Consider the following 115,343-nt stretch of genomic DNA (forward strand, 5'->3'; position numbering starts at 1 on the left):
TGGCCTGTTTGCCCAAAATCATCAACTGCGCGTTTTCTTTTTCGGCAATGGCTTTGAGTACTTTGGCAACGCCTAGCGATTCGACTTCCCCGTCGTGCTCGACCAAAATACCGCGATCAGCACCCATCGCGAGCGCTGTGCGAATGGTTTCTTCGGATTTAGCAGGCCCAATCGAGACAGCGATAACTTCGTCGGCTTTGCCTGCTTCTTTCAGACGCACCGCTTCTTCTACGGCAATTTCATCAAAGGGGTTCATTGACATTTTCACATTGGCGGTTTCAACGCCTGTGCCATCTGCTTTTAACCTAATATTGACGTTATAGTCAATTACGCGTTTTACGCCTACTATGATTTTCATATATTTACCTTATATTCAATTAAATCAGTTAGTTGATTTCTTCGTCTTTTTTTGCTTTTATGCGCATTATTCGTTCGCATTATTCGTGCGCATTACTGGCGCAGCTTTTCATTTTCTTTATCGTACGGCGAAGCAGGAATAACGGTGGCGCTGTAGTCTTCACCAAGAATTCTTACCTTAACTTCGGTACCCACCTTAGTCAACTCTGGTGGTAACATCGCGAGTGCTAATGATTTTTCTACGCGAAAACCATAGCCGCCTGAGGTAATTCGACCAACGACTTGACCTGCTTTGTAAACCGCCTCAGAACCGCGTGCATCGGCATCTTTAACGCCGTGTATTTCCAAGGTTACCAGCTTATTTTTAAGCCCCTTTTCTTTCCAATCAAGCAAGCCCTTTTTGCCGACAAATTCTTTGTCCGTTTTGATAAAAAAGCCCAAGCCCGATTCGTATGCGGCGTATTCTATCGACATTTCGGTGCCCACCAAGCAATACGATTTTTCCAAACGCATACTATTCATGGCATAGATACCAAACGGCTTAATATCAAATTCAGCACCCGCTGCGAGCACTTTGTCTAGGATATACGCCTGCATTTCGATTGGGTGGTGAAGCTCCCAGCCATATTCGCCCACAAAGTTAACGCGAATCGCCTCGGCTGTCGCCGCGCCAACATTAATTGTTTTGCCTGATAGCCACGGGAAAGCAGGCGTCGATAAATCAGCATCGGTTAATTTTTCTAGCACCTTACGAGAATTCGGCCCTGCTAACACCAGCACCCCCATTTGGGTGGTGATTTTTTGCAAATTGACACTGCCGTCTTTGGGGACTGCTTTTAACAAGTAATCCCAATCGTGGGCCTCTTGTGCGCCCGCTGAAACCAGATAATAGTCTTGCTCCCCGCGCTTATACACCGTAAATTCAGCTAATACACCGCCTTGCTCTGTCAACAGATACGTTAGTGCAATACGGCCTTTTTTCTTAGGGATGGTATTCGTCGTTAGACTATTTAACCACGCTTCGGCGCCTGGGCCTGTACACGTAAACTTAGAAAACGCCGACATGTCTAATACACCGACATTATTCATCACGTTTCGGCATTCTGCACCAACACAATCAAAATAGTTCGACCGTCGGAAAGACCATTTCTCAACAATTGCCTCGACGGCATCGGTGTCGCCTTTATTGGGATTTGCGTAGTTTTTATCCCACAGAACATCGCCTGTTGATTGTTCGTTTTCAGGCAAAGTGTAGTCAAGCGAAGGCTTAAACCAATGCGCTCTCTCCCAACCGAACGTATCGCCAAACACACCGCCCAAAGCTTTTAATCGTGGGTAACTCGGGTGGGTGCGGAGTGGGCGTGCGGCTTCGCGTTGCTCATCGGGGTAATGCGTCTTAAACACGTGGTCATAGGCTTCCTCGCATTTTTTGACCAAAAAGCCGCGCGTCGCATAATCACCAAAGCGACGGGGATCAACGCCTAACATATCAATGGTTGGCTCGCCGTCTATAATCCATTCTGCCAACTGCCAGCCTGCGCCGCCTGCCGCTGTAATGCCAAAAGAATGGCCTTCGTTTAGCCAGAAATTTTTCAAGCCATGACCAGCAGGGCCAATAATGGGATTCCCGTCTGGTGTATAGGCGATTGCGCCGTTGTAGACTTCTTTAACCCCTGCTTCACCAAAGTACGGCACGCGCTCAATCGCCGTTTCAATATGCGGCATGAGTCGGTCTAAATCACCATCAAATAATTCGTATTTTGTGCCCTCTGCTGGGCCGTCAACATAACAAGCAGGTGCGCCTTCTTCGTATGGCCCTAGCAATAAACCACCCGCCTCTTCGCGCATATACCAACCCGAATCTGATTCGCGTAATACGCATAATTCTGGCTGGCCATCTTGTTTGCGCTTTAATAGGTCGGGATGCGGCTCAGTCACAATAAACTGGTGCTCAACTGGCATCACGGGGATGTTTATGCCAACCATCTCGCCTGTTTTTCTGGCATAAGACCCTGTGCAAGAAACGACGTGCTCTGCAAGAATATCACCCTTGTCGGTTTGCACTAGCCACTTACCATCAGCTTGTTGAACAATCCCTGTCACACTGGTGTGTTCGTAAATTTTACCACCGTTGTTGCGCGCGCCTTTTGCTAGCGCTTGCGTCAAATCCGCTGGCTGGATATAACCATCCTCGGTATGCTGAATCGCACCTAATAAGCCATCTGTATTGACATAATCCCATTTGGCCTTAATGTCTTCTGGCGTTAGCCATTTAACATCGATGCCGATGGTTTTAGCGACGCCTTCGTAGTACAAATATTCATCCATACGGTCTTTTGTTTTGGCCAAACGGACATTTGATACCACAGAAAGCCCTGCGTGCATTCCAGTCTCTTCGTCTAAGCGATTGTATAAATCAACTGAATATTTATGAATTTTGCCGACAGAATAACTCATATTAAACAAAGGCAAAAGACCTGCAGCATGCCATGTAGACCCTGATGTCAAGTCATGTTTTTCTAGCAGGACGCTGTCTTCTCCCCAGCCTTTTTTAGCGAGGTGATACAGGGTTGAAACGCCAACAACACCGCCACCGATAACGACTACTTTTGCCTCTGTTTTCATATTAATTCCTCTTATCTCTTGGACAGCAACAAGGGTCGCATAAAATGATACGACCCTCAAAGTTGCCAGTGGTTTGTTTATTTTTATTTACTTTAAACGGCCTATAGAATAACGCGCCCTTTCACGAAATTCAAACGCTGCGCTAACAAATGTCGTTTTAGCAACACAGAAACGCAGCGGTTTATTGTCGCCTAAAAGTCGCTTAAAAAATTTCAGAAGATAAAATTAGGTTAATCATTCGTGATTTTGATGGGTAGTCTTTTTCTTCATCGACATCTTGATAGCGGTAACCTTCATGAATTTTGATTGCTTGGCAAATCTCATCGAGCTTGCCTTGGAAGTACGCCAAGGTTTTATCTGAGTACAAGTCATCTTCTGACAAGCTGTAATTAACGGCAATATGCCCATTGCGCGTCAAAATGATACGATTTAGTGTCCGATTAATCACTTTTTGATAAAAGTCTTTTAGCGCAATGCCAAACTCAAGCATCTGTTTATCCGCTTGATACGCAGGTCGTGGCCACCAGTCATCAAAAAATATCGACTCTTCGGCACCCCAGCGCGCTTCTCGATTAATAATTTCTAAATCAATTTCAATTTGTTTTTTCGCCTCGACAATATCGATGGCCTCCTGTGGATCAATCACATAGCCATGATCGATGTAAGCAATGGTGACGAATGAAAAAAAATCAAACGTCTCATCAATGTTTTTATCGATGAAAAGCGCATGATAGTGAGGCAAATCAATCGCCTCTACCGTCCATATTTCGGCCAAGCGGTCGCGTGCCTGCGCCTCGTAAACCCCATTGAAACTGGTCAATTGGCTTTCATCAATGCTGAGCGCCAAACGCGCTGTGTGAATCTCTATCATGCGTTTATTATACAGATTATCGGTTGTTTCACTGACTTTTTATTATCCATTTGCTATGACACGCTGATTGCTACTCGGATTTGCTCGCCTCAGCAGCCTCTGTAGCCTCAGCAGCCTCAGTGGCATCATTAGCATTTGTACCATCATTGGCAGGGGCTTTTGGCTTGACGCCTGTCAATTCCTCGAACAGTGCATCGAGTTTTTCACGGTCAAATGTCAGCCCTTCAGGCCCCTGAAAACTGGCACGCGCATTGCTGATTACCGTGCCGCTATACTGGTCTTCTAAGCCCTCGATAATCTGGTTTTCTAACGTTTTGTTATAAGGAATCAACCCGCCTGGGTGGCGCTTGGCAATGCTAACAATATGATAGCCGGTTTTATCATCGATGATTTCAGAGACCTCGCCGACCTCTAGTTCGCGGATGATATCTCGAATTTCTCGGGTTAAACGCGATGGGTTTGCTTTGGGAACAATGCCCTCGCTATTGGTTCCGTTGATTGCTGTACGGTATTTTTTAGCAGCCTCGGCAATGGTCATCTCACCTGATTTAATGGCGTTTAGCACGGCTTCTGCCTGCGCTTTGCCGTCGGCAACCGCCTCGGGGTTGTCGTAGCGTACAAAAAGAAGATGATAAAAATCAACTAATTCGTCTGCTTTGTACTTGTCAGGGTTTGCATCGTACTCTTGTCTGGCGGCAACCGACAAATCACCAACCTCAGCAAGCCGTGCTTTGACTTTTTCTTTTAGGTAATAGTTGATATAAAATCGATTTAGCGTCATATCTTTGATTATTTCAAAGTGTTCATTTTGATCGATATTTTCCAAAACGTTCTTTGCCATGTATTTATTGTCAAATAGATTTTCTATAAACTTAGTCAGGTTTTCAGGATTTCGATTAAAACTGTCTATCTGTAATTTTGACAAATCAGCGATTGCCGCACGGATTTCTGCTTCGGATAAGCTGACGCCATTTCTTTCCATCAATGCATCCGAAGCTTGCCCCAAACTGGCAACAAATAATAAGCTGAGTAACGTTTTTTTCATTCTAATTTTCCCCTGTTTTTAAATTTATAATCTATTGATTGCTGAAAATATTTGAGCCAATTGCTATGGATATACATCGATATACTCGCTTAACGACTTGGCTAACGATTGATGGTTTCGTTCAAATCAAATATTGGCAATAAAATAGCTAACACAATCAAAAAAATCAACCCACCCATAATTAAAATCATGACAGGTGCTAACAGCGCCGTCAATGTTTTTATACGAGACTGGCTTTGGTGCTGATAAATCTGACCTGCTTTGCCTAGCATTTCTGCTAACCTAGCACTACGCTCGCCACTGTCAATCAATTCTATCAACATGCCTGGAAAAACGTGTTTCTCAGTCATTAAGGATTGTGCCAGTGATTTGCCTTTTTGGACTTCTTGATACGCATTGTCTGCGACGGCTTTCATCGCTGCATTGGCGAGTGATTGATTGGCAATTTTTAATGCATCAACGAGTCGCACGCCTGCATTTAGCAGCATAGACAAGGTCAGGCTATAGTTTGCTGCATGATAGGATTTTATAATCGGTGACAATAGGGGTAATTTCAGCCACAAAGCATGCCATGCGCGTTGATTATCCGCTTTATTGACGTAGCGTTTCACCAAAAAAATCAACACCACCAATGCGCCAAAAAAAATCAGTCCATACTGGCGAATCAGTTCGCTCAATGCCAGCAAAGCATTCGTCATGAGCGGCAGTGATTGGCCGCTGCGGTTAAACACATTAACCACATCTGGCACGACATTAATCAACAAATAAGCAATCATCAGAGTTGCCACTACAAATAAAATAATCGGGTAAATCAGGGCTTGTTTGACGCTATCTTTTAACTGATTTGCACCCTCGGCATAGTCCGCCAAGCGCTCCAATATCGTTGCAAAATGCCCTGATTCTTCCCCTGCAGACACGGTGGCACAAAATGTTTTATCAAAAATTTTAGGGTACTCTCCTAGCGCCCGATAAAATGGAATCCCTTCACTCACCCGTGCATACAATGCTTGGCTCAGTGTTTGTATTTTGGCTGACTGGCTTTGTCGTGCACAAGACTGTAACGCTTTTTCTAGCGTATAGCCCGCCCCCAGCAACGTCGCCAGCTGCCGAATAAACAAGGCCTTTTCCGCAGTCGCAAGGGTGATACGGGTTTTGTGACGCGAGGATTTTAGCTCGGTTATCTCAAATACCGTCAGATCGGATTGACTGAGTTTTTTCTTGGCAGCCAATGCATTTTCTGCATTGATTTTTCCTGAAATCGTTTTCCCTGTTTCGTTAATCGCCTGATAGCGAAATAATGCCATTGATTTGCCTATGAATTATTGCTGGTTTTGCTTGGGCTGTGTTGTTTTCGCTACGTTATCAAGCAAAGTTACTTGGCACGTTACTTGGCTACGTTTTGCACAAATACGTGTGATTTGTACGATTAGTGATTTGTACGATTAGCCATACCAACTACCATACCAACCACGACGCCAGCCACAATACCGACCACGATGCCACAACTCAACTATCGCAGTCAGTCGCATTATAGCATTATCGAGCAAGGATAAGCCAGCCACCTCACCATCAAACAATTTATTAACGCGGGTTACGCGGTTACGTCGAATTAAATGTCGAATTAAATGCCGAATTAAATCAGAACTAAATCGGCTCGAGTGTGGCCATATTGGGTGGCATATTCTCCAAAGCGGCTTGTGTGCGACTATCAACCATATAGATAACGACACTATCGCCCGCTGTCAACGCCAAACTCGGTGGAACAGGTAGCCGTTTTTTGGCGTTACTCCCTGTATCAGGCACCTGACCTAATCGTACTTTTTCACCCGTTTTGCGCTGAATCCACGCCACACAATCCATTCCATCTACACTAATATCTTTGACGCTGACAAAGGTAATGTTGCTATCGTTTGCCGCGACTTGCCAGACGACTTCGGTCGCATCCGTTGACATAATGTCGGCGCGCAAGTCAGGCTGAACGTGATAGTAAAAACTCACCATAAAGGCGACGACCAGGGTCGCAAAAGCGGGGACAAGATAGTGCCAAAATCCACCATTTTTTCGCCCCCCTTTTTTGGGTTTTGCTGGGGCTGCGTTTGTTGCGTTTGAAGTTTTTGACGCTTCTGAAGCTTCTGAAGCGGCAGGTTTTAGCGTGTTTTCTGTATCAAACGCCAACTGTGAGGCAATAGACTGCCAAACCCGCTCAGGCGGTGTCACAGGCGTTGTTTTTTCGTCTAATTGCGCAAAGACTTGCTGCCATTGCAGCAACCGTTGCTGCAATGCCGTGTCTGTATCCAATGCCGTTTCGATTGCATGACGATCCCCTGCTGGCAATAAATGCAGAATATAGTGGATTAATTGTTCGTCATTGATTTTTTTCATTTGTTCATTCTGTTTTAATGTCTAGCCAGCGCTTTTGGTTACCGTTTATCTCGACTGGGCTTTTCTCGTTTTTGCAAACAAGCGCGTAAATGCTTAATACCACGATGAAGCCATGTTTTAATCGTCCCTATCGGCTGCTGAATCTGTTCAGCAATTTCTTGGTGCGTATAACCTTCTAAATAAGCTAATAAAATCACATCACGGTAATTGTCTCCAATTGATGCTAAGCAGTCATGTACCGAGGCCATCTGATCATCATTTAAGGCCAGTACCTCTGGATTGTCGTTGTCGTATACGGTCTCAATATCAGCCACCCCATCGTCATATTCGTCATGACTCTCAACGTGTCTTGCATTTTTACGAACAATATCAATCGACTTATTGCGAATAATTGCACCCATCCAAGTCATTGCTTGCGATTTATCAGGGTCATAATATCTGGCATTTTCCCAAATTTTAACGAAACCTTCTTGTAAGGCTTCTTCTGATAGTCGCGCTTGTTTAGTTATACGCAATGAAATCGCAAATAGTTTCGCGGAGGTTAATTCGTATGTCTCTCGAAAGGCCTGTTGATCAGATAATGAAACCCGACCCAGCAAAGCGGCTAAATACGCACTGTCCTTACTCGTATTATCCTTACTCATATTGTTTATCCTGATATTCACAAAGGTCTTCGATAATACAACTACCGCAACGTGGTTTACGGGCAACACAGGTATATCGACCTAATAAAATTAACCAATGGTGGGCATCTAGCAAAAAAGGTGTGGGTATTTTTTTCATTAGCTGGTCTTCAACCTCGCGAACCGTCTTGCCTGGTGCAATTTTGGTGCGATTACTCACGCGAAAAATATGGGTGTCAACCGCCATCACGGGTTGGCGAAACGCCGTATTCAATACGACATTTGCTGTTTTACGGCCGACACCGGGTAATTTTTCGAGTGCAACACGGTTGTCAGGCACTTGTCCTTGGTGCTCGGTTAACAGTTGCTGGCATAACCGAATGATATTTTCTGCTTTGGTATGATACAACCCAATGGTTTTAATATACGTTTTAAGCCCATCGACACCCAGTGCTTTAATTTGTGCAGGCGTATTTGCCACGGCAAATAATTTTTCGGTGGCCTTATTCACCCCTTTGTCAGTCGCCTGTGCAGACAACACAACGGCAATCAACAGCTCAAACGTGGACTGATAATTCAGCTCTGTTTTCGGGTGCGGGTTGGCTGCCTGTAGGCGCGCAAATAGTTGCTTTCGTTTGGCTAGATTCATGGCTAACGTCTATTAATGATGGCATTAGTATATGACAACTTTCAGTCTTCACAAAACGTTAGACCATTAACGATGAATGAATTTGGTTAACTTCATGATGGCAATGCCCATAACAGGCATTCGCTCATCCATCCAGCCACCCATTCGTCATCCATTCGCAACACACTGACGATACAAGAAAAATACATCAAAAGCACATCAAAAACGCATCAACTAAATAGCCCAAACGGTTACGCCCAGCAATTTACATAATTCACAAGCCCGCGATGTTTTATTGTTAGGTGATGAAGTTGCCTTGTACGCGGATGCGGCATACGCCTCTAACGAAACCCGAGAGACGTTAGCGCGTTTAGGGATTGACGATCAAGCGAATCGTAGCAAGCCGTTATCAAGCGCCGACTTGCTTCGCAATAAGCGCATTGCGCTCACCGCTTCAACGGCAAAGCAGAACGCGTTATCCGCACTATTATGAAAATGTAGCACGCAAAACAATTGTTTAAAGGTGATGCGAATAGACGATTAGAATTAACTCGATTCATCAATTTTTACAATTCCGTCAAACCGCACAAAAGTTTGAACAACGCAACACCTTATGAGATACTTAGTCAGCACTTTGGGTTAACCTAACTGTAAACAAAGCGAGGGTTTATTACATTTAATCTTCTATTATTGATTTGCCTAGAATACGCATCACTCTATAAGTTATAGGATTTAATCTTGGATCATTATTGTTGATTGCATTATTGTGACAATATGATCCATTGAGCTCCCCAGAACCTTGGGGCCATTTATACCATGGAGTAAAAGCTAATACAGCAGAAATATCATTTTTTGCAGCATAGTTATGAAATCCCCAGGTTATTTCAGCAAGTTCAGGGTCTGAATTTGCTGCGCCTGCATATAGACATTTTGTTGCTGCTGGTACGACATAATAATTGTCAATATCTGGAAATTTAGCTTTTAACTTCCCAGTCATCTTCTTCAAGCGGTACGAATAATGCGTAGAGGTATTGGGTGTGCCAACTGAGAAGTATTCATTGACACCAATGTAATCCAAGTATGGTGACAAGATTGCATTTGAATTAACTGGCGCGCTGTCTAACCCAGGATGTGAAAGAACAATCATCGTAGGCATTCCCGTCGCTTCTTTTAAGTCCTTAAGACGAGCTTTGATTTCTGTATTATCTCTGTCACGCCAATAGGGTTCATCAAAAGCATACAAAGCGATAAATAAAGCTTTATATTTTATACTGTAGCCAGGGATATTTTGATTTAATTGATCATTTATACTAATGCCTGCCTGCTGGCCATGTCCCCATTCGGTACTAAGAATACATTTTTTAGGGTAGCATTTTCTATACGCATCATAACCTGAACCCAAAGAGTATATATCTTTAACATGATTAAAATTTGTGAAATTTTTTGTAATTAATGCACCTCCTATTGTGCCAGAGCCAAAAGGATTGCCTTCCGCGAAATAATATCCGTAGTGTTTTAATTTTTTGTTTGAGCTTGCAGCTGTTTTAATAATAAAATCATCGAAACTGGTAACGTGACTAGCAGAAGTTATATAAGAACCTAAATAAGCATAGGTTGCCGATGGAATCGATCGGCTTAAATAGCCTGAGCAAGCTCGACGACCATTAACTGTAATGTTATAAAGCCTATTTGTAATATCAATGTTAACTTTATATGTATTACTCGATGGCACCCTACAGTTTGGGTGATAATTGCCTCGCTCCAAAATTTGAATTCCGCCATCTGAGGTAATTAAAAAACCAAACTCTACAGTTGAGTCTGCAACCCACCCTTTCCCAAATCTATTATCATCAAGCATGAAAGATGCCCAATTGGAACTAAATCTATCTCTTTTTATAGGATCTACTGTAAAAGAAATATTATAATTTCTATTATACCCTGACGAAATTGGTTTATTAAGCCTTACTGCATTAGGCTCTACAAAAAAAGATAGACTGTTTCTGTTGTAGGGGTGGTTGACTTGTGAATATGAAACATTAGGTGCCACAGATGTGTACCATTTCCCGCTAACCCTAGACCAATCGCCACCATTTATGCCATCTAAATAAAGCTGTCTTTGGCGTAACTCAGTATTTAAACCATAATTTGTAGCTTGATGAGAGCTGACTGAGGTATCAAAATTGTCATAATACTTAAACTCATAGTCTTTTCCAGCAAAAGAAAAGAATGGCAAAATTCCAAAAATTAAAACAGCAAATCTCTTCATGTGTACAGCCCTCAGTTTTAGTTGAATTTAATTGGTTAGTATGCGTGTCGTTGCACTTGCCTACTTTTACAAAGGATAATCCAAATAATGAATCACTCTAATTTCTGTTGTACCGATATATGCCCAAACCAGAGCCACTAATTCCCATTGACATAGCATCAAACCCATCAAATTGATCGAAAACTTCATGCAAAATTGCAACATCAGTTAATTTGAAGTTCGTCCACCTTGGGTCGCTGGCACTTAAAGAGGGAATTGATATTTTCTTAGAGCAATTATTATAAGTTGGACGCGCGGCACAAAAACTATTTATATCTTTCAGCATGTTAATAAATTTTTGCCTAGTAATTTGTACCCTAAAGCTTTTACTAAAAGTTGAAAGCCCCCCTTGAGTAGGTGAAAAACCAAAATGCAAAGGAGAATTCATGTATTTATTATCAGAATTAATGCTTGCGCTTGTAAAGGGAATACCTCTGCTGGTCGGAATATTACCCCCATCATGCATTACCCGAGTATACTTAATATCCGTCCGCATCCTGTTATCATATATTAAAAATAGGGTAGCGAAGGTTTGGTTTGTCACAATGTCTTTAAAGTAAGCATACATTACAACCTGTCCAACACCAGAGCCACCCGCCGTATAAATTTGATTCATCTTGAGATTATTGATTTGCAACCATAATTCATCATAGACATTATCAAATACTGTTTTCGGAGTTGACAGAACATACGAATATACCGTGTTATGGCCTCCTCCATTCACGTCATTTGCTTCATTATCGAGTGCGTAGCGGTTTATAAATGAACCGAATTTACCACAATCAACCTGAAATGCAGAATAATTGTTTATTGAATCAGGCAACCAAGGATAGCCACCAGTTTTTTTGGTTGCTGAATTACGAGAGAGCAGCATACCTGTACCTTGAGAATAAGTACTATGAGACTGGGTGCTAAGCAGATCATATAAGGTCCCACTTGTCTCATACATCCTCACACGCAAACCTACCTTACCGGGAGTTTCATTAAATCCTTTTATAATTTTACTCTCATGGTAGGTGCGATTACCACAATCATTAGTAGACAAAAAGACTGTATCCACCCTACTTTGAGATACCCCAATTATCAGAAATGAGATAGCACTAAACACGATTTTTTTGTACATTAGAAACCCTCTATATTCGAAATAAAATAATTCTTGAATTCTATTTGTAAGTGCAACGATATAGATGTTGCATAAAAAAGTAAGATGTGTATCGTTGCACTTGCAAGTAGAATCCACCATTAAAAACACGCTTAAGAAGTTACTTTACCTAGGTATTGGTGAATGTCAAGTGTCATTGTTCGCTTTTGGGTATTTACTGTGATAAATAGCCCAACCTAAGCCCCGCTTATGCAGTACCCGTGACCGCCTTTAGCGAATTGGCTAGCAGGGTAATGCCCTCTTGTAGTATCGCGTCACTCACAGTCAACGGCACCATAATTCGAATCGTATTACCATACAGTCCGCACGACAATAGTAATAGCCCATTCTGTTGTGCATGCCAAAGCAATGATTTGGTTTTTTGTGCATCAGGGCTGCCTTGGCTGTCAAGCAAGTCAAACGCGAACATCGCGCCTTTGTGACGAATATCGCCAATCCCCAGTGCTGGGAGCGTTGATTTTAACTCAATCAAGGCGCACGCCAATTCCTCTCCAATCGCTTGGCTTCGTGCCAATAACTGAGATTGCTCAATAACTTCAATAACCGCCAAGGCGGCAGCGCAAGCCACAGGACTGCCGCTATAAGTCCCACCTAGACCGCCGGGGTTTGGCGCATCCATAATCGCTGCTTTGCCGATGACTGCAGATAACGGATAACCCCCCGCAAGACTTTTAGCAGCCGTAATCAAATCTGGTTCAATACCAATCTGCTCACTCGCAAATAACGTGCCGGTACGACCAAAACACGTTTGCACTTCATCGCAAACCAAACAAATCCCGTGGTCATCACAAAGCGTCCGCAGTGATTGAAAAAATTCACGACTAGCGGCATGAAAACCGCCTTCTCCCTGAACGGGTTCGATAACAATCGCCGCAACACTCTCTGGGCTAATGCTCGCTTTAAATAGCTGCGACAGCGCCTTTAGGCTGTCTGACTCGCTCACGCCATAGGTTGCTGCAGGAAAAGGAACGTGAAAAATCTCACCAGGAAACGGACCAAAGCCTGTTTTATAAGGTTCATTTTTGCCCGTCATCCCCGAGGTGAAAATTGTCCGTCCATGAAAACCGCCGATAAAGCTAATCACATTAGGGCGCTGCGTGTGCGCTCGACTGATTTTGACCGCATTCTCTAAGGCTTCAGCACCCGTCGATAAAAAAATGGTTTTTTTAGGTGTGGGGCCTGGTGCGAGCTTATTGAGCTTTTCAGCCAACTCAATATACGCTTCATAAGCAACCACCTGAAACGCTGTATGCGAAAATTTTTCTATTTGCTGAGACACCGCTTGGTTAATCGCTGGATGGCTATGTCCGGTGTTAAGCACTGAAATTCCACCGACAAAATCAATATAGCGATTACCCTCAACATCCCACAATTCACTGTTTTTGGCGTGTTCCGCAAAAATTGGGTAAGCCGTCGCAACGCCTCTGGGTACAGCCTGCTCGCGTCGTTTTAGTAATTCGTTATTCGTCATCATGATTACCTGTTATTACTGTTAGCGTAATTGCGTTAATTAATATCCATACAAATGTATTTTATTTCAACAAAATCGTCCATGCCATATTTAGAGCCTTCACGGCCAATCCCTGATTCTTTGATACCGCCAAATGGGGCGACTTCTGTTGAAATCAACCCGGTGTTAACGCCAACCATGCCTGCCTCTATGGCTTCCGCAACCCGCCATACACGCCCTAAATCACGTGCATAAAAGTACGCTGCCAATCCAAATGGCGTGTCGTTGGCCATTTCAATCACTTCGGCTTCGCTGGTAAACTGAAAAATCGGGGCAAGCGGTCCAAACGTCTCCTCTTGTGCAACCTGCATCGACGCGTTGACTTGCGTGAGTAAGGTCGGGGTCAAAAACGTCCCGCCTAATTCGTTAACCGTGCCCCCTGTCACCAGTTTTGCGCCTTTATCTAAGGCATCATCGAGATGTTGTTTTACTTTATCAACGGCCGCTTGGTTAATCAGTGGTCCAATTTGCACCCCTGAATCCAAGCCATTGCCAACATTCAACGACTGAATTTTTTGCGCAAATTTTTCGACAAACGCATCGTGTATACCTGCTTGTACGTAGATGCGGTTTGCACAAACACAGGTTTGACCGGCATTGCGAAACTTGCTTATTATTGCGCCTGCAACCGCCGCATCAACGTCGGCATCATCAAACACGATAAACGGCGCATTTCCGCCTAATTCTAAAGACACTTTTTTAACGCTGTCCGCGCACTGGCGCATTAATTGCTTGCCAACTGCCGTTGAGCCAGTAAAGGAAATTTTTCTTACCTTTTCATGGCCAGTCAACACCCCACCAATAGCCTTTGCATCGCCCGTGATAACGCTAAAAATTCCAGCGGGAATGCCCGCTTCTTCTGCCAATACCGCGAGCGCAAGCGCAGAGAACGGCGTGTCTGGTGCTGGTTTGACGATAAACGGACAACCCGCCCCCATCGCAGGTGCCGCTTTGCGTGTAATCATTGCATTCGGAAAATTCCACGGCGTGATTGCGCCAACAACACCGATGCCTTGCTTAATCACAACCACTCGCTTGTCTGGCAAATGCCCTGGGATGACATCGCCATAAATACGCTTAGTTTCTTCGGCGAACCACTCAATATAACTCGCACCATAGGCCACTTCGCCCTTTGCTTCGTCGAATGGTTTGCCCTGCTCACATGTGAGCAGCGTTGCCAAGTCGTCTTGATTGGCCATGATTAATTCATACCATTTCCGCAAAATCACTGCACGACTTTTGGCCGACTGTTTTTTCCATGCATCCCAAGCATGATGCGCGTGGGTTATTGCAGATAAGGTCTCGGCCTCACCCATTTGCGGAACACAGCCGATGACCTCACCCGTTGCAGGATTGGTGATTTCAACAACCGATTTATCATTGGCATCAAGCCACTGCCCGCCAATATACGCCTGCTGTCTAAATAAGTCCGAATGGTTTAGTTGCATGAATACCCTCGCTATGTCCTTTTAATCAATATAAAATGAAGCATAATTAGCTGCTTATTTACCGAATATAGTCATATAGTATGGTTTTTTCTAACAAAGCACAACCAAAATACACCCGCGTCCTATATAATGAAAAACACTATCAAATAACCAAAACTTATTTGCACTTTGGTGCGCAACGCGAATAATGGATAAGCAGAAAATTAAGTCGCTCAATAAAGATTGGGGCGCTCGATAAATACCAACTCGATAAAGACTGACTCGCTACAGCAAACGAGTTGACGGCGTTGTGCCGACCAAATAGTCAATTAAACTAACAGCCAACTAACTAATCGCCATGAGGAAACACAATGAATAACCAATGGAAACTCGATACACTCGCCGTCCACGCTGGCTACTCGCCAGATCCAACCACCAACGCGGTTGCGGTGCCAATTTATCAAACGGTTGCCTATTCCTTTGATAGCGCCCAGCACGGCGCGGATTTGTTTGACCTAAAAGTCACAGGCAATATTTATTCGCGCATCATGAACCCCACCAATGACGTGCTTGAAAACCGCGTGGCGGCGCTTGAAGGCGGTATTGCTGGATTAGCGCTCGCCTCAGGGCAGGCGGCAATTACTTATGCCATCCAAACCATTGCAGAGACTGGCGACAACATTATTTCAGCGGCAACACTATACGGCGGCACCTATAATCTGTTTGCACATACGTTTCCACAGTTTGGTATCGAGGCACGTTTTGCCGATGCTGACCAGCCGCATACTTTTGCCGATTTAATTGATGACAAAACCAAGTGTATTTTTGTCGAGTCTATTGGTAACCCACTCGGAAATATTGTCGATATTGCCGCGATTGCAGATATTGCGCATCAACACGGTATTCCGTTGATTGTCGATAATACAGTTGCCACACCGTATTTACTACGCCCGATTGAGCACGGTGCTGATATCGTCGTGCATTCTGCAACAAAATACTTAGGCGGTCACGGTAATAGTGTCGCTGGCGTTATCGTGGATTCGGGCAAATTCCCCTGGGCAAAGCACAAAGCACGCTTTAAACGCCTAAACGAACCCGATGTCAGCTATCACGGTGTCGTCTATACCGAAGCATTGGGCGAAGCCGCCTATATTGGCCGCGCACGGGTTGTCCCACTGAGAAATACAGGCGCTGCCTTGTCGCCATTCAATGCCTTTTTAATTCTACAAGGCATTGAAACGCTAGGCCTTAGAATGGATCGCATCAACCAAAACACCTTAGCTGTCGCCCAGTTTTTACAGCAACACGCCAAAGTCGAATGGGTCAGTTATGCAGGGCTTGCCGACCATCCGCACCATGCGCTTGCCAAACGTTATCTAAATGGCACCGCGTCAGGGGTCATGACATTCGGGGTCAACGGTGGCCGCGCGGCGGGTGAGCGTTTCCTTGATGCCTTGCAGCTTTTTACACGCCTCGTCAACATTGGTGATGCCAAATCACTGGCCACGCATCCCGCATCAACGACCCATCGTCAACTCAATGCCGATGAGCTCGCCAAAGCAGGCGTCAAAGAAGAAACCGTGCGTCTCTCAATCGGTATCGAGGCCATTGATGACTTGATTGCAGATTTAAGCCAAGCATTAGCGGCTGTTTAATTTACGCTTAATTTACGCTTAATTTACGCTTAGTTTACGTTTTATGCGCAAAAGCACACAGAGGGCAGAGGGCATCGTATTTGGCGACAACGACGCTGCCCGCTGTGTTTGATGGTTGGCGGCTCGCTTGAGGTAAACGCAGTTCATTCGCCACAATTCATTCAACGCAGTCCATTCAACGCAGTCCATTCGCTCGTTAAGTCAATGTCGTTCAAAACGATGGCCGCGCCATATAAATCGTCACCGTAATCGGTTCATAAGCGGTCGTTAGTATATAATCAATGTGCGCAAAAACAGGCACGCGTTGATCCATCAAGGCCGCAATCACACGGTTGTGTTTTTTAGGTATATAACCAAGTTTTTGCCGATTGGCTGTCAGCACTTCGATGGCATGCGTGTCAAATTCATTGCTGGGTTCACGCCTTAGCCTGAGTGCTTGCCCAACAAATAGCTGCTCCGACTGGATTAATGCTAAGGCACGGTAGTAGCGGCTGCCATGGATTTGACACGTCAGCAAAATCACTTCACGAGGTCTTTTTTTCCCGCTAATATAGTACCAAAACGCAGTAAGCCAATGGCGTCTCATCGATTCAAAACCAGTTAATTACACTAATCAATTGTGTTGACCACCTTACTCGCACAAGGCGCTCACCGTGTATTATACGTCAAAAAATACGTCATAAAGATACGCCATAAAGACGTTCCACTTTCACCCCACCCGTCTGCGTGACCGTCAAAAAGCTATTGTCAGCAATCGCATCCCACGCCGCACGATTTTTGGATAATGGCTCTGACACCACCACCAACGCGTTACTCGGTAGCTTGATACCCGCATCGGCATCGGCTAATAATAGCTGCTCGTTGTTAATGTAAAGTGATTTTTGATGCCCGTGGCTGGCATAGCGGATCGCATAAAGCTGCTGTCCATCAGACAAACACGCCGTCAGCGTAAAAGGTGCGCTAATGTGATGTTGCGCACGTAAATTTTCGACAAATTGAATGCCTTTTTCTACTGCGGTTTTGGGGTGTTCGGTTAGCCCAAAACTGAGCAACAAATAGAAAAAATACTCGGTATCGGTTGTGCCTTGGATCAAGGGAAACAAATCTGGCGCAATCGCCAACGCAATATCGCGCTTTATACGCAAAAAATCATTGATTTCGCCATTGTGTTGAAATAACCAATTTTGGTATCGAAAGGGGTGACAGTTGGTGCGTTGCACCAGTCCTTGGTAAGCCGCACGCATGTGCGCCATAAACAACCCCGATTTGACTTGCCCAGCGAGTGATAAATAATTGTAATCATTCCATGCTGGACGCAAATCTCGATAAACACCAGGGAAAGGGCGTTCTCCATACCACCCCATACCAAAGCCATCATCATTACTGGGAAACGGTCCATCAGGAATCACTGGATTACCCACCACGATGTTCTCTTCGGCAAATCGGCTTTGCCGCAGTAGTGAATGAACTGGCTTAACCAAAACGTCCTCTAAAAAAATAGGATCCCCTGCATACGCTAACCAACGGCACATAATTTTTCTCCTGTTATATTTTTGTTGCTATAAATCAACCACTAAAGCTACGTTTATGGTTAAATTTATGGCAACATTTGATTGCACTTTCGTCTGTCGCGCAACACGCCATCAAAACCAAATCGCATCATACGGCAAGTCATATTTATTTTCAATTTAATGACAAATACGGATAAAATCCTTTTGTCGCTTAGTTTTGTTGCAATTTTCAGTTAGAATACTACACAATTTTACGATTAACGACTATGAAAATCTATCAACGCAATTTTAATCTTAGTGCCAATGACTCGCTTGCCTACATAGCCCATGCGATTGAATCCAATGTTCGCGTGCTTGATGTTGGCTGTGGCGCGGGTGATTTGGGTGCCTATTTGCGCAATGAAAAGCAATTATTAGCACAGGCCTAACATGAAAATCATCCGAAAAGCGGTAATACCTGTTGCTGGTTTAGGCACAAGAATGTTACCAGCAACTAAAGCGATTCCCAAAGAAATGCTACCAGTCGTCGATAAGCCCATGATTCAATACATTGTCGAGGAATGCGCAGCAGCCGGGCTAAATGAAATTATTTTGGTGACTCATTCCAGTAAGAACGCCATTGAAAATCATTTTGACACTAGCTATGAACTAGAGTCTATGTTAGAAAAACGTGTTAAACGCCAACAACTGACTGAAGTGCAGAGTATCACCCCACCTGGCGTGACAATAATGCACGTCCGGCAAGGTCACGCCAAAGGGTTAGGGCATGCCATTTTGTGCGCTTATCCACTCATTGGAGATGAGCCATTTGCCGTCGTGTTACCCGATGTATTAATTGACCACAAAGCCAGTGACCTAACGACTGATAACTTAGGGTATATGCTAAATGCCTATAAAAAAAATCAGCATAGTCAAATTATGGTTGAAGCAGTGCCTGAGTCTAAAGTTAGTCAATATGGAATCGTTGACTTAAAACAAGCAACACTGTTACCCAGTCAGTCCGTAGCAATTCATAGTGTCATTGAAAAACCTATGATTAGCCAAGCCCCCTCACAGCTGGCCATTGTAGGACGATATGTATTTTCTCCGCACATTTGGCAATGCCTAAAAAAAACATTGCCTGGTGTTGGTGGAGAGGTTCAGCTAACTGACGCTATTGATATTTTAATAAAAGATGAGACGGTAGAGGCGACATTGATTCATGGGCAAAGCCATGATTGTGGTTCAAAAATAGGCTACCTAAAAACCAACCTAATCTACGCGCTAAGAGATCCGCTATACCAAACCGAAATTAAACAAGTCATCGCAACAATCAAAGAATCTATTTGATAGGAATTATCGCAAAGACCTTTACAGAGTCAGTGGGTTTTGAATAAATTTTTCCTTCTAAATCTTAATTCCCATCACGCTTTCATCGCACTAACAACGACATAAATTTGACTACTTATCATGTTTTTTAACTAAGTCATGTATTGGCTGCCTTGATAGTAATCGTTTTACCGCACGCCTCACACTAAAAGGAATAACATAGTTAACCCATCGCATCTTAGGGTGTGTATATATTTTCCAAAGCCATACGGCAGATTTTTCTCCTGATTTCAATATAAATTTAGGTTTAGCATCAATATTAAATAATTGCTCAGGAATAATATTCAAACTAGATTTAGGCGAAAGAGACAGCGATAAATAGTTTGTTTGATAAAAATTAGCTTGGACAGTAGACGTATCTATTGTATCTACCTGCCCCCCTGACTGAATAAAGTGCCATAAAGCATCTGCTGTATTTTCTGGTGCGCCCAAATAATTAAATAATTGTGTCCAATCGCGACCCGATAGTCTTTCAGGAAAGGCCCCTACGTTTGGCGCAAAAATAGGTAGTTGTGCATGTAGCGCGTAGCTCAAGGTGTAGCTATAAGTTTCAGGCCAGCGCGCAGGAAAGAAAATCATATCAATATCATGGTGCTGCATCAATTGCAACAGTTCATCTCGCACATAAGGACCTGTTGTATTGACATTTTTCAACGTTTTATACCCATACCCTAAGATAATAAAGTCTATCGGGTACTGTGATTTCTTAGCGTATACTGCCACCGCTTCTAGGAAATCCGCTCCTTTCTCACGGCTAACCGCGCCTAAAATACCCACTTGGTAGCGAGTTTTTTTCATGATAGGCTTCACCGATTGCGTAACTTTTCTTTCTGGTTCAGCGTGATAAGCAATTATTACGTGGGGTAGATGATAGATGTCTCCAAAAATTTGTCGTGCCGCTTGTGACGGAAAAATCACCCGATCAGCCTGCTCAAGTAATTCACGGTGGGTTGCACGAAATGATTCGCGCGTCATATTTTTAGGGTATGGATACAAGGGGTTTTCAAGGGTTTCATCAAAATAGCCAGGATAAACACCTGTTTCATCAGAAAGCGTTGGGTTACCCCCTAATAAATAATAATCGTGTATCGTAATTTGATACGGTAAATCCAATATTTTAGGTAAAACAAATAAATCTGAACTACATTGAAACGTATGATGATAGTGAATCAAAGTAATACCCAACTGACGTAAAATTTCGTGCAGGTTGTCTATTTGTTCGGGCAGCTGAAAATATAGACGATCAGCTTGTCGAGAGGTTGATAAACTCAGAGTAGCGCCGCCCTTATCGTCATGGGGGACTAATAACAAATGGGCAGCGTCAGTTGATAATATTGCTGAAAGCTCTTCTATATGCTGATCGACACCGCCGCCCATGCCATGAGAGATATGTAAAACTTTGGGTAGATCGAATGACGCGATTAATTTGGCCATTTGATAAAGTCGCGCTGGACGTAATGGGTCTGCTGCAATAAATTTTTGCACATCGGCATGATAGCTGGGATATCGCTGATCAATTATCTTGCAGGCATTTTCTATTAACTGTTGCTTTTCCTCACCAAAACTAACGCCTCCTTGATGGTAAACATACAAGTTCGGTGTGATGTAATTTACAAGCCCTTGCGCAATGGCGCGTTGGCAAAAATCATTTTCCTCGCCATAGCCTCTACCAAAAGCCGCTTCATCAAAATAGCCTACAGCATTTAACGCGCTACGTTTTATGTACATACAAAAACCAACACCTGTTGGTGCATCAACGCAAGCATAGGTGCTTGTGGCGAAAACCGCGTCAATTTGCGCGACAGACAAATCAAACGGAATAACATTATCTTGTAAAAAATCCGGAAAAGTACAGATTGTCGTATTATTACTTAGCGGTGTCATTGTTGCTGCATTTTCATATCGGTATATTTCGCGCTGCAAGCGCTCCAACCAATCATTAGCTACTATCACGTCACTATTCAATAAAACAACATCATGTGTCACTTGATATTGCATACCACGGTTAACACTGCCGACAAACCCCAAATTTTGTTCATTCGTTAATAAAACCACATGTTCAGGGTAACGCGCTACTATTTGTGCAAGTGTCGTTGCCATATCGGCTTCTGGACTCGCATCATTAACCAACACCAATATCGCATGCGGATGTGCGATGATATTTGGCAAGGCCGATTCAATACAAGCAATCGTCATTGCTGTATCTGTGTAAATGGGCAAAACAACACTGATAGTGGGACGTGTGGGATAAGGCTTAAATGTTATAGCGTCAGTCATAAATAGGTTAGATAAGATGAAAAATAAAAAAGTAAATTAGCGAATCCATTTTTTTAGCCACCTTAATGGCTTGGTGACACGCCAACTCAATGAATTTTCGTAAGCTTGGATCATTTGAATCGCTTCTTCATGATGCGTTTTCCAATCTTTAACGTCTTGGATTAATGTTTTAATATATTGATATTGTTCTTGTAGTTGGCCTTGTTGCTGTTTTAGCTCTGCAATATCGACTTCTCGCTGGTGCTTAAGCTGTTCAACGCCTTGTGAAAGCACATAATTTTGTCTTACTAGCGTTGCCATTTCCCACTTGACCAGTCTCTCATCGATATGGTCAGATAAATGCGCCTGCATTTCTTCGGCGGATAGCGTCGTTTCAATAATTGATTCGATAGGGTGCTCATGGTAGAAAGATTCTGTTTTTATTGTCATTTCTTCGATTCCTATTGATTCATATTGCGGTATGAACGGGGTTTGCAATGTATTGTAAACATGGTGCTGTAATTCGTTAGCTACCGTTTTTACGGGGTAAGTCGCCCCAAGATGTTGTTTTTTAACGCGCTCTGCCAATGCACCTATGTCTGGGACCAACACAGGAACATGCGCATGAATATCTGATAAGGCATAACAAAAAGACTCAGGTACACCAGGAAAAAATATCACAATATCGACATGATAACCGTCCAATAATGCAAGCACCTCATCGTGATGATAGCACCCATGTTGAATCTTTGCCAACTCTGCTTTTGCCTTGTAGGTTTCAGGCGTAAATCCAATACAAACAAATTGTTCAGTCTCTGTATTCAGTGTCTGTAGCCATGTTTGTAAATACTGTGCACCTTTGTCAGTGCCAATTGCCCCCACGGCAGCGATAGTCCGTTTATTGTCTTTCCACTGTGCATCCTGTTTTAGTTTTTGGATAAATGCCAGTGTCTCGTCATCTAACTGTATTTGCGGTAATTCGACGGCGTGTGGTAGTACCTCTGTTTTTATATTAGGAATATATTGCTGAAAAACTTGCTGTAAATAATTTGATGGCGTAATAATCGTTTGGCAGCGATGGATGCGTTTTTTTAGCCGCTGAATATGTGCCTCATCTGGATGAAGATAATAGTCTGCCTCAAATGGCTGCTGCCCCAAGCAACAATGATCATGCGCTGTCATCACAAAAGTATGATCGCCTATTAGTGCAAGTAAGCAATCAAAGGCATCACCAACGAAACTATGCCCATGTATAGCCAAGGACTGCACTGACGCATCAATCAGTGACCGCAAAATAGCAAATCGCCACTGCTTATCTTGGTAGAGTTTAATGCCATGATATTGTTTATTTTGTGCATCATAGAAAACACACTGGCACTTTGTAACCGTTAGTACATACGGACGATAGCGGCTCGCTTTGCTATTGACTAGATCATCAATATAGCGCTGGGTGCCTCCCCTGACTGGATTAACAATGTGCAGTACTGCTTGATGAATACTCATATTATCTGTCATTCAACCAACACACTAAGGGGCTGCCACACTTTTTTATCTGTAATATCTAGCACATCAATGCAAAGTGCTTTTTGAGGAAAGCCGTTCATGAGGACCTGCGAATATAACGAATAAAGTTTCTGATAGGTACGGTATAACGCCAGCTAGCTGACTGATGTATGCGATTAATGTCTGTCTTATACTGTTGTCTTTCAACATCCCATTGTTTTTCCTGCCGTTGATGAGCGTTAACCTGTTGCTGCATGGCTATGATTTTTTTCTCTAGCGACTGAATTCGCTGACAATTATTCTCTAACTGGTTTTTTGTGGATGCGTATTGCTCGCACATTTCTCGGTAGGCAGAAATCGGCACAGCATCATAAAATGCCGTATTTAATTCGCTGATAGGCGAAGATATTTCTATAACAATGCGTAAGTGGTCTTGTACTGTCGCAATAGGGTGCTCTGGCTTCATCAGCAAAAAAGCTTGTGCACTGTTGGCTAACACCCGCATGGGTAATGAATCCTGACTATCTGTAACTGCCTCATGAAGCGCAGTAGTGTATGGTGATTGTGTGCATGACCACAGTAACTCACCATCAGTTTGGTAAACACGAAGGTTTTTTATGAAATAAACTCCTTTTCTATCAGCAAAATCAATTCGCCACTTCGCTAACTGGTCAGTCGGCAAATCAAAAGACAAACGATTGATTTCTCCCATCATCCCACGTTGTAGCTGGGTGTTTGATTCAGTGAACTCAGACTCATTGTTAGGTTGCCAATAGAGTTTGACGATGTGCTGAATGCTCATTGGTGGAGCAGGTTCTGCTTTCGTCCAATTCACCGTCTGTGTATTCGGCCTAGCTTCTATAATGAATTGGTAAGTTGAGCCTTCTGGTTTTGCTAATAGCCAATTACGTACCGCATCCGCCTGAGAGTCAATGCGCTGCGTAAACTCGCTATCTAATAAATCTCTGCTCACTCGATCACAGATTTGTTGCTGAAAACCCGTTTCGTCTAACAAGGCAGCAATCGTTTTCTGGGTATAAAATCGAATGTGCGTACGGTCTAAAATCCCCTCCTCTCGGTAGTGCCAGCTATCATCATACAAACCAATTAATGCGCCTACGTAGCCAGCATTAGGTATGGATATTAGCAGCTTACCACTGTCACTTAGCAGCGACTTCGCCGACTCTAACACCCGCTCTGGCGAATAAATATGTTCTAACACATCGGCGATAACGATAACATCAAACTCTGTTGCCTGAACATCAAATAAATTTGATTCTAACCTATCCTTATTTAGGTCTAGCATGACGGCTTTATCGAGTTTTTGCGTGGCTATCTGGATACTTTCTTGGCTATACTCGATGCCTACCACATAACAGTCTTTAACCTCTTTTAGATAGCGCCCAAGCTCACCTACGCCGCAGCCAATATCCAGTACACGGCTGCCTTTAGGAATGTGCTTAGCAATTAAAGCCAACGAGCTATTTTTATCTTTTGGGTCAAATTGGCGTTGATAGACTTTTCCCACGCGTGAGTATTCCTACGTAAAATAAGTTGCTATTCTAACAGAAAAGCTATCGATATACACTCACCCTTCATAGCGTTCACAGCCTCGGTAGATTTTAGTCATTCACGCTAATAACTCACTGGGTATTATCCTGCGTGGTATAAAGTTGATACAAACTCGATAAAAAACAATTAAAACAGATAATACTGGATTATCAACGAGTAGAAATGTTATTATCGCGCTTAATAATAAAAACATTATGTGTAAAAACCAAATTCGTTAGGAAGCACCAAAACTACCGTACTAACACCCGACAATTAAACACATTTATCGCAAACTAAAATTTTGGTAAAATACTTTTTATGCCAATCAATCGAAGAAAATTCATTCAATATGCTACGTTAAGCCTTGCGAGTACCTCGCCAGTATTCGCGCAATCGATTACTGCGTCGGCTTCGACGAGCAACGAGCTGCAACAGCAAGTCAACGCCCTAGTCAAAAGTCACCGGCGGGCAGGGCGCGTCAGTAGCAATGAACGCACCGCCTGGTCTGTCTATGATTTTCAAACGCAAAATAAATTCGTTTCTATCAATGAGCAAACCCCTTTGCAAGCCGCGAGCATGATGAAGCTGTTTGTTGCTTTGGCTTACTTTTATCTGCATCAGCAAGCACCCAATAAATATACGTACTATGCTGAGACCAAAGACCTCATGACAAAAATGATTGTGAATAGCTCTAATACGGCAACCAATACCTTAATGAAACGCTGCGGTGGGCCTACCAATGTAAAGCGCCTGTGTCAAAAAGCCACAGGTAGTCTATTTAACCAATTAAGTCTCGTCGAATATATCCCTGCTAACGGGCGCACGTATCGCAATCGTGCTTCTGCCCATGACTATAGTAAATTGCTTTATGCGTTATGGCATGACCGCCTACCCAGCAGCCGAGAAATAAAGCGCATTATGTCATTACCTAGTGGTAACCGAATGCTGACAAGCCAAATGCCAGACCAATTAACAATCTATAATAAAACGGGATCAACGGCTATGCTATGTGGTGATGTTGGCATTATCCAAACACAAACTGGACAAGCCTATACATTTATTGGGATTATTGAAAAAAATCGTCGAACACAAAATTATTCCCAGTGGATTCGTAGCCGAGGCGACGTCATGCGCGAAGTCTCAGAATTAGTGTACGGCTTTATGCAATCACGCCATCAGCTACTCAATAGCCTTGGGTGATTTGTCAGTTTTTTACAAAAACAGACAGTTACAGCATATTAACGTTTTTATCTTTTATACCTTTCTATAAATCGCTGAGAAAAGGTTGCGTAACCCTACCTTTGAATAACGCCAAATCTCATAGATGATGATAGCGGCAACAAATGCGCCAGTCAGTGATACAAAAACATAAAACCATCCTGACAAATTAGTTAAATAAGGTCTATCGAAGTACGCCAAAAAAAGGCGAGGAATAAACAAAAAGGTAAAATTATGCGTTAAAAAAAGCGTAAACGAGTATTTCGATAACAATCTTAACATATCAGCCAATAGTTTAGGCTGGCATAACATGCTCATAAGGCAAAGGGCACTAATTCCCCCACCTAACTTAATTAAAAATTTCAACCATAAAAATAAATGTGGATATTCTGATTGATTTAAAATTAATAAAGGATATGCCATTATCAAACAAAAAAACAAATATGAGATAATTATTTTTACATTCAACTTATTGTTATTTAATGTTATATCTTTTCCATGATGATATAGCATCATTCCCACATAGAACGCGAATAAAATGTCTATACGGAAAAACTCCAAGGGAGCAAATGGTACGATAAGCGTCGTTTTTACATAAATGACCTTGTAGAGTAACCATGCTGCAAATAAAATATTTATATAGCGTAACTTCGCCAATCCAAACAATAAGGGTAGCAGCAAAAAACACAAGAAAAGGTCTTTCAAAAAATATAGCGGCGGATTTGCTGGCAACACATTAATTGCAAACATGGCTTGGAGCCAACCGACTAAATTGAAAGGATAAAGGCTTAAATCCGCACGATAACTCGGGTTTGATACTTGCGCATGATAACTAAATACTAGAATAAATAACAGATTAAACAACGCAAGTGGTATTAAAAGCCGCTTAGCTTTATTGACAATCATTCTACAATATCCATGTTTTAGGTAGCTAGTAAGTGCCAAATAGCCTGAAATAAGACTCAAAAAAGGAACAGCCCCTCTAGCAAAGGTGTCTTTTAAAAAAATCATCAAAAAACCATTTAGCTGCCATTCGTTGGCGCTAATAATCAATGAGCTGCTACTAAATATCGGCAAATGTGCTATTGTGATTAGAGTATTAATACCGGACGAATGGCCTTTACACCATCTGATAAGTTGCTTGTTATTTGGTTTTGATTCATGATATGTCGGCGTTTTGATCTAGGCGTTAAGTCTCTGATTTTTTTGAATGTAATCAAGGTGTCTGCTAGCGCGACTAGGGAAAGCCCAACCTGAGCTCAGCCTGAGATGAGCCTAAGCCTAACCTAAGCATTTCTCCTGCTAAATTTGTTTCCCTGTAACACTTTTTTCCATCAGCGCTCTGCCGTTTACAGGTTTTGGCTTGATGTGTTTGCTTAGTATCATACTTTAAGGGACATTCGTCAAGGTCTACCTATAACCATAAGACATTGTGGCGATTTACTTACAGGAACTATTTATAAGTAATACTTATGCGACTATTTATATTGAATATCTAGCGATTTAAGTTTACGGTAAAGGTTCGTTCGTTCTAATCCTGACCGTTCAGCCAACTTGGCGACATTGCCCTCACAATGTGCTAATTGTTTGATAAAATAGGCTCTTTCAAATTGCTCTCTCGCCTCACGGATAGGGAGATCTATCGGAATAGAATCGTCACTGTCAAGACTGGCTTGATGGTTGATTTGCATCAGACTTTGCACCGTCTCTACGTCAATTTCGTCCGATTCAGCCAAAACCAACGCACGCTGAACAAAGTTTTTTAACTCTCTTACGTTACCCGTCCAAGGGCATTGGCGCAGAAAATTAAGCGCTTGCATCGTAAACTGTCGAAAGGGTAAGTCTTCCTGATCAACAAACTCATAAATAAAGTGATTAATGAGCTCTGGAATATCGTCTTGGTATGTTTGTAAATTCGGTAAAAAAATAGCAATTGATTTGATTTGATAATAAAAATCAGGTTTTATTGACCCTTGTTCTATTAGTGTGTCAGGGTGGTATTGACTACCAAAACACAATCTAGCGGTGATAGGTTCATTAACCTTTGACTGTGGGCGTTTGACTGTTTTTTCTTCGATTAGCTGGGTAAAAAGCGCCTGTGTCTCTGGCGTTAAATCCATCATTTCATCGATATATAATGTCCCACTGCCCGCTTGTTGAATTAGCCCTTGTGTTTCGCCACTGCCAAAAATTTCAACCAGTTGATTTGTCCGTGAAAGTGCTGCAGCATTGACTGAGATAAAAGGCTCTGATGCTTTATCTGGCGTTATTTGGTGTAAGTAACGGCTATAAAACTGCTTACCTGTGCCTGATTTTCCCCAAAAACTAACTGGTAACTCGTTGGTTTTTAATAATTCTAATTGATTTTTTATTTCTTTTATTGAATCACTTTTACCAACAATTTTAATCGGTGGGTTAATGGTGCTCAACAAGGCGGCGTTTTTTTTCTCTAACTTGATTTTTTTAGCGGCATTCTCTAACGTAATCAATAATTTTGCGGTAGAAATCGGTTTTTCAACAAAATCAAATGCGCCGTGTTTTGTTGCTTGTACCGCTGTTTCAATCGTCCCGTGTCCAGACATCATAATGATTTCACAGCGCAGGGTTTTTTCTTGCCATCGTTTTAATAAAGAAATACCGTCTTCATCAGGCATCCATATATCTAGCAGTGCAATATCAATGGGTTGGTTGATATTTTGATAGATTTCATCCGCTTGATTCGCATTGGCTGCCGTTATCACTGCATAGCCTTCGTCTTCTAGAATATCTTTGAGTAATTCGCAGATATCTGGTTCATCATCTATAATTAAAATGGTCGTTGGTTGTAAATTCATGGTGTTGGTTCTTGGGGTATTGGTAAAGTTAAAATCGCAACTGCGCCTGATTGGGTTGTCCGATTGCGTAGCTGAATGTTACCATGATGCTCATCAATGATTTTTTTCACTATCGCGAGTCCCAACCCTGTGCCTTTTTCTTTGGTCGTGATATAGGGGTCAAATAATTTTTGAAAGTCTTCAGGCAGGCCTTTACCGTTGTCAGAGACTTCTACATTTAGCTGATTATCTGTGTTACTGGTTGTTATTGTTATTTCTCCATTACTTTGTTTGTCACAGGATTCTATCGCATTTTTAATTAGGTTATGAAAGACTTGGCGTAATGCACTTTCATTGCCTAATACGGTATCGCACGCCGCATTTAACGCGCAAGTTAATTGAATATTTTTATAATAATCTTTGTATAATTCGTTGATTTCTTGAATCAATGAATGAATTATAACTGGTGTTTTTTGTGTTTTGACGGGTTTGGCAAAATCACTAAAATCGTTCACCATGTTTTTTAACGATTTAACTTGATTGGTAATCACTTCTATCGATCGATTTAGAACCGCAACCTCGTTTTCATCAAGCTTATCCTGTAATTTATATTGTAACCGTTCAGCGGCTAATAAAATCGGCGTTAGCGGATTTTTTATTTCGTGTGCAAGGCGTTTGGCAACCTCTTCCCAGGCTGCTTGTTTTTGTTTTTCCCAATACTTGGTTAAATCATCAAATATGACAACAAATCCGCCTTGACGATGGTGATTGGCAGGCAACGCCGTAATTCGCGCTATAAATTGTTGTTGGTTTTTGTTGATAGTTAATGTGATTTCGCTTTCTTGGGTTTTTGTCGTCATCGATTCGATGTTTAATTGTGATATAAACTGAAAATAAACCGCAAATGTGTCAGTTAATGCGAGTAATGGAGTAAATACAATAGATGATAAATCACTGTCTAATAATTTTTCCGCGTATTCATTGTAAGTAAGCAGTTTTTTTTCATCGTCCAAAGTAATCACTGCCGATGTCATATTATTAATAACCGTCGCTAAATAAGCCCGCTCATTTTCAACTTTGAGGCGATTCATTTCTGCCTCATTGGTGGCTTTTTTTAACGAACTGGTCATTAAATTAAATGAATTAACTAATGTACCAAAATCATCCTTTCTATCCAAGGCGAGTTGCTGAGAAAAATCGCCTTGTGACACTTTTTTAGTGCCACGGATTAAATCCCGAATAGGTCGCGCCATATGATTGGCAAAATTAATCGCAGATAAAATCAAAAAGAGTGACGCTAATGATAAAACAAGACCAAGTACATAAATAAAACTACTGCTTATTTTAGGTTTTAAATAATTAAATTTATCACGCTCTGCAATGGTTTGACTGACTTGATCAGTTAAATCTGATATCGTATCAGGGATATGAAAAATCGCTTGCAAATAATAGTTTGGCGCACCGGGTTTGTTAATAATGGTTAGTGTCCGTATTTGAAACTGTAAATTTTGGGTTTCAATACTAAACAATCCGCCCTCATTTTCTACCCGCAAAAAATTATCATGATTGGGAATATTAGGCACTATGACTTGCCTGTTTTCGCCAGAAAACGCTTGAATAAATCCTTTTTCATCAAACACGGTTAATTCGTATGCCCCAATATTATTGCGTATTCCTTCGAGTTCGGATTGTAGTCGAATATATTCAAAAGGCGCAATAATAATGGCAGCGGCATTCGTATCTCTCAATGCTTGCAATGCACGATTGTCTAACGCTTTTTGGCTAAGAATTAACGAATTATTTAATGCACTATCAATCCCCTCATCAAAACTGGTTTGAAAATCATAGCTTAAAAATTTAAAAGCAAAAAAAGCCAAAAATAATAAAGGAATAATTGCAAGTAATAAGGTCCGCCATAAAATCGTTAGCGATAACGACGCACCTGGTATGGATTTTTTATAATTACTGAGTAATTTAACCGAATAAATGCTAACGATGATAAATAAACAAAAAATTCCCATGCCAATCGTAATCAATAAGGCATAGTAATTTTTTTCGAACTGTTGGCTACCTTCGGTCGATTGCGCTAATAAATAAATCGATACCAGCGTAATAATGGCGACGAGATAACCCAGTCCTAAAATTCTATTTTTAGACTTTAAGGAAAAGACCATTTTTCCCATTCGCTATTGATTTTCCAATAATCAGAAAATAACGTTTTTAATTTCATATGATTCGGTAAATCTGTTTCGTCAATAATAAACCGTACTGATAATTCATAGGGCGTATCTTTTAATAAATTGGCATGAATTAAAGGAAATTGTTTTACTGATGCTATTTGTTCGATGGCGTCTTTTGCATTGTTATAAATAGCGACCTCATAAGTAAGTGGATTTTTAACATGGTATTGTTTTGTTACGTTATGATAAAACAACCAGTACGATTTTTTTAAGGTTGCTAACGGTTTTATTCGATACCACCTGTCTGTTTTTATCACAAATTCATACGAAAATTTTAGGGTAATACCGTTTTTTAGTGCTTCTAATACCGTTTCATTAAGCGCAATATCGCTGTCAACATCAACATAAATAGTGCCTTCTTGTTGGTATGTTTTATGTTGGGTTATTTTTGTTTGGGCTTGTAGGTAACAAGGCAACGCAAAGACGATGAATAGAAACCATCGGTAGTCTAACTTTATTTCTTTTCTTTTTCTATTTATTAAAAGATTTATTATTAGTGCGCTTATTTTGTGATTAAAATACATATCACATTATTTTAGTTAGGGTTAGTTAGTGTTATACAATAGGATAACTTTGTGGTTAACTTGAGGACAAAAATAGAATTATGGTTATACACAGGTTATTATCACGCTATACCGAATTTATTAACAGGCGTTTCTTTTTATTATTGGAAATCCGCAAAGCCAGCTCTACGGTGGTCTCCTACAGGGGGTTCTGTGTTACTGACAATATGAACACCACCAAAGTACATGTCTCTTGTATCCCAATAAGTAGCATCTGGTAATACTGGATCAAACCCAGGTTCGCACTGTAGACGCTCTCCGTCAAAGTGTAGTCTTGGCTGGTTAATAATAGCATGCAACGGCTGCTTTTCTTTCATTAATTGCCATAAAATTTGTGTCATCACATCGCGAATACGTTTACTACCGCCGCTGCCGAGTGCAAACCGACGACCATCTTGATGAAAGGCAAGCGTTGGACTCATCATTGAGGATATTCGCGAACCAGCGGGTTCGGCATAATAACCATGGGGATGCAAATCATCCTCGCCCATCATATTATTGAGCATAATCCCAGCATCGGCAATTGTATAGCCTGCGCCTTCACCATTAGAGGTTGTCATGGATGCGCAATTACCCAACCGATCAATGACGCTGACATGGGTTGTACCGCGAGAAAAAAGCCGCTGTTTTTCTATCGATTTACGCCACGCTTCCGTGCTTTTAAAATGACTTAACCAACAGTTTTGGCTGTCTTTGTCGGTGTCACCTGAGGGCGGTTTTTTTTCGATTTCAGAGAGAAGCTTGGCAATTAACTGCCCACCTGAGGCCGGTGGTGGATTGGTAAATATAGTCCAGTCTTCAAAGGAATGTGTGGTAGGTTTTCTGATAATAGTTTGATAATTTTCTAAATCTTGAGTCGTTAAAAATCCGCCTTGATTTTGTACGTCATTGACTAGCGTTTGTGCAACTTCACCGCGATAGAATAAGTCAGGCCCTTCGATGGCAATAGCGTCTAAAAAATCGGCTAAGGCGGGATTGGTTATTTTTTCCCCAACAGGGATGAGCTGGTCGTTTTGGGTAAATATTTTGCGGCTATTTTTATCGCTAAAAATAATATGAGTGAGTAATTGATGGACATAGTATTGGAATTCTGTCACGCTGACGCCATTTTTAGCCAGCTCAATTGTCGGTTGAATAACATCACGAATCGGCAATCGACCGAGTTTTTTATGCGCATAAAAATAACCATGTAAACAGCCTGGCGTTGCAATAGACGCGGCGCCCGATTCAAAATGTTGCGTTGAACCTGGGAAATTGACAGCAACCGATAAAAATTTCGGGTTAATGGAACCAGGAAAATGTAACCCTGAGTGATTCGTAAAAAAATCAAAAAGCTGGGTTTTATTTTGCTGATGTGTGAGTAAAAAACCACCGCCACCAAGACTGCTTAACATCGGTTCGCATACGCTACTAGCAAAACCGCAGGCAATAATCGCATCAAAGGCATTTCCACCAGCGCGCAGGATTTCTAGACCGACTTCCGTGACAGTTTTATGCCCTGATGCAACCGCACCGTATTGATACTTCATAAATTAACCCTATGTTAAAAAACTAATCAATTTTAGCATGAATAATAACACGATAAGGCGCAGGATGACCTTCGACAGTCAATGCGTCATTATGTTTGTCTAAAAATTGATTCAAAGAATAAAAATCCATCCACGGCGTTTGGCGTTGTTCATCCAGTGTTGTTTTACAGAGTGGACTATGCTGGATGACTGAAAAGCCAGTCTTTAAGAGCCAATCGATTAATACCGATACGCTGGGTATCATCCACACATTACGCATGCCTGCATAGCGGTCTTTGGGCGTTAATAAGGTATTTTGTCGGTCGGGCAAGACAATGGTTTCTAAAATCAATTCGCCATTGGGCTTGAGTAATTGTTTGATGTGTAACAAATGATCAAGCGGTGATTTTCGATGATAAAGCACCCCCATAGATAGCACGGTATCAAATAGCGCAAGGGTGGGTATTTGCTCTATGCCTAGCGGTAAAAAAGCAATAGATGGGCATTTAGCATAACGCTGAAACACCATGAATTGATGATAAAACAACCACATTGGATCAATGCCGACAACGCATTTGGCTTTTTTTTCGGCAATTGGCCACAAAAAAGCACCATTACCGCAGCCAATATCCAAAACTGTTTTATTATTAAAATCAATATCTAAATCAAGGATTCGTTGCCACTTTGCCAGACTATCCCATTCGGTGTCGATGTCAATCTCTAAAAAGCGAAACGGTCCCTTGCGCCAAGGTTTAAAGGCCATCAATTTCTCGCGTAACTCGGTGGTGCTGGTTTGCGACGCGCCTGTTAAATTGATGGCGTTATCGGTGACTTTAAGCCATGCCTGATTGATTGAGGGTAGGTCATTTAAGGCCTGTTGCCAGCGTGGTAAATCACCGTGTTGGCGTTGGCATTTTTCGTGTAGCGCAGCTAAAATCAAACGACTGGCATGGTTTAATCGGTGGCGATTAAAAAAATCGCTTAAGTAAGTAAAGTCAATAGGGTTTGATGGTGACATAAGTTGATTCGTCATTGGGTTGATTCGCCATTGAGTTAATACGACTATGCGGCTGTGGTCTTTTTTTGCATCACCCAACCTTGAAAACCAAGGGCGTTAAAAACAGGCGTTATTTGACAAAACCCGACACTTTTAGCGCGTGACACGATGGTTGTATCGTCATCTATTTGCATGATTTTCTCTACCGCGAGACGTTTTTTTGCGATTTCTAATTCAGAGTACCCATTGTTGCGTTTAAATTGTTCGTGAAATGCCTGGGTGTTTTCAGACTGTCTTGTTTTTTCAGCAACAAAGCAGATGCCGTGGGGTTTTAGCGCATCAAAACAGCGTTGAAGCATTAACTGGCGTGATTCAGGCGGTAAAAACTGCAATATAAAGTTCAAACAAATGGCATCACAGTCTAGTAGGTTCATTTGTGTGATATCGGCCTGTATCGGCTCGACGCGCTCGTTTAGATTTGCTTGGCGTATTGCATCGCGATAGCGAATTAGCATTTGCGCAGCATTATCAACGCCAATAAAGCGGCTATCTGCAGGCAAAACATGCGCCAAGGCGAGCGTGACGCCCCCCACAGAGCATCCCAAATCATAAACAAGGGGTTGGGGTGTGTTTTTAAAATAATGCCGAAAAACTGCTTGCATGACGGTTAATAGCGTGGCATAACCTGGGATAGACCGATGCACCATATCGGGGAAAACGCGCGCAACGTTCTCATCGAATGCAAAATCGGTAACGGTATCGACACCGTTTTGGTAAAGGTTGTCTTTTTGAAAGGGTTGGGGCATGAATATTTACGGGTTAATTCATTATGGGTTAATTCAAAACTAATATAGTCAATGTAGTCAATCTGGGTAATCTGGGCAAGATGAGCTGGCTTGAAAGCAGTTTTAGGTGCCTTTAGTCAGCATTACCCGCCAGTATTACCCGCCAGCATTACTTGCCGTTATTGTAGCGACCACTACTCGTGATTACCCGCGACCACGATAAGTCGGTACGCCTTGATCAGGAATAAAAACGCCTTTGGGCGGCTCGCCAGTTTGATAAAAGACATCAATCGGGATGCCGCCACGCGGATACCAATAACCACCGATGCGTAACCATTTTGGCTGAATCTCATCAATTAAGCGCTTAGCAATCGATACAGTACAGTCTTCGTGAAAGGCACCATGATTGCGAAAACTACCCAAAAATAATTTAAGCGATTTGCTTTCTACCAGTTTTTGATCGGGCACGTAGTCGATGACAATATGCGCAAAGTCGGGCTGTCCAGTGATGGGGCATAATGAGGTAAATTCAGGAGCGGTAAAGCGGACAACGTAATCCATTGTTGCCTGTGGGTTTGGTACGGCTTCTAGCACCGCAGTTTCTGGCGATTGCGGTAATTGGGTTTCTCCACCCAGCTGTGTTAATGATTCGTAAATATTCATAGCGGTTTGCGTTAAATGTTATGGTTTATGGGTTATGGGTTATGGTTGAGTAATCGATGTACTCACACGCCCCGCTCGTTTTGCCAAAGCATAACGTGTAATTGGGGTAGTAGTTTTACATTATACCATTCATCGGCGATGGTTTTTGCCAGTAGCCACTTGAGGCGTTCATTTAACTGCTCAAGGTTGACCGTCGGCTCATGTGCAAATGGATTACAAGGCTGGAGCGTCATCGCAATGTGTGGGTATTGTTGGTGTATTGATTTTGCAAACGCATAATCCGCAGCATCGGCCACGACAATTTTTAATTGCGGACTGGGGTGCGAAGCCAATGTTTTTTCAAGTAGTTGAGAGGCTTTTTCAGCATCTATATTAACCTTTGCGGATGGCGGTTTGGGGCTGACAATTAAATAATCGAGCAGGCGAAAATAATCTTTGACGATGCTGCCTTGTGTTTCCATGGCAAAATGAAACCCTGCCTTTTGACCAAGGTCGATTAAGGTGGAAAAATCAAAAATCGCAGGATTTCCCCCAGATAAAGTCACCAAAATGGGTTGGTTATTGGTCAGGGCGTTGATGCGGGCAAAAATCGTCTCGCTATCTAGGCGTTCCCAGCTGGGTCGATGAACCGCATCGACCGCATAGAGGCTATCGCACCACTGACAACGAAAATCACAGCCACCGACACGGACAAAGACGGTGGGTTTACCAATCAGATGCCCTTCGCCTTGAATCGTTGGGCCAAAAATTTCACTGATGTAGATGTCGGTCATTGGTTGTTATTGGGTGGGTTGTTACTGGGTGGGTTGTTTGGGGCGATATTCGGCAAACGTTTTGGGTGTTTCCATGACACTAACGGCAACGACCTCTGGCCAACGAGCATGACACCATTCGTATAAGTGCTTTGCGATTAATTCTGCGGTCACGCAATCATCTCCAAGCACGTCATTCAAGTGACGGTGGTCTAGTGAGTTATCAATATAGGCTTTGAAATCACTAAGCGCTAGGTAGTCTTTGACAAACCCTTTGTCGTCTAGTGTTTCGCTTTGTAGCTCAATGCAGACTTCATAGTTATGTCCGTGTAATCGACGGCAGGGATGAGTTTCAGCTACTTGTTTTAACTGATGCGAGGCGGAAAAATGAAACGCTTTTTTAATAGTAAACATAAGGCTATTGGTCAGCTAAGGGTTGGTTTTTTTGTGTTGCTTGGTGCCAAAACGTCGTGTCGGCATAGGTGGTTTGATCCGTAATCCCCGCGTGGTGGACGGCTTCTAGTCGTTCAACGCAAGTGCCGCAACGACCACAATGGATGTCGCCACCGTTGTAGCACGACCAAGTTTCGTGAATGGGTACAGACAGCTCACCTGCAATAGCCGCAATATCGCCTTTGTTGATAGTCAAGTAAGGTGCAAAGAGGGTTATTGCGGGTGTTTTCCCTAGCGCGTATTGCTGCATGGTGGCAAAAGCCTCAATGAATTCAGGGCGACAATCGGGATAAATAAAGTGGTCGCCACCGTGTACGGCAATGGCGACTTGGGTTGCGCCGATGCTATCGGCAAACCCAAAGGCAATTGTCAGCATAATGGCGTTGCGATTAGGGACGACGGTGCTTGCCATGTTGTCAGCAGCATAATGCCCCTCGGGGATGGCTTCATCGTGACTCGTCAGGGCTGATTGTAGCGATTGACCTAGCGTTGAGATATCAATGAGATGGTGGGGCACATTGAGGCGCTGGGCACAAGCGATAGCGCAATCAATTTCTTTGCGGTGGCGTTGCCCGTAGTTAAACGTCAACAGTCCCATTAGTTCCTGGGCCTGTTTTTGGGCCTGTTGCTGGGTGCTTTGGTGTGCGATGTGGTGCGCGAGCGTCACCGAATCTAGTCCGCCTGAGCAGACAACGAGTGTTTTATTCATAAGGTATCCTTGTTTTTTATGCCGAAAAATAGGCGCTGGGTAGGCTGCGACCAGTACTTAGCCCGTATTATACGTTATTTATTGATGCCGATAAAGTATCGCCCTGTAATTAATTCGATTTAATTACCATTATTGGGTTGGTTTTCGGTATAATTTTGCAAATTTTAAGGTGTCGCCTTATTTCGTCTAATTAATTGCAACAAAGAGGTATTCATCAATGACAGCAAACTCAATTCGTGTAGTTGGTCCCGTTCATGCTAATACAGACCATGGTAGCGCTATCACAGAACAAGAAATACTCGCAACCCAACAATCCTGGGCCGAAGGCTTATTGCAAGTTGGTCGAGATTACTCGGCAGGTGGGATAACACAGGCGACTGCGACCGCCGATGCGTTGATTCAGCAAGTTTATGGGTATAACCTAGGCCCTGTCTTATTTAAACCGACGCTAGCGAATGGCGAATCCACTTTTCGTTTGACTCACGAGGGCGCACTATCCTATTTCGTCGGTAACAATCCAAACTATCAGGATAATGGCTTTGCGCTGATGGGCTGGGAACGCTATGAATTTAACAATGCGGGTGTTTATATTAATGGTGATATGGCATTGACGATGGCGCATGCCAAATTTTTTAACCAACAAGGCGAAGCGACGCTGGTCGAAAAAACCTGGGGGTTTAAAAAAGACACCGCAGGTCAAGTTAGGATTATTTTACACCACTCGTCTATCCCGTTTGCAAGCTAGCCGGTTTTTTATTGTTGATAGCGTATTGTTGATAGCGGTAAGCGTCTCGTTACAGAATTTCAATTAAGCCTGCAGCGCCTTGTCCGCCACCGATACACATCGTGACGACGGCATATTTGGCGCCTTTTTCCTGCGCGGTTAAAATGGCAGTGCCGCTTAGGCGCGCGCCAGTCATGCCGTATGGATGCCCCAACGCAATCGCACCACCATTAATGTTGACTTTGTTTTTGTCGAGTCCGAGTTGATTGATACAGTATAAGGCTTGTGACGCAAAGGCTTCATTTAGTTCCCAAAGACCAATATCACCAATCCCAAGCCCAAAACGATTGAGTAATTTGGGGACGGCATAGATTGGACCAACGCCCATTTCATCGGGCTCACAGCCTGCCACGCTGACACCATGAAAGATGGCCAATGGTTTGAGTTGGTGCTTGGCCACCGCTTGTTCGCTAGCGAAAACCAAAGCGGCAGCGCCATCGGCAAATCCGCAGGCATTACCCGCCGTGACACTGCTATTAGCGGTGTCCATCACTGGCGTTAATTGCGCCAATCCGTCAAGCGTGGTGGTTGGTCTCGGGTTTTCATCTACGCAGAGCCCTTCATTCACGCTGAGCCCTTCATCGGCGGGTGCGCTGGGGCTAAACTGACTTAAAAATGCGGCGCTTATTGGCGCGATTTCTTGTTGGCGAATAGCTTTTGATTGCGCGCTAGCGGCACGCTGCTGGCTAAGCAATGCCAATTCATCTTGGGCATGTCGACTAATGCCGTAGCGCTTTGCCACAATTTCTGCGGTTTCTAGCATAGATAAATAACTGGCAGGCAATCTTTTTTTTAAGATATTGTCTTCGCGGTGGCTCTGGTTCATGTGGGCATTTTGTACTAGCGATAATTGTTCACCACCGCCAGCAACGACGGTATGGCTTTGCCCAGTTTGAACTTGCATGGCGGCAATCGCTTGTGCCATGAGGCCAGAGGCACACTGCCTATCAACGGTCATACCAGGTACTTGGACGGGTAATCCAGCGGCCATCGCGGATAATCGCCCAATATTGTAATACTGAGTGCCCTCTGGCAGGGCGCAGCCCATAATGACATCATCAATGGATTCGGCTTGTAAGCCACTACGCGACACCGCATGTGTAATGGCATGACCAAAAAGGCTGGGCGCGGTAATATGTTGTAATCTGCCTTTGTAAGCGCGTCCCATCGGGGTTCGCGCATAAGCGACAATGTAGGCAGGTGATGACATTATTGACTCCTTGGCGTTAAACCGCACCAGTTTTCGATAAATCGTGCGTATACTTTGGTAATGTTGCGCAGAGACGCCAGTTCAACATATTCATCAAAGCCATGATAGCCTTGGCCTTTGGGACCATAAACTAACGTTGGTGTTTGCTGATAAAGCCCATAAAAACGGGCGTCCGTTGTCGCAGTGATGGGGCCTTTTTTCAGTGAGTCATTAAAGACCAGCTGGTGTGCTGCTGCGAGCACTTTTTCGGCATCAGTGTGTCGTGGCAAACGATAACCTTCGGCTAAAAAACCATGATAACTCAATTCTGGTTGGGCACGCCCTACCAAGTCGTTGTCTTTTTCTAATTGCTGTAAGACCGCAGCAATTTCGGTTTGTCTTGCTGATAAGTCATCGCCTGGATACATTGCGATGCGCAGATTTAACACCGCCCATGAAGGCACCGAAGAGGTCCAGTCACCTGCGTTAAATTGTGCCACATTGAGGTTAATCGGATGCGAATGCTTGGCATAAGCTGCGTGGCTGTGTTTTTGTGCATTCCATTTTTCTTCAAGCTGTCGATAAGCGGCAATGACTGGCAACATGGCCTCGATGGCATTGACACCAGCGGTTGCTTGCTCGGCATGAACAGGCAATCCTTTTAATTTAATCTGGAACCAAATGACGCCCAGTTGTTCTGTGACTAACACCTCATTAAATGGTTCACCAATAATCACCGCGTCGGCTTGATAACCCGCGGCCAAACACGCTAATGCGCCATTACCAGTGCATTCTTCCTCGACAACGGATTGTAGGTAGACGGGTGCATCGGGTTGCATGCCTGCGGCATGGATAGCCCGTAGCGCGTAAAGCGACGCCACTAAGCCTGCTTTCATATCAGAGCTGCCGCGCCCATATAATTTCCCTTGCTTTACTTCACCGCCATACGGATCGACCGACCAGCCGGCAAGCGGACCTTCAGGCACTACATCAATATGCCCATTAAAAATTAATGAGCGACCTTTTCCTGTTTGGTTGCCATAATGTCCAATACGATTAAACATACCGTCATAGGATACGGTCGCTGGTGAAAAGCCACGTAAGTGTGAAATGTTATTTAATTCAATGGGAAGTACATCGACTTGTTGGGCATCTTTTTGCATTGCCTCGTGCATCATTTTTTGTGCAGTCTCTTCGAGGCCACGCGTTGACTTTGTCGCCACCAAGCTTGATAAAAAGGTAGTTTGCGCTTCAAATAAATCATCAACCCATTGATCTAAATTCATTAAAACCTCCTACTAGGTTAAATCAGGTGCCAATCGAAAGGGTGCTTCAGTGTTGGCTTTGATTGCTTCAACGCAATAGCCAGCGAGCGTTTCACGTAATATCAATCCGTCTTTATCAATATCAAAAACCGCTTGCTCGGTGATAATGCGATTAACACAGCGGTGACTGGTTAGTGGAAAGGTGCAGTGTGACAAAATTTTGGCACGGCCTTGTTTGTCTTGGTGACGCATTAAGACGACGAGTTTTTTGGCACAGCTTGCAATTTCAAGCGCCCCGCCCATGCCCGTTTTTTTTGCCCCAGGGACATGCCAATTCGCCAAATCGCCAAATTGTGAGACTTGGAATGCGCCCAAAAACGCCAAATCGACATAGCCGCCGCGAATTAAACCAAAAGACAGGGCACTATCAACAAACGAGGCGCCTGGCACCACGTCGACATACGCCCCACCAGCATCCATACAATAGGCATTCGCTTGTTCGTGGGGTAGCGCTTTACCAACACCAATTAGGCCATTCTCCGAAAGAATCATCGGTGTTTGCGCTGCCGCTAAGTGTTGGGTTAACTGTTGCGGCAAGCCAATGCCTAAATTAACCAGCAAATCTTGCGTGACCTCTTGTGCCGCGCGATTTAAAATGACTTCATTAGCGTTTAATTGGCTCATAATCCTGACTCAGGTGATTGATTTTAGCCACGTGGTTGACCACCACGCCCGACATGTGTACTTGTGGTGGTGCTATCTGACCGATGCCAACCAGTGACTTGCACTCTAATAAGGTCAACTTTGCCGCCATTGCCATTAGCGGTGCAAAATTTACCCCAGCGGTATTAAACTGTGCATTGCCAAAGGTATCGGCTTTTTCAGCATGGATAAGCGCCACATCAGCAAAAATTGCCGGCTCAAACAAAACGGTTTCATCGCCTATCGTTATTTTTTCGCGCAATTGTTCATAATCGGTACCCAGTCCTATGGTGCTTAAAAATCCCTTAACACCAATACCTGCAGCACGAATTCTCTCAGCAAGAATACCCTGAGGTACGAGCTCAACGGCTAACTGATTCGACTCGGCTAACTCCATCGCCAATGGATTTAGCCCGATATGGGTTGCGATGAGTTTTTTGACGCGGCCTTTGGCAATGAGTTTATCAATTCCGATGCTGGTTTCATTGGCATCGTTTTTAATCAGCGTGAGCTGGCTTTGTCCTTGATTGAGTAATTCATCAATTAACGTAAACGGCGTGCCTGATGAGCCAAACCCACTGACCATTATCGTCGCCCCATTAGGAATTTGTTCCACCATCGTCGACAGTGCCGTTGTTTTATCCATCATCATGTTTTATTGTTTATTTTGGGTTATTTTGGGTTATTTTGTGCTATTTTCTGATAATGTGTGTCAAAAGTCGTCAGCGCTTTCGTCAGCAAGCCCAATAGCTCATCGCACTGTGCGTGTGTAATAATTAATGGTGGGGCAATTAAAATATGATCGCCTGCAATGCCATTGAGGCTTTTACGGGGATAAACCAACAGCCCCTCATCGTAAGCCATATCAGTAATTGTCTGGCTAACTTTCCAGTCATTTGGAAGCGGTGTTTTGCTGGCTTTGTCTGCGAATTCGATGGCAAGCAATAATCCGCGCCCGCGCACATCACCAATCCAATCAAAGCGTTCGCTTAATTGCTGTAATTGTGCCAACAAGTATTCACCTTGCTTGGCAGCATTTTCTACTAAGCCTTCATTATCGATAACATCGAGCACCGCACAGCCTGCTGCACAGGCGAGTGGGTTGCCTGCATAGGTAAATCCATGCATAAAGCCACCGTTTGAAAGCACAGTCTCGACCATTTCGTCTTTGGCAACAATGGCGGCGAGTGGGGCATAGCCAGCGCCCAGTCCTTTGGCAAGACAAATCACGTCGGCATCGATTTGCCAATAGTCAGCCGCCAACCAGCGGCCCGTGCGTCCAACGCCACATAGGACTTCGTCTAGTATCAAAGGAATGCCGTACTGTTTACATATCGCTTGAATGCGTGGGAAATAACTGTTATGAGGGACTTCGGCGCCTGTACTCGCCCCCCCAATGGGTTCAACAACGAAACCTGCAATGCGATGCGCACCGATGGCTAATATGTTGGTCTCTAGTTCGTTTGCACACGCAATTGCGTGTGATTCGGCCGTGTGCCCCTCTGGAATGCGGTACTGCGTTGGTGATGGGATTTTTGGGTAAAGCTGATACGTGCCTTCAAAAGGTTTTTGCAGTGGCTGATAGCCCGTCAAACTCAACGCGCCCAATGTAGAGCCATGATAAGACGGCAAACGACTAATGAAAATCGTGCGCTCGTGTTCACCACGGTGAAAGTGGTATTGACGTACCAATTTCATCGCCGATTCAACCGCCTCAGAACCGCCTGATACAAAAAACACACGATCAAGCCCTGGCGGCATATGCGCCACAATTTTATAGCCTAAATCAATCGCTGGTTGGTTTTCAAACTGGGTGCGGTAGCTAAACTGGAGCTGGTCAATTTGTTCATGCATTGCAGCAAGTACCGCTGGATGCGAATGCCCCACTTGAACGACTGCTGCACCGCTACAACCATCTAAATAACGCTTACCATCGTTTGCGGTAATGTATATGCCATTCGCGTGAGCAGCGATGGGCTTATGCCCATGGCTAATATAAAACGTTGGTGATTTTTGAGTTGTATTTTTTAACGCATTCATTTGTCTATCGTGTGTCAGTTAACCCATAACAGGCATTATCCACACTATAGCAACAACCCATATATTATGTCAATAGTGTATATAAAAACTATTTAATATGTATTTGGGTCATAATCTAAAATCGCGAAAAATTGACCCACAGACTGACTACCATGATTATAGGGAGTGGTAAGATCGGATAGAAGCAGATGAATAAAGAATCAGCCATGGTGATTGCTTTCTTCATAATACCTTTTGGAAGGAAAATGAAGGCGCTGCTTGAGCTCAAGACAAATTGAGTTTGCTCTAAATTACGCTTTTTAAGGAGTCAATACCCATTTTTCTGTCTGCTTGATATCACTTGATTTCGTGTTTGTTAGTGTTTGTCAGCGGTTAAATTTCACTATGAAACAACAACGCTGGTGACAGTGTAGAAGGCAGTGTTATTTTGCGCGCGGTAAGGCTTTTTTCAATGCTGTGTAGCAATTGATTAATATCATGGTTGTCTAGCCAGTCTAGGCGGCAAATCAGATGAATATCCAGCGGCATTAAGGGTGTTAGCGGAATAATACTAACTTTGGATAAGTCGCTCATATCGCTTGCCGTAAGTAGATTAAGCACTGCAATCCCTAGCCCTTGTTCGACCAGCCCAACAATTGCCCCGACATTGGCAATGATTTTGGCTTGTTTGAATAAATCGGGGTCAATTTTGTCGACCCAAACGCCAGCTATTTCTAGTTTGCTAGGAAAAATGACTTGTGTTTTGATGATGTCGTTGATTGATAAGGTTGTCCGACTGGCTAACGGGTGATTATTGTTAACCACACAAACCAACGGTGTTTGCATAATAGGAAAATGATGGACTGCCGGCGTAATTTCAGTGAGCCGCGCGACCAACGCCATATCGAGGTTGCCCGCATTGACATCTTCGCATAATGCTTGGCTAGAGCGAATATCCAAGCGGATGCTGCAATCGGGTTGGACCTGTCGATAATGCTGGATAATCTCTGGCGCAAAACGCAGAGAAAGCCCCGTAGGGACACCAAACCGCAGTTCTTTGATGCCTTGCTTAATGGTTGAAATACTTTCATCAAAGACAGACAGTGCTGCAATTAATTTATCGAGCTCGGTAAGGAATTTGTGCCCTTCTTGTGTCAGCAGCAATTGTTTTTTTTGTCGATAAAATAGTTTAAAATCTAAGTGCTTTTCGAGCATTTGAATGGCTCGGCTCACGGCGGATTGATTCATATCAAAATGCTGTGCGGCCTTATTCATCGACCCTTCTTTGATGATTTCTTTGAAAATAAGTAGTTGGTTGAGCGTGTATTTTTTCATTATGCTATTTTAGCATCAAAACGCCTAAAAAGTGTATTATTTACATCAGGCATTATGTTTGCTGCGGGTATTTATTGCGCGGCTTTATTGGGTGATTTTATTGGGTGATTTTATTGGGTGATTTTATTGGACGGCTATTAGATGGCTGCTATACGGCTTCATCAGTTTGTCGTCACGTGTTTTTGCATCAATCGGTTGAGGGGCTTGGTAAGGCGTTGAGTGAATAAAAACACCCCACCCAAAACAACGGTGATGCATCCTGCGATAGATAAATCAGCAGCATACGCAAGCCAATAACCTGAAATGGAAGCAATAATTGCAATAAAACTCGCGACAATCAATAGGTGAGACAGCCGATGGGTGATTAAATAAGCCGTCGCTGCGGGTACAATAACAAAGGCAATAACCAAAACGGCGCCTACTGCGTCAAAGGCACCGACGGTTGTTAGCGACGTGACCGCCATCAAGCCATAATGGATTATCTGAGGAGACAACCCCAGTGTCAGCGCGAAACTTGCATCAATCGTGGTTAGTTTGAGTGCGTTATAAAACAAACCAAGCAACAGCAAATTAATCAACAATATCGTGCCCATGACCCAGATGGCTTTGGGCCCTAAATCTACGCCATTTATATACCAGCGATTAAATGGCGCAAAAGTCATTTCACCGACCAAAACCGCATCGATATCCAAGTGAACCGTCTCGGCATAGCGACTAATCAACACTACCCCTAAGCTAAACAGCGCAGGGAAGACTAACCCAATCGCTGCATCGGCTTTGACCAACTCGCTTTGTCTTAACCATTCGATTAAGACCACTGCCAATAGCCCGCTGGCGGTTGCTGTGATCATTAATAAAGGTGAGCCCAAATCCTGATGCAGGAAAAAGCCGATCACAATACCAGGCAAAATCGCGTGTGATATGGCATCCGATATCATCGCCATTTTTCTGAGCACCAAAAAACAACCTGGGATGACACAGGCTAAGGCGACCAAAATGGCTAATAACTGAATTTCGATCTGTGCAGCGGTCATGACTGATGGTTTCCTATGATTAGCGGTTTTGGTGCTGCACAGTTAGCTTGTTCGGCATTTATCCATTCGTCAATGATTGATTTTCCGTAGGCGGTGAGCTGCCAGCCGTCTGCTTGTTGGGCGATGGCGCCTGTTTTTTCTAGGTGCTGGTAGGTGCTTTTAGAAAAATGTTGGATAAATACGCTGGTAGCGGGTTGGTTAGGTTGCATTTGCTGATAAAGGGTAAATAATAATTGTGAGGCGAGAATTTGCCGTTGGTTTTTTCGCCGTTGCCAATACCTTGCCGCGATACCACGGTTAGGAGCGATAATAAACGTGATTAGCGCAAAAAGCGTTGCCACGAGTACAATGGCAGGCCCCGTTGGTGTGTTATCGATGGTGACACTAAATGCAACGCCCAAAATACCGGCTAATCCACCAAAAACGGCGCTTAGCATTACCATGGTGCCCAATCGGTTCGTCCACTGTCTAGCGGTTGCTGCTGGGGCAATTAGCATCGCACTCATCAGTACAACGCCAACACTCTGTAAACCAATGACAATTGCAATGACGGTTAAACTGGTCAGCAGTAGGCGTAACCAATGACTATGAAACCCCAATGTTTGGGCATAATCGGGGTCAAACACGACGAGTTTAGCTTCTTTCCAAATCAGCAATAAAACCAATATCGCTAAGCCACACCACAGTGCCATAAACAGGACATCCTGCGCCAGCAGCGTAGCAGCCTGACCAAACAAATAACGCTCAAGCCCAGACTGTCCTGCGTTGCCCTGTTTTTGTACCAAAGATAGCAAGACAATGCCCAAACCAAAAAACACCGACAGCGCAATACCGAGCGCGGCATCAGTTTTTAATCGGCGGGTTTGCACAATAGAAAGTATCCATAAGCTTGCTACCACACCGCTTGCCAGTGCGCCGACGAACAGGATATTCGCTGATTTGTCGCCTGTTATGATAAACGCAAGGACAATGCCGGGGAGCGCCGCATGCGAAATCGCATCGCCCAACAGGCTTTCACTTTTGAGCAGGGTAAAACACCCCAGCGCACCGCTCAGTAACCCCATCATCAGCACACCCAAGAGGATGACCCGCAGGCTATAGTCGGTCAATAATAAAAATAGGGCCTCGAGCATGCGTTAACCCGTTAATACGATTGGATTATACGTTGTCACACTGAGCGCCAGTTGAAGCAAACACCGCTGAAAAGCCGCGCGCTGTAACATGAGGGCTTGCATAAGTTTGGTGGATATTTTCATCTGTAAATACGGCATCAACTGGACCACAGGCAATGCATTGCACATTCAGCAGCGTTACCCAATTAAAATAATGCGGCACCGTCTGTAAATCATGGTGCACAACAATGACGGTTTTGCCTGCATCTGTCCATTGTTGCAAATTAGCCATCATGGTTTTTTCCGTCACCGCGTCAACGCCTTGAAAAGGCTCGTCTAGTAAATAAATTTGTGCGTCTTGAACAATAGCGCGGGCTAACAGGACGCGCTGCTGCTGCCCACCCGATAGCTGGCCGATAGGGCGCATCGATAACCCTGTCATATCAACGGCTGCGAGCGCGTCCATGGCTTGTTTTTTTGCTTTGCTATCTGGTCGCTTAAACCAACCAAGTTTCCCATAGGTGCCCATCATAACCACATCAAGCACGGTGGTAGGGAAATCCCAATCAATGCTCCCTTTTTGTGGAATATAAGCAACCTGTTGGCGTTGCCGTTGATACGGTTGGTTCAAAAAATGCACTTGGCCACACAACGGTTTAACCAGCCCGAGCAGTGACTTAATCAAGGTAGTCTTACCCGCGCCATTAGGCCCAACAACACCCATTAAAACACCGCACGGAATGGAGAGGTGAATATCCCAGAGCACGGGTGTGTCGCCATAAGCAACCGTCAAATTGGTCACGCGAATGGCGGGCGCTGGGTGCGTCTCTGAGATCATTTCTGAGGTCGTTTCTGAGATGTTTTTATTTGCTGTCATTTGGTTAGCGTTACCTCAGTGCATTGACAGTTGCATGGATAGTGCCTGGACGATTGTGTTGACATTGTGCAGGTACATGCCGACATAGGTGCCAACATCAGGCGGGGTTGCGTTAGTTTCGTTGGCTTTATTGGCTTTATTGGCATTGTTGCTATTATTATTGCTGTTATCGTTGTCGTTGTGGTTTATATCGGTTGCAGTTGGCTGCCCCAGCGAATCAGCGTAGAGTTCCCCGCCTATTTTTACTGCGCCACCTCTGGCATGAACAGCGGCTTGTAAGGCTTTGATATTTCTGACAGGAATCGCAGACTCGATAAAAATGGCAGGGATATTTTGCGCGACAATAAAATCAGCTAAGCGCTGGACATCTTTGATGCTGGCTTCGCTGGCTGTATTGATGCCTTGCAAACCAACGACCTGAAATTGATGCGCGCGGCCAAAGTATTGAAATGCATCGTGCGCTGTTACTAAAATACGCTTTTCGATGGGCAAGGTGTCGATTTGTTGTTGTATTCGTATTTTTAATTGGTTCAGTTCGCCTAAATAACGGTCGCGTAATCGTACGTATTCGGCTTCGTTAACCGTATCATAAGCAATTAATTGGTCGCTGACAAAACGGGTTACAGCCATCCAGTTATCTATCGATAACCAAATATGCGGGTCATAGTTGCCTGGGTAATCAACAGAGTCAATGCGGTCTTTGGGGGGAATCGCATCAACAATGGCCACGACAGTTTTGCCTGAGCGCTGCATATTGGCGAGTAATTCAGTGAGTTTGCCTTCTAAATGCCAGCCGTTATAAATAATCATATCGGCTTGTTGAAATTTATTCACATCTCTGGCGCTGGCTTTATATAAATGCGGGTCCACACCAGGCGCCATTAGCCCATTGACAGTAACGTGTTGCCCGCCTAGTTGTTTGACTAAGTCGGTAATCATTGTGGTGGTGGTTAGGACGGTTATTTTGGACTTGCTGGGCTTTGCATGGGAGGCTGCATGGGGTGTCGCTGATAATTTTTGCGGTTGATTGCGCGCATCATCAGCCTGAGCGAATGAAAAAAGCAATAACAACAGGGCAAAACAAGCGCAGGATAGGCTTCGCTTTGCAGAATTCATTGACAATGACCCCTCCTAAAATAAGTAGCGCACGCTTATAAAATTAGCCTAGGCTAATAAACAACGTATAGACTACGATATTTAGGGTGACTTTGCAATTATTGGTTGAAAAAAAATGGCAAATCGCCAATAATAAGGCCATGAAACGCCCTAAAGACATGGCACAAACACTGCCGACAGAAACAGACCAAGCCCGCATTTTTAGCCACGTTCGCAACGCCAATGACAGCGAAGTGACAGAGGATTATGTTGAACTGATTGCAGATTTGTTGGATAGCCAAGGCGAAGCGCGTGCGGTTGATATTGCAAAACGGATGGGCGTAACAGGCCCAACAGTAAACAAAGCGCTGGCACGTTTAGTCAAAGAAGGACTGATCGACAAACAACCCTATCGTTCGATTTTTTTAACCACCGCAGGGCGAGAATTGGCCGAAAAATGCAAATCACGCCACGTGATTGTGCGCGACTTCTTGTTGTCACTTGGGATTAGTAAAGCCGTTGCTGAACGCGATGCAGAAGGCATCGAACACCATGTTAGCGCAGAAACCCTACAGGCAATGAAAGCCGCTTTGATGCGACAAGATTGATGACGTAACATTGAGACAAAACACTGATGACACAACATTGATGAAATAATTCAACGATAGGGTATTGCTTTAGTTGTCGTTGCCTGAAAATTGCCTAGTCGGATGCTTAAAAATCAGAATGCTGATAAAACAAAAAGACGCACAGCCCAAAGTGGGCTGTGCGTCTTTTCTATTCGTCGTTATAATAACGAGTGAAAGGTTTGCTGGTTAGGCGTGTGTTGTAATCTCGCGGCGCTTGCTCTCGCGGCGCATTACGGTAAACGCTATGCCCGCCAATCCCGATAGTGCTAAGACTAAACTGGTTAAGCCAGTCGAAGGAATGCTAACTGCGCCACCAGCACCGCCCGCTAACGGCACAAGCGTCCAAGTATCAGTTAGTAACTGTAATTCATACGTAACACCACCTGCGGTTAGGGTGGTTCCACCGCCTTCTAAAACGGCGGTACCCGGCGCGCCATTAACCGTAACCAGAGGTATATTGGTATTGTCAGAATTCGCTGGGTCTAGATTGCTAAGCGCTAGCGTTAATTGTGCGGTATTATCGCCTGTAATGGTGAGTAAGTCAGCGCTATGATCAGCTGTATTTATATCCAAAGCAACAGTGCCTGTGTTATTAAAATTACCCGTTACGGTTGGCGTGTCATCGGTTGCCCCATCGACTAGTGTGACGCGGTTGCTATTTGCTAATTCATTACTGACCGTGACAACGGCTTGGTCGAATAATCTGAGCTCGCCTGCGTTGGTCAACAATGCGGTTGTCATGCCCAGCGTCGTACCAATTTCTAATATGGAATCAGGGTCAATATCAACTAAATCGGTTACCGCGGTCGTTAATCCTAATGTGACGATGCTAGCAGTCAAGTTTAGTGTCTCCCAATTGAGCAAATCAGGTGGCGTGCCTTCCCAATTTTCAAAGGTAAAGGTGTCAACGCCATCACCACCATCAATCGGCGCGTTTAGTGCCACATGTGTCGTGAGTGGACCTGAAAAAGTACTGTTGACTAAAACCGTATCATCGCCAGCGCCAGCATTAATGTCATCAACACTAGCAGAATCACCGACTGTCATTGCATCATTGCCATCACCGCCGTCAATTAATCCAACAACGGTCGCATCACCAGACACGGTCAGAGAATCATCACCTAAACCACCAATCAAATCGCCTGTCACATCCGTAAAGCTAACTGACAGCGTGTCATTGTCATCGCCACCATCAATATTACCCGTAACAACTGAACGCCTAACGGGTGGGCCCATGCTTTGCGTAAATGTCAGCGTATCATCGCCCGCATTACCGAAAACATCGCCATTGACATTAATGCCAACCACATCAGCGGTATCATTACCATCACCGCCAGTCATATTTCCACTGATGGTTAATTCTCGCCCTGTCCCCGATTCATTATTGGTAAGCGTGTCATCGCCACCTTGTAAATCTAAACCAGTGGCACCCAACGTTGATGTAATCAGCTCAAGGTGAATGGCATCAGTAATCGTGATGTCTAGAGGGGCTGCCTGAATCCTTACGCCTGCACCTGATTCAGTTACAACAATTGAATCTACAGCATTATCAGTCAAGGAATTAATATTAACACCTGCTATATTAGCACCATTTAATGTGCATTTGTCGCCTGCAAGCGTCCCAACGCTAGCGCAAGCAACAGTTTGCGCTTTTGCAACCGTTAGTGCGCCTAGCGCTAGTGTGGTCATGACGACCGATAAGCCCCATTTTTTGTTCATGTTATTCTTTCCTCATTGTTGTAAATCTATTATTTAAAGCCAATTGAATAACGGTTCATTAAGCTATTCATTAAGCTAGTTAACCGAAAAAATACTAGATTAAAATACTAGATTAAGAAATTAATCAATCAACAGAGTAACAGCTAACTAAATCAAAAACAACACAGCAGAATAGACCTCTATCTTACGAATATCGCTTATTTTTTCGTTACATTTAAGGTTTGTACAATGCGACGGCATCTTCAACGGCCGTTAGGGCCTCGGCTTTGTTACCGTAACCGTCGAGTTTGACCCATTTGCCTTGGTCTAAATCTTTGTAATGTTCGAAAAAATGTTTGATTTGGTCTAATACCAATTCAGGGATGTCCGTGATATCTTGCATATTGGCATACATTGGGCAGGCTTTTTCAGTCGGCAGTGCGAGTAGTTTGGCATCTTCGCCTGCTTCATCGGACATATGCAGTACGCCAATCGGTCGTGCTTCAATCACGCAGCCAGGCACCAACGGCTCAGGTGTGAGTACCAACACGTCTAATGGATCACCGTCGCCGCATAGGGTATCAGGCACATAGCCATAATTAGCGGGGTATTGCAGCGCGGTTTTCATAAAGCGGTCAACGGTTAAGCACTGTGTGTCTTTGTCAACTTCGTATTTGACGGTGCCTGCATAGGCAGGGATCTCGATAATGACGTTAAAGCGGTTCGGGGTGTCTCCTCGGGTGACTTTGCTTAGGCTCATATTTCCTCCAGTTAGTTTAGTGTGTTTTTAGTGCGTTAAATGTCATTGAATGCGTGGGTTAGGCAGGTGGGCTAGGCAACAACGTCTCTGCTGATTTAGCCACGAGATGATTATACTTTATGGGTTTTCATCATTCGCGCTTTATCGCGTTGCCAGTCTTTTTGTTTTTGATCGGCGCGTTTATCGTAGGATTTTTTACCTTTTGCAATGCCGATTTCGCATTTGACCTTGCCGCGTTTCCAATAAAGCGATAACGGAATAATGGTATAGCCGTCTCGTTCTTTTAGTCCAATCAGTTTGCTAATTTCACGCCGATTTAATAAGAGTTTTCGTGTACGTAAATAATCAGCATTGACGTGTGTTGATGCCGAAGTCAGCGGGATGATATGGCAGCCAAATAAATAGACTTCATCGTTTTTGACGGTTACGTAACTTTCTGTCATCTGAACTCGCCCTTCGCGTAATGATTTAACCTCCCAACCGAGCAGCTGCAAGCCTGCTTCGAAGGTTTCTTCGATATGGTAATCAAAACGCGCTTTTTTGTTTTTAGCGATTTGATTGGGACTGGTTGGTTTCTTTTTTGACATGATGCTATTATGATACGCGAATTAATTGCGCTAATTATAACGTGAAAACACATGCCACACATCATAAAAACACAAAACAGTCCGTATAGTGCTGAAAAAATGTTTGAATTGGTCGCCAATTTTCAAGCATATCCTGACTTTTTGCCGTTCTGCACCGCAGCGCACGGCGAGCCAGTCGCACCCAACGAAGTGCATGGCACTTTGTCGATTCACAAAGGCCCGTTCACCAAGTCATTTACCACACATAACACCATGTACCCCGACGAGACACCTAAAAAAATCGCCATCGCGTTGGTCAATGGGCCTTTTAGCCAGTTAACAGGCGAATGGCGGTTTGTTGATACGGCAAGTGGTAGTGAAGTGACGCTAGACTTGCAGTATCAAATGGCGACTGGTTTTTTTAACCAAGCGTTGAGTGGGGTATTTGATTGGATTGCCAAATCAATGGTGGATGCTTTTTGCCAAGAGGCACATCGGCGTCACGCCCAAGAAAAAACCGATTAAGCCCATAACGATGACAGCAAAACTATCCGCATCTGATACATTAATCGCGATTGAAGTTGCCTATGCAACGCCTGCACGCCAAATGATTATTCCGCTACAAGTATCGCCACAAACATCGGTGAGGGCTGCGATTCAGCAGTCAGGGATACTTGGATTTTTCCCTGATATTGTACTAGAAACAGCGACGGTTGGGATTTGGAGCAAGGTTTGCGAACCGAACCAAATCGTTCAGGCAGGCGATCGTATCGAAATTTATCGACCATTGGTGATTGACCCGATGGAACAAAGACGGCAACGCGCCAAAAAATAACAGCGAAAAACACAGCGAAAAATAACACCACGCGACTAAGCTGCTGCGTTGTGATTTAGCGGTTGGCTTAGCGGTTGATTGAGCTGATGCTATGGATGCTGCAATGTCATTAATAAATAAACGCTATAGCCGATGTAGCCAGCGAGCAGCATGCCGCCTTCTTTTCGGGTGATTTTCGCCACGCCTTTAATGCCAAAGGCAAATACCCATAACATGATGGTCAACACAACACAGGCAACAAAATCGCGCTGTAAAAAGATGGGGCTGACCGTCATAGGTTTAATCATACCCGCCAAGCCAACAACAGCCATTGAATTAAAAAGACAAGACCCAATAATGTTACCGAGGACAATATCGGGCTCGTTTTTTTTGGCCGCCGCAATGGCAGAAGCCAGCTCAGGCAGAGACGTACCAATGGCGATAATCGTCAAACCGATGATTAAATCACTTAAGCCAAAAAACTGGGCAATAGCGACGGCGCCTTTGACCAAAAAATGCGAACTAATCAGCAATAATAATAAGCCAATACCTAAGGACAGTATGGCTTTTGAGAGTGGTTGTTGGGCGGATGTACTTTCTTTTTCATTGATTTCCTGAGTGATTTCTTGTGTTAATGCATCGTCTTCATTGCCGTAATAGGCAGAGAAAATTAGAATAATAAACATGCCAAAAAACATCGCCGCTGCCTCTATCCGATTAATTTCTCGGTCGTAAAAAAAAGCAAAACTCAGCAGCAAAATCACCAATAACCACGGAATCTCTCGGCGGACAATACGCGAACTGACTGACAGCGGATAAATTAAGGCGGTAATCGCAAGCACCAAGCCAATATTGGCGATATTCGAACCATAGGCATTACCGACTGCAATTCCTGAATTCCCACCCAAAGAGGCCAGTGCAGAGACCGCCAGTTCTGGTGCTGATGTGCCAAATCCGACAATTAGCATGCCGACCAGTAGCGCTGGCATGCCAAAGTGGCGTGCCGTTGCTGATGCGCCGTCAATAAATCGATCCGCACTCCAAATGAGGACAACTAACCCGACAACCACAAATAACCCATTGATTAACATTTTTTTATTACCTCGAATCAGAGCAAAAATAACACAATTACGCCAGCAAGCACCAAGCGGTAAATGACATAAGGCATCATGCCAAAACGGTTTAAAAACCGCAAGAAATAATGAATCGCAGCGATGGCGGTCAGAAAAGACAAGACGGCGCCTAGCAAAAAATGCAGCCAAGGAATCGACGATACCGTTAGCGCATCATTGCTGATTTTCGCAAGCGTTGCCAAAAACGTAATAGGCACGGCGAGCAAAAACGAAAACCGTGAAGCCGTTTGTCTATCATAACCAAGAAATAATGCCATCGTAATGGTCGCACCGCTTCGCGATGTGCCTGGGATGAGGGCAAGCGCTTGGGCGATACCGATGAGCAGGATATTTTTTAAGGTTAATTGGGTCATGTCTTTGTCCTCTCGTCCTACTTTCGCCGATAGCCAGAGTAATACGGCAAATCCGATGGTGGTTGCGACAATAATTTCGGGGCTACGCAAATGACTATCCACGATATCCAGCAAAAATAGCCCGAACAGCGCGGCAGGGATTGTGCTTATAACCAAAAACCACCCCATGCGGCTTTGCCCAACAGATTGGCGCTTGAGGAGAGAATGTGTCGTGTCGCGCGAAATGACCCATAAATCATGCCTAAAATAAATCACGACCGCGCACAAGGTCCCAACGTGTAACGCCAAATCAAAGGCAGTGCCTTGGTCTGGCCAGCCAAAAAAGTCTGAAGCCAAAATCAAATGGGCTGAACTTGAAATAGGTAAAAATTCAGTAATGCCCTGAATAATAGCGAGAAAAATAGTTTGCAGTAAATCCACACGATTTCCTATGTTGCTTAATGATGTTTGCCGATGTCGGTTGCCGTTGCTTATTATCGTTAATTTTCACAAAAAACAAAACGTCTTTGTGACAAACAGCGTGGTACGGTGCGGTACGTCTTGGCGCGAAAGACAAAAAGCATCGCCGCATAGCAAAAACCATACAGTAGCAACACACAGTAGCACTATGCAGTAAAACCACGCAGTAAAGCTACAGACAAATTGACGCACAGGTGATTTTAATTGCCAATTAAGCAGGGTTGCTTTACACTGCCGTGCTATGCAGCCCACCCATTTATCGACTGATTTGCTGAATCACGCCTTTTCCGCCTTTCCTGATGGTAGCCAAATTGGTAGCCGCATCGATAGCCATATTGATAGTCAAGGGGATGGCTCTCAGATTAGCGAAAAGACAAGCGAAAAGATAAGCGAAAGCGCAGACACAGACACAGACACAGGCGCAGATAATTGTACCAGCGCTGTCGCCAGTGTTGTCGATTTGCACTGCCATACAACGGCTTCTGATGGTGAATTAACACCCCGCGAATTATTGTTACTGGCAAAATCGGTCGGTATTCGCCTGTTAGCTATCACCGATCACGATACGCTTGCTGGTTATAACGAGTTACAGGCGTTAATCACACAATCGCCGCAAAATACCGCATTACATCTTGTCTGTGGGTGCGAATTTTCTAGCGCTTGGCAAGGGGTTGGTGTGCATATTGTTGGGCTAAATTTTGATGCCAACCATCCTCGGGTGACTGATTTAATTCACTATCAACAGGCGGCGAGAGCCAGCCGTTTGGCAAAACAACTCAAGCAACTGGCTGCCTTGCAGATGCCAATGACCGTTGAGGAAGTGAGTGCTTTTGCCGCACACCAAAATATCGGTCGTCCTCATATTGCACAGTGTATGGTAGCCAAAGGGTATGTGGATAGTCCTGCCAAAGCCTTTAAAAAATACCTTGGCCGCGGAAAACTAGGTGATATGCACCAATACTGGGCGCCATTGCCACAAATAATCGACACCATTAATCAGGCAGGTGGTATTGCGACGATTGCTCATCCGGCGCAATATCGCATGACGCGCAGCAAAATGCACCGCTTTGTGCGCGATTTTGTTGGGTTTGGTGGTGGCGCTATCGAAGTCGCTACGGCAGGGCAGCCAGCGGATCAAATCGAAAAATTCGCTTTGATTGCAAAGCAATACGGGTTATATGCGAGTATCGGTAGTGACTTTCATCGCCAGCGGCGTTACCACCCGATGTTAGGGAAAATTGCACCGCTACCCAAAGATGTCATCCCTGTATGGCATGGATTTAATGTGTAATTCACCGTTAGTTTATTGCATGTCACCACCCTTGTGCTAGAATAAGTGCTATCAATTTTTATTAACCCGTTTGAATTTTAATTTTGGAGTCAATACCATGAGTAATATGAATTATATGGACCTCAGCTCGGATAAAGTCATCGCCTATGCCGATGCCGATACCCGCCAGAAGTTTATCAAAAAAACCTACTTTCATTTAGCATTGGCGATTGCGTTGTTTGCCATGCTTGAGACCATTATGTTGCAGATGGGGCTAGGTCATCTTGCCGTTAGCGTGCTTTCGACGATAGGCGTTTTTGGCTGGCTGGGTGTACTACTTGCTTATGGCTTTATTTCGCATATTGTTCACAAAAAAGCCCACGAATCAGTGACAGGTCAGCAGCAATATATTTGGTGGGGAATCGGAATTTTTGCCGAGGCCATTATATTTTTACCCATCATTGCAATGGCGCTTTATTACACCCCAGCTGATGCGAATGTGCTAAGCCACGCCGCGGTTATTACCATCGCGATGGTCGTCGGTCTGACGGCTGTTGTGCTATTTACTGGCAAAGACTTTTCTTTCCTGCGCCCTGCCTTAACGATTGGTTTTTTTGTTGCCATTGGTCTTATTATCGCCAGTGCCTTATTTGGCTTTACTTTAGGTTTGGTCTTTTCAGGCGCAATGATTATTTTTGCGTCAGCAGCCATTTTATACGAAACCTCTAAAATCCAGCACCACTATCACGAAAGCCAGCACGTCGGTGCGTCTTTGGCGCTATTTGCGAGCGTTGGCTTGCTATTTTGGTATGTTATTCAGTTTGTCATGGCGTTTACTGGTGGTGAATAACCTTGGTATCCCACGCTAATGGTTGAGTAATCGTTGAGTAATCGTTAACAGCCCGATTCGTCGGGCTTTTTTAGTGCGGTATTGACCTTGCTTTTGCCATCCGATACCCTAGTGTTAACTAACAATTAACAATCTTGCCGAGTTTTTATGACACATGCCCATTCGCCCTCTCTCAGCTCCCTTCATCCAACTACCCCAATGACGGTATTTAAATCGCGTCGCGACCGGCTATTAAAGGCAATCGGTGAAGCAATTTTGGTCTTGCCCGTAGCCAGCGAAGCAATACGTAACCGAGATGTATATCATGCGTTTCGCCAAGATAGTGATTTTTTGTATCTCAGTTATTTTTTAGAGCCCAATGCGGTGCTGGTGCTGGATGGCAAGACGCAACAATCGACGTTATTCAGCCGTCCCTTAGATGAATTACACGCGATTTGGGAGGGCGATATTATTGGTCAGCAACGCGCACAGCGCGATTATTTATTCGATGCTAGCGATGAGATAGCACGGTTTGATGCATTTTTACTTGAGCAGTGTTATTTGCATGACACCCTGATTATGCCGTTTAGTCGCTATGCTGATTTTGACAGCCGGGTGTTGACTATTATCGAGCAAGCGAAAGCAACGCGCCGCGCGCGTGCACCTCAGCAGTTATTGCACAGCGATCAGTTTATTCACCCGATGCGGTTGATTAAAGATGAATACGAAATAGCCGCCATGCAGCATGCCGCTGATATCTCAATCGAGGCGCACAAAGCCCTGATGCAACAAACACAGCCAGGGCAATATGAATACCAATTAGCCGCACGACTAGACTATCAATTCAGACACCATTTTGGTGTAGAGGCGTATGGCCATATTGTTGCCTCAGGCAATAACGCCTGCACCCTGCACTATCGAAAAAATAATGCCTTGCTGCGTGATGGTGATTTGTTACTGGTGGATGCAGGCTGTGAGTACCATGGTTATGCCGCTGATATTACAAGAACGTTTCCCGTTAACGGTCGATTTACCCAATCACAAGCCGCCGTGTATCAATGGGTGCTGACAGCGATGGAGGCGGCACTTGCTGCGGCAAAGCCAGGGAATTCGATTCGCTCACCACACGAAGCGGCAACACACGTGTTGATAGAGGGTATGTTGGCGCTAGGGCTTGTCTCAGGGACTGCCGAACAAGTATACGCGGATAAAACCTATCAGCGCTATTTTATGCATGGCACCAGCCATTGGTTAGGTATTGATGTGCACGATGTTGGAGACTATAAAACGCAATCTGACGAAGATGTCCAGCTACAGCCTGGAATGGCACTGACCATCGAGCCAGGACTTTATATCCGCGCTGACGATGAATCTGCCCCCGAAGCCTTACGGGGTATTGGCATTCGTATTGAGGATGATGTCATTATTACGCCTGATGGCCACCTTAATTTGACGGGCGCCACACCAAAATCAATCGACGCGATTGAAGCGTGTTGTGCTGACGCAGCGCGTGAGATTAATTAACCTTAATATTCGTTTTATCAATCTGTTCTGCTTTTTTTTATGTTTTTCGGTATAATGACGCCATTTAGTCAGCATGAAATCATGCATGATGTCAACATGACGGTAATCAACATAAACGGAATAATTCCTTATCTGAGGTCGCTATTCTTAAACTAGACGAGATTGATGTATAACGAGCATTTTGGCTTTAATGAAGCCCCTTTTTCAATTTCTCCTGACCCTCGTTTTCTCTATATGAGCGAGCGTCATCGTGATGCGCTGGCGCACTTAATTTATGGTGCTGGCGAAAACGGTGGATTTGTGCTGTTGACTGGTCAGGTCGGCACAGGGAAAACCACGTTGATTCGCTCGCTACTGTCACAAAAGCTTGAAAACACCGATATTGCAATGTGCCTGCATTCTGGGTTGTCGGTGATTGACTTTGTTGCATCGGTTTTGGACGAGCTTGGCATCGACTATGTTCCCAATCCGTCATCGCTCAAACCGCTGGTTGATGCGCTCAATCGTTATTTGCTAAGCGCGCACGCGAATGGCCGTCAAACCGTATTGATTGTCGATGAAGCACAAAATTTAAGCCGTGAAATACTAGAGCAAGTTCGCCTGCTAACAAACCTAGAAACAGATAGCCAAAAATTACTGCGCATTATTTTGGTGGGGCAAGAAGAGCTGCAAGCACTCATTAATCGCGATGATTTGCGTCAGTTGTCCCAGCGTATTACCATGCGTTATCACTTGACCGCACTCAACCCGAGCGAAGTAAACGAATACGTCGCGCACCGCATCAAAGTCGCCAAGGGCAACCCCAGTGTATTTGCCGCATCCGCTACGCGACAAATTTACAAACTAACTGGTGGAATACCTAGACTAATCAATGTCCTATGCGACAGGGCTTTGTTGACTGCTTATAATGAAGGCGTTTATCGCGTCTCGAGTAAACACATTCAAAGCGCTGCTGAAGAAACCTTGCCGTTAAAAACGCAAACAACACCAGCAAAGCGCCGAACGGGCGCGGGGTTTGGTTTGGGGCATGCTATTGCGTTACTACTGGTTGCTGGTGGCAGTTATGGTGCTTATCGCTACTCGCAAGAGGGTGATCAGTTTGTCGATACGATAACGAGTCGTTGGCCGCTCTCGGTGTTAGCGATTTGGCAAGATACGCCAAGCCAAGCGCTCGATACGACCGATGTGTCTAATGCAGGTGACCGTACGGACGCAGCAAACGGAAGCGACAAACCATCGGCAGCGCTAACGGACGCGCAAACAACTTTGCAAAAAACCGCGTTGGTGGCAGATTCACAGGCAGATTCACAGGTAGGCCCAGCAAGAGCGCCTCAGCCAGAGGCGCAGCCTGACCTTAGCGCAATCGGTATTTCATCGGTGGGTTTGGCAGACAGTTCAACGCAAGAAGCGCCAAGTAACACTGATGTCGCTGGCAATGACAGCGGCAATGACAGCGGCGATGAAAGGAGTGGCGAACCGAAAGCGGTTGCTGATATTGCATCTGACAATGCCAGCTCTGACAATGTGGTTTCACGTGAAACCAACTTATCGGAGGCGCCCAAAAATCCAACAAACAATACGCCAGTAAACGATGCGCCAACAGACAATCCGCCAACAGACAATCCGCCAACAGACATTGCCAATGCTGATGAATCGCCTGCTAGCCGCCTTGCTATCGAAGCCGACGAAGCCCTTAAAGCCGACCGTAGCGAAACAAGCTCAGCAACAGCAACGCCCGACGGCACGTCAGAAGTGGCAACGCCTACCGATGTAGCCGTGATAAGTACCGAACCAAGCACGATAAATATCGATGATAGTGCAGTAAATAAATCGACAAATAAAGCGACAAATAAAGCAGCGCCCACCGCAAGAGTATCTGCCACAAAAACGGCAGATGAAAACGCGCAGGCGCAAGAGCTATCTGTTTCAAATCCGCCCACTTCAAATTCATCTAATGCAAAGCCACCCATTGCACCGACCTGGCGAACAGCCAAATTGGGGCAAACCGATGGCGTTGTTACGCTACTAAGAGACTGGCAGTTGCCTACCGCGATACCCGCTAACCAAACGGCATGCCAGTTCGCAGAAACACACAACATGCGATGCGTCAATGGTCGCGGTGGCTTTCCTGTACTAAGGCAAATCAATCGGCCTGCACTACTGGAGTTAACCGACGCAGACAATAAACAATGGTTGCCCGTTCTCGCGCTCAGCAAAACCCATTTGACTGCGACAATCGATGGCCAGCCCACCGAGGTTGGGTTTAATGAGATAGCGCCTTATGTGACTGGTCGATTTGTTGTGCTGCTGGAAGCGCCAAATGTTTCGTTACAGATACCGCCTGGCTTTGAGGGTGAGCAGGTTCGTTGGTTGCGCCAGCGGATTGCCATTGCAGAAGGCCGTGATTTTCGTGATATCAATGAATCTTTGCGTTATGACAACGCGCTGGTTGATAAAGTAAAACAGTTTCAAGATCAGCGACAATTGTTGGTCGATGGCATTGTTGGTAACGAAACCCTACAATACTTGTTTAATGTCGTGGCAGACGAGAATACGCCACTTTTAAGTCGTACCATTCGTTCGGCTACGGCAATAAAAGCTACCGAAGTCGAGCAGTAGCATGTCACAAATTTTAGATGCCATCGATAAAGCCGAAAAGTTACGCCAAGACGCGCTGGCAAACAGAACACTAGACGATGAAGGCAAGTATCACTTGCTTTCACAGGCAAAATCGCGGCAATCACGATTGAAAGCGCTCAAGTTACCGATATTGATTTTTATCGCCTTGGGCGTGGGCGCAACAGGCGCGTACTATGTGAGCGGGGCAAATAACAAACGAGCGGCTCAGGTTGGTGTAGGTGGTTTGACATCAAATAATCAGGTTGACGTGTCTGTAAGCCAAGCACCAACAAGCCAAGCACCAACAAAGCAAGCACCAGATAACAGTGAGCAGCCAGCGATACCAACAGCGAATCAGCACAAAGATAACGCTACAAAGGGCTTGGCAGACACAGCAGAGCCACTCGCAGCAGAGTCGCTCGTAGCAGAATCAGGAGTAAATCAGAATATATTGGCTGACGAAGCCGCTACCCAGCTCGCTACCCAGCCCGCTACCCAGCCCGCTACCCAGCCCGCTACTCAACCCGCTGCTCAGCCCGCTGCTCAGCCCCCTGCCCCTACTCCGAATGAAATTAGCAGTGAAGTCAGCAGCCAAATTAGTAAGAATGCTAGCGATCGAAGCCAGCTTGCCAGCTTGGAGATGGCAACAGACGAAACAAGGCCCAATCGCGAAGCCCTCGGTGAAGCATTAGTAGAGTTAACGCCTATTTCAGACGCCTCTAATTCAAGAGACACTAATGGCGTTGATAAAAAAGGTGTTGTAACAGAGTTGATTGCCTTGACCGCATTAACGTCTTCCGCTCAGTCGCAGGCTAAAAATAAAACCACCAGTACAAAGAAATTAGACAATACGTCGAAGTCCACCACTAACCCACGGGTTAATGAGGTAGCGTCGAAAAATAATTATCGACCAAACGCGGCAAATGCCAATCAGCCAGTTGCGGTGACTAGCGCCAGCGCCAAAAACAACCCGCAGGCAACGCCGGCGTGGAAAAAGTCGATACAAATTAGCGCATTAGTCTATGATGATAATCAGGCAAAACGGTTTGTTCTAATTTCAGGCGCGAAGGTTTTTGAAGGCGGGCAAATTCCTAGCACGCAGACGCGTGTGGTGAGAATTCTACCCACAGGAATCATTATCAATGATGGCGGCGGTGATGTGCTGATTAGCACGCACTAAACTACGGTTGACGCAATCCCAGCTGGTCAAATGTTTACTACCATCTGCATCAGTTTTAGCAGTTTTAGCAGTTTTAGCGGCGCGTACGGCAATGGATTCACGTGAAACAACAGTGGTGCCTTCGCGACTTGCTCGGTGTGTTATCTTACATGAAGCGACTGAGGCAGGCTGCCCACTAGAACAGTTGCAAGCATACCTGAAAAAACAGGATAAAAGGCTCAATATAGCAGAAACCACAGTCATCGACTTAATATCGGATGGTAATCAAACACGGTGGCTAGGCCAAGAACTAGGCGACACGGTGGTTATTTTTAACTATAATTTGAACCTGAATAACTGGCTGTGCATACTAAACTGTATTCGTGGCGGACATACGGTATACCTTGTTTATGTGCATCATACGCTAACGAAGGCGCAAAATTGCTTGACGGTGCAAACTACGCTTCCACGATTAGCCGATGTACAGCTAGCCGATGTACAGCAGGTGGTCAATCCATTTGTCCATCAGGTATTGCTACCCCAGTTGCGGCAAATAGCATTGGTACCCAAAGTAATAGCAAAGATAACACCAAAGACAGCGCTAAAAGCAAACGAAATAATACCAAAAGCATCAAATAACAATGGCTTGCGCGATGAGCAAGCCGAAATATTACAGTTTTTTTGCAGTCACCGTAACCTTGATGGCTATGAAATGTGCCAAATCATCGGCAAGCGCGGGACAGGCAAATCAACACTGCTGGGTCAGTTGGCCGAGTTATATTGCCGCAACGGACAACAGGTGGTAATTGTCGCACCGAGTCGAGGTTCGGCAAAAAATTTACTGAGTCAGCTAGCAAATGTTTCACGTGAAACATGGCAATTTCTCGTGCCTGATAAAATAACAACACTCACGAAAAGCAAAATACGCTTTGATGTGCTAATAATAGACGAAGCAGCTACACTGCCTAAGGCGTTTATGGATTACGCTATAGCAGCGTGTAAAAATAACGCAGGCCAGTTGATTGCCGCAACCACAACCGATGGTTACGAAACAACGGGGCAAAGTTATCGAGAGCATTATCTTGAAACCCCATCAAAAGCAGTCAGGATTTTTCAACTACAGCAAATACAGCGTTTTGCGTGTGACGACCCCTTATTTTTGCTAACGCAGCAATTTATCCCCACAGAGTCGGTCTCTGCTGTTGCGTTACCAGACGGTGTGCACATGATGGATACCCAATCGGTTATTGATGCAGGTATCATGCAAGGTTGCCATGCATTATTGCAAAAAGCGCATTACAAAAGCACACCAAATGATGCAATGGCGCTTTATAATCGCCCTGCATGGTTTGCAATTGCTGTTAAAAATAATTGGATTTGTGCGGTTGCTTATGTATTGATAGAATCCTTACCAGCGGAGGTTCAGCTTGACGAGTTGATAGCAGGTCGGCGACGTGTGAAATCCGCGTTTACGCAACAGTCGGTATTGGCTGCTTATGGTCATATTGGCGCCCAAATGGATACTGTCGTACGATATCCCATCGCAAGAATTGTTAGAATCGTTACTGCACATGAGCAACGTCGTTGTGGGTATGCAACAATGCTCGTCAATGAAATTGAAAAGCACTTGCTGGAAAAGTCAATTACGATGATGAGCGCATCATTCAGTGCGCGTGAATCGAGTTTGCGTTTTTGGTGTTCGGTCGGGTTTACGCCCGTTAAGTTATCCTTATCATTGAATAAATGGGACAATTTACCTGCGATATTGATGTTACGCGCGGTAGATCAACATGCGTGCTATCCAGCGGTAACTAAAACACAGTCAATTCACAAACAGGTAGCCCATAAACAGGCAATCCACGCACAGACAGTCCATACACAGACAATTCATACACAAGAAATCAAGCAATTGTATAATTTTTTCCAGCACCATGTCGCTTGTTATCAAGCCTTTTATCAGACCAGTCAGGCGGCGCAGCGGACACTACAGACATTAATGGATTTAGACGTCGCCATTAAAGCTAATATGGAAACGAGTATTGCAGCCAATATTGCAGCCGATATGGTAGCTAACAGGCGCAGTACGATGACTGCCAATAGACAGGCATCACAACAAAAAATAGCAGAAACATCATTGGATGAAATGGATTTATTAAATGAAATTAATAAATTAGAAAAAAGTCATCGGCCAGCGTCGTATTTTTTACCCGTATTGATTAACAGTCCGTGTTGGAAGCGATGGCAGCAGCTGCAGCAACAACCGTTAGGTGAAATCCAGCATCGTATCCTGACCTATTTGCCATTTGAGGCGATAAAAAAGTCAAACCAACCAATAATTAAGCAGCTGTTGACGCAGTTAGCGGCAACAATCAAAGCGAATCGCAACGCTTAAGTCGCAGTTGAGGTGTCGTTACGTTAAGGAGGCGGTTAAGCGCAGTTAAGCGTGTAAACCATGCATCCAAAAGTGTGGTTGCCCCCTTTGTCGCTTAGTCCCCTTTGCCGCTAACCCCCTTCTCGCAATGAAATGGTTTGGTTAAATCGTCGTTGACCATTGAGTTTTTCCGCATCATAGGTAAAGTACCCAATGCGTTCAAATTGATAAGTCAAACCAATGGGTGCATCGGCCAGTGCAGGCTCTAGTTTAGCGGTATCGATAATACGCTTTGAATTGGCATTGATTACATCAGTAAAATGCTCAGATTTCATTGGGTTAGGCTCTGTAAACAGGCGGTCGTATTCAATCACGCAGGCATCTATCGCGTGCGGTTTTGAGACCCAATGGATAACCCCTTTTACTTTCCGACCATCGGCGGGATTTTTGCCTAGCGTGTCTGAGTCATAGTGGCATAATAGCTCGATGGGCTCCCCTGTTTTTTCATCAAAAATAATCTGTTCGCAGCGAATGACATAGGCGCCCCGCAGTCTGACTTCGCCGCCTAATACAAGGCGTTTGAATTTGTTGTTGGCCGTTTCTTTGAAGTCTTCACGCTCAATATAGAGATGTTTGCTAAATGGAATTTGCCTCGTGCCCATTTCAGCATTTTGAGGGTGATTAGCGATGGTTAGATTCTCTACGGTCTCTTCGGGGTAGTTAATCAAAGTGACGGTGATTGGATTGATCACCGCCATACGTCTGGGGGCATGGCTATTTAGTGTATCGCGAAGCAAGCCATCAAAAAACTCCATTTCGATGGTTGCGTCTTTTTTGGTGATGCCAATTTTATGGCAAAAATCACGGATAACCTGGGGTGGAACACCGCGTCGGCGCATACCTGCAATCGTTGGCATGCGTGGGTCATCCCAGCCGTCAACATGGCCTTTTTCTACGAGTTGGATGAGGCGGCGTTTAGATAATACCGTGTACTCTAATTGTAGTCTGGCAAACTCAATCTGGCGTGGCTGACACGGGGTATTTAGTACCCGAATAAACCAGTCATAAAGCGGTCGGTGGTCTTCGAATTCTAACGTACACAATGAGTGCGTAACCCCTTCTATCATATCAGATAGGCCGTGTGTAAAATCATAAAGCGGATAAATGCACCAGTGGTTACCCGTTCTGAAGTGATGCGCGCGACGGACACGATAAATAACAGGATCGCGCATATTCATGTTTGGAGACTGCATGTCAATTTTGGCACGAAGCACAGCGTCTCCATCCGCGTATTCACCATCACGCATTTTTTTAAAATGGGCTAAGTTTTCATCCACACTGCGCTCACGGTAAGGGCTCTCGGCGCCAGGCTCAGTTAGTGAGCCCCGCCCTAGTCTGATGGCTTCGGTTGTTTGGTTATCAACGTAAGCAAGCCCCGCTTCAATTAATTGTACGGCAAGCTGGTAAAGCGTCTCAAAATAGTCCGAAGCAAAACAAAGCGCGTCCCATTGATAACCTAGCCATGAAATGTCTTCTTTAATGGCGTGCATGTAGGTTTCTTCTTCTTTTTCTGGGTTCGTATCATCAAAACGGAGATTGCATTTGCCGCCAAACTGCGCGGCTAATCCAAAATTAAGACAAATTGACTTAGCATGACCGATATGTAAATAGCCATTTGGCTCAGGCGGAAAACGCGTCTGAATGGCTTGGTGCTTGCCGTTAGCCAAATCGGTATCGATAATTTCTTGGATAAAGTTGTGGATGGTTTCGTCGGTCATATTATTTAAGTATTTTCAAATCAGAAGGCTTATTATATAATTTTTGTTGTAAAAGGGCGATGCCCTTTCGTCATCGTCATGCTAAATAAAAATAATAACGCACTATGAAAATACAAATTACCCACACACAAAAACTCATTTTTCTTTTTTTAGTTAGCTTGTTAGGTGGTTGCAGCAGCATTCCAAAACAAGCCGAAAGCCTAGACAATGCGTGCAGTATTTTAGATACACACAAAAAATGGCGCAGTGCGTTTGACCAAACCTTTAAAAAATACGGTGTACCACCACATGTCGTGATGGCATTTATGCACCAAGAATCTCGATTTGTCCATGACGCTCGCCCACCTAAGAAAAAAATTCTGGGTATTCCAACGCAGCGACCATCAACGGCCTATGGTTATGCACAGGCGTTGGATAGCACTTGGGATTGGTACCGAGACAAGACAGGTTACCGAGGCGCCAAGCGAGACCATCTCCCCGATGCCGTTGACTTTGTCGGTTGGTATATTAATGAAAACCATCGGCGAACGGGTATATCCAAGTGGGACGCAGCAAATCAATATTTCGCTTATCACGATGGCACAACAGGTTTTTTAAAAGGAACACACAAAGAAAAAGCCTGGTTACTTAACGTGGCACAAAAGGTCAATACGCGTGCGAGCATGTATCGCAGGCAGCTAGCGGCTTGTTATAAATACCCTGCCCTCTAATGTCGGCGGGGGGTTACGTGTCTTTACAATATAGTTATCAGCTCCGCACGATAGTCAGTGGTGCGTATTTATTGGGCAAGCCGCATGCATGAACCCATTTGGTTGGCGCCATATGATGTGTTGGCATTTCCTGATGCTAGGCAGGCAATGCGTGAACCCGACGGGTTGCTTGCTGCTGGCGCAAACTTATCGGTGATTACCCTAAAATCGGCTTATGAACAGGGTATTTTTCCTTGGTTTGAGGGTAATCAGCCTATCTTATGGTGGTCGCCTTCGGTGCGCGCCCTATTGCCAACAAAAGCGGTGCATGTGAGCAAAACGATGCAAAAACTGATCCAGCAAGAACGCTTTACAGTAACCGTAGATCAGGCGTTTGCAGCCGTTGTTGCCGCCTGTGCCAAGTCAACTGACACCCGCACATCAACGTGGATTACCGAGGATATGCGTGTCGCTTATTGCAGGTTGCACGCGCATGGTATGGCGCATAGTGTTGAAGTTTGGGACGGCAAAGGTCAGCTGTGTGGCGGGCTTTACGGTGTATTTGTGAAAAATTTGTTTTGTGGCGAATCGATGTTTAGCCAAGTTGCTAATGCCTCTAAGCTGGCACTAATTTGGCTAGGTCGGTTTCTAGCAAAGCACGGGTGTTGCTATATTGATTGTCAGCTGCCGACGGCCCATTTGACGCGTATGGGTGCAAAAAATGTGCCAAGAGAAACCTTGCTATCAATTTTGGCGACAATGCAACCGAATACTAGATTAATTAATGCGGCATGGGCAACATAATGACCACAATTTTAGCGATTGATTATGGGCAAAAAAAAATTGGATTGGCTGTGGGGCAAATGATTACCCAGACCGCACAGCCACTAGATGTTATTTTTATAAAGGGAGATTTTTGGTTAAAAATTAACAAGATATTCAAAGAGTGGCAGCCAGCTGCAGTCGTTATTGGCGAGCCTAAGTTAGCCGATGATACCCCTCACCCGCTAGAAAAATTGATAGAAAGCTTTATCTTTGAGTTAAAAAAAAGGTATAATGTTAAGATATATCGAGAAAATGAGGCATTTACATCGTTTGAAGCCAGCCAATATCACACGGGAGCTAATTACAATAAGCCCGTTGATGCACACGCCGCAGCCATTATTTTGGAAAGTTGGATGCGCGCCAACCATGCTTAATCGACGATGCCAGATACAGAGTGGAGAATGTAGGTGACGCAACAAACTAATAATAAAAAAGTGCTCGTCGTTGATGATTCTGAGACGATTAGGCGGACAGCAGAAGCGCTACTCAAAAAAGAGGGGTACGAAGTCGGTGTTGCCGAAGACGGCTTTCAGGCGTTTGCAGCAATTGTGGATTTTAGCCCCAGTATTATATTTTTAGATATCATGATGCCGCGCTTAGATGGTTATCAGGTCTGTTCTGTGATAAAAAACAATCCAGAGTATGAGCATATTCCTGTCATCATGCTGTCTAGCAAAGATAATATTTTTGACAAAGCCAGAGGTCGGGTTTCGGGTTCGGAGTTTTTTATGAGCAAACCGTTCTCCAAAGAAGAGCTAATCAATGTGATTAATCAGCATTTGAAGTAGCGACTATTGAACGCCGCTATCCGACTTAAATAAAAAACACAGCATAAGAGATTAAAACAGTTATGGCAACAATATTAGTAATTGATGACTCGCCAACGGAAGTACAGACAGTCACTAAAATTTTAGAAAAAGCAGGGCACGCAGTTAAGTGGGCAAATAACGCAACCAAAGGCATAGAACTGAGTGCCGCGTTGCTGCCTGATTTAATATTAATGGATGTTGTTATGCCAGGCATGAATGGCTTTCAAGCGACACGAAAGATTGCACGTAGCGAACAAACAAAGCACATACCAATTATTATGCTGACAACCAAAGATCAAGAGACGGACAAGATATGGGGTATTCGCCAAGGCGCAAAAGACTATATTGTTAAGCCAGCAGAAGCAAAAGAGTTGTTAGCAAAAATTGATGCGCTGATTGGCCCACAATCTTAGAAAAAGACGCGACACACTATGCCAAAAACAAAACAATCGTTTCAGTATCTAGCGCGACTGGCGGCACATAAAAAAAGAGATGAGCGTCTAGTCGATGGCGTGGGTCAGCAGACGTTTCTTTGTACGTTGGTTCAGGGGAAAAAGCTACACATCCCCATCCATGAAGTCAAAGAAATCATCCCAAAACCCAAGCCAGTCAAGATAGGTCACACGAAACAGTGGTTTGAAGGGTTGATTAAAGTACAGGGCGATATTTATAGCGCGGTAAATATCGGCAAGCTGATTTATCAGTCAACGACAACCGAAAAAAACACCTTCGCCGTTGCCTTATCGCAACGCGATGGGAACTATGCGCTTTTGGTGCATAATGTTTTGGGCATCATTCAGACGGGCAGCCTAGAAAAAATTAGCACGTCAGAGTATCTAGACACTTATCAGACCACTGATGCACAAGAAATAGATATTTTACCTATCCAACAATTAATTGAATCAACAGAGTTTACGCATGTCTCTGTGTTTTAACGCAACAGTAAGAGCATTATCATGAAGAGCAAAAATAAAGTAAATAAAAGCAATCAGGGAAATAACAACAAACAAGGGGGTTCTATTCGAACCTTAGTTTTTTTGCTCGCTGTCATCAGCTTATTAGCAAGTATTAGCCTTGGTTGGTTTTATAAAAAATCGCTGGACACAGTTGAAGAAGCCAAGCAGGCTGTCGATGAGCAAATTTCGCTGTCCAGCGGGTTTTCTTTGGGGTACTTGCAGGCCGTCAAAGGTAATGCAAACCAAGCCGATCAAATCAATCGAAATAGTCAAAAATTTGGCGGTATTTTGCAGAGGCTGCAGGCTGATGAGTTAGGCTTGGGGATTGATGCCGCGCAACAAAGCATTTTGACACAAGTCGATAAAGATTGGTATACGATGCGCAATTATTTAGATAATGTCGTTAATGCCAAATCGGCCATTTCAGTCGTACACGAAGTGACCCCTGAGCTGTCTACTTTGGCTTCAGAAATCAATTTATCAGCAACCAAGATTCGTAATTCACTCGATCAATTTCAAAATATTGCCAAGCTGTCGGCAAACTTAACGGCACTCTCTAGCGTCGTTAATAACATTGATAGCCAAGCCCAAAAAGTGTTACTCGGTGGTAACGAAGCGAGAGATGCCTCAGTTAAGATTGGTGAAAATTTGGGTGAGTTTTTTGCGGTGATAAACGAAGTAGATCAAGAGGTAAAACGACAAGGCAGTATTGTTTTTAACACCCCCAAAGACCTAGATGAGATTGATGTGCTGACAGCCAAGACTACGGCGTTTCAGATTGCATTGGCAGATTTGACAAGCTACATGCCGCAGTTTATTCAGGTTAACAGTGCGGCGAATGACATTGATAGCCAAGCGACTCGGCTAACTAGCTCGCTACGTGAGTTAAAAGAGACTTATACCAATCAAAATGTATCACCGCTTAGCCCATTACCTCTGAGCTACGAATATCTCATTGCAATTACTGCGCTGTTGGCGCTGGCCTTTTTTGCGTTATGGGCTTGGCTACAATACAAAAACGGAGAGCGGCTTAGAAAAGAGGCGGATCGATTACGTAAGGCCGAAGAAGAACAAAACAAAAAAAACCAAGAAGCGATTTTGCGTCTAATGGATGAGTTAGCGAACCTATCTGATGGTGATCTGACTGTCGAAGCGCAAGTAACCGAAGACTTCACAGGCGCGATAGCGGATTCGGTTAATTACACCGTTGAATCGATGCGTGGCATGGTTGGTACGATTACCCATACATCCAAACAGATTGATACCGCCACAGAATCAACGCAGGGGGTTTCACGCTTGTTAGAAGACTCGTCCAAGCAACAAAGTCAACAAATTTCACAAGTTAGTGAAGTCTCAAGGCTTATGTCTGACTCGCTGAATGAGATCGCAAAGAACACGGATTCGTCAGTAGAAATCGCTCGTTCATCGGTGGACTTTGCCCAAGACGGAAGAAATCGTGTTAGATCAACGATTAAAAGCATGAACGATATTCGAGAGAATATCCAAGACACGGCGAAACGAATTAAACGCCTCGGGGAGAGTTCACAAGAAATTGGCGATATCGTTGAGATTATCAAAGGAATTGCTGATCAAACAAACGTTCTCGCACTCAATGCGGCAATCCAGGCTACCTCAGCAGGCGAGGCTGGGCGAGGCTTTGCTGTGGTTGCAGACGAAGTGCAACGCTTGGCTGAGCGCTCGGCGAACGCAACAAAACGTATCGAAGTGTTGGTTAAGACCATCCAAGCAGATGCTAACGAAGCCGTTGCTTCTATGGAAAGCTCAACCAAACAAGTGGTGACAGGAACCAGTGTTGCAGAAGAAGCAGGACAATCACTAGATAAAATCGAAAATGTTTCCCAGAATTTGGCAAATTTGATTGTCAATGTGTCTAAAGCCACTCGAAACGCAGCGGGAATGTCTGCCGGCGTCGCGCAAAGCATGGATGTGCTAACTTCGCTTAACAGCAAAACGCGAGACGATGTGAAAAGTGCGGTAAAATCGGTTGATAATCTGCTTGAGTTATCGAGTTCGTTGCGCGATTCGGTTTCTGGGTTTAAATTGCCGAACTAGGCAATTTAAGTAAACGGCGACGAGAAAACGAATGCTGACCTATATTAGCGAAAACTTATTGACTAGCGTCAAGTCGGAGATGCTGACCACGCTAGATAAAACTGAGAATCGGGTTGCCGATATTTTTGAGTTTGGCGAGACGCACGGCTCAGAGGAAGTGATTCAGCAGATTCATAGTGTTCGTGGCGCACTATTAATGCTTGCGGAAAAAGAAGCCGCCAGCTTATGTGACAGTATTTTACAGAGTATTAAAGATGCCATCCACCATGCGGCGTTTGAAAACGACGAATTGGCGGCGGCTTTTTTAAGTCTAAAGCAATACGTTATCTCGCTTTCCGCGAGTAAAAACGACACCTCGTCATTAATTAAGGCGCAAACGGGGCTTGCTACGCAAAACAACGCACATCATTTTGGCGAAGACGAGCGTGCTATGCTAAAAAAGGCTGCCGACAAATTGCATGAATTAGGCGAATCTGATGATGAGGCATTATGGCAATCTGTTTACAAGATAACCAAGGCAATCATTGGGTTAGTTAAAACGCTAGAGTCGTATGAGTTTATTTGGCTAACACAGCAGCTAAGTATTTTGAATATCAAACAAGAGATTAGTACTGAGGCAGCAGATAAAACACGCTACCTTACAACCTTTGCAAACTATCTATTACAGATTTCAGCGCACGGCGAAGCCTTAGGTTATTACGAACCAGCGCAGCCTGTCATCGATCAATTGCAAGCGCTTACAAGCAATACAAGCAAGGCGCTGAAAAATGATTTTTCACCGCCTGCGTATAGTTTACTGGCAGAGGATAGCGACATTAGTATCGTTTTTCCCATTTCAGCAGAAACCATAGAAACCATCGCTTTTTTAATTAAAAAGGAATTGGCGGTTTGTAAAAATGCATTCGAAAATGCGCTTGCTGAGGATAAATTATCCGATAAATCAGTGCGTGCCAGTTTAAAAGCAGGAATGCACCTGCCAAAAGCAGCGTTTCATTTATTGGCGTTTTATCCGGGTAATGCGCTAATCTATGATACAGAAACGATTTTGGATAACGGCCAATTTAATGCTGAGCAAATTGCTGAATATGCAAGAAATTTAGTGCTAATTGAAGATGCGCTTTGGGGGTTGAAATACCTTGATAAAGACGGCGTTATCAATGCCCAAGAAAACCTTGAGAGGCAACAAGCACACGCTTTGTTTATGGTTGCAAATGCGGCAAAAGTCATCGTTGCTGATATGGGATATCACTTTTTTAAAGGTACCCGCGATCAGTTACTGGAACGATTTGATTCGCCCCAGCATTTAGATTTTATTCAGATTGCGAGCCAAGTACATCAATTTATGGCAGCTAGTCTATTATTGGGAGAAGATAAATTATCTAAATTGCTGGCGAAAACTGAGCAAGCCCATTTGTTCGTTAGCGCACAGCCAGAGCTTATGCAGCAAAAACCCATTGCTAATGCTTATCTGGACTTGCTCGTTAGCTACGAAGTCGCTTTTGACCAGCTACATTCTGCCATGGCAGTCGATCGTCGCGCGTTAAAATTACTTGAAAACACACAAAAAAGATTTGCTTCAGTGATTAAATTTAGCGCTGATCAGGCCGTCGACGCGCCTTACGTGAGTCACACCAGCGCATCGAGTCAAGCAGACGAACCGTTTGATGGAATGACCGATGATGCGCTATTAACGGACGGGCAGCAAGGGGCGATAGATAGCTTGCACGGGGAAGGTTTCAACACCGCGCAATCGGCTTTAGAAAAAGGCAGTACTGCACAAACAAATGGCGATGCAAGTGGCGATGCAAAAGCCGCCGACCAAGGGGTGCCCGCTGGCGAAGGTGGGCTGGGCGACAGCAGTGCTGGTTCAAGCCATTCCGATTCAAGTGGCTCGGGTTATGCCAGTCGAGCGGTGATAAATGAAAATATTCATTCACTTGCAACGGACGAAGTTGATGAGGAAATCCTCGACATTTTCCTTGAAGAAGGGATGGATATTGCCAAAAAATTAGCAGTGCTTGTCCCGAAATTGAAAGACAATTATTTTGACGAGACACTAGCGGGCGAGATACGCCGTGCCTACCATACCCTAAAAGGCTCTGGTCGAATGGTCGGTCTGAATGTTTTTGGTGAGTTTGCTTGGCAGCATGAAGAGCTATTTAACCGATCGCTGGCAGGCGAGTTCGCATTAAACGATGATGCTTATGATTTGTTAATCAAATCAAATGAATTAATCAACCAGACCCTTAATACAAATCCATTTGCTGAAGACCGTGCTGCGCTGCTCATGGCGGCAGCGAGAGTCGAAGCCCTAAGAAATGAGCTATTGGGTAAAGACAAAAATGCGCAAGACATTAGTTCACTCAGCGAGTCTGATTTAGAGAGGCTAGCGGACAAGGTCGGCCAGTCAAAGGCACGGCAGAGTAGCGATGAACAGGCGATTGCGACGTTAGCCCAGCACCCTGCACTCGCTGATTCGGCGGATGGTGGGGAAAACCACCATGAGAAAAAATCGACGGCTGGTAACGTGGTTGATGAAAATATTGACAAAATTGCCCAGACAGCGCAGTTAGTCGCGCAATCTGGTGATGTTGATAGTCGCGATATGAGTGCGATGCTAAAAGCATTGGAACAAATCGACACCTCGAATCTCAATAGTGAACAATCGCAGATTTATGATGGGTTAACCGACATTGAAAATAGGTTGAGCGATTCTTGGAATAATCTGCCCTCACAGCAAAGCGCAGAAAAAATCGCAGGCGCGCTGAGCGCAATGGCCAGAGACAATTTAGCCGCACAATTAGACGACACATTAGCCGATATTGATGAGATAAAATCTGCGTTGGCGCAACCCAAGATTGACTCGACTGAGACTGCAATCGATCATTTATCAAGCGCAACATCAAATGCGACTCAAGCACAATCGCTGTTTGACGCTTGGGCGCAAAACGGATTTGACTTTGGTGATGCATTTACGCGCTTAAAAGGCAATGTGATTGAGACTGAACACCTTGTCAAGTCAGCCCAGCTAGATAATGTTGCACCGTTAGCTGAAAAGACCAGAGAAACACTCGACCAAGTTGAAACCAGAGCAGATAAAGATAAGCCGCTAACGCAATCGGTTACGCAACCCATCGCCAATGCCATTACAGAAATCAGCCAGTTGCTGCAAAGCATTCAATCTGGGAAAACTGGCGCGCGCATTAACCCACAGACCTTGCAGGCGCTAGATACGGCGGTTGATGAGCTGAATAAAAACTATCAGCAAGTCCGATCTGCGTTGTCAGCAGCGGATAGTGAGGCTGCGACGGGTGAAGCAAGCGCGTCGGAGATAGACACTGCGGGAACAAACAGCGAAAACCAATTACCCGATCAGCCGACGACTTCGCCATTTAATCAAACGCCTAGCACAGCAGCCGTTGATACAAGCGTTACAGACGAAGAGCAGCCGCTGCCTCAAGGTCGGCAAAAGGGTAGTGAACAAGTCGCCACGTTCTTGGAAACAGCAAGACCAAAGGTCCAAGCTTCCAAGTCCAATTTTTCTGAATGGGAAGCGTCCGCATTTCAGGCACGCGTTCCGCTCAATAAATTGCGCGATAACATCGATGAGGTCAAGCGCGCAGGCAATCAAATAGAATACATTGACAATCAATTAGTTACCCAGTCGCTAACTGACACGTTAGATCAAGTCGCAGACCACCCTGAACCCCCTCAGCCAATAGTGACTGAGCCAGTAAAGTGGGCGATTGATGATTTAGACCGTATGCACGAAGATTTGGCGAGTGGCAAGTCAGGAGAAGCGCGACCAGAGATTCTAGATGCGTTAATGCAAGCAAATTTGTCAATGCAACCACAATCAAGCGCAGCCCAGCAGCCACATTCAGATACGGCTGGGTTTGATATTAAACAGGTTGCACAGCAAATTATTGACGATTTGGGTACGGGAAATGAAGCAAACTACGATGCGGTAAGTCATGCAGCGTCATTTGGACAAACGCTTGCACAAACCGCGCCACAAACAATGTCCCCGCCGCAAGTGCCCTCGCAGCAGGTGCCCTCTCAGCAAGTGCCTATACCACAGGCACCTGTGTCAAGCTACTTGGGTCAGCCGGGCGAGCTAACCCAGCAGTTAGAAAAATTTAAAAAAGCCTTATCGTCAAACGCGCCAAGTGAGTCAAAAAATGCGCTTGAATCTTCAGATTTGTCTTCAGGCCAGTCTGCTGACCAAGCATCATCGCTACCGTTTGATTTTTCTGAAGCAATTGATTCGGTTTATGATATTGAAGCGTCCATTGACGAAAAAAATGCGCCATCATGGACTTGGGATATGCTAGCCAGCATAGAAGATACATTAATTGGTATGCAAGGCAAGGCTTTGTCTCCCGCTAATGCAGACCTGCAAAAAGTCGAAAAAGCGCTAGACGCACTGGCAGATTCAAGCCGAGTGACGCCTAAGATGGCGAAAAATATCATCAATGATCTCATGGGGCTTCGCGCAGGGCTTCCTGGGCGAAGACAATACAGCGATACCCTTGAGAAATTCAATGAGCGCGCTGAGGACATTATTGAATCGACCGATACGGCTTATGCTGATTGGGCTTCTGCTGGATTTACCCCTGATGTTGAGTCGTTGGATAGCCTCATTGATCAAGTTGGTGCCATTAATCAAGTGGCAAACGAGGTAGACTACGGTGAAGCGGCAGAGCTATCCAGCCTGGTCGATTCGGTGCTAAATCGGATTAAATCTGAGCAAGTTAAGCCGTTTACCCCCGTTTCGGATAGCGTAAGCGAAGCGCTGGAGGAAATTGCCAGCGCGAAAGCGCGTGTCGACACAGGTAGCCGTAGTGAAAAATACCCTGAGCTACTTTCCGACTTAGACAGCCATGCGAAGGCTGAGCAAATAGGAGAGCCAATCTCAGGGTTGAATCAAGGCGCTGCATTAGTAGGACAAGCGGATTCACAAGATTCACAAGACGATTCACAAGACCATGCGAGTTCGGGCCATGCGAGTGACGCCAATACAGCAGACTTGGCACTCTCAGCGAAAAACACAGTACAGAAATCAACGCAAGCAGCAGCGCAAGACTACGAAAGCAGTAAAGACCAAAGCAGTAAAGACCAAAGCAGCCATGAAGCGCTTGTTGCGCCCGAATTGCCAGCGGCACAAGTCGCATTTTCTGAAAGGGCAGAGCAGCCCATTTCGAGTTCGAAGCAGCATTATAGTGCATGGCAAGCGGAAAATTATAACGCAAGCGAGCCGCTACAAGCGCTGACCACTGACGTACAGGGCATCAACGAAGCGGCACAAGTCGCCGCGTATCAAGATGCAGAAGATTTAAGCCAGCATGTGACGGATATATTATCTCGGCTAGCGCAAGAGCAGGTTGTTCCTTCGACAGCGACGGCGCAAACGATTGAATCAGCGTTGAATGAATTTTCGGGAATTCAAGAATCAACTGGGCAGGGTAAAGTGGCAACGGTTAGTCAAACCGTTGTCCAGCAGACACAAAAACAAGCACAAACTGAAGTACTAGGCGAGCCGATTTACACGAGTTTATCTGAGTCAGCGCTATCTGAGTCAGCGCTATCCGAAGCGGCGCTAAATACGCTAGACGCAAGTACCACATCAGGCGCAAGCACTGCATCAGCACCAGTGGAGAAGGCGACTTTTGATGCAAGCCGTCCTGAAATTAAATTAGACCAAGTCGATGACAATATAAAAACGGCCCTTTCTGACGCGCATGCTAGCCTAGTTCCTGACCAAAAACCTGCCGCAAGTCCTGATGGAAATGCTGATGGGAATGCTGATGGGAATACTGATGGGAATGCTGATGGAGCGCTTGGTACATCGTCGGCTATAGACGCAACGAATTCGTTGGATTTGGATATGGCATCCACGGTTTATGAGGCTTTCGCTAGACAAGCACCGCAGCACATCGAGCGTTCATTTGAACAATTTGAAGATTGGCAAGCCAGTGACTTTGTAGACCAAGCACCTTTGCAAGGACTACATAGTAGCGTAGATACGATTACTGATATTGCTAAATCAAGTGAGTTTCAGTCAGGCACGCGTTTAGGAGAAGCAGTCAGTGAGGTCCTGAGCCAAATTGCGAGAGACGGACTTACACCCGATGAAATTACGACAGACTATATTAAATCATCACTAGAAGCATTCCAGCAAAGTAGCCAAGCGATTCAAGCCCAAGCATCAGAAGGGGTTGAAATCGATGATGCATTAATTGATAGCGTTAGAAATCAAGCCATTGCGATTGCGGCGCAACAAAATCAAGAGACTGAATCTCAAGCAGGCAAAGCCGATACCGCCGCAACTGATGCCAGCGAAACCGATACCAGCGAAACCGACACCAGCGAAACCGATACATCAGGTGCCGCTGAGGCACCAGCGCTTAGCATGGCATCTCAAGTTTATCAGGAATTTGCTGATCAAGCACCACCATATATCGAACAGTCATTCGAACAGTTTGAAGACTGGGAAGCCAGTGCATTTACTGATCAGTCTACGTTGATTAATCTAAACGATAGCGTGGCAAAAATAACCCACATCGCTAAATCAACTGCATTTGATTCGGCGTTTCAACTTGGCGAAGCGGTTGGCGGGGTGCTTGGACAATTGGCGCAGCGCGACCAAGCACCGAATACTGAAACGACCGAAGCCATCGAAGCCTCATTAAGCGCCTTTGATTATAGCGCCAAAGCGATTCAAAATAATGCAGACGACATTGACATTGATCCGGCACTCATTGACCGCATTAATGCGCAGAAGGATTTGTACCCGACTGATGCGATCGACGAATTAGGCGTAATGCCAACAGAGGATGCCGAAGCGCAGTCTGCTGAAACAGCGAATGAAATAGCGAATGAAATAGAGGCAGAGGGTGAAGTAGCAGCCGAAATAGCAGCCGAAAGAGCAACTGAAGTTGGCATTGAGGATGCGACGCCAGAGGCGCGCGCAGACGATGAGGCGGAGGCAACCCAGCAGCCATACTCCGTTACCGATGAAAACTCACACGCCTTTGGTGATGATGCCGATGGAGCCGTGGCATTTAATGACCCGAACAACCTAGACAGTACCATCTTAGATATTTTCATCGATGAAGCCAAGGAAATCCTGCAGCGTAATGAAATAAGCTTGCAAGAGTGGGGCGCATCGCACGATAATTTGAGCGCAGTACAAGAGCTGCAGCGTGGTATGCACACCCTAAAAGGCGGTGCGCGAATGGCAGAGATGACGGTTTTGGGTGATTTGTCGCACTACACTGAGAGTTTGTTGGATTTGATTGTTGAAGGCACCATTGCTAACAAGGACGCTGCGCATGTACTGCTGTCAGAAGGTCACGAGATTTCAAAAGACATGGTGTTTGCTGCAGAATCGAAGCGTTATATTTATGCTTCACCCCATTTTTTGCAGCGCCTTAGCGACTTTATCGAGAAAGAAACAGGCAAAGGGCTTGATATTAAAGCCCCAACGCGAGAAATTGCTGCGGTTGATTTAGAAAGTCGTCCAACGCCTGCACAAACCACCAAAGACAAGTCTACAACGACTAAGAAGCCTTACAACATCCGTCTGCAATCGGATTTGATTGAGAAACTATCCGCGTTAGCGGGAGAAGACGCGATAACTCGCGCGCGAATAGAGCGTAGCACAACCGAGCATGGTTTTCAGTTATCCGAATTGACGCAAACGATTGTTCGTGTTTCTGAGCAACTACGTCGCTTAGAAAATGAAACAGAGACACAGATTTTATTCCGCCATGAAACCGACTTGCTCAAAGAAGAGGAGTTTGATCCGCTAGAGCTCGACCGTTTTTCGGAGATACAACAATTATCACGTTCGCTTTCTGAGTCGATTGATGATTTAGGCAATATTCGTGAGACGCTGCATAATCAGTTAGACGATGTCAAGCAGGCGTTACGTGAGCAAGGCAATATTCAGCGTGAATTACAAGACAGCATCTTGTCAGCGACATTGGCAAGGTTTGATACGCTGGAATCGCGGCTCGCTCGGATTGTCGATCAAGTCGCAAATGAGCAAGGCAAGGAAGTGGAGTTACAAATTTATGGCGGTCAAGTTGAAATTGAGCGCAATATGCTTGAAGATTTGCTCCCTGGATTCGAGCATACCATTAGAAATTCGTTGGCGCATGGTATTGAATTACCACAAGACAGAGAAGCGGTAGGCAAGCCCCGCAAAGGCCGTATTCGTATCGGAGTTAGGCGAGAGGGCGCAGAAGTCTGGTTTGTTATCGCAGATGATGGCTGTGGTGCTAATTTGTCTCGTATCCGCAATAAGGCTGAAAAACTGGGTATATTAGATGCCGATAAAGCCAACGACAAAAACTACCTTTTACAGTTGTTGTTTGAGCCAGGTTTTAGTACGGCCGAAACCACCACACAGTTATCGGGACGAGGGATTGGTTTGGACGTCTTGCGTGAGGTCGTTCATGCGCGCCAAGGCAGTATCGAGATTGAAACCGAAGAAAACAAAGGCATGGCTACTTCGATTCGCCTCCCATTTACTATGTCGGTCACAGACGCGTTGATTGTCAAAATCGGCGAATATACTTATGCAACACCGATTGCATCGATTGAAGGGGTTGCCAGAATTTCAATAGAAACTTATGGCAAGTTTGCCAACGGTGAAGTGGTTTACCACCACTACGGACAAAAGCGCTATCGACTCGAAAGCTTGTTAAATTATATTGACCCGAATGCAGAAAAAGTCAATTCGGCATTCGGTGTTCCTGTGTTGTTAATTCGTGTTGGGTCTGAACGACTGGCGTTAGAGGTCGAAGAGATTTACACGCGCCAAGAAATCATTATAAAATCGGTCAATATTCAATTAACCACGATTCCAGGTGTCGTTGGCGCCGCTATTTTGGATAATGGTCAACCCGTTGCTGTTGTTGAAATGGCAACACTGGGTCGGCAATTCTTACAACATCTGGCGATGGATACCCCGCAGCAAGTATCGTTAGTTCAACAGAATAAAGAAGAAGCCCTAGAAACGCGACTCAAAGTCTTGGTCGTTGATGATTCGATTACCATGCGCAAAATCACCACCAAAATTTTGGCGCGATACGATATCGAAGCGCAAACCGCCAAAGATGGTGTTGATGCCATTAACGCCATTGCTGACTGGATACCCGACCTCATCTTATTAGACATAGAAATGCCACGGATGGATGGTTTTGAGTTTGCGACACATGTCAGAAACGATAGTATTTACGAACATATCCCAATTATTATGATTACTTCGCGACACGGCGAAAAACACCGTAGGCGCGCGGCGAACATTGGCGTAAATGGCTATTTAGGCAAGCCCTATACCGATGATGTATTAATCAAAGAGATAGAGTCTGTCTTAGACACAAAATTAAAAAGGTAATATACGGTGGAAAATTTAGAAGTTTTGTTTATTCCTATTGGTCAACGGGCCATTATTGTGCCGAAAAGTTTGATTGAATATATCTTGCCTTATGCACCGCCGTTACCCTCTGAGTACGCACACCCAACCTTGGTAGGCTCGTTAATCTATAAAAATAGAAAAGTCCCCGTGATGGATTTAGCCAAATTGGATGACGAAAATCCCCCCAGTGCTAAAAAACACCCAAGCGGCGAGAAAAATAACTTTCGCTTAATCATTGTGTCCTCTGTTTCAGAAGCCAGTCCTTTTTTGAGTTATGCACTGATTGCAACTGCGCCGCCTAGAATTTTTAATATCGCCGCCAATACGGTAGAAGAGCTCGATGAACCCCATTCTGATTTATTTTATAGTAAAATAAAGTTTGGTAGCGAATTGTCGTATCAATACGCCTATGTCCCAGCGCTAGACAACATTGAGTCTAGCATTTTGGCAACCCACTAATGGTTTAAAATAATGCAAACAGACGAATACATTGATATTGAACAGCCGATTGTTGAATTACAAGAAAAAATCCATGAGTTAAAAAAACTCTCTGAAAACAGCGATATTGATATTGGCATTGAGGATGAAATGCAGCGCTTAGAAAAAAAATCTCAAGCGCTTACCAAAGAAATTTTCTCAAAATTAACGCCTTGGCAAACTGCCAAGCTAGCACGGCACCCGTTGCGACCGTATGCGCTAGATTATATTGAAAAAATCTTCACATCATTTAATGAAATACATGGCGATCGCACATTTGCTGACGATAAAGCTATTGTCTGTGGGATTGCGATGCTCGAGCAACAACCCGTGATGGTTATTGGGCAGCATAAAGGCAGAAGCACCAAAGAAAAAGTTTATCGCAACTTTGGTATGCCGAGGCCAGAGGGCTATCGCAAAGCGAAACGTGCCATGCATTTAGCTGAGAAGTTTTCATTGCCCATTATCACATTCATCGATACACCCGGTGCTTATCCAGGTATTGGGGCAGAGGAACGTGGACAAAGCGAAGCGATCGCCGCCAATCTTTATACAATGGCGTCTCTAAAGGTGCCGATAATTTGCACCGTTATTGGTGAAGGTGGGTCTGGTGGTGCGCTGGCAATCGGCGTAGGCGACCGTGTTTTTATGCTAGAAAATAGTATTTATTCTGTCATTTCTCCCGAAGGCTGTGCGTCTATTTTGTGGCGTAGCGCTGAGCACGCCAAGGATGCTGCCGATGCGATGCACATTACAGCAAAAAAACTCCAAGTGCTAGATTTAATCGATGATATTATCCCAGAACCGCTAGGCGGCGCACACCGAGATATTGATGAAACGGCAGCGGCCATCAAAAAAACGATTACCAGCGCGTTAGCTGACATTTCAGCCATGGATACTGATAGCATGCTTGAAAAGCGCTATACGCGTATTCGCCAGTTTGGATTTTTTGACACTTAATCTAGCAAAAACCATCAAGCCGTTTATTAGCACGGCTAGCAGGCGTATCGTTGTCGCGTATAGTGGCGGTCGAGATTCGCATGTATTGTTGCATGCAATAGCAGCGCTCCGCCAAACGGCGGGTTTTTCGTTGCCAATTGTTGCCATCCATATCAACCATCGATTGCATCCTGATGCGGATGCTTGGGTGGTTCATTGTCGGCAAGTCTGTGCGGCATTATCGTTACCTTTTATTACCGAAACCGTACTATCGCGTCCAAAAACAGGGGAAAGCATTGAGAGTTTTGCTAGGAAAGCACGCTATCAATTAATCGCAACGCACCTTAAAGCGGGCGATATTTTTGTCAGTGCGCACCACCAGCGCGATCAAGCGGAGACGTTTTTGCTACAGTTGATGCGCGGTGCAGGGCTTGATGGATTGTGCGCAATGCCGTTAGTGCGCCCGTTTTCTATGGCAACGATTGATGGCAATTTGCCCCAAATGCAGCACGATGAAGGGCAACAAACCCAGGCAATTTATCTGCGCCCCCTGCTGAACACAGCGTACGAAGCAATTGAGCAGTATGCTAAACAGCACCAGTTAACCTATATTACCGACACCAGCAACGCTGATTTGCGATTTAATCGCAATTATATTCGCCATTGCGTATTACCCGATTTAACGGTTCGGTTTCCGCATGCAGTAGAATCGATTTGTCGCAGTGTGCAGTGGTTACAAGAGCTTGACGGTGAGGCGCCTCCTAGCCAATTACGTATCAGTTATCTAGCCAGCTTGTCGAGCATCAAAAGAAAACAAGCCATTAGAGCAGCCATTAAACAAAAAACAGGATACGCACTGAGCCAAAACCAAACCGATTACTTGATGACGCATTTTTTCAGTGCAGCCAAAGATAAGCATCCAACACTTACCGTTGGGCCCTATTTAATTAGGCGATTTAATGATGAGATGGTGGTGACACTGCCAATGCCAGTTGATACAACGGGTTTTCCTGCCCAAAAAATCACCGTTGGCATGCCGTTTTTTACACCAGTTGGTGCCATACAGTGGCAGGCCGGCGAAGGTGGGCTATCACCAAACCAACCACTACGCGTTGATAAGCTACATTTTTCTGATAAGTTTCGTCCGCATAACCGCCGCCACCATCAACCCATTAAAAAACTACTTGCACAGGCACAAATACCACCGTGGATAAGACCGTTTATACCTGGGCTTTATGACAATAAAACATTAGTGGCTATACCGAGTCTTGGTGTGCATGATGACTTTTTCTCTCAGTCTAAAGATGCGGTATTGCCAAGTTGGCAAGTTGATGAAAAATTTGTTAAACTGTAACCCCTGACTTAGGGCGCTTAGGTAGGGTGTTTAGGAGGTAGGGGGTTTAGGCTGGTTCTTGTTTGGCCTTCGCTTACCCCTCGCTTGTCTCTCGCTTGTCCTAGGGGCTATCCTTGTTCAATCTATTGGCCACCAAATGACTAAATATATTTTTATTACCGGCGGTGTCGTTTCTTCATTGGGGAAAGGCATCGCAGCCGCCTCGTTGGGTGCGATTTTAGAATCTCGTAAATTACGTGTTACGATGATTAAATTAGATCCCTATATCAATGTGGATCCTGGCACGATGAGCCCATTCCAGCACGGTGAGGTTTTTGTGACGCATGATGGCGCAGAGACTGACTTAGACTTGGGGCATTACGAACGGTTTATTCGTTTTCAATCCACGCAAAATAATAATTGCACCTCAGGGCGAATTTATCAGGATGTGATTCAAAAAGAGCGGCGGGGTGATTACCTCGGTGCGACCGTACAAGTTATTCCGCATATTACCGATGCCATTAAATCTCGCATTAAGCAAGGTGCACAAGGCGTGGATATTGCTTTGGTGGAAGTAGGTGGTACGGTTGGCGATATCGAGTCATTACCGTTTTTAGAAGCCATCCGTCAGATGGGGGTTGAGCTTGGCCGCGAAAACACACTATTTATGCATTTGACGCTATTGCCCTATGTCAAATCGTCGGGAGAATTAAAAACCAAACCCACGCAGCATAGCGTCAAAGAGCTGCGTTCGATTGGGATTCAGCCTGACATTTTGGTCTGCCGCTCTGATCGCCCTATTCCAGAAGAAGAAACCCGCAAAATTGCGTTGTTTACGAATGTGGCATCGAATGCGGTGTTTGAGTGTTTAGATGCAGACTCAATCTATGCTGTGCCCGAATACCTGCAAAAACAGGGCTTGGATGATATTGTGATAAAAAAACTCCATCTTGAGGCCCCACCATCCGATTTAAGCGATTGGCAGCGTGTTATGGCCGCAATTCGACACCCTAAAGGCGTGGTAGATATTGCAATGGTCGGTAAATACGTCGAATTAACTGACGCCTATAAATCCCTCAATGAAGCGTTATTTCATGGCGGCATACACAATCAGTATCAGGTCAATTTGCACTATTTTGAGTCCAGTGATTTTCGCAATGGTGATGTGTCTGCGTTGGCATCAATGGATGCGATTGTTGTGCCTGGTGGTTTTGGTGAAAGAGGGGTGCTGGGTAAAGTTAACGCTGTCCGTTATGCGCGTGAAAAGCAAATTCCTTTTTTAGGAATTTGCTTGGGGCTGCAAGTGGCAACTATCGAATATGCAAGACATATCATGGGTATCGCTGATGCCGATTCGACGGAATGGAACCGTGAAACAACCAACCCGATTGTTGCCCTAGTCACAGAATGGGTGAATGAAAAGGGACAAATTGAGCACCGTAACCATGAGGCTGACTTAGGTGGAACCATGCGACTTGGTTCATTAAGAAGCGAGGTTAAAAAAGGCACCAAGCTACATAAAATTTATGGTGATGAAATGGTTGAGCGTCATCGACACCGTTTCGAAGTCAACAGCCAATACGAGGCAGCCTTAGAAGACGCTGGTTTGGTGATTGCTGCGCGTTCTGCTGACAGCGGTCTTGTTGAAGCGATCGAATTGCCAACACACCCTTGGTTCATTGCTTGTCAATCACACCCTGAATTTACATCGACCCCTCGCGATGGCCATCCGTTGTTTAAATCTTTTGTCAGCGCGGCTATCGACTATAAAACGACCGAAAAAGGGGAGGGTTGATGCAACTATGTCACTTTAAGGCAGGCATTGATCAGCCATTTTTTCTCATTGCGGGTCCATGTGTTCTCGAATCAAAGGCGCTTGCTTTTGAGACGGCAGACTACTTGCAACAAATAACAACGGAACTGGGCATTCCGTTTATTTATAAATCGTCATTTGATAAGGCGAATCGTTCTTCTGTACAGAGCTATCGTGGGCCGGGCCTTGAAAAAGGGTTACAGATTTTAGAAGCAGTCAAATCAACGTTTAACGTACCAGTGCTCACCGATGTCCATGACGACACACCGCTCGCTGAGGTTGCCAGCGTGGTAGATGTCTTGCAAACGCCGGCTTTTTTGTGCCGTCAGACCAATTTTATCCAGCGAGTCGCGAGTTTCGGAAAGCCCGTCAATATTAAAAAAGGTCAGTTTTTATCGCCGTGGGAAATGCAAAATATCACGGAAAAAGCACAGGCAACGGGTAATAAGCAAATCATGGTTTGCGAACGAGGAACGAGTTTTGGTTATAACAATTTAGTGTCAGATATGCGGAGTTTGGCGATTATGCGGCAAACGAATTGTCCGGTTGTCTTTGATGGCACGCATTCTGTTCAGCTGCCTGGCGGACAAGGCAAAGCCTCTGGCGGCCAACGCGAATTTGTGCCTGTGTTGACACGGGCAGCGGTTGCGGCGGGTGTTGCAGGCTTATTTATGGAAACACACCCCAACCCTGATAAAGCGCTATGTGACGGCCCCAATGCGTGGCCACTAGACCAAATGCACGCCCTGTTGCGTACATTAAAAACAATCGATGAGACGATTAAGCGCCAACCGCTTCCTGAAACCATTTATTTATCGTGAGGAAATAACATGACACAGATCACCCACCTTGTTGCAAGGGAAATTTTAGATTCACGGGGCAATCCTACCGTGCAAGTTGATGTTCGGTTATCGAGTGGTGCGCTGGGTCGTGCGAGTGTGCCCTCTGGTGCGTCTACTGGCGTGCGTGAAGCGCTAGAGCTTCGTGATGGCGAGACGAATCGCTACGCGGGTAAAGGGGTTAAAAAAGCCGTCGCCAATGTGAATACGATACTGCGTGATGCGCTGATTGGGTTTCCTGCTTTTCAGCAGCGTCAACTCGACGAAAAGATGATTACTTTAGATGGCACAGAGAATAAAGGCCACCTCGGTGCTAATGCTATTTTAGGGGTTTCTTTGGCTTATGCGCATGCGTGCGCTAACGAAAAAGGGCAAATGTTGTTTGCTTATTTGGATGCAAGCCCGAAACCTTTTACCTTACCCGTACCGATGATGAATATAATCAATGGCGGCGCGCATGCGGATAATTCGATTGATATTCAGGAATTTATGATTATGCCAACGGGCGCTCCATCATTTAGCGAAGCGTTGCGGTGTGGTGCGGAAATTTTTCATGCGCTGCGGCAAGTATTGCATAAGGCAGGGCATATAACCACAGTTGGAGACGAAGGTGGTTTTGCGCCAAATTTACCGTCTGCGAGTGCCGCTTTAGCGGCAATCATGCAGGCGATCAGCCAAGCAGGCTATGAAGCGGGGAAAGACGTTTACTTAGCGTTAGACGTGGCGAGTTCTGAGTTTTATCGCGATGGTCAGTACGAATTAACAGGCGAAGGAAAATCGCTTGATGCCAAGGGAATGGTCGACTATTTAGCGCAATTGGTTGCGGATTTTCCGATTGTGTCGATAGAAGACGGTATGGCAGAAGGCGACTGGGTCGGTTGGCAGCAATTGACTGAGGCGTTAGGTGATAAAGTTCAATTGGTTGGAGATGATTTGTATGTGACGAATCCAGCTATTTTCCGTCAGGGCATTGAGCAACACATTGCCAATGCGATATTAATTAAACCCAACCAAATTGGCACGTTGAGCGAAACGCTGACAGCGATACGCATGGCGAACGATAATCATTATGCAGCGGTTATTTCCCATCGTTCAGGAGAAACAGAGGACGCAACCATCGCGGATATTGCGGTGGGGACGTCAGCAACCCAAATAAAAACAGGCTCATTGTCACGATCTGACCGGGTGGCTAAATATAACAGGCTGTTATTAATCGAAGAAGCGCTAGGTGCTGATGCCGTTTATCCAGGTCGTGCTGCGTTACTTGGCAAGATACCTGGTTAGCGCGTTTAGTTGGCGCTCTGTCTAGCGCTGTGTCTAGCGATGGGCTTGGCTATGGGCTTGGCTACGTGAATGGTTATAGTTGCAGTATTTCGTCAATAGGTTGTCATCACTTTTGTTTGCATAGGAGAAAAAATGAAGCGCTTACTAAAAACGTCAATAGGGTTTAGTTTATTCGTCTTATCCTTAGGCGTGCTTGTGGTGGCAAATTACCATGTATGGAAACAAGACCAAGTGTACGAGCAAGAAATACGAGATTTGCAACAACAGCTGTCATTGCAACAGCAAGAGAATGAAAAAATTGCCGATATTAATGACCGCCTAAAGCAAAAAATAGACAGTCTAAAGCTAGGCAGCTATGAAATGATAGAGGAAGAAGCCAGAACTGGGTTTGGTATGGTTGGTGAAGATGAAACCTTTTTTCATTTTAAGCAGCCAGACAGCGACGAACCGCCGCAAAAATAATCTATACCAAGAATTGCCGTATCGTTTATACTGCTTTCTTCTTATCAGTTAACTAAATAAATATCAAAATAAAATGACAATCCAGTTCAAGGCAATAAAACAAAATCTCATTATCCTGTGTCTGTTTGTTTTTGTGAGTGGCGGTATAGGGATGGCGACTGAACAGATAGAAAATAACGCGTCTGACAAGCCATCCCCAAAAACGACAAAAGAAGCGACAAAGGAAACCACAAAGGAAAATGCACAGGAAACCGTGCAAGAAGCCGTGCAAGAAAATTCGCAATCATCCGAGGCTAACCAGCCACCAGAAACCCACAATCAACCTCAGGCTATACCGGTGATGGTCGTGGAGATTGCTCCAGCGGCTGCGCACACCAGAGCGACATTTCCAGGGCGTGTTTCTGCCTATCGACGGGCTGAAGTCCGCGCACAGATCACAGGGATCGTCAAAACGCGGGATTTTATCGAAGGTTCAGCAGTCGCTGCGGGCGATACGCTATTTACCATAGAAGACGAGAGTTTATCCGCTATTTTGCGCGCTCGCGAGGCAGATGTGGCACAAGCCAAAGCCAGCTACGAGCTAAGCCAGCAAACGATTAAGCGTTACCAAGAGCTACTAAAAATGGGTGCAGTCAGCCGCCAAGAATTTGATCAATTTAGCGCACAAAATAAGCAAGCCAAAGCCGCCTTAGCCCAAGCCAGCGCCAACCGAGATTTGGCAAAAATTAACCTAGGCTATGCGACCGTTGTCGCACCGATTGCTGGGCGTATTGATCAAGCATTAGTTACAGAGGGGGCATTGGTTAATGCCAATACAACGCAGCTTGCAACGATTGAACAGATTGATAAAGTCAATGTGGATTTTACCCAATCCAAGGGCGACCCGAGTCACCTACAAAGCCAATTCCAGCGTGATAATATTACGGTCAATATAGTTGATGCCAGTGGGGAAATAATCGCCGAGAACGGGGAATTACAATTTGCCAGTCAACGTGTCGATGAAGCGACAGGCTCGGTTAGACTGCGTGCAGTATTTGAAAACCCAGATAAAGTTTTGCTACCCAATATGTTTGTGCGAGTACAAATCAGTCAAACACTGGATGAGAAGGTGATTAAATTGCCACAGTCGGCCGTTGCGATAGGTCCGAATGGCCCTTTCGTCTATCAGGTTGAAAATCAGAAATTAAAACAAACGCCTGTGGTGTTGGGTGAGATGGATGAAGCATCATTTATTATTGAATCAGGATTAGCAACGGGTGCGCGCATTGCTATACAAGATGTCACAGGCGCGTTGCGGTCACAAATGCCTGTTATGGGTTTGACGGCTGAGGAGTTTGCTCAAATGCAGGCATCAGCAGCGCCGCCAAGCGAGCCCACAAACCAGCCTCCAAGCCAAGGCGAAAACTCGCTTGAACCAGCAAATACGGACGAGTCAAACTAATGGCACAGTTTTTTATTGATAGACCTCGCTTTGCTTGGGTGATTGCTTTATTGATTTTAATCGCGGGTTATATTGCGCTAACAAATACGGCAGTTTCTGCTTATCCCAATATTGCACCGCCCAATGTAACTATCCAGGCGGTTTATCCAGGCGCTGCCGCAAAAACGATTGAAGACACGGTGACCACCGTGATTGAGTCAGAAATGACCGGCATTAAAGGATTAAAATACGTAGAGTCCACCTCGAGCAGAGCAGGTACAGCAACCATCAATTTAACCTTTGAAACAGGTACCGATATTGATTTGGCGACATTGGCCATCCAAAATCGCCTCAAGCGTGTCGAAGCAAAACTACCCACCCCTGTCATAAACCAAGGGCTTCAGATTGGAAGTCAGCGTCGAGATTTTTTGATGGTGATTGCCTTATATTCCCCCAACGGCACTTACAACCAGTATGATTTGGGTGATTATATTGACGAGTATATCTTGCAAGATATTCAGCGGTTATCTGGTGTTGGGTCAGCACAGCTTTTCGGCTCAACTTATGCCATGCGTATTTGGATTGATCCACAAAAAATGTATGCCTTTGGCGTGACGCCCAATGATATTATCAGCGCCATACGTGCGCAAAATGCGCAATTAGCGACGGGCGAATTAGGCGCATTGCCAGCGCCACCTGGACAACAAATTAACGCAACTATTTTAGTGCCGTCACAGATTGCTAACGTAGAGGCCTTTGGTGAGGTTGTTGTGCTATCAAGCGATAGCGGCGCAACCGTAAGAATCCGAGACATTGGTCGAGTTGAGCTGGGGGCAGAAAGCTATGCAACCAAATTGATTTTAAATGGTCAACCCGCATCGGCTTTTGCCGTCAGGCTAAGTAATTCAGGCAATGCCTTAGCAACGGCAGAAGCAGCCAAAGCCAAAATGGCGGAACTATCCGCATTTTTCCCAGACGACATGGCGTGGATTGTCCCCTACGATACCTCGTTGTTTGTTGACATTGCGGTTAATGAAGTCAAACTGACGCTAATCGATGCTATTCTGTTGGTTACGCTGGTTATTTTTGTTTTTTTACAAAGCTGGCGCTCAACAATTATCCCACTAATTGTGGTGCCAATTTCTTTGCTCGGTGCGGTGCTTGCTATTTATAGCTTTGATTTTTCAATTAATCTACTTACGCTATTTGCGATGGTTTTGGTCATTGGTATTGTTGTCGATGACGCCATATTGGTGGTGGAAAACACGGTTAGAATTATCGACCAAGAAGGGCTTACGCCTTATCAAGCCACTAAAAAATCGCTAAAACAAATCACAGGCGCCGTGATTGGGACAACCGCCGTATTATTTGCGGTATTTATCCCCAGCGCATTTATCCCAGGCACGACTGGAGAAATTTATAAGCAATTTGCCTTAACCATTACGATGTCGGTGGCGATTTCGAGTTTTTTAGCATTATCGCTAGCGCCAGCGATGGCACAAATGTTATTAAAGCCCAAAAAAACAACGCCAGGTGTCTTATTAAGGCCGTTCGTATTGCTGGGCAATGGATTTAATTTGGTATTAGAGAAAATTACAAACGGGTATATTTGGTTGGTTAGGGGCATTTTGACTAAAGTCGGTATGGTATTTATGCTGTTGGTTTTTGCAGGGGTACTTGCAAGCATAACCATACTGTATCAAAAACTCCCCAAGAGCTTTTTGCCCGCTGAAGACCAGGGGTTTATTGTGGTGTTAGGACAGTTGCCAGCGGGTGCAACCCTAGAACGAACGCAAGCCTTTTCCAAACAATTAGATGACTGGTTTTTGGCCTTGCCTGAGGTAGAAAATACCATTACTGTCAATGGGTTTAGTTTTTTTGGTGTCGGTCAAAATGTGATGATCAGCTTTATTGACTTAAAGCCATGGGATGAACGAATTGCCAACGGCTGGCGTAGTGCCGATGAACTGATTAATTTCGCCAATACTCCACAAGGGATTTGGCAATTCTCTGGACAAGGGTTTGGTTTTGCGCTGAACTTGCCCCCGATACCCGGCCTCGGCAATACAGATGGCTTTTCGCTCAATTTGCAAAATCGCACAAACGATGCAGCGTTGCTGGATGCTGCCGTTGGGCAGCTACTACAGGCACTTAGTGCCGATGGTCGCGTGCTTGGTCCACGGGTCAATGCGCTGGCGCCAATTCCACAAATACAAATCGACATCGATCGAGACAAAGCACAAACGTTAGGGATTGATATTGGTGAGTTGAACTTCACGTTGCAGGCGGCTTTGGGGGCATCCTATGTTGATGACTTTGTTGACCAAGGGCGTATTCGCCAAGTTTGGGTTCAGGCAGACAGCGATACGCGCTCATCGATCAATAACATTATGGAATTACAAATTCGAAATCGTACTGGCGGACTGGTCAAGCTCAAAGAAATCGCCGATTACCAATGGGTACAAGGCCCTGCTGCACTCAATCGATTTAATGGGTTGTCTTCGGTAGCGGTGACAGGTAGCCCCGCACCAGGGCTAAGCTCAGGAGATGTTTTGGCATTAGTTGAAGCGCTTGCTGCTAAACTACCTCAGGGCATTAGTTATGAGTGGTCAGGCACGTCACTCGAAGAAAAAACCTCAGGGAATATCGCATTAGTTATTTTTGTTTTTTCGTTGGTGGTAGCATTTTTGGCGTTGGTTGCACTCTATGAAAGCTGGAGTATTCCTGTGGCGGTCATTTTGGTTGTGCCATTGGGTGTTTTGGGGGCGGTTTTAGCCGTGACTTGGCGCGGTTATCCAAATGATGTTTATTTTACTATTGGATTAATTTCTATTATTGGGCTTGCGACCAAAAATGCAATTGTTATTGTTGAATTTTGTCTTGATTTGCAAAAAGAAGGGATGCATCTCCGCGATGCGATTATTACAGCCTGTCGACAACGTTTTCGCCCCGTTATTATGACATCGATGGTGTTTATACTAGGCGTGATGCCGCTTGTGTTTTCAGAAGGCGCAGGCGCTGCCAGTCGTCGCGCAATCGGTACTGGCGTTTTAGGCGGTATGCTGAGTGCGACCACACTGGTGATTTTATTCGTTCCTGTTTTTTATTATCTTATCCGTTGGTTAATCCCTGCTAAACCGAATAAAGCGCTGATGAATCAACCTAATTTTAGTGAAACCCATGAAACCTAATTTGCACGTTTTATCTGTCTTTGTCGGTCTGTTGGCGGGCGTTATGACAGGGTGTACGAATTTAACACCGCAATTTCAGCGTCCTGAATTGCCTGTGGCCGATCAATTCACCAGACAGCCCATCAATAAATCCACCAGCCAAACCGAGGTATCAAGCGTAGATGCACAGGCCTTTTCTTTAGTGGGTTGGCAACAGTTTTTTAATGACGAAGTCGCGCAGCAATTAATTACGCTGGCCCTAGCCAATAACCGTGATTTAGCTATTGCGGCAGCAAATGTCGCCGAAATGAAAGGGTTGTATCGCATCCAGCAAAGTGAAAACCACCCACGGTTTACGAGTAATCTCGACAGCACGGTCAGCCGACCGAGTGTTAACGTAACGGGTTCGGATGAAATAACCAGACAATATGGCGCGCAAATTGGCCTCGTTTCGTATGAAATTGATTTTTGGGGACGGGTGGCGAGTTTGCGTGAGGCGGCGCTCGCTGACTATTTTTCACAGATTGCGGCACAAAGAGCGACGCGAATTAATGTGATTGCAGAGACAGCAAATGCGTATTACGCGTGGCTGATGGCCGCAGAAACGTTGGCGTTGGCCGACAAAACACTGGCGAATCGCCGCGAATCACTGAAACTAATTGAAGCGAGAAATTCTGTGGGCCTTGCCTCACAACTCGATGTCACACAAGCGCAAATTGCAGAATCCAGTGTTAAAAGCCAAAAAGCCAACGCACAAAGAAACCTAGCCGCATTATCGGCAGTGCTGACCCAATTAATTGGTAAGCCAATTGACGACCTATTAGATCCCACCGAATCATTAGCGACACAGGTGCTGAATTTGGATATCCCAGATGGCTTATCGACCGAGGTATTGCTGGGTCGCCCTGATATTATTCAGGCTGAATTCGCACTAAAAGCCGCCAACGCAAGAATCGGGGCGGCACGCGCTGCATTTTTCCCACAGATTAATTTGCTGGGGAGCGGTGGTTTTGCGAGTGCTTCGTTAGACAATTTGTTTGAATCAGATGCGTTGACTTGGTCATTTGCACCCAGCTTGCGTTTGCCACTGTTTAATCAGCAGATTGACGCAAATTTGTCGGTAGCTGAAGCACGCAATCAAAAAGCGGTGGCGGAATATGAAAAAGTAATACAGACGGCATTTGCAGAAGTTTATACGCAGTTACTCGCGAGAAAAGCCCTTGCCGATGAGCGCCAAGCGCAACAAGACTTGGTGGCAGCTGAGAAAAAGCGGCTGCGCTTATCGAAAGCGCGATACGAAGCTGGCCTTGCCAGTTATTTACCCGTACTAGAAGCCCAACAAGCATTATTTGCAGCGGAACAAAGTTTACTTGCGATACAAAAAGATCTGCTCAGCGCCAACATCATGCTGTACAAAGCATTAGGTGGCGCAGACCAAGAGAACCCATCCCCGAAAAAACCATCCCAAAAAAACGCAGCTCAAGCGCATGAAGCAGCGAATAAAGCAGCGAAATAAGCAGCACGTAACGAATCAACCTACGAAGACTAAATTTTATCGCATGATAATCAACTTTACATTTAATAATCAATATACTGGAATAAGAGGTGCTTAGCGTAATGACTGCTTAATGTCATGGCGTGAAAATAAATTATGTCCATTGAAATAGAACGAAAATTTTTGATAGTCAATCAAGCGTGGCGTAGCCACATCAAAGAAGATCAGCATATTACCCAAGGCTATATCAAAACGGAAGATGCAACGGTCCGGATTCGCTGTTATCACGATGATAAAACAGGACTAATTACCGTCAAAGGTAAACGTGAAGGCATCTCTCGACTAGAGTTTGAATACCCAATACCCTACACAGATGCCCAAGAAATGCAGGAAAAACTATGCCAGTCTCGTTTAGTCGAAAAAACGCGTCACCTGATTGAATATCACGGCATGTTATGGGAATTGGATGAATTTCATGGGGATAATGAAGGACTTTTTATTGCTGAGATTGAGCTATCAGCGGTTGACCAACCCTTTGATTTGCCTGATTGGGTCGGTGAAGACGTGAGTTTTGATAGCAAATATCGTAATTCTCGGCTCTGTGTTTTTCCCTATAAAGACTGGGAATAACGGGTTTATCTTTAGGGTCAGTTGTCTAGGGAGTTGACGCGATGGATGGGTTGCTGTAATTCGTTTTTTGTATTTTCTTTTACCCATTGTGTCGTGCCTTGGGCGGTTTCTTTTTTCCAAAAAGGGGCTTGGTGTTTGAGTAATTCCAGCAAGTGTTGGGTCGCTTGTGTCGCATTGGCGCGATGCCCAGCGCACGCTGATATAACGACCAGAGCCTCGGTGGGCGTGACATGCCCGACACGGTGTGCGATAACCAGTTGATTAAGCGAAAAATCGTTGATGGCTGCTTCTCCCATGGTGCGCAAGACGTTTTCTGTCATGGTTGGGTAATGGTGGATTTCCATCGCCGTAACGGCGCCATCCTCGCGGTAGTCTCGCATGTAGCCAATAAATATCGACTGAGCGCCCGTGATTGGCATAATCGGCTGGGTTTGTTTGATTAATGCATAAGGGTCAAAGGTAGCGTCACACAGTGTAATGCAAAGGGCAGACTGGTCTGTTAGGCGAGTCATTTGCTTGTAGGTGAATTTTTAGCGGGCACGCAGGCAACCTCAACCACCCTCAACCACCCGTCACTGGTGGGAAAAAGGCTAACTCTACACCATCATCAACGGCATCGGTTAGACTGGCGTAGTTAAAATTAATAGCACAAAGGGTATTGGGCTTCATTGGTTTGTCAGGATTTAAAAATTCCCATACCGACTCGACGGTCATATGCTGCTGAGGCGGGAGGGTTTCTTCATTTTTTCCTAGCTCATCCGCGATTGATGCAAGGTATTTAACTGTGATAGTCATTATCAATGTTTCCTTCGGTAGGTTTATAAAACCATTATAAGCTGAATCGTGGATAAAAAAAACCCCCAGCGTCGCGGAATCGCAAGCCAGGGGGTTAGCGTTAGCGAGGTAGGCTTACATCATGCCGCCCATACCACCCATGCCGCCCATGCCGCCCATGCCTCCCATATCAGGCATTGCAGGTTCGTCTTTCTTTGGTAATTCAGCAACCATTGCTTCTGTTGTGATAATCAATCCAGAGATAGACGCTGCATTTTGTAGTGCAGTCCGTGTTACTTTGGTTGGGTCAAGAATACCCATTTCCATCATGTCACCATAGGTATCGGTGGCAGCATTGTAACCAAAGTTATCTTTACCTTTTCTAACTTCGCTGACCACGACAGAGGCTTCTGCGCCGGCGTTTGCGGCAATGATTCGAAGAGGACCCTCGATAGCACGACGTAAAATGTTAATCCCCGCCGTTTGATCTTCGTTGTCGCCTTTGATGTCGTTTAAAGCATTTTGAGCGCGAATTAATGCAACGCCACCGCCAGCAACAACGCCTTCTTCAACGGCTGCGCGGGTTGCGTGTAGCGCATCTTCAACGCGATCTTTTTTCTCTTTCATTTCCATTTCGGTCGCTGCACCGACTTTGATGACACCAACGCCGCCAGAGAGTTTGGCAACGCGTTCTTGCATTTTTTCTTTGTCGTAGTCCGAAGTGGCTGCTTCGATTTGTGAACGAATCTGTGTAACACGAGAATCAATGTTGGTTTTGTCGCCGTTGCCATCGATGATGGTGGTGTTGTCTTTGTCGATTTGTACGCGCTTAGCTGTGCCAAGGGCAGTGATTTCTGTTTTCTCAAGGCTGAGTCCAACCTCTTCAGAAATAACCGTACCACCCGTTAAAACCGCAATGTCTTCTAACATGGCTTTGCGGCGGTCACCAAATCCGGGCGCTTTAACGGCAGCAACTTTGACAATCCCGCGCATTGAGTTAATAACGAGTGTTGCTAAGGCTTCGCCTTCGATGTCTTCAGCGATAATCAATAATGGCTGACCCGATTTTGCCACGCCTTCAAGCACAGGCAATAAGTCACGAATATTTGAAATTTTCTTATCGTGCAACAAGATATAAGGATTTTCTAATTCTACCGTTTGTTTTTCTTGGTTGTTGATGAAATACGGCGACAAGTAACCGCGATCGAACTGCATTCCTTCAACGACATCAAGTGCATTTTCAAGCCCTTGTCCTTCTTCGACGGTGATGACGCCTTCTTTGCCGACTTTTTCCATGGCCTCGGCAATGATTTTGCCCACACCATCATCTGAGTTTGCAGAAATCGTAGCAACTTGCGAAATTGCATTGCTGTCAGAGCAGGGCTTAGAGATTTTTTTAAGCTCTTCGACAACGATAGTGGTCGCCTTGTCAATGCCACGCTTCAAATCCATTGGGTTCATACCTGCAGCGACTGATTTTAAACCTTCGCGCGCGATATGCTGTGCTAAAACGGTGGCTGTTGTGGTGCCGTCACCAGCGATGTCGTTGGTTTGAGAAGAGACTTCTTTAACCATTTGGGCGCCCATGTTTTGGAATCGATTTTCTAGCTCGATTTCTTTGGCGACTGAGACGCCATCTTTGGTGATGCTTGGCGCGCCAAAGGCTTTTTCTAGTACCACATGACGACCTTTGGGACCTAATGTGACTTTAACGGCGTTCGCTAGCGTATCAACGCCTGCTAAAATTTCTTTGCGGGCGACTTCGCCAAATTTTACTTCTTTTGCTGACATGTAAATTCCCCTAAAATAAATTGATTAGTTGACTAATTAAAAGATAATGTAATTAAATAGATAACACAAATTCTATACGATTGGTTATTCAATTATTGCCATGATTTCATCTTCGCGCATAACGAGCAACGTATCGTCATCAGATTTAACTTCGGTGCCTGCGTATTTGCCAAATAGGACTTTGTCACCGACTTTGACTGCCATTGCTGATGTATTGCCATTGTCTAAAGTCTTGCCATTTCCGACAGCAATGACTTCGCCACGGGATGGTTTTTCGGCTGCAGAGCCTGGTAAAACAATACCACCTGCAGTGGTTGTTTCTTCGTCTTCACGCTTTATGATGACACGATCATGTAAAGGACGTAATGCCATAGTATTTTCTCCTAAAGTAAAGTTGGTGTTATGAAAAATAGGTCTATAAAAATTGTTGCAGCAATGGCGTCGAAAGTATTGCGAGTCCGCAAGGTAGTGCAATATAACGCAATATAAACAAAACCACTGTGCTGGTAGTTAACTAATTGGCGACATAAAAACGGATTTCAAGGGGCGGCATTCATTTTTTTTGATTTTCTTAGCACGCGGATAAATCAGCTTGCGATTAATGGTGATGAGATAAGCGCGCTAAACAGAAGCTAGATGAAAGGATAAGGATTAAGACAAATTGGGTTGAAAAAATGGTGGGCTTAAATCGATGTGAGTGATTGAAAAAATCCTAAAAAATTAACCCAATCAGTTTTCCTAACCCAAAGCAGATGGCAGCCAGCACAAGCTGACTAATCAGCACGCCGATAAAGACAACAGCAGAATTCATTTCTGCCTTGCCCATGACCTGTTTCCAATCGTTGCCTTTGACAATGATATAAGCAACCGAGAGGACAACCGCCGCTGGAAAGATAAGTAACCAATGATAGCCCATTGCCGCCAAAACAATAATAACAAGGAGTAGGGCGTAAAAGGCGAGATATTTGATGTTTTCCATGAAATCCGTTATTAACTGTTGTTAAATGATGTGGTGATTACCCGTATTTATGTTGCTTGCTGTGTTACTTGCTTGTTGTTTTTTGCTGGGTTGTTTGTTAGTGAAGATAAAAAATAAATTCGATAACAAATTGCTATACTGCCATTATAGCGCATTGATGGATTCGTTTAAAGCTAAAAAATTGCTACAATTTATCGGTGAGACAATCTTTAGGCGTTAGTTTTTGTGCTATTGGTGTTAAAATAGGGGAAATGTTTATTGCAAAATAAACGGATTTGAACCGCTAAACCCTGAGATGAGATTATGCTAGATCAAAAACTATTTAGACATCCAGAAACGCTATCCGCGTTAAGTGATAGCTTAGCAAGGCGAGGCTTTGCCTTAGAGGTCAATCGCATTAGTGCGTTAGAAAACCATCGTGCCGAGCTACAAAGCAAAACAGAGCAGCTACAAGCCAAACGTAACGAAACGTCACAACAAATCGGCATCATAAAAGCGCAAGGCGGTGATATTCAGCCATTGCTTGATGAAGTCGCAGGTCTAGGCGATGCACTCAAAATTGACCAAGCGCAATTGCACGATGTGCAAGAACAACTGCAAGCCATCTACCTATCTATCCCTAATGTATTAGATGATAGCGTGCCTGACGGTGACAGCGAAGACGATAACGTAGAAAGCCATCGCTGGGGCGAATTACGCCATTTTGAATTCACGCCCAAGGCACACCCTGATTTAGACAAGATTGGGCTGGATTTTGAATCTGCAGCCAAAATATCAGGGGCACGTTTTGCCGTGTTAAAAGGCGGATTAGCACGATTGCATCGTGCCATCGCCCAATTTATGTTGGATGTGCAAACCCAGTATCATGGCTATACAGAGGTTTACGTACCGTATTTGGTCAGTGGCGAAGCGATGCGTGGGACCGGGCAGCTACCCAAATTCGAAGCCGACTTATTTAAAATCGAGGGCAAAGTGGCTGGCGATCAGGATTTTTATCTCATCCCAACGTCAGAAGTGCCCGTGACAAATTTAGCGCGAGATAGTATTTTTGATGAGCAAGACTTGCCGCAGAAGTATGTTGCACAAACACCGTGCTTTCGTTCAGAGGCGGGTTCGCATGGTCGCGATGTTCGTGGATTAATTCGCCAGCACCAATTTGAAAAAGTTGAACTGATTCAATTCACCAAACCCGAAGATTCATTCGACGCCCTAGAATCGATGCGCGAGCATGCTGAAGCGATTTTGCAAAAACTGAAATTACCCTACCGCGTTGTCACGTTGTGTAGCGGTGACATTGGGTTTTCTGCGAGCAAAACCTACGATTTAGAAGTTTGGCTGCCCGGTCAAGGCCAATACCGAGAAATTTCTTCAGTGTCTAATACGCTCGATTTTCAGGCGAGACGGATGAAGGCGCGGTATAAAAATAAACAGACAGGCAAAACAGCGTTTATTCACACCTTGAATGGCTCGGGGCTTGCTGTCGGGCGCACGTTAGTTGCCATTATTGAAAATTACCAAGAGGCTGACGGGTCGATTACCGTCCCCGAGGCATTAAGGCCCTATATGAACGGTATGGAGCGAATTCAGCTATGATGCATTGGTTGCGACAATGGTTTAAAAAAAACGACAAAGACAGTAACTGGATTGCCGATGTTTCTATTGCAGGGTTGCAGCACTATCGCGGCAATGATTTGGCGGAGCTGATTAAAATCGGCGACGAGCTGCAATTAGCGCAGCAGCCAGACAATCAACACGATGCCCATGCGATTGTGGTGCTGTGGCACAACAATAAAATCGGCTATATCCCGCGCGCACTCGCCAAAGAAATCAACCAACAAATTGAATCGGGCGTTCCCATTGCGGCAAAAATTATTGATTTGAATTCGGTTAGGTTTGGTCGAAAGTGGATAAAAATTCGATTGTCCGCACGGGCATAATACGGGCATAATACGACCTCAAACGAAGGCAACATTGATTAACGCAACCTAGTGCGCGTTAATCAATTCGGCTAGCCCAAACCCAGCCAACCAAAATCAAAACCTAACGGAGCCAATCATGTCAATTAAGTCCATGCTAATCAAGCCTATGCCAATCAAACTTATGCCAATCAAACTTATGCCAATCAAACTTATGCCAATCAAGCCCTTTTTAACCATTTGTTTTTTATTATTTTTGTCCCACGCCAAAGCTGATGTCACGATTGCCTCAACCACCTCAACACAAAACTCAGGATTATACGACTATTTAATCCCGATACTCGAAAAAGAAATCGGCGAATCCATCAAAGTCGTCGCGGTTGGTACAGGGCAAGCATTAAAGCTCGGTGAGAATGGCGATGCCGACTTGCTGATTGTACACGCGCCTAAAAAAGAAATTGAATTTGTCAGCGCAGGGCATGGTGTGGATAGACGCCCCTTTATGTACAATGAATTTTTTATCGTCGGCCCGAGTGAAAACCCAGCGGGGTTAGCGGTCGGTCAGGATGTAAAAACCGCGTTTGCGGCGATTGAGGCAGCAGGCCAAGCGGGTGAATTAACCTTTGCTTCGCGTGGCGATGACAGCGGCACACACTTTAGAGAGATGATGATTTGGGATGCCGCTGCAATTGCCCCTCAAGGTGATTGGTACTTGCAGACAGGCTCTGGCATGGGCGCGACGTTAAATATTGCGGCAGGGAAAAATGCGCATACCTTGACTGATAGCTCAACGTGGTTAAACTTTGCTAACAAGCAAAACCTAGTTAAGTTGTTTGCTGGGAACCCCATTTTATTTAATCAATATAGCGTGATACGCATTCCAAAAGAAAAATATCCGCATGTTAATGACGATAAAGCAAAACAAATCGCTGATTGGCTGGTCTCTGAGACGGGGCAAAGTGCTATCAATGCTTATCACATCAAAGGCGAACAAGCGTTTACCGCTAATGCTTCAGATGCTGCCGCCGCTGAAGCCGCTGAAGAAGCCGCCAACGCTAGCGAAGCGAGTAATTAATTGAATGATTGGCAATGTAGCGTTTGCGTATGCCTATTTAATAATAAATCATCGGCGCCCATTCAATGGGTGCCGATCTGAGGAAAAGTGGAGCTAGCTAATCTAAATGCAACAACGGTCAAAAACATTTTGGAACACGACACCGCTTAACGTGTTATCCGAGGCGGAGTGGGAGGCGCTTTGCGATGGTTGCGGCAAATGCTGCCTGCACAAGCTAGAAGACGAAGACGATGCGACCGTTTATTATACTGATGTGGCTTGCCATTTATTAGATTTGCAGCAATGTCGTTGTAGCGATTATGCCAATCGGCACATCAACGTGCCTGATTGTATTGCGTTTAATTATGACGACATCCCCAATATGCCGTGGTTGCCTGACACGTGTGCTTATCGGTTGCGTTATTATGGTGAGCCCTTGTATGACTGGCACTATCTGATATCAGGTGACCGCCAAACCGTCCATCAAGCCAACGAATCCATTCGTGACTTTGCAGTACTCGACAGTGGTCAGGATTTGGTGGAGCATGTTTTACACTTTAAACCCTAGTGCATTGACGAGCCTGTCTTCGCGCAGCCGCAGTCGTTGTTGCCATAACCATTGTTGCCATCGCCGCGAACATCATCACGAGCATAACGGCTAACAACCCCCAAACAGACGTACTCGGGATTTTGGCAATCATTGGCGTGCCATTGGCGCGTAAAAACCAGTTGTTGCCCACCAAGACTAATTCATACGTCACGCCGTTAATGGTTTGCATGGTGGTGCCATTAGGCAGGGTAAAATCGCCTGCGGCGGTTGTGCCGTTGACGGTCGCAACGAGGACATCATTCCCCGTTGCAGGGACGGCGCTGATGGGATTGGGGCGAATCGCAATGCTAGCGCCTGTGCTGCCACCTGTCACGGTCAATACATCGGCGATGTCTGTGCCTACATCAATGCTGATTGCCAGTGTGCCACTGCCTGTTAAGCTACCGTCAATCGTTGCCGTGCCGGTTGCCGTACCGCTTTGCATATTTATCGTGCCGTCATTGACCACATCACCTGTGATGGTTAAGGCATCGGCTAACACCGCCGTACTCGTGCTATCCGTGGTGAGTGTCTCCGTAGTAAGATCCATGGCAAAAGTCACATTAGCACCATTAATGACATTGGTTAATTCCCAATTGACCATTTCAGGGGCAGTAATTCTTAATCCATCAAAATTAAGCGTATCAATCATGCCGTCGGCTGAGCTCACATCATCACCGCCATCCAGTAAAGCAACACTAGTCAAATCAGCGCCAGCTAAAACGTTGACTTCATCCGAGCCTGCACCAGCAAACACATCACCAACAATTTCTGAAACCGATATAGTTAATTCATCATCACCTGCACCGAGATTGATATCACCGCGCACACTAGCATTCTCTACTGACATGCTATCTGCATTTCTAGTTAAAGTAACCCTACCATCTAGCAGTGAGCCATTCGATACAGCTATCTGCGCATTTTGCGATATAGAACCATCCAGTGAAATGGAGCCACCCGCAATGCCAAATACACTGGTATTTCCGCCAATAATAGTTGAATCATTAACGTTGATTATCAGTGGACGTGCCGATTGATTTACACCAACCGCGCCAATTCCAACCGTATCTACTCCTGACACCGTGGACTTGCCGAGCACATCAATTTTATCTACACCTGCCACGTTCAGTACGATACCCCCCGAACGCCCCAAAACGGAGCTTTGCCCATCGACAAGCACGTCCCCTTCACGGATTGAAATTAAGGCACCAAATCGATTACCAACAACATCACTGCCGTTGTCGATTGTCATAAAATTTTGAAAGCCACGCGAGCCGAGCGGTGCCCAAAAAGCCAAGGCATCACCGCCACCTGCCCCTGCAATCACATTCACAATGGCATTCTCGAGAGCGATTTGAGCGTCATTACTATTATTTAACTCAAGGCCATTGCGAACAACGTTCACATCGAGCTCACTTCGTATCATTGAGAATCGAGTCCCTCTGGTATCGTTCGCATTAATGGCATCATCAGTACCCGCGTTGTATCTATATTTGGCGTCAGTCATTGTAAACACAACGTTTTGCCTCGTATCAAATCGGATACCAACACCACTACCTGCTGTTCGAGTAACAACACTGCCATTTTCAATGAGGTTGACGGTATTACTTGCGATCGTAATCTGTGAGCTAAAGTCATACACTGAGTTATCGCAATTCATCGCGCCACCTAAGAAATCACAAGCGTACGCATTCGTTCCTAGCAATGACAAAAGAAACACACCAAAAACGCTTACTACTTTGATCTGCTCCAAAACACCTCGTTGCAATGGTTTATCGTGTTGGAATGTTATTGTGAAAGGCCTAATCATTGTTAGCGTTTTCGTTCTTGTCTTGTGGCTAAAAGCCCTGCCCTAGAGATGAAAAACATCAGCAATAACAACCCTAACACAGAAACACTCGGGATTTTAGCAATCATTGGTGTACCGTTGGCGCGTAAAAACCAGTTGTCGCCCACCAAGACTAATTCATACGTCACGCCGTTAATGGTTTGCATGGTAGTGCCATTAGGCAGGGTAAAATCGCCTGCGGCGGGTGTGCCGTTGACGGTCGCAACGAGTACATCATTACCCGTTGCAGGGACGGCGCTAATGGGATTGGGGGTAATCGCAACGCTAGCGCCTGTGCTGTCACCTGTCACGGTCAATACATCGGCGATGTCTGCGCCTACATCAATGCTGATTGCCAGTGTGCCACTGCCCGTCAAGTTACCGTCAATGGTTGCTGTGCCGGTTGCCGTACCGCTTTGCATATTTATTGTCCCGTCATTGAGCACATCACCCGTGATGGTTAAGGCATCGGCGAGCACTGCCGTACTCGCGCTATCCGTGGTGAGTGTCTCCGTAGTGAAATCATCGGCAAAAGTCACGTTAGCACCATTAATGACATTGGTTAATTCCCAATTCATCATATCAGGGGCAGTAATCGTTAATCCATCAAAATTAAGCGTATCCACCATGCCGTCGGCTGAGCCCACATCATCGCCACCGTCAAGTAAATCATTAATCACCGAACCCGCCAACACGGTCATCTCGTCGCTGCCATCGGCTAGATTAACTGGTCCTATTAGCGTACCGCTATTGGTAAATTGCTCTACGGCGGCTGAGCCAAGGACACTAAATGCGGTCTGTGCATCTACCGTCCCTGAGTTGGTGATGGTTGTAATCGGGGTTGTGCCAATAGGACTGGAAACGCTAATACCCGCCGATTGTTTGAGCAAATTAGCATTGGTCGGATTAACATTGCCCTGCAATGTAATATCGCCTGTGTTTTCTACGCGTGCGACCTGTGCACTGCCTCGATTTAGCCGAATGCCGACACCGTCTGCTGGCGTTGCTGATTGCAAGTCGATGGTAATGGTGCCGCTGTTAACGGCTTCGTATAGCGTTGCATTCGGGTTATTAAGCGCATCGCCGCCGATTATAACCCCTGTATTAGGTGTTGTGCCCGTCGTTGGTTGTGTTGAGGTTACGGTGAGTGAACCGCTATTGGTAATTGCGTAGCTTGTCGCAGTGGTATAAAAATCGGCGGCATATAATCCGAAGATCCCCGTCGTTCCAGAAACCGTTGAGATATTAAACTGACCTTGATTTTCAATGGTATTGACGCCGCCCAGCTCTGAAGTCATTGCGACACCAGTGAGCACGCCGTTACCCGACGAGTTGGTCTGTGTAATCGATATAACTCCTGATGCCTCATTTAACACACGTTGGTTGCTCTTATTTAATCGCCCACCACGAAAGCCCATATTAATCACACCAAAAGCAAACGCGCCTGGTTCATTCAGTGTGATGTTTGATACTTGGATTAGTCCACGGTTAATCACGGTTTGTCCGTCAAATGGTCCATTTGGGGCGCCAGTTTGCGTATTACCAATCACGCCAAGGTTAACGCCCAGGCGGATATTTAGCGGATTGGGGTAGGTGTAATCCCCTTCGTTTATCCAGGTTTGATTGCTGGCTTTTAATTGATAAATTTCGTTGGTGGTGGCGCCAGTGCAGGTAATCGTGTCGCCTGCGGTGGTTGCAGGCGAAGGCGGCGTGCAGACGGCATAGACAAGCGAGCAACTACTTCCAACAAACACAACGAGACTTTTTCTGATAAAAAATAACATATCCCACCTTTTTAGCTTTTAATTATTAATTATACGCCATAAAACCAAATTTCAACATGAGCATTTGTTAATGTTTGGATAATGTTTGGATTATTTCTTGCGATAGGTGAATAATAGTGCGTATTGATTCGGGTGGTATCATTTAGCCTGTACTATGCCTGTATTTAGGCTTTGCTAATCTGTAAAGCATCCAATGGGGTTTGATTTTAATGACAATTGGCGTACGCATTATTATGACAAATAACGTTATTTGTCAGGCGTTATTATAATTACCAAATGCGAGTGGCTGAGTCAGCGAACGTAACATAAGGCTTAAAGTTGTGTTTCGTGCGTTTGCAGAAACCGACTTTGTTGCCATAATAGCAGACGGAATTGACGATAAAATAAGTATCAATATTCAATTGAATAATCAATGTAAATAGCAACATAGAGGTGCTTTATGAAGAAATGGCTTTTGTTTTTCCTCACTGGTTGGTTTGCGCCAATGACTTATGCACAAACCACGTTACTAGATAATTTTTTCAATCAGTTAGAAACGTTTGAGGCGAATTTCGAACAAATTGTCAAACAAGACAACGTCGTTGTGCAGCAATCATCAGGCACAGTCGCGCTTAAAAAACCCACAAAGTTTTATTGGGATTATCAACAGCCAGAAGTCATGCAATTGGTCAGTAATGGGGTGGATTTTTATCATTATGATGTCGCGTTGGCACAGGTCACAGTACGTCCAGTAGATGAAGTCGCTGCTAATGCGCTCAGTACCTTGTTAAGCGGAGAAAAATCGGTCGATGCATTATTTGATACACAGGCCATAGGGCGACCTGCGATGCAAAGCCGATTCGCGGACTTTCGAGGCAATGCGGATGTGTATTTCTTACTCATCCCTAAAGAAACGGACGAAGCGGCACTGACACAAAGTGAGGTCATCATTGGATTAAGCGCAGAGAATACGCTAAACTATTTTTATGCCAAAGATGACTTTGGCGAGAACACGTTTTATTTTAGTCAAATTAAGCAAAATCAGCTGACCAATGATTCACTATTTGATTTTGTTGCACCAGACGGGGTTGACGTGTTTGGGCAGTGATCGACTTAAATAGTAGTTAAATTATTTATTTATCATTGATGGGGTTAGCCAGTTTTCATGCAAGAATCGTTGTTTAAAGACTCGGATTTGCGAGACATGGATACACAATCTTCGGACAGCCAAGCCTTGAGCAATCAAACCTCGGACAGTGAAGCCTCGGACAGTGAAGCCTCGGACAGTGAAGCCTCGGACAGTCAAGCCTCGGACAATCAAGCCGCAGATTTACGCCCACTAGCAGAAAGGCTACGGCCGCAAACCCTAGATGCTTTTGTTGGACAATCGCATCTCTTAGGTGAAAAAGCCGCTTTACGGCATAGTATTGAAAATCAGCAAATTCATTCGATGATTTTCTGGGGGCCACCAGGCTGTGGCAAGACCACGCTGGCAAATTTACTGGCTGCCCAAGGAAGCTATTATTTAGTCAAACTATCTGCTGTGGTGATTGGCATCAAAGAAGTGCGCCAAGCCATTGATGCCGCCCAAACACGTGCCACGCAACAGGGGCAAAAAACGATACTGTTTTTGGACGAAGTACACCGTTTTAACAAAGCGCAGCAAGATGCGTTTTTGCCGTTTATCGAAGACGGTACGATTATTTTTATTGGTGCAACCACGGAAAACCCTAGTTTTTCCTTAAACAATGCGTTGCTGTCGCGTGCGCGAGTGTATGTTTTTAAGCCACTGGATGAATTAGCGCTCATGGCGCTGCTACAAAAAGCCTGCGAAATACTCGCGGTTGAAATGCCCGAGACCGCGGCACAGCAATTGATTGCACTCGCAGATGGCGACGGACGACGGTTAATTAATTCACTCGAAATTATCCAAGGTCAGCTAGCAGCCGAGCTGCCTATGGCTGACGTCATCGAGCAAATTGCAGCAGGGTCGATTCGTCAGTTCGATAACCAAGGTGATACCTTTTATGACCAAATTTCAGCGCTGCAAAAATCGATTCGTGGCTCGAATCCCGATGCGGCCATTTACTGGTTTTGTCGGTTAGTCGATGGCGGTGCGGATATCCAGCATTTGGCGAGGCGATTAACGGTGATTGCCAGTGAAGACATTGGCAATGCCGACCCTAGGGCATTAGCGGTGGCGATGAATGGCTGGCAAGCTTATGAACGCTTAGGCGCTCCTGAAGGTCATATTTGTTTGGCGCAAGTCGTGACTTACTTAGCGTCTGCGGCCAAAAGCAACGCGAGCTATGTGGCGTATAAAGAAGCCCTTTCCGATGTTAAATCGCAGCCTAGCTATCCTGTCCCCAATCATCTAGTCAACGCACCGACCACGCTGATGAAGCAACTAGAAAAAGGTCGAGGTTATCGCTATGCGCATGATGAGCCCAATGCCTATGCCGCAGGCGAGCGCTATTTGCCCGATGCAATGCCCACAAAGACCTATTACCGCCCCAATCCGCGTGGACTAGAAATCAAAATTGCTGAGAAATTGGACAAGCTAAAGCAGCTGGACGCCGCATTTTTAAATACGCAAACGAAAAAAAGCACCGACGAGTAGGCAAAGAATAAACGGATAACGCGATATGCTATATCGAGAGCATGGGTTACAGATTGGACGAGTTACAGATTGAGCGGGTTCAGATTGAGCGATAAAACGTAAAGTCTCAATGCAGGCGTTTGCCAATATCAGCAGGGATGTCGATGCCTTGGGACTGTGCCAGTTCGACAAAGCGCTGGTAGTTTTCGTTTGCCTTTGCGCTATCGCCTAGGGCTTCATAACCCCGACCCAGCACAAAATACCCATAGGCAGCATTAGCGTCATAGTTGACGATATTGGCGGCGACTAGAATTGCTTCGTTATGTAGTTCATAACCCAATAACCACACCGCCATTTGTGTATATTGCTGTACCGTGTCGGCAGACATCGGGTATTTTTCTAGGTAGGCGATATAGCGTTTCTGACCGCTAATATTGCTGTATCCAGAGGTATAGTCACCGTCTCCACGAGAAGTCACCCCATCAGGATTTTCGGGATTTAGATAGCTAACAATGTCTGTCAATGGACGCGCTACGTCATAAGTGATATCGCAGCCTTGTCGAGATGCTGTTGCATCCATCAAATCATACTGCTTATCGATATATTCTGAATAGGGCATTGCGAGCGCCTGCTGACAATGATAAGTTTCTGAATCAATGTCCCATTCACGTAGTTGACTTAGTTCTTGAGTGACGACCCAATTCCCTGACTGGTGAATCACATAAATATTAGATACCCCTGATTTACTAGATCCTTCTATCAAAAAACCAGATTCTGTCGCTTCAAGTGATAACGCATGATGTCCGTCGGGCATTTCGTCGTCAAGCGACAGCGTTTGATTGCCGTCGGCATCTAATAGATAGCAATGAATCTTAAAGTCCGCCACTTTAAGTTCGCATCTATCGAGCACGCCATCACCATTAAAGTCGCTTTTAATGGTGGCATTGGAAATATGTGGGCTTGCTTGGCATAGATTGATTATTGTTACGATAAAAAACGTCAATTTAATTAAGTTATTCATTTTACATGCCCCATTCATTTAAAACTTGGCGAAAAATTCTCTCTCGGGCTGTTTTTACAGACATAGGTGATTTGCCGTCATTTATTTTGTGTCAATTAATTCACGATGGTTTCGATTTGTTTGGCGAGCATGAAATCACGTTGCGATAGTGCGTTCACGTCATGGCTGGTTAGGTTGATTGTGACGGTGCGATAGCTATTTGACCAATCAGGATGGTGGTTGGCTTTTTCAGCCAGCAGTGCGCACTCGGTCATAAAGGCAAAGGCTGCACGAAAATGCTTAAAAGTAAACGTTTTACAGAGCCAGTTATCCTTGATTTGCCAGTGGGTTTGTGATTGCGCCATAGATGGATCAATTGATGCGTTAAGCGTAGCGAGTGCTGCTTGCGCCGCCGCTTCGGATAAAGCATGATGGGTGTCTGGTGTGGGTTTTTCTGTCATGATTTGCCTCAGGGGTTAGGGTGTGGTTCGTTTGCTGTGTGTAATTGGTTAATTGGTTAATTTGTTTAATTGGTTAATTGGTTTAATTCGGCTAAATAAGGTTGGATGTCGATTTGTTTTTCGCTGAGCCAAGCGTCATTAAAATACGTATTGAGATAACGCTCGCCGCTATCGCACAGTAAAGTAACGAGACTGCCTGTTTGTCTGTTTTTTTGCATGGTTTGCATGGTTTGTAGTGCGGCGTAAACATTGGTGCCAGTTGAAGCCCCGACTTTGCGACCGAGGATGCCTTGCAACCAGTGTGCGGTGGCAATCGATGCGGCATCAGGAATGACGACCATCTGATCAACGACATCAGGGTTAAAGGAAGGCTCGACTCGTGGGCGACCGATGCCCTCAATACGCGAACCAACCGCTGCGGTCAGGGTTGCGTCGCGTGTTTGGTAAAATGGATAAAAAACCGAGTTCTCAACGTCGGCGACGAGTAATTTGGTGCGTTTGTATAGGTGTGGCTTGTAACGGATATAGCGCCCAATCGTTGCCGAAGTCCCGCCCGTCCCTGCGCCTACAATCACCCATTCGGGGATAGGATGGGTTTCTTTGGCCATTTGTTTGAAAATGCTTTCGGCAATATTATTATTGCTGCGCCAGTCGGTCGCGCGTTCTGCATAAAGAAACTGGTTCATATAATAACCATTGAGGGCTTTTTCTAGGCGCTCGGATTCAGCATAAATGTCGTGCCCTGGGACTTTGACGCACTGACCGCCATAAAATTCAATGAGGGCTAGTTTTTCGCGCGCGGTGGTCTCAGGAACAACGGCAATAAATTTTAGGTTTAACAAACGGGCAAAATAGGCCTCAGAAATTGCCGTAGAACCAGAGGACGCTTCGATAATGGTGGTGTCTTCGTGGATTTTGCCATTACACAGCCCATATAAAAACAAAGAACGTGCCAGTCGGTGCTTTAGGCTGCCGCTTGGGTGTGTCGATTCGTCTTTTAGGTATAAATCGATGCCTGAGAAAAACGGCAAATCTAGTTGAATGAGGTGGGTGTCAGAAGAGCGATTAAAATCGGCGTATATTTTTTCAATCGCTTGGCAGACCCACTCTCGACAGACGTGTGATATATCCATAGGTTATTTTTAGTTTAGGTTATGTAAGGGTTGCAATAGTAGGTTATAATTAAGAATAATTGATTGGCAATCAATGTGCAATCAATATGCAATCAATCTATCCACTGATGTTGGTATATTAGCATAGAAAGCACCATCAACGTATTATGCGAACTGCAATATTAGCCGTGTTGTTGATTAAGGCGGTCGGCGGGCAAGGCGATTAAAGCGATTAAAGCAATTTGACGTGGCAGCCGTCATAAAATTGTCATAATCATCCGCTATACTGCATAGACTAACGTTGGGTGATTGATTGCGTTTTTAGCGCGTTTTAGCGCGTTTTAGCGCGTTTTTAGCGGTCGCATAGGGCGCAAGCGCAGATGGTGCTTTACGACACATGGCTTTTAGCGCTAAAGGTTACTTTAGTTATCAAGAGGCTAGGATAGTGGTATAATCGAATTAAATCAAAAATAGAGTAATTTATGAATATAGAACAACAGCCTTTTGGGCAACATATTTCAAAAAAATATGATGGAGATTTACAGCAGCTACGTGACGAAGTCATTATCATGGGCAGCATGGTCGAGCAGCAATTAAAAGATGGCCTTGAATGCCTGATGAATGCGGATTTAGAGCTGGCCAAAGCCGTGGTAAAAAACGACAAAAAAATCAATCAACAGGATTTAAAAATTGACGAGCAATGCGTACAGTTACTGGCATTGCGACAGCCAACGGCCAGCGATTTGCGGCTAATTACCTCTATCCTCAAGTCAATTACTGATTTGGAGCGTATGGGGGATTTGGCGCAGCATTTGGGCAAAGTAAATAAGCTGCTCATCAAAGATGGGGTTTCAGCGCAGCAATATGTCGAACTACGTCATTTGGGCGAGCTTGTCCAAGCGATGTTAAAAAATGCACTGGATGCCTTTACGCGGTTGGATATTGAAGGGGCCTTGCAAACCATTGCCCAAGACAAACAGGTAAACCGAGAGTACGAAGCGCTGTCGAGACAATTAATCACGTATATGATGGAAGATCCACGAACCATTAAACAAACCCTGCGTATTTTTAATGCAGCACGAGCATTAGAGCGTTTTGGCGATCACTGTAAAAATTTATGTGAGTATGTGATATACCTTGTTCGCGGTGAAGATATCCGTTATCAAGATATTGATGACGTGCGTGAAGCCTTATTAGAAGAAGGGTCGCAGGAGACCTAATCAGTCAAAAAACCAGCTTAACCAGTCAATAGTGTCGGCGAAAAAGGCATTGCTGTTTGCATTGCGGTTTCGCCAGTAATGGGCAGGTGGATAAAGTGAATTTGACTCGGTGGTTGGGCGCAGCAAAGACTGAATATGCTATTGTTGAAACGATAACTCTGCATGTATTGAGGCAAATCATCATCGTGCATGTGTCTATTATTGATATGGTTGGCTTCGTTTTTCGAAAAAACCGAGCGACCCTGTTGCTTTATGCTCGCTTCTCTTTGTGTCCATCGTTGGTAAAACAGGCTTAGCGGGTCACTGCTATGTTGAATTTCGTGTTGCATTGATGGGCTGAAAAATTTATCAATAAGCCGTTGAGTCTCTCGAGCTCGGTATTGCTCTACATCCATGCCGCAAGGTTGGTTGCTGGTTGAGATGAGCAAAAAGAGGGCATCAGCGCTATGGCTTAGGCTAAATTGGATGCCCTCAGGTTGCTTTAGCAAAGGCTTACCTAGCGCATGATAATGCAATTGATAATGTGATGAACCGACAAGCGATTTTAGCGCCGTAGCGAGTAATACGCGCCCAGAGACGAATGTTGCTTTGCGCGTGGGGTTTGGCATTGTGCTAGCACGTTGCTGGTCTGAATGAGACAGACAGGATAACCAAGGGCTAAGGGCTTTTTCGCTAGCAATTTCCTCGGTAGTAATACGTTGGCTATAATAGAGGTGTAGTGCCCCCTGTGGTTGGCGCTTTTGTTGATTGTCAGTGCCCGCTATCGCCTGGCGGGTTGCGTCAGGCGTTGGGTTTTTTTCGGCAAATGGCTTGGTTTGGTGTATCATGCTGGCTAGTTGGGGTGCGATTTAGGCATTATGTCCATAAAACGGTAACAATCATAGGGTAAACTGGGTTTCATCTAGGTGGGTTTCATCTAGGTGAAAATCGTATATAGTCTAATTATATAGTCGAATAGTATATCAACATAGTATATCAGGTTATCGATAATGGAAAAGTTTAGCATATTAGTCGTGGATGATGAAGCGGCGATAAGAGAGATGATACGTATGACACTAGTCCGTGAGGAATATGAAGTCATTGAAGCAGAGACGGCCGAAGAAGCCAAAGCCCAATTAAACAAAGAAATCGTTCATCTTGTGTTGCTCGATTGGATGCTGCCTAGTATGAGCGGTATTGATTTTGCCAAATCGTTGCGGACAGAAACGGCATATCAATATTTGCCAATTATCATGTTAACCGCTAAAACAGAAGAGCACGATAAGCTTTCTGGGTTTGAGGCGGGTATCGATGATTACATTACGAAGCCTTTTTCGTTAAAAGAAATGCTCGCGCGTGTGCAATCGGTCTTGCGGCGCAGTTATCCATCAGGGCTAGATACGGATACGATTAGCCTTAGTGGGTTGACGTTGAGTCAATCTAAGCACAAAGTCTACACCAAAGCCAACGAAGATATTCACCTAGGGCCAACCGAGTTTCGATTGTTGCATTTTTTAATGTCACGTCCTGATCGTGTTTTTTCGCGGGATCAGCTGTTGGACTTTGTTTGGGGTGAAAACATCTATGTTGATGAACGCACCGTGGACGTCCATATTAGGCGCTTACGCAAAGCACTGTCGCCTCATCACCTCGATAGCGTCATTCGCACGGTACGAGGCAGTGGCTATAGTTTTGTCAATCAGGCAGCCGAATAAACCATGATAAACCATGCTTGGGGTACGGAGTTTCGATTAATCGGCCTATTTGTTGTAATGACGGTCGTAGCGGGCTGGATTTCGCAGCAGTGGACGATCGTGATTGCCGTTTCAGCGGTGATTTATTTGGTGATGCTGTTGCGTAAATTGCACGCACTACACCAATGGCTACTATCAGGTCTTAGCGACCAACATTTGCCCGATTACGGTGGTGTGTTGGGCGAAATGGTGACGTTGATGTATCGGCACAAGAAAAAAATCGAGACCAGTAATACCGCGCAAATTGCCTTAACGCAGCAGTTCCATGAAACCATCTCAGCGATACCGAGTGCGACAATCATCCTAAATACCCAAGAGGAAATTGAGTGGGCGAATTCAGCGGCTTTGTCGTTGTTAGGGATTGATGGGCAGCGAGATTTAGGTATTAAGATTGAAAATTTGTTACGCAGCGAAATGTTTATAAAACATCTTCGTAGCAAACAAACAGAAAACTTTGAAATGATGTCGCCAGTCTCGAATGAATTAACGCTGTCGATGCAGTTAGTGCCTTATTCGCAACAGCGTAAGCTCCTTATTGCGCATAATATTTCCTCGCATATTGCGCTACAACGTTCACGCCGCACCTTTATTGCGAATGCCTCGCACGAGCTACGCACCCCGCTGACGGTTATCGCAGGTTATTTGGAGTACGTGCATAGCGATGACAGTCTGCCAGAGGCGTTAAAAACACCCGTTGAAAAAGCCATGAGTCAGGCGCAAAATATGGAACAAATCATTAGTGATTTGCTCTCGTTGTCAAAGCTTGAGAACAAACTACTCAAGAAAAAAGATATTCAGTTGATTGATTTGCAAGTGCATTTAGATAAAATTATGCACACCATTTATGCCAGTGGGCAGGTTGCAGCGCGCCAAGTAAAAATCAGCGTGACGTCAGGGCTTGCGATTGAGGCATGCGAAAAAGATTTAGACAGCCTTTGCTATAACTTGATTAATAATGCCATCAAGTATTCGGACGAACAAGGCACGATTCAGATTACTTGGCAACCCTATAATGGTGCCTATGCGATG

98 protein-coding genes and 1 pseudogene (2 of these 99 running past the window's edge) are annotated in these 115,343 nt (G+C 44.9%); 44 read left to right on the forward strand and 55 right to left on the reverse strand.

The window, feature by feature from the left end; genetic code table 11:
• The 8 genes from GCU85_RS00990 to nth all read right to left on the reverse strand — a co-directional run.
• Positions 1-358: the beginning of an electron transfer flavoprotein subunit beta/FixA family protein gene (locus GCU85_RS00990; RefSeq protein ID WP_152808428.1), read on the reverse strand. The gene continues 392 nt to the left of window position 1, outside the view; 358 of the gene's 750 nt are visible here — the first part of the coding sequence; the start codon lies at positions 356-358; its stop codon lies off the left edge, out of view.
• A gap of 92 nt (positions 359-450) precedes the next feature.
• Positions 451-2,982 carry a GcvT family protein gene (locus GCU85_RS00995; protein WP_152808430.1) on the reverse strand — a complete coding sequence of 844 codons (2,532 nt, stop codon included), beginning with the start codon at positions 2,980-2,982 and terminating at the stop codon, positions 451-453.
• Between the two features lie 202 nt (positions 2,983-3,184).
• Positions 3,185-3,853 (reverse strand): DUF2167 domain-containing protein, encoded by a 669-nt coding sequence (locus GCU85_RS01000; protein ID WP_152808432.1) that lies wholly within the window; start codon positions 3,851-3,853, stop codon positions 3,185-3,187.
• 70 nt (positions 3,854-3,923) lie between these two features.
• Positions 3,924-4,898, reverse strand: a complete 975-nt coding sequence (locus tag GCU85_RS01005) for a peptidylprolyl isomerase (RefSeq protein ID WP_152808434.1) — start codon at positions 4,896-4,898, stop codon at positions 3,924-3,926.
• Positions 4,899-4,999: 101 nt separating this feature from the next.
• On the reverse strand, positions 5,000-6,202 hold the full coding sequence (locus tag GCU85_RS01010; protein ID WP_152808436.1) for a type II secretion system F family protein: 1,203 nt from the start codon (positions 6,200-6,202) through the stop codon (positions 5,000-5,002).
• Between the two features lie 340 nt (positions 6,203-6,542).
• Positions 6,543-7,280, reverse strand: a complete 738-nt coding sequence (locus tag GCU85_RS01015; protein ID WP_152808438.1) for a hypothetical protein — start codon at positions 7,278-7,280, stop codon at positions 6,543-6,545.
• Between the two features lie 38 nt (positions 7,281-7,318).
• Entirely contained in the window at positions 7,319-7,924 is a 606-nt protein-coding gene (locus GCU85_RS01020; protein ID WP_152808440.1) for an RNA polymerase sigma factor, read from the reverse strand.
• On the reverse strand, positions 7,917-8,552 hold the full coding sequence (nth, locus tag GCU85_RS01025) for an endonuclease III (RefSeq protein WP_152808442.1): 636 nt from the start codon (positions 8,550-8,552) through the stop codon (positions 7,917-7,919). Before nth ends, GCU85_RS01020 begins: the two co-directional genes overlap by 8 nt.
• A 274-nt stretch (positions 8,553-8,826) precedes the next feature.
• On the opposite strand from nth, the gene GCU85_RS01030 reads away from it, so the two are divergent.
• Both GCU85_RS01030 and GCU85_RS10440 read left to right on the forward strand, forming a co-directional pair.
• A complete protein-coding gene (locus GCU85_RS01030) occupies positions 8,827-9,024 on the forward strand; it encodes a hypothetical protein (protein ID WP_152808444.1) in 198 nt (65 codons plus the stop codon).
• Positions 8,988-9,225 (forward strand): annotated as a pseudogene (locus GCU85_RS10440) (integrase core domain-containing protein); the annotation flags it as partial. The gene GCU85_RS01030 and the pseudogene GCU85_RS10440, both read left to right, overlap by 37 nt.
• Here the strand turns inward: GCU85_RS10440 and GCU85_RS01040 are convergent.
• The 4 genes from GCU85_RS01040 to GCU85_RS01055 all read right to left on the reverse strand — a co-directional run bounded on the left by GCU85_RS01040 (position 9,208) and on the right by GCU85_RS01055 (position 14,956).
• Positions 9,208-10,797, reverse strand: a complete 1,590-nt coding sequence (locus tag GCU85_RS01040) for a hypothetical protein (RefSeq protein ID WP_152808446.1) — start codon at positions 10,795-10,797, stop codon at positions 9,208-9,210. The pseudogene GCU85_RS10440 and the gene GCU85_RS01040 sit on opposite strands and share 18 nt — an antisense overlap.
• 97 nt (positions 10,798-10,894) lie before the next feature.
• Positions 10,895-11,959 (reverse strand): hypothetical protein, encoded by a 1,065-nt coding sequence (locus GCU85_RS01045; RefSeq protein WP_152808448.1) that lies wholly within the window; start codon positions 11,957-11,959, stop codon positions 10,895-10,897.
• 226 nt (positions 11,960-12,185) lie between these two features.
• Positions 12,186-13,472, reverse strand: coding sequence for a 4-aminobutyrate--2-oxoglutarate transaminase (gene gabT, locus GCU85_RS01050; RefSeq protein WP_152808450.1), 1,287 nt, complete (start codon positions 13,470-13,472; stop codon positions 12,186-12,188).
• Between the two features lie 32 nt (positions 13,473-13,504).
• On the reverse strand, positions 13,505-14,956 hold the full coding sequence (locus tag GCU85_RS01055) for an NAD-dependent succinate-semialdehyde dehydrogenase (RefSeq protein WP_152808452.1): 1,452 nt from the start codon (positions 14,954-14,956) through the stop codon (positions 13,505-13,507).
• Positions 14,957-15,306: 350 nt separating this feature from the next.
• Between GCU85_RS01055 and GCU85_RS01060 the strand changes: the two genes are divergently transcribed.
• Positions 15,307-16,590 carry an O-acetylhomoserine aminocarboxypropyltransferase/cysteine synthase family protein gene (locus GCU85_RS01060; RefSeq protein ID WP_152808454.1) on the forward strand — a complete coding sequence of 428 codons (1,284 nt, stop codon included), beginning with the start codon at positions 15,307-15,309 and terminating at the stop codon, positions 16,588-16,590.
• A 211-nt stretch (positions 16,591-16,801) separates the two neighbouring features.
• On the opposite strand, the gene GCU85_RS01065 is transcribed toward GCU85_RS01060, so the two are convergent.
• A complete protein-coding gene (locus GCU85_RS01065; protein WP_152808455.1) occupies positions 16,802-17,176 on the reverse strand; it encodes an HIRAN domain-containing protein in 375 nt (124 codons plus the stop codon).
• Positions 17,177-17,267: 91 nt separating this feature from the next.
• Positions 17,268-18,122: a class II glutamine amidotransferase gene (locus GCU85_RS01070; RefSeq protein ID WP_152808458.1), complete on the reverse strand. Its 855-nt coding sequence runs from the start codon at positions 18,120-18,122 to the stop codon at positions 17,268-17,270.
• Between the two features lie 245 nt (positions 18,123-18,367).
• Between GCU85_RS01070 and GCU85_RS01075 the strand changes: the two genes are divergently transcribed.
• Both GCU85_RS01075 and galU read left to right on the forward strand, forming a co-directional pair.
• Positions 18,368-18,529, forward strand: coding sequence for a methionine biosynthesis protein MetW (locus GCU85_RS01075; RefSeq protein WP_152808460.1), 162 nt, complete (start codon positions 18,368-18,370; stop codon positions 18,527-18,529).
• A gap of 1 nt (position 18,530) precedes the next feature.
• Complete coding sequence (gene galU, locus GCU85_RS01080) at positions 18,531-19,430, forward strand: UTP--glucose-1-phosphate uridylyltransferase GalU (RefSeq protein WP_152808462.1); 900 nt, start codon at positions 18,531-18,533, stop codon at positions 19,428-19,430.
• 111 nt (positions 19,431-19,541) lie between these two features.
• On the opposite strand, the gene GCU85_RS01085 is transcribed toward galU, so the two are convergent.
• From GCU85_RS01085 to GCU85_RS01095, 3 genes are all read right to left on the reverse strand, one after another.
• Positions 19,542-21,746 carry a glycosyltransferase gene (locus tag GCU85_RS01085; RefSeq protein ID WP_152808464.1) on the reverse strand — a complete coding sequence of 735 codons (2,205 nt, stop codon included), beginning with the start codon at positions 21,744-21,746 and terminating at the stop codon, positions 19,542-19,544.
• 36 nt (positions 21,747-21,782) lie between these two features.
• Positions 21,783-23,240, reverse strand: coding sequence for a glycosyltransferase family 4 protein (locus GCU85_RS01090; protein WP_152808466.1), 1,458 nt, complete (start codon positions 23,238-23,240; stop codon positions 21,783-21,785).
• Positions 23,241-23,325: 85 nt separating this feature from the next.
• Positions 23,326-24,756, reverse strand: coding sequence for a class I SAM-dependent methyltransferase (locus tag GCU85_RS01095; protein WP_152808468.1), 1,431 nt, complete (start codon positions 24,754-24,756; stop codon positions 23,326-23,328).
• 341 nt (positions 24,757-25,097) lie between these two features.
• Here GCU85_RS01095 and GCU85_RS01100 point away from each other — a divergent pair, with 341 nt between their 5' ends.
• Positions 25,098-25,979: a serine hydrolase gene (locus tag GCU85_RS01100; protein WP_152808470.1), complete on the forward strand. Its 882-nt coding sequence runs from the start codon at positions 25,098-25,100 to the stop codon at positions 25,977-25,979.
• 54 nt (positions 25,980-26,033) lie between these two features.
• Here GCU85_RS01100 and GCU85_RS01105 read toward each other — a convergent pair whose 3' ends face one another.
• The 11 genes from GCU85_RS01105 to queC form a co-directional block, all read right to left on the reverse strand.
• The gene (locus GCU85_RS01105; protein WP_328592777.1) at positions 26,034-27,179 is read right to left on the reverse strand and encodes an acyltransferase family protein; all 1,146 of its coding nucleotides are present in this window, start codon (positions 27,177-27,179) and stop codon (positions 26,034-26,036) included.
• Positions 27,180-27,475: 296 nt separating this feature from the next.
• Positions 27,476-28,831: a sigma-54-dependent transcriptional regulator gene (locus tag GCU85_RS01110; protein ID WP_152808474.1), complete on the reverse strand. Its 1,356-nt coding sequence runs from the start codon at positions 28,829-28,831 to the stop codon at positions 27,476-27,478.
• On the reverse strand, positions 28,828-30,993 hold the full coding sequence (locus tag GCU85_RS01115; protein WP_152808476.1) for a sensor histidine kinase: 2,166 nt from the start codon (positions 30,991-30,993) through the stop codon (positions 28,828-28,830). The genes GCU85_RS01110 and GCU85_RS01115 overlap by 4 nt, the downstream gene beginning before the upstream one ends.
• Positions 30,969-31,574 (reverse strand): DUF4390 domain-containing protein, encoded by a 606-nt coding sequence (locus GCU85_RS01120; protein ID WP_152808478.1) that lies wholly within the window; start codon positions 31,572-31,574, stop codon positions 30,969-30,971. Before GCU85_RS01120 ends, GCU85_RS01115 begins: the two co-directional genes overlap by 25 nt.
• A gap of 140 nt (positions 31,575-31,714) precedes the next feature.
• Positions 31,715-33,142: a gamma-glutamyltransferase gene (locus GCU85_RS01125; RefSeq protein WP_152808480.1), complete on the reverse strand. Its 1,428-nt coding sequence runs from the start codon at positions 33,140-33,142 to the stop codon at positions 31,715-31,717.
• Between the two features lie 22 nt (positions 33,143-33,164).
• Complete coding sequence (gene cmoB / locus GCU85_RS01130) at positions 33,165-34,139, reverse strand: tRNA 5-methoxyuridine(34)/uridine 5-oxyacetic acid(34) synthase CmoB (RefSeq protein ID WP_218110457.1); 975 nt, start codon at positions 34,137-34,139, stop codon at positions 33,165-33,167.
• Positions 34,140-34,183: 44 nt separating this feature from the next.
• Positions 34,184-34,924, reverse strand: coding sequence for a methyltransferase domain-containing protein (locus GCU85_RS01135; RefSeq protein WP_152808484.1), 741 nt, complete (start codon positions 34,922-34,924; stop codon positions 34,184-34,186).
• Positions 34,925-35,107: 183 nt separating this feature from the next.
• Positions 35,108-35,566, reverse strand: coding sequence for a preQ(1) synthase (queF, locus tag GCU85_RS01140; RefSeq protein ID WP_152808486.1), 459 nt, complete (start codon positions 35,564-35,566; stop codon positions 35,108-35,110).
• 62 nt (positions 35,567-35,628) lie between these two features.
• Entirely contained in the window at positions 35,629-36,339 is a 711-nt protein-coding gene (queE, locus tag GCU85_RS01145; protein ID WP_152808489.1) for a 7-carboxy-7-deazaguanine synthase QueE, read from the reverse strand.
• Between the two features lie 21 nt (positions 36,340-36,360).
• A complete protein-coding gene (locus GCU85_RS01150; protein WP_152808491.1) occupies positions 36,361-36,732 on the reverse strand; it encodes a 6-pyruvoyl trahydropterin synthase family protein in 372 nt (123 codons plus the stop codon).
• A gap of 4 nt (positions 36,733-36,736) precedes the next feature.
• Complete coding sequence (queC, locus tag GCU85_RS01155; protein ID WP_152808494.1) at positions 36,737-37,480, reverse strand: 7-cyano-7-deazaguanine synthase QueC; 744 nt, start codon at positions 37,478-37,480, stop codon at positions 36,737-36,739.
• 217 nt (positions 37,481-37,697) lie between these two features.
• Between queC and GCU85_RS01160 the strand changes: the two genes are divergently transcribed.
• Positions 37,698-38,225, forward strand: a complete 528-nt coding sequence (locus GCU85_RS01160; RefSeq protein ID WP_152808496.1) for a phosphoribosyl-AMP cyclohydrolase — start codon at positions 37,698-37,700, stop codon at positions 38,223-38,225.
• Between the two features lie 49 nt (positions 38,226-38,274).
• Here GCU85_RS01160 and GCU85_RS01165 read toward each other — a convergent pair whose 3' ends face one another.
• The 10 genes from GCU85_RS01165 to GCU85_RS01210 all read right to left on the reverse strand — a co-directional run bounded on the left by GCU85_RS01165 (position 38,275) and on the right by GCU85_RS01210 (position 48,913).
• Positions 38,275-39,474, reverse strand: a complete 1,200-nt coding sequence (locus GCU85_RS01165) for a thiolase family protein (protein ID WP_152808498.1) — start codon at positions 39,472-39,474, stop codon at positions 38,275-38,277.
• The gene (locus GCU85_RS01170) at positions 39,474-40,739 is read right to left on the reverse strand and encodes an ArgE/DapE family deacylase (RefSeq protein ID WP_152808500.1); all 1,266 of its coding nucleotides are present in this window, start codon (positions 40,737-40,739) and stop codon (positions 39,474-39,476) included. The genes GCU85_RS01165 and GCU85_RS01170 overlap by 1 nt, the downstream gene beginning before the upstream one ends.
• A gap of 12 nt (positions 40,740-40,751) precedes the next feature.
• Positions 40,752-41,402 carry a 3-oxoacid CoA-transferase subunit B gene (locus tag GCU85_RS01175; protein ID WP_152808502.1) on the reverse strand — a complete coding sequence of 217 codons (651 nt, stop codon included), beginning with the start codon at positions 41,400-41,402 and terminating at the stop codon, positions 40,752-40,754.
• Positions 41,383-42,072 (reverse strand): CoA transferase subunit A, encoded by a 690-nt coding sequence (locus tag GCU85_RS01180; RefSeq protein ID WP_152808504.1) that lies wholly within the window; start codon positions 42,070-42,072, stop codon positions 41,383-41,385. Before GCU85_RS01180 ends, GCU85_RS01175 begins: the two co-directional genes overlap by 20 nt.
• Before the next feature lie 20 nt (positions 42,073-42,092).
• Positions 42,093-43,460 carry an aminotransferase family protein gene (locus tag GCU85_RS01185; RefSeq protein ID WP_152808506.1) on the reverse strand — a complete coding sequence of 456 codons (1,368 nt, stop codon included), beginning with the start codon at positions 43,458-43,460 and terminating at the stop codon, positions 42,093-42,095.
• Between the two features lie 372 nt (positions 43,461-43,832).
• On the reverse strand, positions 43,833-44,774 hold the full coding sequence (locus GCU85_RS01190) for a LysR family transcriptional regulator (RefSeq protein ID WP_152808508.1): 942 nt from the start codon (positions 44,772-44,774) through the stop codon (positions 43,833-43,835).
• Between the two features lie 161 nt (positions 44,775-44,935).
• The gene (locus tag GCU85_RS01195; protein WP_152808510.1) at positions 44,936-45,808 is read right to left on the reverse strand and encodes a metal ABC transporter permease; all 873 of its coding nucleotides are present in this window, start codon (positions 45,806-45,808) and stop codon (positions 44,936-44,938) included.
• Positions 45,805-46,941 (reverse strand): metal ABC transporter permease, encoded by a 1,137-nt coding sequence (locus GCU85_RS01200; protein ID WP_152808512.1) that lies wholly within the window; start codon positions 46,939-46,941, stop codon positions 45,805-45,807. The genes GCU85_RS01195 and GCU85_RS01200 overlap by 4 nt, the downstream gene beginning before the upstream one ends.
• Before the next feature lie 25 nt (positions 46,942-46,966).
• Entirely contained in the window at positions 46,967-47,758 is a 792-nt protein-coding gene (locus GCU85_RS01205; protein WP_152808666.1) for a metal ABC transporter ATP-binding protein, read from the reverse strand.
• A 54-nt stretch (positions 47,759-47,812) separates the two neighbouring features.
• Positions 47,813-48,913: a metal ABC transporter solute-binding protein, Zn/Mn family gene (locus tag GCU85_RS01210; RefSeq protein WP_152808514.1), complete on the reverse strand. Its 1,101-nt coding sequence runs from the start codon at positions 48,911-48,913 to the stop codon at positions 47,813-47,815.
• 140 nt (positions 48,914-49,053) lie between these two features.
• On the opposite strand from GCU85_RS01210, the gene mntR reads away from it, so the two are divergent.
• On the forward strand, positions 49,054-49,500 hold the full coding sequence (gene mntR / locus GCU85_RS01215; RefSeq protein ID WP_152808516.1) for a manganese-binding transcriptional regulator MntR: 447 nt from the start codon (positions 49,054-49,056) through the stop codon (positions 49,498-49,500).
• Between the two features lie 207 nt (positions 49,501-49,707).
• Here the strand turns inward: mntR and GCU85_RS01220 are convergent, their stop codons facing one another.
• From GCU85_RS01220 to smpB, 3 genes are all read right to left on the reverse strand, one after another.
• The gene (locus GCU85_RS01220) at positions 49,708-51,240 is read right to left on the reverse strand and encodes a pertactin-like passenger domain-containing protein (RefSeq protein WP_152808518.1); all 1,533 of its coding nucleotides are present in this window, start codon (positions 51,238-51,240) and stop codon (positions 49,708-49,710) included.
• Between the two features lie 214 nt (positions 51,241-51,454).
• Positions 51,455-51,979, reverse strand: coding sequence for an inorganic diphosphatase (gene ppa, locus GCU85_RS01225; RefSeq protein WP_152808520.1), 525 nt, complete (start codon positions 51,977-51,979; stop codon positions 51,455-51,457).
• Between the two features lie 110 nt (positions 51,980-52,089).
• Positions 52,090-52,566, reverse strand: coding sequence for an SsrA-binding protein SmpB (smpB, locus tag GCU85_RS01230; RefSeq protein WP_152808522.1), 477 nt, complete (start codon positions 52,564-52,566; stop codon positions 52,090-52,092).
• Between the two features lie 51 nt (positions 52,567-52,617).
• Here smpB and GCU85_RS01235 point away from each other — a divergent pair, with 51 nt between their 5' ends.
• Both GCU85_RS01235 and GCU85_RS01240 read left to right on the forward strand, forming a co-directional pair.
• Positions 52,618-53,070 (forward strand): type II toxin-antitoxin system RatA family toxin, encoded by a 453-nt coding sequence (locus GCU85_RS01235; protein ID WP_152808524.1) that lies wholly within the window; start codon positions 52,618-52,620, stop codon positions 53,068-53,070.
• Positions 53,071-53,080: 10 nt separating this feature from the next.
• Positions 53,081-53,380, forward strand: a complete 300-nt coding sequence (locus tag GCU85_RS01240; protein ID WP_152808526.1) for an RnfH family protein — start codon at positions 53,081-53,083, stop codon at positions 53,378-53,380.
• A gap of 89 nt (positions 53,381-53,469) precedes the next feature.
• On the opposite strand, the gene GCU85_RS01245 is transcribed toward GCU85_RS01240, so the two are convergent.
• Both GCU85_RS01245 and GCU85_RS01250 read right to left on the reverse strand, forming a co-directional pair.
• Entirely contained in the window at positions 53,470-54,450 is a 981-nt protein-coding gene (locus GCU85_RS01245) for a calcium/sodium antiporter (protein WP_152808528.1), read from the reverse strand.
• A 17-nt stretch (positions 54,451-54,467) separates the two neighbouring features.
• Positions 54,468-55,265, reverse strand: coding sequence for an undecaprenyl-diphosphate phosphatase (locus tag GCU85_RS01250; protein WP_218110459.1), 798 nt, complete (start codon positions 55,263-55,265; stop codon positions 54,468-54,470).
• Positions 55,266-55,545: 280 nt separating this feature from the next.
• On the opposite strand from GCU85_RS01250, the gene GCU85_RS01255 reads away from it, so the two are divergent.
• The 6 genes from GCU85_RS01255 (at position 55,546) to GCU85_RS01280 (ending at position 65,097) form a co-directional block, all read left to right on the forward strand.
• Positions 55,546-56,595 (forward strand): PHP domain-containing protein, encoded by a 1,050-nt coding sequence (locus tag GCU85_RS01255; protein ID WP_152808530.1) that lies wholly within the window; start codon positions 55,546-55,548, stop codon positions 56,593-56,595.
• Between the two features lie 97 nt (positions 56,596-56,692).
• Positions 56,693-57,424 (forward strand): Bax inhibitor-1/YccA family protein, encoded by a 732-nt coding sequence (locus tag GCU85_RS01260; RefSeq protein WP_218110460.1) that lies wholly within the window; start codon positions 56,693-56,695, stop codon positions 57,422-57,424.
• A gap of 147 nt (positions 57,425-57,571) precedes the next feature.
• Complete coding sequence (locus GCU85_RS01265) at positions 57,572-58,927, forward strand: aminopeptidase P N-terminal domain-containing protein (protein ID WP_152808532.1); 1,356 nt, start codon at positions 57,572-57,574, stop codon at positions 58,925-58,927.
• Between the two features lie 165 nt (positions 58,928-59,092).
• Positions 59,093-61,546, forward strand: coding sequence for an AAA family ATPase (locus GCU85_RS01270; protein WP_152808534.1), 2,454 nt, complete (start codon positions 59,093-59,095; stop codon positions 61,544-61,546).
• 1 nt (position 61,547) lies between these two features.
• On the forward strand, positions 61,548-62,726 hold the full coding sequence (locus tag GCU85_RS09895) for a general secretion pathway protein GspB (protein ID WP_218110461.1): 1,179 nt from the start codon (positions 61,548-61,550) through the stop codon (positions 62,724-62,726).
• Positions 62,727-62,817: 91 nt separating this feature from the next.
• The gene (locus tag GCU85_RS01280; protein WP_152808538.1) at positions 62,818-65,097 is read left to right on the forward strand and encodes a GNAT family N-acetyltransferase; all 2,280 of its coding nucleotides are present in this window, start codon (positions 62,818-62,820) and stop codon (positions 65,095-65,097) included.
• 110 nt (positions 65,098-65,207) lie between these two features.
• Here the strand turns inward: GCU85_RS01280 and GCU85_RS01285 are convergent, their stop codons facing one another.
• Positions 65,208-66,854 (reverse strand): glutamine--tRNA ligase/YqeY domain fusion protein, encoded by a 1,647-nt coding sequence (locus GCU85_RS01285; RefSeq protein ID WP_152808540.1) that lies wholly within the window; start codon positions 66,852-66,854, stop codon positions 65,208-65,210.
• A gap of 104 nt (positions 66,855-66,958) precedes the next feature.
• Here GCU85_RS01285 and GCU85_RS01290 point away from each other — a divergent pair, with 104 nt between their 5' ends.
• From GCU85_RS01290 to GCU85_RS01380, 19 genes are all read left to right on the forward strand, one after another.
• Complete coding sequence (locus GCU85_RS01290) at positions 66,959-67,564, forward strand: transglycosylase SLT domain-containing protein (protein WP_152808542.1); 606 nt, start codon at positions 66,959-66,961, stop codon at positions 67,562-67,564.
• Between the two features lie 84 nt (positions 67,565-67,648).
• On the forward strand, positions 67,649-68,347 hold the full coding sequence (gene aat / locus GCU85_RS01295) for a leucyl/phenylalanyl-tRNA--protein transferase (protein ID WP_152808544.1): 699 nt from the start codon (positions 67,649-67,651) through the stop codon (positions 68,345-68,347).
• A complete protein-coding gene (gene ruvX / locus GCU85_RS01300; protein ID WP_218110462.1) occupies positions 68,347-68,742 on the forward strand; it encodes a Holliday junction resolvase RuvX in 396 nt (131 codons plus the stop codon). Before aat ends, ruvX begins: the two co-directional genes overlap by 1 nt.
• Positions 68,743-68,775: 33 nt before the next feature.
• A complete protein-coding gene (locus tag GCU85_RS01305) occupies positions 68,776-69,156 on the forward strand; it encodes a response regulator (RefSeq protein WP_328592773.1) in 381 nt (126 codons plus the stop codon).
• A gap of 62 nt (positions 69,157-69,218) precedes the next feature.
• On the forward strand, positions 69,219-69,590 hold the full coding sequence (locus GCU85_RS01310) for a response regulator transcription factor (protein WP_152808548.1): 372 nt from the start codon (positions 69,219-69,221) through the stop codon (positions 69,588-69,590).
• 18 nt (positions 69,591-69,608) lie between these two features.
• Complete coding sequence (locus GCU85_RS01315; RefSeq protein ID WP_152808550.1) at positions 69,609-70,112, forward strand: chemotaxis protein CheW; 504 nt, start codon at positions 69,609-69,611, stop codon at positions 70,110-70,112.
• Positions 70,113-70,133: 21 nt separating this feature from the next.
• Positions 70,134-72,206 carry a methyl-accepting chemotaxis protein gene (locus tag GCU85_RS10140; RefSeq protein WP_152808552.1) on the forward strand — a complete coding sequence of 691 codons (2,073 nt, stop codon included), beginning with the start codon at positions 70,134-70,136 and terminating at the stop codon, positions 72,204-72,206.
• 31 nt (positions 72,207-72,237) lie between these two features.
• Positions 72,238-81,612: a hybrid sensor histidine kinase/response regulator gene (locus tag GCU85_RS01325; RefSeq protein ID WP_152808554.1), complete on the forward strand. Its 9,375-nt coding sequence runs from the start codon at positions 72,238-72,240 to the stop codon at positions 81,610-81,612.
• Between the two features lie 6 nt (positions 81,613-81,618).
• Positions 81,619-82,092, forward strand: coding sequence for a CheW domain-containing protein (locus GCU85_RS01330; RefSeq protein ID WP_152808556.1), 474 nt, complete (start codon positions 81,619-81,621; stop codon positions 82,090-82,092).
• Positions 82,093-82,104: 12 nt separating this feature from the next.
• Positions 82,105-83,070: an acetyl-CoA carboxylase carboxyltransferase subunit alpha gene (locus GCU85_RS01335; RefSeq protein WP_152808558.1), complete on the forward strand. Its 966-nt coding sequence runs from the start codon at positions 82,105-82,107 to the stop codon at positions 83,068-83,070.
• A complete protein-coding gene (tilS, locus tag GCU85_RS01340) occupies positions 83,021-84,403 on the forward strand; it encodes a tRNA lysidine(34) synthetase TilS (protein WP_152808560.1) in 1,383 nt (460 codons plus the stop codon). Before GCU85_RS01335 ends, tilS begins: the two co-directional genes overlap by 50 nt.
• 136 nt (positions 84,404-84,539) lie before the next feature.
• Positions 84,540-86,177, forward strand: a complete 1,638-nt coding sequence (locus tag GCU85_RS01345; protein ID WP_152808562.1) for a CTP synthase — start codon at positions 84,540-84,542, stop codon at positions 86,175-86,177.
• Positions 86,177-87,016, forward strand: a complete 840-nt coding sequence (gene kdsA, locus GCU85_RS01350; RefSeq protein WP_152808564.1) for a 3-deoxy-8-phosphooctulonate synthase — start codon at positions 86,177-86,179, stop codon at positions 87,014-87,016. The genes GCU85_RS01345 and kdsA overlap by 1 nt, the downstream gene beginning before the upstream one ends.
• 9 nt (positions 87,017-87,025) lie before the next feature.
• On the forward strand, positions 87,026-88,318 hold the full coding sequence (gene eno, locus GCU85_RS01355) for a phosphopyruvate hydratase (RefSeq protein WP_152808566.1): 1,293 nt from the start codon (positions 87,026-87,028) through the stop codon (positions 88,316-88,318).
• A 132-nt stretch (positions 88,319-88,450) separates the two neighbouring features.
• Complete coding sequence (locus tag GCU85_RS01360) at positions 88,451-88,780, forward strand: FtsB family cell division protein (RefSeq protein WP_152808568.1); 330 nt, start codon at positions 88,451-88,453, stop codon at positions 88,778-88,780.
• Positions 88,781-88,853: 73 nt separating this feature from the next.
• The gene (locus GCU85_RS01365) at positions 88,854-90,221 is read left to right on the forward strand and encodes an efflux RND transporter periplasmic adaptor subunit (protein ID WP_152808570.1); all 1,368 of its coding nucleotides are present in this window, start codon (positions 88,854-88,856) and stop codon (positions 90,219-90,221) included.
• A complete protein-coding gene (locus tag GCU85_RS01370; RefSeq protein WP_152808571.1) occupies positions 90,221-93,391 on the forward strand; it encodes a multidrug efflux RND transporter permease subunit in 3,171 nt (1,056 codons plus the stop codon). The genes GCU85_RS01365 and GCU85_RS01370 overlap by 1 nt, the downstream gene beginning before the upstream one ends.
• A complete protein-coding gene (locus GCU85_RS01375) occupies positions 93,381-94,886 on the forward strand; it encodes an efflux transporter outer membrane subunit (protein ID WP_152808573.1) in 1,506 nt (501 codons plus the stop codon). The genes GCU85_RS01370 and GCU85_RS01375 overlap by 11 nt, the downstream gene beginning before the upstream one ends.
• Before the next feature lie 135 nt (positions 94,887-95,021).
• The gene (locus GCU85_RS01380; RefSeq protein ID WP_152808575.1) at positions 95,022-95,495 is read left to right on the forward strand and encodes a CYTH domain-containing protein; all 474 of its coding nucleotides are present in this window, start codon (positions 95,022-95,024) and stop codon (positions 95,493-95,495) included.
• Positions 95,496-95,512: 17 nt separating this feature from the next.
• On the opposite strand, the gene GCU85_RS01385 is transcribed toward GCU85_RS01380, so the two are convergent.
• The 5 genes from GCU85_RS01385 to GCU85_RS01405 all read right to left on the reverse strand — a co-directional run bounded on the left by GCU85_RS01385 (position 95,513) and on the right by GCU85_RS01405 (position 99,039).
• Positions 95,513-96,007, reverse strand: coding sequence for a molybdenum cofactor biosynthesis protein MoaE (locus tag GCU85_RS01385; protein ID WP_152808577.1), 495 nt, complete (start codon positions 96,005-96,007; stop codon positions 95,513-95,515).
• A gap of 49 nt (positions 96,008-96,056) precedes the next feature.
• Complete coding sequence (locus GCU85_RS01390; protein ID WP_152808579.1) at positions 96,057-96,290, reverse strand: MoaD/ThiS family protein; 234 nt, start codon at positions 96,288-96,290, stop codon at positions 96,057-96,059.
• A gap of 114 nt (positions 96,291-96,404) precedes the next feature.
• Entirely contained in the window at positions 96,405-98,060 is a 1,656-nt protein-coding gene (gene groL / locus GCU85_RS01395) for a chaperonin GroEL (RefSeq protein WP_152808581.1), read from the reverse strand.
• A gap of 84 nt (positions 98,061-98,144) precedes the next feature.
• On the reverse strand, positions 98,145-98,432 hold the full coding sequence (groES, locus tag GCU85_RS01400; protein WP_152808583.1) for a co-chaperone GroES: 288 nt from the start codon (positions 98,430-98,432) through the stop codon (positions 98,145-98,147).
• Between the two features lie 340 nt (positions 98,433-98,772).
• Positions 98,773-99,039, reverse strand: coding sequence for a hypothetical protein (locus tag GCU85_RS01405; protein ID WP_152808585.1), 267 nt, complete (start codon positions 99,037-99,039; stop codon positions 98,773-98,775).
• A gap of 303 nt (positions 99,040-99,342) precedes the next feature.
• Between GCU85_RS01405 and serS the strand changes: the two genes are divergently transcribed.
• The 4 genes from serS to GCU85_RS01425 all read left to right on the forward strand — a co-directional run bounded on the left by serS (position 99,343) and on the right by GCU85_RS01425 (position 102,577).
• A complete protein-coding gene (serS, locus tag GCU85_RS01410) occupies positions 99,343-100,632 on the forward strand; it encodes a serine--tRNA ligase (protein WP_152808587.1) in 1,290 nt (429 codons plus the stop codon).
• A complete protein-coding gene (locus GCU85_RS01415) occupies positions 100,629-100,976 on the forward strand; it encodes an HIRAN domain-containing protein (RefSeq protein ID WP_152808588.1) in 348 nt (115 codons plus the stop codon). The genes serS and GCU85_RS01415 overlap by 4 nt, the downstream gene beginning before the upstream one ends.
• A gap of 178 nt (positions 100,977-101,154) precedes the next feature.
• Positions 101,155-102,030 (forward strand): substrate-binding domain-containing protein, encoded by an 876-nt coding sequence (locus tag GCU85_RS01420; RefSeq protein ID WP_218110463.1) that lies wholly within the window; start codon positions 101,155-101,157, stop codon positions 102,028-102,030.
• A 106-nt stretch (positions 102,031-102,136) separates the two neighbouring features.
• Positions 102,137-102,577: a YcgN family cysteine cluster protein gene (locus tag GCU85_RS01425; RefSeq protein WP_152808589.1), complete on the forward strand. Its 441-nt coding sequence runs from the start codon at positions 102,137-102,139 to the stop codon at positions 102,575-102,577.
• On the opposite strand, the gene GCU85_RS01430 is transcribed toward GCU85_RS01425, so the two are convergent.
• Both GCU85_RS01430 and GCU85_RS10375 read right to left on the reverse strand, forming a co-directional pair.
• A complete protein-coding gene (locus GCU85_RS01430) occupies positions 102,567-104,258 on the reverse strand; it encodes an autotransporter outer membrane beta-barrel domain-containing protein (RefSeq protein ID WP_152808590.1) in 1,692 nt (563 codons plus the stop codon). The two genes, GCU85_RS01425 and GCU85_RS01430, sit on opposite strands and share 11 nt — an antisense overlap.
• Before the next feature lie 152 nt (positions 104,259-104,410).
• Positions 104,411-105,127 carry an autotransporter outer membrane beta-barrel domain-containing protein gene (locus GCU85_RS10375; RefSeq protein ID WP_407944959.1) on the reverse strand — a complete coding sequence of 239 codons (717 nt, stop codon included), beginning with the start codon at positions 105,125-105,127 and terminating at the stop codon, positions 104,411-104,413.
• Between the two features lie 1,522 nt (positions 105,128-106,649).
• On the opposite strand from GCU85_RS10375, the gene lolA reads away from it, so the two are divergent.
• Positions 106,650-107,297, forward strand: a complete 648-nt coding sequence (gene lolA / locus GCU85_RS01440; RefSeq protein WP_152808592.1) for an outer membrane lipoprotein chaperone LolA — start codon at positions 106,650-106,652, stop codon at positions 107,295-107,297.
• Positions 107,298-107,354: 57 nt separating this feature from the next.
• Positions 107,355-108,809 (forward strand): replication-associated recombination protein A, encoded by a 1,455-nt coding sequence (locus GCU85_RS01445; protein ID WP_235896180.1) that lies wholly within the window; start codon positions 107,355-107,357, stop codon positions 108,807-108,809.
• A 106-nt stretch (positions 108,810-108,915) separates the two neighbouring features.
• On the opposite strand, the gene GCU85_RS01450 is transcribed toward GCU85_RS01445, so the two are convergent.
• The 3 genes from GCU85_RS01450 to GCU85_RS01460 all read right to left on the reverse strand — a co-directional run bounded on the left by GCU85_RS01450 (position 108,916) and on the right by GCU85_RS01460 (position 111,382).
• Complete coding sequence (locus GCU85_RS01450) at positions 108,916-109,809, reverse strand: hypothetical protein (protein WP_152808593.1); 894 nt, start codon at positions 109,807-109,809, stop codon at positions 108,916-108,918.
• Between the two features lie 95 nt (positions 109,810-109,904).
• Positions 109,905-110,249, reverse strand: a complete 345-nt coding sequence (locus tag GCU85_RS01455) for a 4a-hydroxytetrahydrobiopterin dehydratase (RefSeq protein WP_152808595.1) — start codon at positions 110,247-110,249, stop codon at positions 109,905-109,907.
• A gap of 65 nt (positions 110,250-110,314) precedes the next feature.
• Positions 110,315-111,382, reverse strand: a complete 1,068-nt coding sequence (locus GCU85_RS01460; protein WP_152808597.1) for a PLP-dependent cysteine synthase family protein — start codon at positions 111,380-111,382, stop codon at positions 110,315-110,317.
• 461 nt (positions 111,383-111,843) lie between these two features.
• Between GCU85_RS01460 and phoU the strand changes: the two genes are divergently transcribed.
• On the forward strand, positions 111,844-112,581 hold the full coding sequence (phoU, locus tag GCU85_RS01465; RefSeq protein ID WP_152808599.1) for a phosphate signaling complex protein PhoU: 738 nt from the start codon (positions 111,844-111,846) through the stop codon (positions 112,579-112,581).
• 17 nt (positions 112,582-112,598) lie between these two features.
• On the opposite strand, the gene GCU85_RS01470 is transcribed toward phoU, so the two are convergent.
• Complete coding sequence (locus GCU85_RS01470) at positions 112,599-113,408, reverse strand: 4'-phosphopantetheinyl transferase family protein (RefSeq protein ID WP_152808601.1); 810 nt, start codon at positions 113,406-113,408, stop codon at positions 112,599-112,601.
• A 162-nt stretch (positions 113,409-113,570) separates the two neighbouring features.
• Here GCU85_RS01470 and phoB point away from each other — a divergent pair, with 162 nt between their 5' ends.
• A complete protein-coding gene (gene phoB / locus GCU85_RS01475; RefSeq protein ID WP_152808603.1) occupies positions 113,571-114,275 on the forward strand; it encodes a phosphate regulon transcriptional regulator PhoB in 705 nt (234 codons plus the stop codon).
• A 3-nt stretch (positions 114,276-114,278) separates the two neighbouring features.
• A protein-coding gene (phoR, locus tag GCU85_RS01480; protein ID WP_152808605.1) for a phosphate regulon sensor histidine kinase PhoR crosses the window boundary here: on the forward strand, positions 114,279-115,343 show its 5' portion. The gene runs 231 nt beyond the window's last position; the window shows 1,065 of its 1,296 coding nt (coding positions 1-1,065); the start codon lies at positions 114,279-114,281; the stop codon falls past the right edge of the window.

It is taken from the genome of Ostreibacterium oceani (assembly GCF_009362845.1).
Classification (GTDB): Bacteria; Pseudomonadota; Gammaproteobacteria; order Cardiobacteriales; family Ostreibacteriaceae; genus Ostreibacterium; species Ostreibacterium oceani.

What these genes read in the sequence shown, in the direction of transcription:
- GCU85_RS00995 (WP_152808430.1), bottom strand. Translation starts at nt 2,982, where the DNA reads ATGAAAACAGAGGCAAAAGTAGTCGTTATCGGTGGCGGTGTTGTTGGC.
- GCU85_RS01000 (WP_152808432.1), bottom strand. Translation starts at nt 3,853, where the DNA reads ATGATAGAGATTCACACAGCGCGTTTGGCGCTCAGCATTGATGAAAGC.
- GCU85_RS01005 (WP_152808434.1), bottom strand. Translation starts at nt 4,898, where the DNA reads ATGAAAAAAACGTTACTCAGCTTATTATTTGTTGCCAGTTTGGGGCAA.
- GCU85_RS01010 (WP_152808436.1), bottom strand. Translation starts at nt 6,202, where the DNA reads ATGGCATTATTTCGCTATCAGGCGATTAACGAAACAGGGAAAACGATT.
- GCU85_RS01015 (WP_152808438.1), bottom strand. Translation starts at nt 7,280, where the DNA reads ATGAAAAAAATCAATGACGAACAATTAATCCACTATATTCTGCATTTA.
- GCU85_RS01020 (WP_152808440.1), bottom strand. Translation starts at nt 7,924, where the DNA reads ATGAGTAAGGATAATACGAGTAAGGACAGTGCGTATTTAGCCGCTTTG.
- nth (WP_152808442.1), bottom strand. Translation starts at nt 8,552, where the DNA reads ATGAATCTAGCCAAACGAAAGCAACTATTTGCGCGCCTACAGGCAGCC.
- GCU85_RS01040 (WP_152808446.1), bottom strand. Translation starts at nt 10,797, where the DNA reads ATGAAGAGATTTGCTGTTTTAATTTTTGGAATTTTGCCATTCTTTTCT.
- GCU85_RS01045 (WP_152808448.1), bottom strand. Translation starts at nt 11,959, where the DNA reads ATGTACAAAAAAATCGTGTTTAGTGCTATCTCATTTCTGATAATTGGG.
- gabT (WP_152808450.1), bottom strand. Translation starts at nt 13,472, where the DNA reads ATGATGACGAATAACGAATTACTAAAACGACGCGAGCAGGCTGTACCC.
- GCU85_RS01055 (WP_152808452.1), bottom strand. Translation starts at nt 14,956, where the DNA reads ATGCAACTAAACCATTCGGACTTATTTAGACAGCAGGCGTATATTGGC.
- GCU85_RS01060 (WP_152808454.1), top strand. Translation starts at nt 15,307, where the DNA reads ATGAATAACCAATGGAAACTCGATACACTCGCCGTCCACGCTGGCTAC.
- GCU85_RS01065 (WP_152808455.1), bottom strand. Translation starts at nt 17,176, where the DNA reads ATGAGACGCCATTGGCTTACTGCGTTTTGGTACTATATTAGCGGGAAA.
- GCU85_RS01070 (WP_152808458.1), bottom strand. Translation starts at nt 18,122, where the DNA reads ATGTGCCGTTGGTTAGCGTATGCAGGGGATCCTATTTTTTTAGAGGAC.
- GCU85_RS01075 (WP_152808460.1), top strand. Translation starts at nt 18,368, where the DNA reads ATGAAAATCTATCAACGCAATTTTAATCTTAGTGCCAATGACTCGCTT.
- galU (WP_152808462.1), top strand. Translation starts at nt 18,531, where the DNA reads ATGAAAATCATCCGAAAAGCGGTAATACCTGTTGCTGGTTTAGGCACA.
- GCU85_RS01085 (WP_152808464.1), bottom strand. Translation starts at nt 21,746, where the DNA reads ATGACTGACGCTATAACATTTAAGCCTTATCCCACACGTCCCACTATC.
- GCU85_RS01090 (WP_152808466.1), bottom strand. Translation starts at nt 23,240, where the DNA reads ATGACAGATAATATGAGTATTCATCAAGCAGTACTGCACATTGTTAAT.
- GCU85_RS01100 (WP_152808470.1), top strand. Translation starts at nt 25,098, where the DNA reads ATGCCAATCAATCGAAGAAAATTCATTCAATATGCTACGTTAAGCCTT.
- GCU85_RS01110 (WP_152808474.1), bottom strand. Translation starts at nt 28,831, where the DNA reads ATGAATTTACAACCAACGACCATTTTAATTATAGATGATGAACCAGAT.
- GCU85_RS01115 (WP_152808476.1), bottom strand. Translation starts at nt 30,993, where the DNA reads ATGGGAAAAATGGTCTTTTCCTTAAAGTCTAAAAATAGAATTTTAGGA.
- GCU85_RS01120 (WP_152808478.1), bottom strand. Translation starts at nt 31,574, where the DNA reads ATGTATTTTAATCACAAAATAAGCGCACTAATAATAAATCTTTTAATA.
- GCU85_RS01125 (WP_152808480.1), bottom strand. Translation starts at nt 33,142, where the DNA reads ATGAAGTATCAATACGGTGCGGTTGCATCAGGGCATAAAACTGTCACG.
- cmoB (WP_218110457.1), bottom strand. Translation starts at nt 34,139, where the DNA reads ATGTCACCATCAAACCCTATTGACTTTACTTACTTAAGCGATTTTTTT.
- GCU85_RS01135 (WP_152808484.1), bottom strand. Translation starts at nt 34,924, where the DNA reads ATGCCCCAACCCTTTCAAAAAGACAACCTTTACCAAAACGGTGTCGAT.
- queF (WP_152808486.1), bottom strand. Translation starts at nt 35,566, where the DNA reads ATGAATATTTACGAATCATTAACACAGCTGGGTGGAGAAACCCAATTA.
- queE (WP_152808489.1), bottom strand. Translation starts at nt 36,339, where the DNA reads ATGACCGACATCTACATCAGTGAAATTTTTGGCCCAACGATTCAAGGC.
- GCU85_RS01150 (WP_152808491.1), bottom strand. Translation starts at nt 36,732, where the DNA reads ATGTTTACTATTAAAAAAGCGTTTCATTTTTCCGCCTCGCATCAGTTA.
- queC (WP_152808494.1), bottom strand. Translation starts at nt 37,480, where the DNA reads ATGAATAAAACACTCGTTGTCTGCTCAGGCGGACTAGATTCGGTGACG.
- GCU85_RS01160 (WP_152808496.1), top strand. Translation starts at nt 37,698, where the DNA reads ATGACAGCAAACTCAATTCGTGTAGTTGGTCCCGTTCATGCTAATACA.
- GCU85_RS01165 (WP_152808498.1), bottom strand. Translation starts at nt 39,474, where the DNA reads ATGTCATCACCTGCCTACATTGTCGCTTATGCGCGAACCCCGATGGGA.
- GCU85_RS01170 (WP_152808500.1), bottom strand. Translation starts at nt 40,739, where the DNA reads ATGAATTTAGATCAATGGGTTGATGATTTATTTGAAGCGCAAACTACC.
- GCU85_RS01175 (WP_152808502.1), bottom strand. Translation starts at nt 41,402, where the DNA reads ATGAGCCAATTAAACGCTAATGAAGTCATTTTAAATCGCGCGGCACAA.
- GCU85_RS01180 (WP_152808504.1), bottom strand. Translation starts at nt 42,072, where the DNA reads ATGATGATGGATAAAACAACGGCACTGTCGACGATGGTGGAACAAATT.
- GCU85_RS01185 (WP_152808506.1), bottom strand. Translation starts at nt 43,460, where the DNA reads ATGAATGCGTTAAAAAATACAACTCAAAAATCACCAACGTTTTATATT.
- GCU85_RS01190 (WP_152808508.1), bottom strand. Translation starts at nt 44,774, where the DNA reads ATGAAAAAATACACGCTCAACCAACTACTTATTTTCAAAGAAATCATC.
- GCU85_RS01195 (WP_152808510.1), bottom strand. Translation starts at nt 45,808, where the DNA reads ATGACCGCTGCACAGATCGAAATTCAGTTATTAGCCATTTTGGTCGCC.
- GCU85_RS01200 (WP_152808512.1), bottom strand. Translation starts at nt 46,941, where the DNA reads ATGCTCGAGGCCCTATTTTTATTATTGACCGACTATAGCCTGCGGGTC.
- GCU85_RS01205 (WP_152808666.1), bottom strand. Translation starts at nt 47,758, where the DNA reads ATGATCTCAGAGACGCACCCAGCGCCCGCCATTCGCGTGACCAATTTG.
- GCU85_RS01210 (WP_152808514.1), bottom strand. Translation starts at nt 48,913, where the DNA reads ATGAATTCTGCAAAGCGAAGCCTATCCTGCGCTTGTTTTGCCCTGTTG.
- mntR (WP_152808516.1), top strand. Translation starts at nt 49,054, where the DNA reads ATGAAACGCCCTAAAGACATGGCACAAACACTGCCGACAGAAACAGAC.
- GCU85_RS01220 (WP_152808518.1), bottom strand. Translation starts at nt 51,240, where the DNA reads ATGAACAAAAAATGGGGCTTATCGGTCGTCATGACCACACTAGCGCTA.
- ppa (WP_152808520.1), bottom strand. Translation starts at nt 51,979, where the DNA reads ATGAGCCTAAGCAAAGTCACCCGAGGAGACACCCCGAACCGCTTTAAC.
- smpB (WP_152808522.1), bottom strand. Translation starts at nt 52,566, where the DNA reads ATGTCAAAAAAGAAACCAACCAGTCCCAATCAAATCGCTAAAAACAAA.
- GCU85_RS01235 (WP_152808524.1), top strand. Translation starts at nt 52,618, where the DNA reads ATGCCACACATCATAAAAACACAAAACAGTCCGTATAGTGCTGAAAAA.
- GCU85_RS01240 (WP_152808526.1), top strand. Translation starts at nt 53,081, where the DNA reads ATGACAGCAAAACTATCCGCATCTGATACATTAATCGCGATTGAAGTT.
- GCU85_RS01245 (WP_152808528.1), bottom strand. Translation starts at nt 54,450, where the DNA reads ATGTTAATCAATGGGTTATTTGTGGTTGTCGGGTTAGTTGTCCTCATT.
- GCU85_RS01255 (WP_152808530.1), top strand. Translation starts at nt 55,546, where the DNA reads ATGCAGCCCACCCATTTATCGACTGATTTGCTGAATCACGCCTTTTCC.
- GCU85_RS01260 (WP_218110460.1), top strand. Translation starts at nt 56,693, where the DNA reads ATGAGTAATATGAATTATATGGACCTCAGCTCGGATAAAGTCATCGCC.
- GCU85_RS01265 (WP_152808532.1), top strand. Translation starts at nt 57,572, where the DNA reads ATGACACATGCCCATTCGCCCTCTCTCAGCTCCCTTCATCCAACTACC.
- GCU85_RS01270 (WP_152808534.1), top strand. Translation starts at nt 59,093, where the DNA reads ATGTATAACGAGCATTTTGGCTTTAATGAAGCCCCTTTTTCAATTTCT.
- GCU85_RS09895 (WP_218110461.1), top strand. Translation starts at nt 61,548, where the DNA reads ATGTCACAAATTTTAGATGCCATCGATAAAGCCGAAAAGTTACGCCAA.
- GCU85_RS01280 (WP_152808538.1), top strand. Translation starts at nt 62,818, where the DNA reads ATGGATTCACGTGAAACAACAGTGGTGCCTTCGCGACTTGCTCGGTGT.
- GCU85_RS01285 (WP_152808540.1), bottom strand. Translation starts at nt 66,854, where the DNA reads ATGACCGACGAAACCATCCACAACTTTATCCAAGAAATTATCGATACC.
- GCU85_RS01290 (WP_152808542.1), top strand. Translation starts at nt 66,959, where the DNA reads ATGAAAATACAAATTACCCACACACAAAAACTCATTTTTCTTTTTTTA.
- aat (WP_152808544.1), top strand. Translation starts at nt 67,649, where the DNA reads ATGCATGAACCCATTTGGTTGGCGCCATATGATGTGTTGGCATTTCCT.
- ruvX (WP_218110462.1), top strand. Translation starts at nt 68,347, where the DNA reads ATGACCACAATTTTAGCGATTGATTATGGGCAAAAAAAAATTGGATTG.
- GCU85_RS01310 (WP_152808548.1), top strand. Translation starts at nt 69,219, where the DNA reads ATGGCAACAATATTAGTAATTGATGACTCGCCAACGGAAGTACAGACA.
- GCU85_RS01315 (WP_152808550.1), top strand. Translation starts at nt 69,609, where the DNA reads ATGCCAAAAACAAAACAATCGTTTCAGTATCTAGCGCGACTGGCGGCA.
- GCU85_RS10140 (WP_152808552.1), top strand. Translation starts at nt 70,134, where the DNA reads ATGAAGAGCAAAAATAAAGTAAATAAAAGCAATCAGGGAAATAACAAC.
- GCU85_RS01325 (WP_152808554.1), top strand. Translation starts at nt 72,238, where the DNA reads ATGCTGACCTATATTAGCGAAAACTTATTGACTAGCGTCAAGTCGGAG.
- GCU85_RS01335 (WP_152808558.1), top strand. Translation starts at nt 82,105, where the DNA reads ATGCAAACAGACGAATACATTGATATTGAACAGCCGATTGTTGAATTA.
- GCU85_RS01345 (WP_152808562.1), top strand. Translation starts at nt 84,540, where the DNA reads ATGACTAAATATATTTTTATTACCGGCGGTGTCGTTTCTTCATTGGGG.
- kdsA (WP_152808564.1), top strand. Translation starts at nt 86,177, where the DNA reads ATGCAACTATGTCACTTTAAGGCAGGCATTGATCAGCCATTTTTTCTC.
- eno (WP_152808566.1), top strand. Translation starts at nt 87,026, where the DNA reads ATGACACAGATCACCCACCTTGTTGCAAGGGAAATTTTAGATTCACGG.
- GCU85_RS01360 (WP_152808568.1), top strand. Translation starts at nt 88,451, where the DNA reads ATGAAGCGCTTACTAAAAACGTCAATAGGGTTTAGTTTATTCGTCTTA.
- GCU85_RS01365 (WP_152808570.1), top strand. Translation starts at nt 88,854, where the DNA reads ATGACAATCCAGTTCAAGGCAATAAAACAAAATCTCATTATCCTGTGT.
- GCU85_RS01370 (WP_152808571.1), top strand. Translation starts at nt 90,221, where the DNA reads ATGGCACAGTTTTTTATTGATAGACCTCGCTTTGCTTGGGTGATTGCT.
- GCU85_RS01375 (WP_152808573.1), top strand. Translation starts at nt 93,381, where the DNA reads ATGAAACCTAATTTGCACGTTTTATCTGTCTTTGTCGGTCTGTTGGCG.
- GCU85_RS01380 (WP_152808575.1), top strand. Translation starts at nt 95,022, where the DNA reads ATGTCCATTGAAATAGAACGAAAATTTTTGATAGTCAATCAAGCGTGG.
- GCU85_RS01385 (WP_152808577.1), bottom strand. Translation starts at nt 96,007, where the DNA reads ATGACTCGCCTAACAGACCAGTCTGCCCTTTGCATTACACTGTGTGAC.
- GCU85_RS01390 (WP_152808579.1), bottom strand. Translation starts at nt 96,290, where the DNA reads ATGACTATCACAGTTAAATACCTTGCATCAATCGCGGATGAGCTAGGA.
- groL (WP_152808581.1), bottom strand. Translation starts at nt 98,060, where the DNA reads ATGTCAGCAAAAGAAGTAAAATTTGGCGAAGTCGCCCGCAAAGAAATT.
- groES (WP_152808583.1), bottom strand. Translation starts at nt 98,432, where the DNA reads ATGGCATTACGTCCTTTACATGATCGTGTCATCATAAAGCGTGAAGAC.
- GCU85_RS01405 (WP_152808585.1), bottom strand. Translation starts at nt 99,039, where the DNA reads ATGGAAAACATCAAATATCTCGCCTTTTACGCCCTACTCCTTGTTATT.
- serS (WP_152808587.1), top strand. Translation starts at nt 99,343, where the DNA reads ATGCTAGATCAAAAACTATTTAGACATCCAGAAACGCTATCCGCGTTA.
- GCU85_RS01415 (WP_152808588.1), top strand. Translation starts at nt 100,629, where the DNA reads ATGATGCATTGGTTGCGACAATGGTTTAAAAAAAACGACAAAGACAGT.
- GCU85_RS01420 (WP_218110463.1), top strand. Translation starts at nt 101,155, where the DNA reads ATGCCAATCAAACTTATGCCAATCAAGCCCTTTTTAACCATTTGTTTT.
- GCU85_RS01425 (WP_152808589.1), top strand. Translation starts at nt 102,137, where the DNA reads ATGCAACAACGGTCAAAAACATTTTGGAACACGACACCGCTTAACGTG.
- GCU85_RS01430 (WP_152808590.1), bottom strand. Translation starts at nt 104,258, where the DNA reads ATGAATTGCGATAACTCAGTGTATGACTTTAGCTCACAGATTACGATC.
- GCU85_RS10375 (WP_407944959.1), bottom strand. Translation starts at nt 105,127, where the DNA reads ATGACCGTGTTGGCGGGTTCGGTGATTAATGATTTACTTGACGGTGGC.
- lolA (WP_152808592.1), top strand. Translation starts at nt 106,650, where the DNA reads ATGAAGAAATGGCTTTTGTTTTTCCTCACTGGTTGGTTTGCGCCAATG.
- GCU85_RS01445 (WP_235896180.1), top strand. Translation starts at nt 107,355, where the DNA reads ATGCAAGAATCGTTGTTTAAAGACTCGGATTTGCGAGACATGGATACA.
- GCU85_RS01450 (WP_152808593.1), bottom strand. Translation starts at nt 109,809, where the DNA reads ATGAATAACTTAATTAAATTGACGTTTTTTATCGTAACAATAATCAAT.
- GCU85_RS01455 (WP_152808595.1), bottom strand. Translation starts at nt 110,249, where the DNA reads ATGACAGAAAAACCCACACCAGACACCCATCATGCTTTATCCGAAGCG.
- GCU85_RS01460 (WP_152808597.1), bottom strand. Translation starts at nt 111,382, where the DNA reads ATGGATATATCACACGTCTGTCGAGAGTGGGTCTGCCAAGCGATTGAA.
- phoU (WP_152808599.1), top strand. Translation starts at nt 111,844, where the DNA reads ATGAATATAGAACAACAGCCTTTTGGGCAACATATTTCAAAAAAATAT.
- GCU85_RS01470 (WP_152808601.1), bottom strand. Translation starts at nt 113,408, where the DNA reads ATGATACACCAAACCAAGCCATTTGCCGAAAAAAACCCAACGCCTGAC.
- phoB (WP_152808603.1), top strand. Translation starts at nt 113,571, where the DNA reads ATGGAAAAGTTTAGCATATTAGTCGTGGATGATGAAGCGGCGATAAGA.